This is a genomic window from Sphingobium sp. MI1205 (assembly GCF_001563285.1).
GTDB lineage: Bacteria > Pseudomonadota > Alphaproteobacteria > Sphingomonadales > Sphingomonadaceae > Sphingobium.
Genome location: NZ_CP005188.1, coordinates 2466524 through 2579204, shown reverse-complemented (window position 1 = coordinate 2579204; position 112681 = coordinate 2466524). Strand labels below are relative to the sequence as shown.

The following is a 112681-nucleotide window of genomic DNA, read 5'->3' as shown; positions in this document are numbered from 1 at the left end:
ACCATGCGTGAACCCTGTAGCCGTCGTGCCCGTGGAAAGGGTGCTTGCGAAGATCGTCAGGAGGAAAGCCGGACGAGCCTCTACGACGAAGTAACCGCTAAGATCATCACCGAACTGGAGGCCGGGCGTCTGCCGTGGGTCCAGCCATGGGGCGAACATGGCGGAGCGTGTCCCGGCCTGCCGCGCAATGCGCTCTCCGCTCGCACCTATTCCGGCGTCAATGTGCTCCTTCTTTGGGGGGCGGTCGTCGAACATGGCTGGCCCTCGCAATCGTGGCTCACCTTCCGTCAGGCGCTGGAGGCGGGCGGCTGTGTGAGGAAGGGCGAGCGCGGCGTGACCGTCGTCTATGCCGATCGCTTCACGCCGGAAGCGGAGAGGGAGAGGGCGTCTCGAGAGGGTGGCGATCCCAAAGCAGTACCGTTCCTGAAGCGTTTCACGGTCTTCAATGTCGCGCAGTGCGAGGGACTGCGCGAGGGGTTGGCCGCCGATCCCGAACCGCTTCCCCAGCGCGAGTTCGTGCCCATAGCCGAGGAGGTGATCGCCGCGTCGGGCGTCGAGTTTCGCATCGGCGGCAGTGAGGCCTTCTATGCGCCCGGGCAGGATTTTGTGGCTGTGCCGCCGCAGCCCGCCTTCTTCGATCAGGTCAACTATTACAGGACCTGCCTCCATGAACTCACCCATAATGCCGTAACCCGGATTATGCCGCATGGCATCGTAGGATCTCGTGTTTCCGCGATTTGGTGACGTGCCGCTTCGGCATATTCCTGGTGCCTGGGAGGTAATCCGCTGGAATGTGGGAACGTTCAGCGCAACTGACGCGGTTCGCTCACTTCTTCCGCATCCTGCGTGGCTTCGTGCACTTCTTCTCTGATGATCTTCTGCGTGATTTCATCCAGATGCGAGGTCAGGGCTTGGCTCAGTTCCTCGAACTCTGGCCATAGCGTCATCCGAACGAAACTCGCTGGCGCGCGAACAATCACCGTCTGACGATGCATGCGCGCATAGCGAAATGGCTTGATGCCATAGCGGCGGCACAGAGCGATGAAGAGCTGTCGTGACCAGGGGTCAGAAATTGAAAACTTGAACTCCTCGGCACGTTCTTGTTTGCTGGCCGTTGCGAACTGGCGGCGAATGCGTTCCGCAGCGGCACCTGCGGCGGCTTGCTCGCCGGCGGTCGTGGCGCCGGCATAGAGAGCTTCGATCTTGCGCAGCTTCTCGCGGAGACGTTCCTCGGACATTGGATCAATGCACCGTCGGCTTCTCGGTGAGAATGCCTTCAAGCATCTGTCGCCGTGCACGAGTGCAAGCCAGCACAGTCTCGTGGATTTCGGTCTCCATGATTTTGGTCAGTTCGCGCAGGTGCTTGAATGTCGTGTCAAGCTGGGTGCGATCATCCGCATTGGGGTCACGTTCCACGAGTTCGCAGATACCGCCCATCATCGCACGGAGCTCGGCAAGTTGGCCGATCGCGCCATGAGCACGTTCGGGTAGATCGATGATATCATGACCGTTGAACAGACCTTCGATGAAGCCATCCAGTTCCTCAAGACGGATCAGCCCGTAGTGTCCGAGATTTGCAGCAGTTGGGTCCATCGACACACGTGTCAGCCTGAATGGCTGACTACGCTTCTGGTGCCGGGTCAGCCCATTCCAAAGGCCGTCGATCAGAGCACCAATCAATTCGTTGGCTTCGTCCACGCTGTCGAACACGGGCAACTCACCGCCCCATAAATCCTGAATCATCTGCAAGGGCGAGGCCGATAGCTCCGGGGTTGCGATATTGCCCAGAAGCCGGGTGCGCACTTCGTGGAATGGCACCGGGCAGTCGTACTTCTCGATCAACGCCTTTACGGCTGCATCACCCAAAACCTTGGTCTTCTGCTTCATGCCCACTCCGCATATCTGAAACCAACACAACTGATAATCTTGCAGTCAGGGCGACGACAAGGCCCGGATCGCGCTCCAACCCTATGGAGCACGAAAACCATGACGATAATCACCAAAACCTGCATTGAGCCGTACATCGACAGCTTCATGCGCTGCTTTGCCGAGGCGAACTACAAACACGCCACGATCAAAGAATACCGAAATCTGATCCGCAGATTTGGACTGGCAATGGATGAGGCTGGCATTGCACCATCGGCATTGACGCCCGATCTTGCGGAAAAGCTGGGTCGGGCAGCAGAGCCGCAGAGAACAGGAACGATCCGCCTTTACAGCCTGGGGCGCAAATTCGCTGCGCACCTGATCGAGATATGCGTTGCCAAGCCGGTTGCACCGACTCCCGCTGAGGTCGCCCGCGCCGAACTGCTGGCCGACTTCGAAACCTATCTCACCAAACAGCGCGGCCTCAGTCCGCGCAGCATCCACCATACGCTCCGCTTTGCCAACCGCTTCATGGACCACCGCTTTGGTGCGGACATGTTCGACCTGACCAGTTTACGACCCGTTGACGCCGTCGGGTTCGTTCAACACTTGCTGTCGCGGGGGCGGCCATACCGAGACAAGAGTGCAGTGACGCATCTGCGCACGTTCTTCCAGTACCTGTTCGCACGAGGCGTCACCGCGACCAACCTTGCCCTAAGCGTGCCCAAAGCAGCGATGGCTCGCGACAAGCGCCTTCCCCGACATCTGTCGCCCGAAGGCGTCGAAGCCGTGCTTGACTGGGTTCGCCGAAATCCCCGGCACGGCGTTCGCGATTATGCGATGCTCCTGATCATGGCACGGCTTGGGCTTCGCGCGCCGGAAATCACCAGGATCGAACTCGACGATATCGACTGGCGTTCAGGCGAACTGACTGTGCGCGGCAAAGGCAAAGTGCATGACCGTGTGCCCATCACCGCCGAGGTCGGTGAAGCCCTAAGCCGGTATCTGAGGGAGGAGCGCGGACCGACTGACTGCCGGACCCTGTTCGTCACCCAGCGCGCTCCGCATCGACCATTCAAGGATAGCCAGATCGTCAACGCTATCATCAAGGATGCGCTCGATGCGACCGGTCAGAAGCCCGCTACGCCCTATGTGGGATCGCATGTTCTACGCCACAGCCTTGCCACGCAACTCATAAATCGTGGCGCTTCACTCGACGAGGTCGGCGACATGCTGCGCCACCGGTCGCGCGGTTCCACCATGATCTACGCCCGGCTTGAGATCGAAGGCTTGCGATCCATTGCCCAGCCCTGGCCCGTCGCGGGAGGTGCACAATGAGCCTCGCCAGCCAGCTTGACCGCTATCTCGCCGTTCGCCGTAGCCTCGGCTATGATCTCAGGACTTCCGAACGGGTGCTACGCCGCTTTATCCGCTTTGCCGACGATGCGGGTGCGCAGCATATCGACGCTGACCTGTTCCTGCGCTGGGACGCAAGTCAGCCTGCTGCCGGGTCGTCCACCCGGTCCGCTCGGCTCGGTATGGTACGGTTGTTCGCTCTTTGGTTGAGCAGTGTCGACTTGGCGCATGAAGCGCCGCCGCGCGGGTTGTTGCCGGATCGCACAATCCGCAAACGGCCATACATCTACAGCAAAGTCGAAATCGGTGACATTATCGCAGCCGCCAGCGAACTGCCTTCCACCTACGGAATGCGGGGGCTGACGTGTTCGACATTCTTCGGCCTCATCGCGGTAACGGGGCTCAGGATCAGCGAAGCGCTGGCGCTCGACACGAGCGACCTCGATGTTGCAACCGGTGTGCTGAGTGTCAGGCACGGAAAGCTGGGAAAGGAGCGCCTGCTGCCACTCGACCCGACTGTCGTAGACCGGTTGATCACCTACACCACAGAACGTAATCGGCTGCTTGGTCGAGCATCCACCCCCCTCTTTGTCAGATGTAATGGGGACCGGCTCAGCGAATGGTCGGCACGAGCCAGCTTCGCACGAGTAAGTCGAGCGATCGGGTTGCGGGAATACTCACGGTTCAAGCGGCACGGCAAAGGACCACGCATACACGACCTTCGCCACACCTTCGCAGTTCGCACCATGATCGACTGGTATCGTATGGGCAAGGATCCGGCGCGGGAGATGATCAGGCTGACGACCTGGCTTGGCCATGCCAGCCCCGACCATACGTTCTGGTACATTGAGGCGGTGCCCGAACTGCTCGAGCTGGCGATGGCACGCGCCACGCGCATTGGTTGGGAGGCGCAGCGATGACCTCCATGACTTTGCCAGCGCTGATCCAACGCTTCTTCACCGACAGACTGTGCGTCCAGATGGAAGCAAGCCATCATACCATCGCGAGCTATCGCGACACGTTCCGCCTGTTGCTGCGCTATGCCGGTTCGCGCCTTGGCAAACGACCAGTCGCTATCACGGTCGAAGATATCGACGTCGATCTGGTTGCCGACTTTCTGGTCCACACCGAAACAGCACGGGGCAACTGTGCACGTAGCCGTAACACCAGGCTCGCGGCGATCCGTTCGTTCTTCCGCTATGTGGCGATGGCCGATCCAACATGGATGCTGAACTGCCAGCGCATCCTTGCCATGCCTAACAAACGCTATGTTAAGCGCGCGGTCACGTTCCTGACCGCAGACGAAATCGCGGCACTGCTGGCCGTGCCGGATCGCTCGACATGGGCCGGAAAGCGCGATCACGCCTTGTTGCTGCTCGCGCTGCAAACGGGCCTCAGGGCATCAGAGCTGATCAGCTTGCGATACCGGGATGTTGTGCTCGGCACCGGCGCCCACGTCCGATGCGTAGGAAAGGGACGAAAAGAACGGTCCACACCGATCAGGCGGGAAACCGCCAAGATCCTGAAGGTATGGATTGGGGAGCATGGCAACAGCGATCGACCACTGTTCCCGTCGATCCGTGGCGAACGGCTAAGCCGCGATGCGCTCGAACATTTGGTACGCAAGCATTGCCTGGCGGCAGCGCGCACCTGTCCGAGCATCGGCGCAAAGCGGGTCACGCCGCATACCTTGCGCCACAGCACCGCGATGGACTTGCTCCACCATGGTGTCGATCAGGCCGTGATCGCACTGTGGCTGGGTCATGAATCGGTCGAGACCACGCAGGTCTACATCCACGCCGACATGCGCTTAAAGGAAAAGGCACTGGCGCGCGTCGCTGCTCCGGACGTGCCGACAGGTCGGTTCAAACCCGACGATCAGCTCCTCGCGTTCCTCGAAGGGCTCTGATTATGCCGAGGTGCCGCATGGCGGATGGCCGAAAAACAAGTCCTAGCCAACGCCATGCGGCATAATCAGGGTTACGGCATTATGGGTCTTATGCCGATATCGGCATAAGGTTCATGCGACGGGGCATGCGAAGCGGCTGAACCGTAATCTCCTCAACGCCTTCGGCAGCAAGGACTATGCTCGCGAGGAACTGGTCGCCTTATCTGGACAGTCTGCGCCGCTCGCAACTTTGCAGTAAGGTCGGCGATGGACGCCCACGGTAGGCAGTAATCAGGCTGGCCGTAGCGCTGACCCAAGAGCTGGCGGAGGCCAGCCTGATTGCTGCCAGGCCATAGTGCGCAACGGTGTGAAGGTCAGCTTCCGGGTGGGGGTCCGGGGGAGGGCTTCGCGCCGGTGTCGATCATTACTGTTTGCGAGCGCCGCGAGGCCAGGGGCCTCGATGCGCATGTGCCGCTGATCCTGCGCGGCGACGCGCTCTATGATCCCGATCTGGATCGCTTCTTTCTCGACCTGCCGTTGTCGGGCGTCCGCTCGCGCCATTCGCTGCGCGCCTATGCCTATGATGTCGTAGTCTGGCTTCGCTTTCTCGATGCCTGCGGCAAGACCGTGTGGGCTGCGACCCGCGACGATGTCGACGCCTATCATCGTGAGCGACGCCGCGACGAGGCCGATCACCGGATAACGGCCGCAAGCTGGAACCGTGCCGTCGCCAGTCTCGATCGCCTTTACCGATGGGGTGAGCAGCACGGGCTGATCACTGACGCGCCGTTCAGCCGCCGCGCCGTGTGGCGACCGGCGCATGGTGGCCGTCGCGGCATGATCGCGGCGCGCAATGACGCTTATGAACGTGTTGCCAGGCGATCGGATGTGCGGTTCGTCACGATGGACGACTACCGCATTTTCCGCGAGGTCGGCCTGCGCGGCCTTACCCCTGACGGCACCGAGCGCCCCGGCGCGCGCGACCGGAACGGGCTGCGCAACGCGCTGTTCGCCGATCTTCTCGTCACCACCGGCCTGCGCCTCGAAGAGGCGTCGGGTCTACTCGCCGCCGAGCTCGCGGCGATCGACCGCGAGGACAGCGATGCACAACAACTTTGGCTGCCTCTCCCGCCACCGCTGACCAAGGGCGACCGGGGACGCAGCGTCCTGCTCCCGCGTCGGCTGCTTCGTCAGATTGCCGCCTACGTCGCCGTCGAGCGCGCCGCGGGCGTCGCCAAGTTCGCCGCGCGAGACGGCGCGACCAAGCTCGAACGACCGATCCCTGTCACCCGCGCCGGTCTCGACCGCATGCGCGATATCTGCACCCCGGAGGAACGATGCCGCCTGATCCTCTGCGACGAGGATGGACCGCCCCGCGAGCCGGCGGCGCTGTGGCTGACCGAGGTCGGGCAGCCTGTTCGGCCCAACTCGTGGGAGGTGATCTTCACCCGTGCTGGCAACCGGTGCGCGGAGAACGGCTTCCCGCTGTCGATCAACCCGCACCAGCTTCGCCACACGTTCGCAGTCCATATGCTTGCCTTGCTGATCCAGCAGCGACTGCGCGAAGCGGCATTGCCGGCGGGGCCGATGGAGAGCTACCGGCTGATCCTCGGGGACCCGCTGCAACAGGTGCAACGCCTGCTCGGCCACGCGAGCCTCACCACCACCTATATCTACCTCGACCATATTGCGACCCGCGCCGATACGGTGGATGCGGCGGTCGAGGAGCTGCTTGCGCTGCTGCCGGGACCGCAGGGCGCATGAGCGGTCGTCCCCGCAAGGGCCGGCCCGTCGCCTTCGTGCCGATCACGCCGGAGCCCGTGCAGCCTGATCCCGTGCTCGGCCTCAAGTTCACCATCGAGGCGCGGCATGGCGGGACGGTCCTGATCGATATGGCCGCACTCGATCCTCGTCCGCTCGCCATCGCCTTTGCTGGCGCATTGCGACGGTCGGCCGCGCTCGGAGGACCGATCGGTGCGGCGAGCGTCATCAAGCAGTATGTAAATGCCTACCGCCTGTTCTTCGCCTGGCTTGGCGACGAAGCGCTGAACGTGGCTGGCGTCGGCGACCTGCGCGCAGCCCATATCGATGGGTTCGCCTCCGCGCTCGACCGCCGCGGGATGGGCGCGATCCACCGGCACATAACGGTCGGCAAGATCGTCAACACATTGCGCGCGATCGAGGCAGACCGGCCCGATCGGATCGCGCCTGACCTGCATGAGCGGCTGCGCTACACACTGGCCACGTCGGCGGGCCGCTCGACCCCGCGCGATGCTTATAGCCCCTTCGTTGCCCGCGCGTTGCGCGACGCCGCGAGGACCGACGTCGAAGCGATGTTCCGCCGTCTCGGTGCCGACGACCGCACCGATGAGGGCGACCCGGTCATCGCCAGCGTGCGCGCCGAGGTCGAAGCGATCATCGCGCGGCAGGGCTTTATCGTCGCAGACCAGCCCGCGCTGAAGAGCCTCTATTTCATGCGCATGCGACGCGGATTGCCGATCAGCACGCTCATCGACGATCTGCATGGCCGCCATCACCTGCTTGCGCGCGATCTGCCGGCGCTGCTCGTGCTGCTCACGCTCGATACCGGGCTCGAGCCCGAGTGCCTGAAGGCGCTGACCGTGGATTGTCTCACCAACCCCCATGCCGGCACGGTGGAACTGCGCTATCTCAAGCGCCGCGCCCGCGGCGCCGAGCACAAGAGCATGCGCGTCCGCGACGGCGGTGGTGGCACGCCTGGCGGCCTCATCCGTCGCCTGATCGACGTCACCGCGCCAGCCCGCGAGCATCTGACCGATGATCGTCTTTGGGTTTATCACAACGTTGGCGGCCTGCGGGCGGGTATCGCTCATCCGAAGGAGCGGATCGCTGCCTGGATAGCACAGCATGCTATTGTCGATGACGACGGCAAGCCGCTCCACCTGCTGCTCTCCCGGCTCCGCAAGACCCACAAGGCGCTGTGGTACACGAAGACTGAGGGGCACATGGCCCGCTTCGCAGTCGGTCATTCGCGCGAGGTTGCGGGGCGCCACTATGCCGATCTGCCGTCGCTTCGGTCCCTGCACGAGAAGACCCTCGCTGACGCCTTTCGCGAAGCGGTCGCCACCGCGACGCCGACCGTGCTGCCGCCCACCGCCGAGAAGGCGTTGCGCCAATCGCCCGATCAGGCCGCGCCGCTGATGCCGCCCGATACCGTCGGTCCGTTGCTCGACGGCGAACAGGATGTCTGGCTCGCCGCCTGCGCGGGCTTCCATAGCAGTCCCTTCGCCGATGCCGGATCACCCTGCGCGCAGCCCTTCTGGGGTTGCCTCGATTGTCCCAACGCCGTCATCACCGCGCGCAAGCTCCCCGCGATCCTCGCTTTCCTCGCATTCGTCGAAGAGCAGAGGCTGAGCCTGCCCGCGAACGATTGGGCGGCCAAGTTCGGCCGCGTCCATGCCCGCATCACCGCCCAGGTCCTGCCGGCATTCTCCGATGCCGTCATCGCCGATGCGCGCCGGCAGATGGAAGGCGAACGGCTTTATCTGCCGCCGGAGGCACGCACATGACCATGCCAGCCCATGTCCAGGCGCCCGCCTTCGACGATCGCGCCGTGCTGGCGAGCGCGCCGCTCAAGGCCGGTCACGCCCGCGAAGATCTGTCGCGCGTCGGCGACGCGAGCTGGGATCTCGGTCCCGCCGTATTCCGCGAGAACGCCCGGCGCTGCCACGTCACCGTGCATTTCGACGTGCTCGAACATGCCGATGTCCAGGCGGCGATGCGCGCCTATCTCTACGCCCGCCTCAACGCCGATCTCCCCGGCTATCGGACGAAGTTACCGCCCGCCTGCATCCGCCAGGCATTCAACCGTGCCCGCCGGTTCTTCGCCTTCGCCCGTGAGCGGCTCGGACGGCTCGACGTTTCCCGTATCGATCAGCCATTGGTCGATGCCTATGCCCGTCATCTCCGTGACGATCCTGCCCGACGACCCGTCATCGTCGGTCACCTCCTCGAAGTGGTCTCCGATCTCTATTACTATCGTGACCACCTCGCTGACGGAGGCCTTGTATTCGAGCCCTGGGCCGGACAGGCGCCCGCCCGCGTTGCGGGCTACCGCCATGTCCGGGAGAACCGCACCCCACGGTTCCCGGAAGAGGTCATCGCCGCGCTGCTCGCCTGGTCGTTGCGCTACGTCACCGTCTTCGCTGACGATATTCTCGCCGCCCGCCGCGAGCTTGATCGGCTCGAAGCGCGCCGGGATCGCCTTGTCACCGCCGACGCCGGCCTCTCGGACCCTGATCGCCGGCAACGTCGCCGCACCCGCCTGAAGGCCTATTTCGATCGCCGACGCCGCGAGGGGCGCGGCGCACCGATCTGGGCCACCGCTCATAACGGCAAGCTGCGCGTCGACCCCAACACCGGCAGCGTGACCCCACCGATCAACGCCCATCTCTTACATCTCCATGTCGGGATCGACGTGCAGGCGGAACCGCACGCACATCTCATGCTGACCGGCGGCGAAGCGAGGCTGATCGATGCAGTGGCGGCCGAGCTGGGGGTGGAGGTCGGCGGCATGGACACGCCGATCTCGATCGATCCCGATAGCGGTCGGCCATGGCGCGAGCGCTTCGACGCGAAGACTCTCGCACACGAGGAACGGATGCTCCAGGCCGCCGCTTATATCGTGTGCGCCTATCTGACCGGCATGCGCGACTGCGAGGTGCAGGCGATGCGGCGCGGGTGTGTCTCTATCGCGCGCAGCGAGGACGGCCTGATCGAACGGCATCGCATCCGATCGACCATCTACAAGCGCCGGGCGGCGGTGGACGAAGTGGCGAGCTGGGTGACGATCGAGCCGGTCGCCGATGCGATCACGGTGCTCGAACGCCTGTCGGCAGGACCGGCGCGCGCCAGCGGCAGCGATACGCTCTGGCCGGTACTGCGCGCGAGCGCCGTCTCCAAGACGCATCTGTCGAGCGAGGTGGTCCGCCAGCTCAACGCCTTCCGCGACCACCTCAACACCGCCTTCGGCAACCCCGATATGCCGGTCATCCCGCGCGGTCCCGACGGCAAGCCGTGGCGCATCACGACACGGCAGTTCCGGCGCACGATCGCGTGGCACATCGCCAACCGCCCGTTCGGCACCATCGCCGGCATGATCCAGTACAAGCACGCCTCGGTCGCCGCTTTCGAGGGCTATGCCGGGACCAGCGCATCGGGGTTTCGCGCCGAGGTCGAAGCGCAGCGCCGGCTCGGTCAGATTGACGATCTGCTGGACTATTTCGACCGCCGTCAGGGCGGCGCATCGCTCGGCGGCCCAGCGGGACCGCGCATCGCGCGGACGCTCGACGATGCCGCCGTCAGACAAGGGCCTTTGCCCGCCATGATCGCCGATCGCGCCCGCCTGCGCGTCATGCTCGCCAGCGTCGCGCGCACCTTCCATGTCGGCCCGCTCGCGGATTGCTTCTTTGATCCCGCGACCGCGCTCTGCCTCAAGCGCGTGACGACCCCTGATCCCGCGCAGCCGCTCACCGCCCTGTGCGAGCCGACCCGCTGTCCCAACGCCTGCATCACCGCCCGCCACAGGCCGGCCTGGGAACGCGCGGCGGCCGATGCCAGGGCGCATCTACGCGAACGGCGCATCTCCGATCTTCAGCGTCAGGCTCTCCAGCGCGAGCTTGATCGCCTGACCGCGGTGATTGCCGGGATCGATCCTCCCACGCCGTAGACCACCCCGGCTGTTGGCGGAGTCCTGCGCCGGTCGGCGCGCCCGCGCAACGGCTTCGCCGTCCTTCGCTTCGCTGCGGCCCTGACGGGTGCGCGAGCCCCCCTGTGCCCGGCGCGAACGGGCCTCCGCCGCCGGGGATGGTCCCCGGCGCGAGAACGGAGAACAGATCATGTCAGCCTCACCACGTGTCGACGTCTATGCTCGCGTCACGCAAGCGATCGTCGACGCCATCGAAGCCGGCACCGGCACCTGGCGCATGCCATGGCATCATTCTGGCGCCGACGTCACCCGCCCGACGAACGTCGCCAGCGGCAAGCCCTATCGCGGCATAAATACGGTCTCGCTCTGGGCAGCCGCCTATGGCAGCGGCTATGCGAGCGGCGTCTGGGGCACCTATCGCCAGTGGCAGACGCTCGGCGCGCAGGTCCGCAAGGGCGAGCAGGCCAGCCTCGGCGTCCTCTGGAAGGAGTTTCGCGCGAAGGATGACGACGCCGGCGACGATGACGACCACCGCCGGCTTTTCGCCAAGGCGTTCAGCCTGTTCAACGCCGATCAGGTCGATGGCTATGCGCCCGAACCGGGGCCGGACCTGCCCGAGAGCGAACGCCTCGCCGCCGCCGAAGCCTTCATCGCCGCCCTCGGCATCGATACCGTCTACGGCTCGGCCAGCGCCTATTATCACATCGCCGAAGACCGCATCCACATGCCGGATTTCAGCGCCTTCCACGATGCCCACGGCTTCTACGCCACCCATATTCACGAGGCGGCTCATGCCAGTGGCGCAGCTCACCGGCTCGACCGGGATTTCAGCGCCAAGTGGACCAGGCACGCGCTCGCCATGGAGGAAGCGACCGCCGAACTGACCGCATCGTTCCTGCTCGCCGATCTTGGGATCGCGCACGAACCGCGACCCGATCACGCGGCCTATATCGCCTCCTGGCTGCAACTGCTCAAGGACGAGCCCCGCGCGATCTTCACCGCGGCGAGCAAGGCGCAGGCAGCGGCCGACTGGATGCACGCCCGTCAGCCATGATCCAGCAGCGACCAAAGCCGAGCGGCCGATCCCTCGCGGGCTCGGCCGCTTCGTCGCGCACGGCGATGCGCGGGCTTCGCCCGCTCACCAGCGGACGCCGCTGGCGCGGCGGCGCTGATTTCTGGGCCTCCCTCGATGCGGGTCTGGTCGGCGCTCCCTGCTAGGCCCGCCACGGCGCGCCGCAAGCCCGGCTTCGCCGCGCTGCTCCATTGCATTTCGCCCCTCCGGGTGCGGCCCCCCGCTTGCGCGGGCCTCTCCGGTCGTTCTCGCCGCCCACCCCCGCCTCGGGGGAGCCATGGGGTTTTTAGGCAGTGCAGGAGGCACCGATGGTTTTCACCTTTCAACCGCCATTTTTCGCTGGACTGTCAGGATATGTCGCCGAGATGGGGTCTGCCTTCCTCTGCGCGGCGCTCGGCATAGTGCCCACGGTCCGCCATGCTGACTATATCGGCGCGTGGCTGGAGGTGCTGCGCGAAGATAACCGCGCGATCTTTCGCGCGGCCAGCGCAGCCAGCAAGGCGGCGGACTGGCTGCTCGCCCGTCACGGCGAGGCGCAGGCGGCGCGGGAAGAGGGGAGGTTGGCGGCATGAAGCTTCTCACTCCCGAACTGCGCTTTGCGCTCCGCGCCAACGACATCGCCCGCCGCGCTCATGAAGCAAAGGGCGAGCGCTTCGACCCGCCGCCCGTCATCAAGCTGTTCAATCCGCTTGGAGCCGCGACATGGCTGGCGACCGAACTGGCGGAGGATGGCGATGCTCTGTTCGGGCTGGCCGATCTTGGCTTCGGTTGTCCTGAACTCGGTTATTTCAGCTTGTGCGAAATCACCGCTGTCCGGCTTCCCTACGGCCTCTCCATCGAGCGCGACCTTGGCTTCGAAAGCAATTTGCCGCTCTCCCTCTGGGCGGAACAGGCCCGCCGCGCTGGTTCCATCCTCTGGGCCGAAACCCTGATCCGCCGCGCCGCCCGGCCGGGCGCGCTCCCTAATTCTCCCTTGCCCGATCCGGACAAGGGATGACGTGAAGGCGGCACGTCACGCCGCCACCCCAGTGAAAACCGGCCCCCCGACGCCGCGAAGTGTGAGGGGCCGGCACTCCAAAGGAGCAACGCCATGACACTCGTTTTTATCGATCAAGACAAGCTCTGTGTGAGCAAGATGAACATGCGCTTTGGCCGCAAGGCTCCCGATGTCAGTGACATCCTCCCGACCGTACGCAAGCGCGGGGTTATTCAGACGCTCCTCGTCCGGGCCACTGGCGCCGAAGGGCATTTCGAGATTGTCGCGGGCGCGCGGCGCTTCTATGCGGCCCGCATCGTGACGGAGGAAACGGGCGAGGCGGAGCCGTTGCCCTGCCGCATCCTCTCTGAAACCGACGATGCCGCCGCGATCGAGGCGTCCATGATCGAGAATCTTGCCCGGCTCGATGCGGATGAGGTGACGCAATGGGAAACCTTCACCCGGCTGGTGAAGGAGGGGCGCGAACTGGATGACATCGCCGCGACCTTCGGCCTGCCAGACCTCACCATCCGCCGCGTCCTCGCGCTCGGCAATCTCCTGCCCCGCATTCGCGGGCTCTACCGCGCCGAGCAGATCGACCGCACGATCGTCCGCCACCTGACCCTTGCGAGCAAAAGCCAGCAAAAGGCGTGGCTCGCGCTTCATGATGATCCTGACAGCTATGTTCCCACAGGGCACCAGTTGAAGGCGTGGCTGTTTGGCGGCCAGTCCATTCCGGCGCGCTTCGCGCTGTTCAGTCTCGACGATTATAAGGGTGCGACCATTGCCGACCTGTTCGGCGACGACCGCTATTTCGCCGATGCCGATACCTTCTGGGCGGCGCAATATGAAGCCATCGAGACAGCGAAGGAAGCCTATCTCGAGCAGGGCTGGAGCGATGTGGTCATCGTGCCTCCATCAGAACATTTCCACAGTTGGGAATATGAGAAGGCGGCAATGAGAAAGGGCGGGCGCGTCTATGCCGATGTCCGCGCCAGCGGCGAGGTCATCTTCCACGAAGGCTATGTGACGCGAAAGGAAGCGCGGAGGGCCGAGCGCGGCGAGGTGGCGGACACGGTCAAGCCGCAGCGTCCTGAACTCACCTCCACCTTGCAGACCTATGTCGATCTGCACCGTCATGCCGCCGTCCGCGCCGCGCTGCTGGGGCATCCCGGCACGGCGCTCCGGCTCATGGTGGTCCATGCCATCACAGGATCGCCGCTCTGGACCGTGCGGCCGGAGCCACAGATGGCCCGCAATGATGATGTGCGCGAGAGCGTCGAGACATCGCGGGGCGAGACGGTCTTCGACGAGCGCCGCCGCGCCGTTCTCGCCCTGCTGGACTTCTCCTCCGAGGAGCCCACGGTTACCGGCGGCAATGGCGATGACTATGGTCTTGTGGTCCTGTTCCTCCGCCTGTTGGAGCTTCCCGATCCTGCAATCATGGAGGTGATCGCGGTCGTCATGGGCGAAACGCTTGCCGCTGGCAGCGCCGCCGTCGAGGCGGTGGGCAGCGAGATCGGCATCGACATGGCCGACTGGTGGCAGGCGGATGAGACCCTGTTCGGCCTGATCCGCGACCGCGAACTGCTAGGTCGGATGGTTGCGGAAGTGGCGGGCGAAACGGTCGCGACCGCCAACGCTGGGGAGAAGTCCAACACGCTGAAGCGGATCATGTGGGATCATCTGAATGGCGCGGAGGGGCGGGCGAAGGCCGAGCGCTGGGTGCCACGCTGGATGCAGTTCCCGCCGAGCGCCTACACACAGCGGGGCGGCGTCGGCACGGTCATGGCTCATGCCAGGATGGTTGCAACGCGCGCCCCCGCCGCCGCACAGGAACCCAATGGAGAGGCCGCGCCGCTCGCACAGGCCGCGTGAAAAGGGGAGCGGGCGGGATCAATCCCGCCCGCGCTTGCGAGCGAAAAAAAACGGCCGCGCGCCTCTGCCGTCCGGCGTCGGCGCGCGGTGTTTTCAGATGACAAGATGAAGGGCGCTAGCGCATTATTCCCGGGGGCGGCGGGTTCGTCGATACCGGCCTCCTCGAAGTGAGAGCAGACAAGCGAGCGCTACAGCGGAAGTTTTGCATGGCGTGCTCGGCCCCGACCAAAAGGCGTTGCGGATCTGCGGACGCAGGCCGGATGACGCCGTCGCTATCGTGCTGGAGCTTCACTACATACGCCCCTCGGCGACGGGAGGAGCGACCGAGATGCCCAATCTCGGCTCCGCCATAGCCGCCATACCGGGCTTGATCCATATTCTGAGCGCTGTTTGCTCGACTATGTGGACACGTCCAACGCGGCGAAGCTGTTGCCGTGTTTCGAAGACGGCGTGGCCAACCGCCGGCGCGTGACCGCATAGCAGACCGTGGCGCAGGGCATCTCCTGAAGGCCTGCGCAGCAGCGCCCGGCGGCCTCTCTTCATGGCAGGTCTGGCGCCTGCACGACTTGTCCGCGCAACGGCTTCGCCGACTTTCTTCCCCGCCCTGCGGGCTTCCTCGCGGACCAAGAAACCCGGCTCTGGCCGTCCTTCGCTGGCGCTGCGGCCTACGGTGCAGGGCGTCGTACGCGCGCCTGATCGACTGCCATCGAGGCCGCACGGGGCGGCATTCGAGCAAGCACAAGGAGATTTTCCATGGCGCAGATCGGCAGCTTCACCCGCAACGAGGACGGCGTCTACACCGGCGAAATCCGCACACTTACCCTTCGCGTCAAAGCCACGATCCGGCCTGTCGACCGCGAGCATGACAAGGCTCCAGACCACCGCGTCAGCGCTGGGGCCGTCGAGTTTGGCGCTGGCTGGACCAAGGCTGCGCGCGAGACTGGGGCGGAATATCTGAGCCTCAAGCTCGACGATCCATCCTTCCCCGCGCCCATCTATGCGACGCTCACCCAAGGGGACGACGGCGAGCATAAGCTTATCTGGTCCCGCTGATCCAAGCGCCCCGCGCCGATCGGCGCGGGGCTGCCGTCCAGGGGGGTGTCGAATTCGAGACGACGGTTTTCGACACTGATGCTGCGGTGTCCTGGCCGCCATTCTCGGGGCAGCGATCGCGCTGTTGCGGTTCGCAGCCACAGGATAGCGCTCCATGGAAACCGATGACGATATTGCCCGTGCCAATCGCGCCAAACGCGGCTCGCCTTTCCTCAATACCGATCAGGCAGCCGCTTACTTGAAGCTTTCGAGCCGGCTCCTCAAACGCCTGCGCCGCGACGGAAAAGGCCCGGTCTTCCGCCGCCACAGCCGCTTCGTCCAATATCATATCGACGACCTCGATACATGGTCCGCCGAGCATTCTGGCCGGGAGATCGGCGCATGACGCGGGCACGCAAGACGAGCGGGGATGCGCCGCTCCTGGCCTGGGGCGATGAACTTCGCGCCCGGAAACTGCATCGCAAAAGGCGCGTTCGCCGCCTTGCAATCGGTGGTGCGGGCCTCGCACTGCTTCTCATTTCTGCCGCCTTTCCGCCTGCGCCGCGGCTTGTCTGGAACGCGAGCGCCAGCGCGCCCAGAGGCCTCTATATCGTCTCACCCGCAGCGCTGCCCGGCGTCGGCGACATGGTGATCGCGCGGGTGCCTTGGCGCTATCGCCAACTTGCCGCCGAGCGCCGCTATCTGCCCTTGAATGTGCCGCTGGTGAAGCGCGTTGCGGCCAGTGCTGGCGATGAGGTTTGCGCCTGGGGCATGGTAATCCTCGTCAACGGTCGCCGGATCGCCGATCGGCAACGCACCGACCTTCGGGGGCGATCCATGCCGCTCTGGGAGGGATGCATGCGTCTTCGAGGACGCCAGTTGTTCCTCCTCATGAACAATCGCCGCTCCTTCGACGGCCGCTATTTCGGATCGACCGAGGGTGAGGACGTCATGGGGAAGGCAGAGCTGCTGTGGCGGCGTTGAGGCTCGCCTGCGTCACGCTGATGCTCGCCATGGCCGTTCCATCGGCAGCACAGCCGACGGTCCGCTGGCGAAACCTTATCTATGAGGCATCGAACCGGTGCGGCGTGCCGGTCGCCTGGATCGAGCGCGTGATGCGCGCGGAAAGCAATGGCGACACGATGCTCGGCGGAGGGCCCATTCGCAGCCGTGCCGGTGCGATGGGGCTCATGCAATTGATGCCCGGCACGTGGGACGAGATGCGCCGAAGCCTCGGTCTGGGTAGTGATCCCGATTACCCCGCCGACAACATCATGGCAGGCAGCTGCTACCTCAGGCGGATGTATGATCGCTTCGGTTACCCCGGTCTGTTTGCAGCCTATAATGCCGGTCCGGCCCGCTATGCCGCGCATCTTGCAACCGGTCGGAAGCTGCCGGGCGAAACCATCGCCTATCTTGGCAAGGTGACGGGCTCGGCCGTGAGCGCGCCAGTTTCGCCATCAAACCCTGCGCGCGAGGGGCTGTTCGCGATCCGGCGCCAGGTCTCCGTGACCACGCGGGACGTGACCGCTGAGCCATTACAATCATCGCTCTTCGTGGTGCGCAATCATGTCCCTTGAGGCGTCGTTCCGCATCACCGATAGGGGGGAGGCTCGTCTCGATAGACCCAGCATGACGGGCGGCGGAGCGGCTATCAAGGCCCGCGGGTGCCCCCCAATTTGCTGCGCAAATCGGTTCCCCCCACGTCCGCTCCGCGGCGCCGCGCTGCGCGCCGCGGCCCTGACAGCCGCTCCCCCACCCGTCTCCAAGACACCGTTCTCGATGGTGAGAACGCGAAGCGAATGGAGATCATCATGGACATGGTTCAGAGCATCGGAACGGCGTCGGATCACATCATGGCGGCGCTGGTCGCGGGACTGGAAATCGAATTTGGCCGCAGTGCCGGTAAGGCTTTGGCGGAGAGATTTCTTGAGGCAGAGGAGAGCGATTTCCTGTGGGACGCGAGGGCCGGGGAACGCTGGCTGGGTGCCTATGAAGGGTTTGGATCGGGTGACGAAGAGCTCGACAGGATCGCGATCTGGGGCTGGCTCGATGGCTGCTGGTTCATGGCAATCATGCTGGTTGATGGCGAGGGGATGCCGCAGGGAACAATCGCGCATCGGGTCTGTGGTAGCCGAAAATCTGCGCAACATGCCATGGCCGAAGCGCGCTGAGGATGCCGCGATCGGCGGGGAGAGGCAGCGTCGGTCTGGCACTGCCCTTTCCCTTTTGCTGGGGCGAAGTGGTGAGGGAAAGCGGGAGAAGGGGAAACAAGATAAAGGCAGTGTCTCGCGACACTCCGTAAGTGATTGTCTGCACATCCTTTTTCCGCGAGACAGGCGAGCGTCGGCACGAGACATGTTGCTCAGGAATGGCGGAAATCCGCCATTGCCTGCCCGAAATCGCGAGATCAGAGGGCGTCCGGATGCCTGACGATGATCTCACGCCAAAGCTCGGTAATACGCGCGGCAATGATGGCAAGCGGGCGCTCAAATATGGCGGGCGGATCCTGGCTGCGACACGGCTCGCCGGTAAGAAGACAGGCAGAAAGTCGCGGCGCTTTGATGGCAGCCGGATCGGGCGTGGCGCCAGCATGGGGCGGCTGCTCTCCAGCCGCGATCGGCTCGCCGGGTTTCGGGGTCGCCGGGCGGTGGTGAAAGCGAGCCTGATCCGCTTGCACGGCAAGGCCGGCCAGGTCGCCCGCGCGCACATGCGCTACATCCAGCGCGACGGGGTGACGCGCGAGGGCCTGCCGGGCGAACTCTACGGCCCGGAAACCGACCGCGCCGACGGCGACGATTTCCTGAAGCGGACCGCCGGCGACCGACACCAGTTTCGCTTCATCGTGTCGGCCGAGGACGGTGCCGAATATCCGGACCTCAAGCCCTATGTCCGTCGCCTCATGACGCAGGTCGAGCAGGACCTCGGCACCAGGCTCGACTGGGTCGCTGTCGACCACTTCAACACCGAGCGGCCGCACACCCATATTGTGCTGCGCGGCGTTGATGACTGCGGCCACAATCTCATCATCGCGCGAGAGTATATTTCCCATGGGCTTCGCGAACGTGCGTGCGAGCTGGTCACGCTCGACCTTGGGCCGCGCACCGATCGGGAGATCGAGGACCGCCTCCGCCACGATGTGGATCAGGAACGGCTGACCGCGATCGACCGGCGTCTGCTCCGGCGGATGGACGCCGATCGCTCGGTGGCGGCGACCGACAACGACCCCCTCCAGCAATCGGTGGCGGCGGGGCGCCTGCGTAAGCTCAAGGCGATGGACCTCGCAGAGGACATGGGTGACGGGCGCTATCGGCTCGCGGAAGGGCTGGAGGACACGCTCCGCCGCATGGGTGAGCGTGGCGACATCATCCGACTCATGCAACGCGAACTGACCGCGCGTCGGCTCGACCGCGCTGGGGTCGAGCAGGTGGTCGCCACCGATCTGCGCGAGCCGATCGTCGGGCGGATGATCAGCCGGGGCTTTTCCAATGAGCATCGCGACCGCCATTACATGATGGTCGATGGTGTCGATGGCCGGGTCCACTATGTCGACATCGGGCGCGCGGACGCGACCCCTTCGGTGCCTGAGGGCGCGGTGGTCCGGATCGAGGCGACCAAGGCTGAGGCCACGGCCGCCGACCGCACGATCGATGCGGTCGCCCGGGCTAATGGCGGGCGCTATTCGGTCGATTTGCATTTGCGGCACGATTCCCGGGCCAGCGAAGCTTTCGCCGCAAGCCATGTCCGGCGCTTGGAGGCAATGCGCCGCGCGGGTGCCGGACCGGAGCGTCAGCCCGATGGAAGCTGGACCATTCCAAACGATCATTTGGCGCGGGCGGAAGGCTTCGCGCAAGCGCAACAACGCAACCGCCCGGTCGCGCTCGCGATCCTGTCTTCGCAGATGGTCGGCGATCTGGTCGGAGTCGAAGCCCCGACTTGGCTCGATCGCGAGCTGGCGTCTGGCGCATCCGGAGCGGTGCGCGATGCCGGGTTCGGGCGCGAGGTGCACGACGCGCTGGCAATGCGGCGGCAGTGGCTCGTCGAGCAGCAATTGGCCGATGGCGACGGCCAGCCTTTCCGGTTGCGGCGAGGTGCTTTGGAGAGCCTTCGTCTGCGCGAGTTGGAGAGCGTCGGCGAGCGGCTTGGCCGGGAACTGGGGAAGGCGTTCGAGCCCGCCAGGATGGGCGAGCGCGTCGAGGGCGTCATTGCGCAGCGCCTGGACCTGGAAAGCGGCCCTCATGCACTGGTCGAGCGCTCGCGCGATTTCACGCTGGTGCCATGGCGCGACGTGCTCGAGCGTAACATCGGCAAGGCTGCGTCTGGGATCATGCGCGCGGACGGGATCAGCTGGCAATTCGGTCGGGCGCGATCCGGTCCCTCGATCAGCTAGACGAAGTCAGTTATTGGGTGGCGGTCGATCGCGCCCCCACCGTTGCTAATGGCCTTCACCACTTTTTTAGGCCGCTCGCGGCCGATGCGCAACTTGCCGGTTCAGTACTCGATGTCATAATCCTGTAGAGCGCGACGCGGAGAGGTAGCGCAGTCTGCGAAGGGTCTTTCGTCTGCCATGCCTCATCTTTTGTTCGATGTCGCTCCTCCGCAACAATGACCGCGCGGTTTTCATGGCCCCGACGACAGTCCCATAGGGACAGGCGCTCGCAGGGCGATTGGTTGGTGCTGCGATCCGCTCTGCCCAGGCGCGATGAAATTATATTGACTTGGAGAACGTTCCGCTAAGGTTATCGGGTTATGCATGCGAAGCTGAATTCGGGGGATAGGATGGGTATCGAGAATGAAATCGCAGGCATTGGACAGGCGCACCAACGGCTGGCTTCTTCCTGCGTGTGTTGCGGCTCAGCCGACTTGGCCGCTTCACCCGCGATCTTGATGCCTTTCATCGCTGATCGAGCATTTGGTTGGAGACCTGTTGTCATAGACGACAGCTGGGGATTGAACACGATCCAGAGCGGAAATGCTTATTCCATATGCAAGACGATGCGGTGTCGCAGGTGCGAGCATCTCTTCTGCGACATTCGGTTTTCGGAAGAGGAAATGGAGAATATTTACACGGGCTATCGAGAAGAAGCCTATGTGAGATTGCGAGACTTTTATGAGCCGGGGTACCGCGGTAGAAACGAGGCACTGACCGTAGCCGTATCGTATAAACAACACATTGAAGAGTTTTTATCGCCGTTTGTCAGAGATCCGCTAACGATTTTAGATTGGGGAGGCGACACGGGAGCGAACACGCCATTTGAGAAGCGGCGGGTGAGCTTGGACGTCTTCGACATAAGTGGCAAGGCAGTTGGGGGAGATGCAAGGGTAGTCACTCGAGAACAAGCAACATCCTCAAAATATGGCTTGATAGTGTGTTCCCAAATTCTCGAACACATTCCTTACCCATCTGATGTTTTATTGACAGTTCGCCAAGCAATGGATGAGGAATCCATCCTCTATATCGAAGTTCCGTTCGAAGAAGTTATGCGAAGGGATTTGAAGGACCGGGACAAAGTTAAGCGACATTGGCATGAACACATCAACTTTTATTCAATACAGTCCCTGGATTCTTTGTTGGTCAATTGCAGACTTGAAATCCTAGCGAATAATGTGCTGGTAGCTGAAGTCGGCGGTGCCGAAGCGCATATCCTTCAAATAGCATGTCGGTTGGCATGACCGGATCAGCAGCTCCATCCTTGATAGATGGAGTTCACGCGTGCATCGGGACGGCGTAGATAACAGTCCCGAAGGTGTTATATTCGTGGACTCGTAGGTGAAATTTGTACTCTAAGTTCCAAGAGGAAATCAGGTCAATAATTTCATATAAATGCTCCGGAGCGTGGTAAGCTGAAACAAGAAGAGAAGGCCTTCGCTTCTCGATTATCTTCTGCATACCCTTGAGAGTTTCTAATTCTGCTCCCTCGACATCCAGTTTGATGATATTCACCGGATCTCCATACAGGACATCGTCGATTGCAACACATTGGATCGTTGTATCGCCAGTTTCACTTAGGTGGCTGGCCATCGACCCGCTGTTCGTGAAGCTCAGCTGCCGCGTCATCGACCATGTGCCAAGCGGCAGGCAAGTCCGTCGCTCAACCGGAAAAGCTCGCGACGCTAAGATCGCGAAATTGGCCGGGTCCGGTTCGAATGCAACGAAGCTTGCTATTTGATAACCCGCCTTGAGAAATTTGTGAATGGCGACGCCAGTGAAGGCTCCGCAATCGATAATATGCAACGGCTCCGCAAATCGGGGAAGGTCGGCCGGGGTATATTCATCTTCCAAGCTGGGTGCCGGGCAGTTCGCGATATCGCCACCTCGACGGTAGGCGAGAATGGCGTCGAACAGGTCTCGACTAATCTCATCCGCGAGCAGGGCACGCGCACGCTCAAGGTCGGATTGGTGCTCTGCATAGTTGAAGTCGGGATCTAGCCAGTAGCCCGGCCGCGTTCGCGCATTCGCGGCCAAGTCTGGTAAATTGATCGGAGTCAGTATGCGGGCAGCGCCAGCCCCGAGCAGATCGGCATGCAGCCCGTTGATATCGACGTAATGATTATGGAGACCGATAAGGATCGTCTTGCCCACAAGGCGCCCTTTGCGGACGTCATCAAGTGCCAGGATCGGGATGTCGCGATAGCTCTCCCCGCGCTTACCACGATCGAGTATGAGGCCAATTCTGGTGCCTTCGGCCAACAAGTCATCGATAATAGCCTGGCCCACGGTTCCAGCGCCGTAGATGATGATGCCGTCAGCGTCTTGAATGCTGTCACTAGGATGCATTGTTGATACTCTCACTGCCTGCCGCTGCACTTCTGGAATGGGATTGCATGCGATCCGAAGTGAAAACATACCTCTGCAGAATGATGAAATTGATGACGGAGGTGATCACCATTGCCAACAGACCTGCAAGGTAGGGCGAGGATAGGATGGTTGCCGCCAGCGCAAGGCTTGCAAGGCCCACCATATAGTTCAGGGCGTAGGAAAAAAGAAAACGTAGCTTGGAGGCTGGTGCGGCCCGAAAGACATGCAAACTATATGAGAAATAGTTGAAGATCACCCCGATGACATGCCCGATGATTTGAGCGGCGTACATGTTCAGACCAACCGACAGCAGCAGGGCGTAGATGCCGTAGCCAAACAGCGTGTTGATGAACCCTATCTTGTAAAAGCGCCACAGCCTTCCAAGGGTTGTTGAAGAGAGGGATATCACAGGTCAGTCCGGGGGTGCGAAGTTGACGCGCTCCCGCTCGATCACAAGCGGCATTCCACGAGTTCGATCCGAAATCAACCGAACCTGTACACCGAGGATGCCAAGAAACAGGAACAGAAGCCCGAACTGAAGTTCCAGCAGCGCGGCGAACATCCACATTCTGGGATTTTGAGCCCAGGCAATCGACCAAGCCGCACCCATCATGCTGACAAAGGTTGCGGCGAAGGCAATGAAGCTGAAATAGAGCGGCGCTCGAAGTAGGCCTTTTGACGAATAGGCTAAGGCGGATAAGGCAAAATCAAGGAGGGCAAAGAAGCCATTCTTCGAGCGGCCTGCGGTGCGTTCTGGGCGCTTGAAAGTGATCGTATCGATCGCGTAGCCTGTTTCTACTAGCAGGCCCCGGACGAAAGGCTCAGGTTCGTTAAGATCAGCGATCGCGCGAATTACCTTCGCATCATAAATGCCGAAACCCGTTGCGTTAGGTACGATTGGATAGTCGCCAAATTTGCGCTGCAGGTCATACGACAGCTTGCGCAGGCTTGAGTAAAGAGGGGATGACTTCTTAGTTTCGCTGACTCCGAGGACGATCTCTGTTCCAGCTCGCCAACGCCTGACGAGTTCAGGAATAAGTTCGGGCGGGTCCTGGAAGTCCGCAGCGATTCCGATAATTCCTCGGCCTTTCGCCTGGAAAAGAGCGTGGGCGGGTGAGCGCAACTGCCCGAAATTGCGGGTGTTCACGATCAAGCGGATGCGGCCGTCAGCTGCGCAGAGGCTCCGCACAATTTCGGTCGTTCTGTCTGTTGAGCCATTGTCGATGAAAATGATCTCGAAGTTGTCTGTGAGCATCTCCAACTGCTTCGTCACGGCAGTGGCTATCGCTGCGGCATTCTCCTCCTCGTTGAGGCAGGGAATGACAACTGAAATTTCAGGCGTCGTGGAGGGTTTAAGCATAGGAGTCCTGTGGGGCGTCTGAGACTGAGGCACTTTTCAAGAAGGCGGTGGTTTCGTTGATCTGTTCGGCAAGCGAAACGCGGTCTATATGGTGCTCGTCCAGGAGCCGTTGATAGTTTAGGTCGTCGCCCAGATAGACATCTGCGGGACCATCGCTCCGGTTAGGCCGTTCGATGGAGCAGCCCAGCGGGGATGCGATCGCAGAAGCAAGCTCCCCGAGTTCAATATCCTCTCCGCCGCTGTCGAAGCGAATGATTTCAACCTTCTGTTCAAGCAGCAGCGCAAAAATGAGCGACATCAACTCGCGGATAGCAACATAACCGCGTCGAACATCATGCCGGGCCTGGACCGTCACCGGTCGCCCTGCAAGAGCATCCAGGATGAAGGAGGATAAAGCATAGCTCGGCAGCTTGTTAACGTGGGGGCCAGACACGTTGAAGATGCGAGCAATCGCCAGGCTTTTACCGCTACAGTCGGCCCAAGCTGCGAAGGCGTCTTCGTCTTCCCGCTTCAATATTCCGTACAGCTGCATGGCAGGCTTGGCTAACGGATCATCCGCGAAGTGGGCAGCGCCGGAGGAAGCGATGAATGCTGCCTCCACACCGATCGGATCCAGAGTCTCTAGGACCGACTGCCGGATGGCCCGGTTGGCAGCGCAGTAATCGACCTCCGACATGGTTTCGGCCCGGTCCTTCGTAAGGAAAGCCAGGTGGAGCAGATATGTTGGCCGCGAGGGCAGTTCCCTGAGATTAATGAGCGGCTGTTGCAGGATTTGCTGCGTGTCGGAGAGGCGCAGCTCAGCCTGTCGCGATCCGAAACAGAAAACCCGTTCAGCAAACGCATCGCCAAGCGCATCTTGCAACAAGTCCAAAGTTGCGCGACCGAGCCACCCGCTTGCTCCAGTCAGAACGATACGATGCTCGTTCTTCTGCAAGGCTTTGGCTACATGGGCGGTAAAGGCCACCTTGCTTTGCCTTTCTAAGCGGCGCCGCGCGTGGACTGAACGCGTGCTCCTTCGTCCTTGAAGAATTGCACAAGATCGGAAAACCGGCCGAACTGTTCGGATGGATCAGCAGTAAATTGATCGCTCGCATAGCCGTAGGTAACAAAGGCAAAGCGGACACCCGTAGCCTTGGCCAGCGCGTGATCGATTTCACTGTCTCCGACATAGAGGCATTCTGCCGGCGTCGTAACAAGCCCCGCCATCACAAGTTCCATCAAATCGGGTGCGGGCTTGGCCATGCGATCGGGAGAGCTGCCGACGATAACCGGAAAATGCGCGGTCAGGTCCAGATCGCCAATCACCTTTTCGCAAAGGTGCTGAGGCTTGTTGGAGCAGATGGCCAGCCGATATCCATCGGCCGCCAGCTGCTTCACGCCATCAGCGACCCCTTCGTACAAGGATTTGACCGGCGTCTTGTACAGCGCATAGCGTGCGCGGAAGTCAGCTACCTCCTGCCGTAGATCGCCACATTCCTGCGCGAGAACGCCGCCGACCAAGGCTGGACCGCCCAGGCTTGCAAACTGCCGGATTTCAGGAAGTCCGACTTGCCGGATACTACCGCGCTCCCGCAGCATTTCATTGAGAATGTCCACGAACACCGGCGCGCTGTCGATGAGGGTGCCGTCGAGATCGAAGATGATGTTCTGAAGAGGTTTCATCATTCCGGCACTCGCATCGCTTCGGCCAATTCCTCTCGTGGGAGAAACGGGGCGAGGTCGTGAAGGGGGGCGGTGACCATGCTGCCGTCTTCCAGGCGTCGCGATGACACCTTCGGAGCGAAATTCTGGTCCTTGTCGATAAAGATTTCGCACAGTGCTGCACCCGGGGCTGTGAGGGTTTCCGCGATAGCACGGGCCATGTCCTCATGCTCGGAGGTGCGCGTGTAGGCGAAGCCAAAAGCCTGCGCCACCTTGCCGAAGTCAGGGAAGGTCACACCGGAGTCAGGTCCGCAGCCGACGGAGTGGCCATCGAAATAAGCCTGCTGCGTTTGGCGGATCGAGTGATAGCCGGAGTTATTGTATAGGAAGACCTTTGCGGGGATCCCTTGGCCGACGATCGTCTGCAGCTCCTGCAGATTCTGCATGATGCTTCCATCGCCGGCGAGGCAGATGATCCGCTCGGCACCTAGAGGCATAGCATGCCAAGCTCCGATGGTCGCAGGCAGATCATAACCCATGGAGGCCGCGCCCGAGTTTGAATAGAGGCGCTGGCCCTTTTTGAGCTTTGCCGCCTGCACCGTGACCACGGCTGCGGTAGCATCGGCCATCACGATGACCTCGTCGGGTTCAAGTTGGTCGAAGAGACTTTCGGTGAAGCAATAGGGATTCACGACGCCATGCGTTTCCCAATATTCGGGCAGTACAGCAGGATAGCGGTGACGGCGCTCCATTGCCCAATCGACATAGGTGCGATGGGAAGAGGGGGCTTCATAGCCGTCAAGCGTCTTGATCAACGCCGGTATGAAGGTTCGCAGGTCGGCGTGGATAGGCATGTCGATCGATATGGTCGGCTTGAACAGCTCGGGCGCATCGACATCAACCATGATCTTCTTCGCGTTGGGCGCGAACCCGGCATAATTGTAGCTGATCTGGCGAATATTAAGGCGGCAGCCCAGAACTAGCAGGAGATCGCTGCACTGAACGGCAAAATTGCCTGACCGGTCGCCAACAGTGCCGGGTCGGCCGACGTAAAGAGGGTGATCGTCGGGAACGAGGTCCTGCGCGTTCCAGGCCGGGGCAATCGCGATGCCGAGCTTATCGGCCAGTTCAAGGAAGGGCTCGTACATGCCCGCCAAGCGAATGCCCGTGCCCGGCATCAGGACGGGGCGATGCGCCTGACGGATCGCGGAGACGACATCCCGTGCAGTTCGTTCTAAATCGACGCCGGTCAGCCAGCCATATTCGCCGGGGACCGCATAGTCTTTCCCATAGCCCTCAGCCACGGGATCAAAGCCGCGCAATTGCGACGGATCGATGAGCGACGATTGGATATCGATGGGAATGTCAAGCCACACCGGGCCAGGGCGGCCGCTCTCGGCAAGCCAGAGCGCCTTTTCCAGCAGGTAGCGGATGTCCAGAGGGCTAGAAACGGTCACCGCGAATTTGGTGATGGATTTCACCATGTCGCTGATGTCGGCCTCTTGATCCCCGAGCTGGCGGACGAGGACCGTGGCGTTGTGCCGCAGCGTCTCCCGCTTCACCTGACCCGACAATATGAGCATCGGAATGGAATCGGTGTAGGCCCCATGTACGCCATTGAGGGCGTTGATCCCCCCGGGTCCCGTCGTCACGTTGACCGCCGCCATCCGCCCGGAGAGGCGAGCATAGCTTTCGGCCGCCATGGCCGCTGCCTGCTCATGATGGCAGCAGACGTAATGCAAACCCTGACCGCGGCCGAGCGCGTCGTTAAGGTGCATGGCCCCGCCGCCAGTCAGCATGAAGACATGGCGAATGCCATGTTCCGCGATCCGGCGGGCGACATAGTCCGCCAATCGCATGCGGGCGTTGGCTATCATCGGCTCCTGCCCCAGTTCAAATTCGCCTGCTCGCGCCATCTCGCCCATGTCAGGAGGCGATCGCCGTTCGAGCCGTCGAGATGTCGAGCCCCCGATCGAGGATTAGATCGAGCAGCGCCGGATCGCGAAGAGCCGGTGCGTCAACGCTTTGCACATCCAGCGGTGCATTGGCGGCAATCGGACCGGTCAGGCGCTCGCCACCCGTAAATTCGCGGGTGGATAATTGCCCCTTGAGCAGAGGAACGGCGAAAAACACGTCGCCCGCTGTCAACACCTCACCTGCGGAAAGGTCGCGCTTGGCGTAAACGCCACGCACCAGTGCATCGAGATAGCGGCGCTCGCCTTCCGGAACGGCGCGTCGCTTGGTAGAGCCGCCGCCGCACATTTCCTGGGCCTTTTTCATGGCGCGGAACCAGGTGTTGGCTTGCTCAGGCTTCGTGCAATAAGGACTGACCGCCACCCCTTCATAATCAATGTCGATATGCCGCTCGAAGGTGCGTGCGCCTTTGCCGTAGGCGATCAGCGTGGAGTCCCACCAGTCGCGATATTCGTGGGTCGAATAACCTATCACGATGTCGGGGTAGCGCGCCTTCAGGAAATCGATCTGATCGAGTTCAAGATCGCCATCCTCGGACGGGTAGAGCGACACGCAGTGGTTCAGCGCGAAGGGGATGTTGCGCGAAGTGAAGAATTCGACAAGCTCGTCGATATGTTCAAGGCTCGCCCCGCCTGACGAGGCGATGACGGGCAATCCGGTGGACGCCATCTTCTGCAGCAGGGTCTTGTCGCGGACGTCGGAGCTCGCAATCTTCAAGATCTCGACGCCGAATTCCACGCATTTGTCGACTGACACTTCATCAAATGGCGTGACCATGGTGACCATGCCGCAGTCGCGGACCGTCTCCACCATCAACCGCAGATTTTCCCAGGGCATCTGGGTATCGAGCGTCTTCTTGATGTAGCGGATATCGGCCCGGTCACGGAACTCGGGATGGATGAAATTGTCGACGTCGCGGAATTGCAGTTTGATCGCGGCGTGCACATTGTTGAATTTCACCACGCGGGAAAAATCGCGGATGATCTTCAGGCCGCGCTCAAGCTTCCCCCAATGGTTATTGGCCAGTTCGAGCACGAACAGGTCGTTGAAAATGGATTCAGTCACCAAAATTCCCCCGCGCCGAGCGACCGCTTTCACAGTCACAGGGCCTAGTAATTAACATAGTTCCTTAAAAAACCCTCTAACGTTTCGGCCACATATTCCAGATGAAGCTCGCCTAGCCCCGGATAAAGGCCGATCCAGAAAGTCCTTTCTGTCACGAAATCAGCATTGTCGAGAGAGCCGACGACACGATAATTGCGTCCCCGCATGTAGGGTTGGCGGATCAGATTGCCGCCGAACAGGAGCCGTGTTCCGATGCGGTGCGCATCAAGATGCCGGACCAGATCGTCGCGCGCGAAGGGTGCGCCTTCGCGAATGGAAATTGGATACCCGAACCAGGACGGCTCGCTGTTCGCCGTGGCCTTGGGCAGGATGAACAGATCCTCAAATGGTCTCAGCAGCTGCGTCAAGAGATCGAAATTGCGCTGCCGGGCCGCGATGAAACCGTCGAGCCGATCGAGTTGCGCGAGACCGACCGCCGCCTGCATGTCGGTGATCTTCAGATTATAGCCGCAGTGGCTGTAGGTATATTTATGGTCGTAGCCCATCGGCAGATCGCCGAGCTTGCGGCAGAAGCGCTTGCCACAGGTATTGTCCATGCCCGGAGCGCACCAACAGTCTCGGCCCCAGTCGCGCATGGATTCAATGACGCGTTTGAGCCGCGGCTTATCAGTGAAGACCGCTCCCCCTTCGCCCATGGTGATGTGATGGGCAGGGTAGAAGCTCAAGGTGCCGATGTCGCCGAACGTCCCCACATTTTGCCCGCCATAAGTGGCGCCGAGCGCATCGCAGCAGTCTTCGACCACCCAGAGATCATATTTCTCCGCGACCCGCATCACCTCACCAAGGTCGAAAGGATTGCCGAGCGTGTGAGCGATCATGATGGCGCGAGTCCGGCTTGACACAGCCGCCTCGATCGCGTCCGGCTTAATGTTATAGGTCGGAATATCGACATCAACGAAGACCGGGACTAGTCCATATTGAAGCGCGGGATTGACCGTGGTCGGGAAACCCGTGGCGACTGTAATCACCTCATCGCCTGGTTTAAGCGCGTCTCCTCTGAGATAATGGGAGCAGAGCGACGAGAGCGCCAGCAGGTTAGCCGAAGAGCCCGAATTGGTCGTGAGCGCATGCTCTACACCGATGCGCGCTGCTAGCCTTTCCTCGAAAGCGGCATTGAACCGTCCCGTTGTCAGCCAGAAATCCAGCGATGAATCGACAAGGGCCTGCATGTCCTCCGCACCGTAAACCTTGCCGGAAACCGGCACCGGGCTTTCTCCAGGTACGAAGGTATGAGGAGCATGATGGCGGCGCGCATATTCCCCGACCAAATCCAGGATGAGAGTGCGCAACTGCGCTTCATCCGATTGTTCGGCAAGAGCCTGCAACTGCGCGGCTCCAGAAATATCGTTCACGCCCATTGATCCTCGCTCACCCCAGCACGCCTCGCCATATATTCGTCAATCTGACGCAGACTGATTGCGCGGGCGTCTCCGCCTCGCGCCACGTCCTTATGCCAATCCACTATTTTGGTTAATGCTTCGTTTAGGCTGAGCTTCGGCCGCCAACCCAATTCGCTGCGCGCCTTGCTGGAATCGAGCCGCAGCAGGACGGCTTCGTGCGGTTGAGGAGCAGACGGCCGCTCCCAGGCGCCTTCGGCTCCCCACGCGGCAAGTATCTGATCAACGATCCAGCTCACAGGTTGGGTGTCATCATCTGACGGACCGAAATTCCAGGCCGCCGCCATCTCATCATGGCCTTCGAGCAATCGTTCTCCGATCGCGAGATAGCCTGACAGCGCCTCAAGAACATGCTGCCAAGGTCGGATCGATGCCGGGTTGCGAATTACTGGCCGTTCGCCCGCAATGAGCGCGCGTATGATGTCCGGGATCAGGCGATCCTCTGCCCAATCGCCGCCGCCGATCACATTACCTGCGCGCGCGGACGCGATCTTCGCCTTCCTGGGGTAAGAGCGCCGATAGGCGGCTATGGCGAGTTCTGCCGCTCCCTTGCTGCTGCTGTATGGATCGTATCCGCCCATCGGATCACTCTCGCGATAGGGCCAGACCCATTCGCGATTTTCATAGCATTTGTCCGTCGTGACGCAGACCACAGCTTGGACGCTATCGCTGGTTCGGCATGCTTCAAGCACGTGCACCGTCCCCATCACGTTGGTCGCGTACGTTTCAACCGGATTGGCGTAGGAATAGCGTACCAGAGGCTGGGCAGCGAGATGGAAGACGATCTCCGGCCGCGCGGCTTCGATAGCATCCGCTACCGTCCGCTCATCGCGAATGTCGCCTTCGATATGGTGGACCAACTCGCTGAGGCGCGTCTGCTCGAAGAAGCTGGGCTGCGTAGGGGCGGGGAGAGACAAACCCGTGACATGGGCGCCTAGTCGCTGCAGCCACAGGGAAAGCCACCCGCCCTTGAAACCGGTATGGCCGGTCACGAATACTCGCCGGCCTTCCCACAAAGCAGCGTTCACCATCTTTTCCAAGGTGCACCTTGGTCCCAAAGCGATTCTAGGTAGAGCTTGTCACGTAGCGTGTCCATCGGGTGCCAGAAACTGTCATGACGATAGGCAACGAGTTCGCCAGTGGCTGCGAGTTGCTCCAGGGGCTTTTGCTCCCAAATCGTTTCGGGGCCGTCGATCAATTCGATCACGGACCGGTCCGCAACGAAGAAGCCCCCATTGATCAGGCCGCCATCGCCCGCAGGCTTTTCCCGAAAGCTGCGGACCAATTCGCCGTCAAATTCGATTGCGCCGAACCGGCCGGGAGGCGCGACCGCCGTAATCGTGGCACTTTTCCCATGATCGCGGTGAAAATCGATAAGGTGGCCAATATCGATATCGGCGACGCCGTCGCCATAGGTGAAACAGAAGGGCTCCCCGTCGGCAAGATGATTGGCGACGGCCTTGAGCCTTCCGCCTGTCTGCGTATCGGCTCCCGTATCGACCAGCGTAATCCGCCACGGTTCGCTCCAGTTTTGATGAACCTCGATATTATTGTTCTTCAGATCGATCGTTACGTCAGCGGTGTGAAGGAAGTAATTCGCGAAATACTCCTTTATCATGTAACCCTTATAGCCAAGGCAAACGATGAAGTCGTTCACACCGGCGGCTGAATAGATTTTCATGATATGCCAGATGATCGGCATACCGCCGATTTCGACCATCGGTTTCGGGCGAACGGATGTTTCCTCGCCTAGCCGAGTCCCTAATCCCCCCGCAAGAATAACTGCTTGCATCAACTTACCCCCGCGATGCCATTCTTGCACTTCAAGCGCATCTTAGTCGAGGGACCGGACCTTCCCCGGCGGTCCATGTTCCCCCTGTTCCCCTTCATCCTAACGGCGCGTCAAGCTTGCTGCTATGAAAATTTGTTCGAGGGAACGCTGGTATGCACGTCAGTACAGTGATCGAGCCCAGTCCGAAATTCCGACATCGCCATTCCTTATCTTCGGCAAGCCTGGGAGGATATATCAGGGCACTGGTATTCGGGACACCGCGATCATAAGCCCATATGATCGCGGTTTCTGGCCGCCCTCTTGCTAGGTGCAGCACAGCCGGGTTCGGATCGGCGTTCAGCGCATATCGCGGTATCAGCACTTCGATCGGCCTGCCGTGACGGCGAAAGAAGTATCCACCGACCTCAGCCAGCTTATCCGGCTCGCCCATCAGAGCGGTGGGATTGTCCCAGAGGAAGACGAGCTTTCTCGTAGTGCTGTTGCGGATGATCCAATCCGAGGGTTGCTCAAAATTGAAGCCATAGCGGTGATCGTTCAAAGGCTCGGCAATCCGCTTGGCGAGCGGTGGCAGCGCGGATCCTACGAGCAGCAAAATTATGGCCAGAGGGCCTGACGGAACCAGTTGCTTTACATCGCGGAGAACGATCGGAATCAACAGGGAAACCGCTCCAACATAGGGGAGCAGGTAACGCATCGAAAAGCTTGGCCTCACAAAGCCGATCGCCAAGACGCAAGCCGCGGACAACAGCCCTGTACAGACGAGTGTCATCTCAGGCGATAAGCGCCTTGACGACGCCCGCATCCAAGCTTCGCCAAAACGGACATAGGCCCATAACGGGGTCATCAGGCCTAGCGCAATCAGGGTGACTACTGATCCGCACAGAAACAAAGGCGCAAATAGCGCTTCTTTCCAGCTTAACAGTTGATACCAGCTGTTCCCCGAAACGGCGTAATTCAGGACAAAGTGCAGATGCCAGTACATCCAGGCACCCATGGGCAACAACACGAACAGTGCCGGCCATGTATCGACTGCCCTGCGCCGACAGATGATGAGATAAGCCAGGCCCTGAATGCCGGAGATCACCGCGGCGTGATAGTGGGTCAAGACCGCGAGAGAGGATATGCCCGCCCAGATAGCCGCGCGTTTTGTCGTTGAAGCTTCGATGAGGCGAAGAAAGCAGATCGCCTGTGCACATCCCAGGAACAGCATCAAGGAATAGGGGCGAGCCTCCGTGGCGATGCCGAAGCCTGGTTGCCATAGGGCGACGCTGAGCGCCCATAGATGCCGGACGGTTCGATCCTCGTGCCCTCGCCAGAGAATGGCGGCAGGTGCCGCTATCGAAAAAAAGATGCTGGGAATTCTCAAGGCAGCATTGGCGTCCCCGGCGAGCTTTTCCCAGGCCCAAAGCAGAGAATAATAAAGGGGCCCGCTCAGTTCATTAAGGCACCAATCAACCAGCCCCCCCCAACTCGGCTGCGCGGCGATGGTAGCGCTGAAATTTTCGTCGAGCCAGAGGGGTGCTAGCAGTCCTGATGCGAGAATGTTGGCCAGAAACAGCAAGAAGGCCGCAACCAGGACAGCAGGCGGGATGTCACCCGAAAACAAAGTTTTCGGCGCTGCTCTGTTCAGCGCTGCCGATGCCATGATGCAAGCCCCTTTCCCGTCCGCCCGCCGACCTTTAACCGCTAAACCCTTATGAAAATATGGCTAACAACAGGTGAACGCGAAATATGCTTGTCAGCAGTCTTGATGAATGAAAGTGGTGGCGTGTTCGATGTCGGAGCGTGGGGCTTAGTTCGATGGAAATTCGCCACTTTGAATATCAATACGTCTAGGACGGTCGCTGCAATTAAATCGCTCATTCCACCGGTAATTTACCACGCGGCGTACCAAGCGATCATTGTGAAAAATATTCCAGACAGATCTGCCTACAAGCCGCATTACTCGCCATGGCTTGAGCCTGACTTCCAGAGCGGCGCAGAGGCTGTGCGTGGGAATACATGTCTGAAGGCGGAGAGTATCTATACGCTCCTACACTTTCTCGAAGAAGTGCTGTGGCTTGGAGGGGACGTGATGGAGTGCGGCGTTTGGCGCGGAGGATCGGCCAAGCTCTTATACGAAAAAATCCGAAAGATAGCCCCTGAAAAGCACCTTCACCTATTCGATTCGTTCGAGGGAATGGCCGAAACTGATGCAGCTTTGGACCGCCACGAAGCAGGGGACTTTAGCGACACCTCGCTTCAGCACGTACAGAACTTTATCACCGGCTCAGACGGCGACGACGCAGCAGTGGTGTTTCACAAGGGGTGGATACCGCAAAGCTTCGCCGGTCTTGAAGATCTGAAGTTTTGTTTTGTGCACATCGACCTTGATCTTCACCAATCGATTCTCGACGCCTTGGCTTTCGTCTATCCAAGGCTCCACCCGCGCGGCGTGATCATTTTTGATGATTATGGGTTTGCGTCCTGTGCCGGGGCTCGCAAGGCGGTGGATGAGTTCTTTGCAGACAAACCGGAAGCGCCGTTCGTTCTTGGTACAGCCCAAGCAATTGTTATCAAAAGGTAGCGGTAGACTGGTCTGTAAGCTGACCGGCACCGCACCAATTTCTCCCAAGTTCAGGTAAACGCCTTCTTCTCGTAGATGGTGACGATCGCCCGCCCATCCCACACATAGCACAGGTGCCGCTCTTGGCGGCAGTTGGCGAGCAGGCGAGGGCGGAAAACCGCGGCGCATTCGCCGCCGGAGTGGCGTACGCTTTGATAGGCGATGCCGTCTGATCCTTGGCTGCGCAGTTCCGCCGCAAGAGCCTGACTGGCTGTGTAGCTGTCCGTAGCATAGAGAGCAGCCTGCTCCTCACGTAGATTGCGGACATCGTGCAGCAGCGCATCGAGGTCGGCCGCATACACGCGCATGTCGAGTTCCTGCGCAGGTTCCGAGCTGTATGCCATGAAGCGCGCGCGGTGGTAGCCGGTTTCGGCGATCGCTGTCTCGATCTCTCTAGCAGCATAGAACAAGCCGAAGGTCCCATCGGAAAAGCGGCTTCCATCCAGATTGAGGTGCGTGAAGGCAGCCATGATGGCCGAGGTTCCCGGCCCCGAGATGCGATCCTCCGGCGGCACGAGGGTAAGGTCGCCGACCTCGTCCCGGAGCCGGTCATTAGTCATCGCTTCAATCGCGTAGACCGCTTCAAGGTCGGCTGGGTCGGCCACATCTTCGAACAGCGATATGGGTGGGAAACGACTTGCGACGATCCGGTAGCACGGCTGCCACCGCGCCCGTGCCGTAGGAATGGCTTTCATCAGCCGCGCTGCGCGTCGATATATTGGCGCACTACATAGAGATCTGCGACATTGCCCGAGGTCATCCGTTCGATCGCTGGACGTCCGGCGAAGAGCGGAGCCTCATTGGGCTTACGTACCCATTCGTCAGCGGTGCGCGGCAGGAGCAACTTCAGCCCCTTGTAGATTCCCAAGACGTAGGAAATTCGCTCGAGCGCGTCCTTCGGAATCGCGGCGACCGCGCCCCGCTTCCAGGTCTGAAAAGTGGAGCGGTTATCGAGCCCGAGAAGCTTCATCTGCTCGGCTTCCTTGAGGCCCCACGCCTCCGCAATGCGGAAAAATGTACGCAGCGCCGGACCTGTGAGATCCTTGCGGCTATGTGCTGTGGCGTGGGTGCCGACGTGGGCTGTTGTCGCCATCAGCCAATCTCCTTCTTACCTCTTATGTATAATATCTATACACAATATCAAGATTGACCAATTTCTATTCTTCTGCCTTGGCAAAGGCGAAGGCATGCACCTCTTCATCGTAGGGGACGAGAGCTAACGGCAATCCGCGAAGCGGTTCCCAGATGAGATTTCGTTACTGAAGGCTGCCCAGCGCCAACTCGCGATGACGAAGGAATTGCAGAGGGCCTGCCGTTGGTTAAAGTGATAGGAAAGAGCGATCGTCATGAGGAAAATGATCGGTTGGGACGCAAGTGTCGACCAGCAATCATATAGGAGCGTCTGTAAATCGTGAACTGAGCGGGAGCCTCATCGCACACCGATCTCGATCGCTGTTGGAACCTACCGGGTGTGCTGGCGGAACCAGTCAGCCATTTCTTCTTCTGACAGTTCGCCACCCGCGAGTGCGACGAAGGCCACCACCAATTCGGCATCCGTGGCGGTCAGCTGGCTTCCATTGAGCATGAGAAATGTTTCGCTCACCACTGCTGCGGTCCTTTTGTTGCCGTCGACAAAAGGATGGTTCCGCGCGATGCCGAAGGCATAGGCAGCAGCTAAATCTGCGGCATCGGGTTGGCCGTATCCCGCGAGATTCATAGGACGGGCCAAGGCACTATCAAGTAGGCCCTCGTTCCGTATGCCGCCGTCCCCGCCATGTTCGGCCACCTGCTCGGCATGAGCGGCGATGGCGACTGCAGAAGTAACCCATATCCAACCCTGCATTGGTTATTTGGCAAGCTCACGGAGCGCGCGCTTGCGCCGAAGCATTACCTCGCGCGCCGTCGCCATCTGGGCTTCAAAATCGGAAGCAGCCGCACTTAATTCTATGCCCCGGGGCGTGGTAACCACTGAAAGGGTTTCACCCACTTGGACATTGAGGTGCGCCAAAAGATCGCGAGGTAGTATGACGCCCGCGCTATTACCAATCTTTGTGATCTTGAGAGCGCTGTTCATACGGCGGTTATAACTTATCCGCACCTAGGCGGCAAGGGCAGAATTGCTCCTACTTCAACCATCCCGGCGGATCGCGTGAGTGTTGATCGCCCCCTGCGCCGAGGCGATCGTGATGCTCGTAATTGTTGAGATCCTCGAAGCGCTTGAATGAGTGGATGAATCCTGCGGTGCTGCATCATTCAGATGTCGCCTTCGCGGCATAATGCGCCAAGCAGCACGCCGATTTGAGGTGCCGATCCGCCTCCACTCTCCTTTGCGCGGAATTTTCACGCATGTGAGATGCGAGATAATCCTTTCGCGGGCGGCGCTATATGTCCAATGTCACCGTGGTCGAAGCCTGCGATGAGCTTGCGGCCCTGCCAGCCGATATCCTGACGACGAGATTGGAGGGCTTCATCGAAGCCGGCTGCTTCACCGGACGTTACGAGGGGCCGGCGCGCGGCGCGATGGAGCAAAGCTTCGAGCACCTTGCGCGGATATTCGCCCGCGCCGAGACGCCGCGCCTATCGGGCGTCCAGATGAAGGCGCCGATGCACCTCGCACCCGATGGCGCTCTCCTCCCGGCCGTTGATCTACCGTTCACTCATATTTTGAAGCCTGCCGGAACCGCAGGCTTCGAGATGCTGCCGATATCGAATGGCTCTGTCTGGAACTGGGGCGCGCCGCCGGCTTTGCGACGCCCAATATCGTGCTCACTCCGATGCCGGACGGCATGTCGCCCGCGCTCATTGTCGAGCGTTTCGACATTCGACACGGCGCGGACGATCAGCGCCGGCTCGCGCTGGAGGATTTCTGCTCGGTCCTCGATCTTCCGGCATTGGCGAAATATCAGGGCATCATTGAGCGCATAGCACGCGGGCTGCGGCCGCTCTCGACGGATCCCGCTGCCGACCTCGACACTCTGTTTCGTCGCGCGATGTTCGCTTGGCTGATCGCTGACGGCGATATGCACCGCAAGAATCTCGCGCTTCTCAAGATCGCCGCACCGGATGCGAAGCCTTCACGTCGGTTCGCTTTGCGCCGCTTTATGCGGTTACGACGCGAGTCTTTCCCGGACTTGGCGGCGACCGGATGGGGCTCAAGCTCAACGGCAAGGATGATCGACTGGCACGCCGAGACTTCATGGCGCTCGCGCGCACCATTGGCTTGCCTCAGGGCGATGCCGATAGGGCCATTTTCGAACTGATCCACCGTCTTGCAAGCGCGGTCGAAATCGTCAGGCTTCCGGGCTTCGCGAGACCCCGAGGCTGCTGCTACTGCGCAAGGCCAAGTGTCGGCGCTCGTCGGCGAGCGCTGCGCTATGCTCGCGAGCGATGCCCAATAGATCGGCTTGCCCGGTGGGCATGGGCATCGTGGATGCGAGTTAACCGTGGAAGGGAAGCGAGGGAGGGCCCCGACCGTTAGATCGATAGTCGCCTCTTTCATAAATCATAAATCACGCATATCATGATTTATAGAAAGGCGTTTCATCGATCATGCTTTGGAACTGGCAACTCTCTGACTGGACCCAATTCGGCTTCGACGAGGCCCTCTTGCGCGATCGGGAGGCGCGGTTTCTCAAGGGCGCCGGTGTCATCGTCGGATCGATGCATCATCTCGATGGGGAGGCGCGTCAAGGGATCGTGATCGAGCTGATCTCGCAGGAAATGGTCGATAGCTCGGCCATTGAGGGTGAGATTCTGGATCGTTACAGCGTCCAGTCCTCCATTGCCCGCCAACTTGGCTTTGCGGCCGACAAGCGTCGTTCCAATCCAGCTGAGGCCGGTGCGGCCGAGTTGATGGCTGACCTCTACAGGCGCTATGCCGAGCCGTTGACCGATCGGCTCCTGTTCGACTGGCACAAGATGTTGATGAATGGGAGGCACGATCTGGCAGCCATCGGCACATATCGGACCCATGCCAATCCCATGCAGATCGTGTCCGGCGCGCTGCATGCGCCCCGCGTTCATTTCGAGGCGCCGCCGTCAGGCCGGGTGGCAGAAGAGATGGAGCGGTTCATCACTTGGTTCAACGATAGCGCGCCGCAGGCCAACTTGCCCATGCCTGCAATCACGCGGGCGGCGATAGCCCATCTCTGGTTCGAGACCGTCCACCCTTTCGAGGATGGCAATGGCCGCCTGGGTCGCGCCATAGCGGAAAAGGCGTTGGCGCAAAGTCTGGAGGCGCCGACGCTCACCGCCTTGGCGACCACCATCAACCGCCACAAGAAGGCCTATTATTCGCAGCTGCATCAGGCTAGCCGGACCAACCAGATTGATGCCTGGATGGGCTGGTTTGCCGACATCGTGCTGGAGGCGCAGGGGCGTACCATTGAGAGCATTCGGTTCTCGATCGAAAAGACCCGCCTGCTTGACCGTCTGCGTGACAGGATCAATGCACGGCAGGAAAAGGTGTTGATCCGCATGATGGCGGAAGGACCGGACGGCTTCGTCGGAGGCCTGAGCGCCCACAATTATCGCACGATCACCGATGCCGCCTCGGCGACCGCAACCCGTGATCTAGCGGAACTTGTCGAACTTGGCGCGCTGGATCGGGTCGGCGAGCGGCGCTACGCGCGCTATCATCTGACGATCGCCAGCAAAAAAGGGCGGTGACGGCGCGGACGGGTACGTCCAATTCAGTGGGCCGCTTCTTTGACCAGGGGTCAGTTTCAGACCATTTGACGAAAATGGCCCCCGGTTCGGCGACGCCAAAAAATCACTCCGCTGATCAACTGGAGTCCGCTCACTCTGGTTGCCAGAGATCAAGCGGTCCAGACTAGTGATCCAGATTTGCGTCCACACCGAGACGCAAGGCGGCAGCCCGCAAGCGCGTGTCACGTGTCCAGAATAGCACGTCAGGCGTTAGCCACATTGCTGCCAGCAGATGTGCATCGATGTAGCCGATGCCAATGCCGAACAGCCTGTGACGGTCAATGAAGGCATGAACCTCCTCATCGTGCGCGACGAGAGCTGATGGCAATCCGCGAAGCCCTTCGAGGATGAGATATCTTTGGCGAAGGCTGCCCAGCGCCAACTCCCCAATAACGAAGGGATGGGAAAGAACCTGCCACTGGTCGAGTGATCGGGCAAGGGCGGAATCATCATGACGAAAATGATCGATCCAGACGGAAGTATCGACCAGGATCATGCAGGATCATGCAGGAACGGGACGTCGGCGCGGAGCGGCTTCACTATAAGGCTCAGTGCCGCCAAGACGGGCAAGGCGCGCGGCGCTCTCCCGTTCTATGAGAGCCTTAAGCGCCTCACGAATAAGCGATTATTTCTCGGTTAAGCTGGTGAAAGACTGAGCCAAGATGCCGTCGCGGATATCGCTGTCACTTCCACCGCTTCTTCTCATTCTCGTCGTCCGTTCTCGTCTTATCCTTGAGTTTTGTATCTCGAGATGATACGTACCATATCATGATACAGAGCGTTAAAGGGAAGCTGATGGAGCAGGTGCTCGCCGGTAAGGCGGGCAAGGGCTTCCCGTCCGATTTGTTTCGGGTTGCTGTCCGCAAAGTCGCCATGTTGGAAGCTTCTATAAAGCTGGACGATCTCCGTGTTCCACCAGCCAACCGACTAGAAGCTCTTTCCGGCGACAGAGCAGGGCAACATTCGATTCGGATCAACGACCAGTGGCGCATCTGTTTCACTTGGTCCGATAATGGCCCGGAAAATGTTGAAATCGTGGACGACCATTGAAAGGAGAACGCTCATGACCATGCTGCAAGTGCCGGTCCATCCCGGCGAAATCCTGAAGCATGAATTTTTGGAGGAAATGGGTATTAGCGCGGGGAAGCTGGCAAAGCATATCCATGTACCCCGCACGCGGATCGAGCGCCTATGTGCGGAGGAGACTTCCGTCACCACTGATACCGCTATGCGGCTGGCGCGGGCGCTGGGCACGACCGCAGAGTTCTGGCTAAACCTTCAGGCGCATTATGACCTACTGGTGACGGACGCAGCGGACATAAAGGAAATAGAGCCGCTGCTTGCAGCCTGACCCTCTGTCATGCCATCCCGAGCGGCCATTCTTCTCCAAGTGGAGCAAAAAAGTGGAGCCGGTTCCCGCCGCCGATTCCACCTTTTGGCCCGCTCCCTTCAGCTCAATTTGTTGATGGACTCGCGCATGTGATCCACGCTGACGCTGGAATAGCGCTGGACCATCCGCAGTGACTTCCAGCCGCCCATGTTCATGATGGTGATGAGATCGATGCCCGCCATGACGCAGTGAGACGCCCAGTGATGGCGCCAGTCATGAACGGTGAAATCCTCGATGCCCGCTCGCTTGCAGGCCGTCGCATGCTGGTTCTTGATCGGATTGCCGCCGGGGATCTTCGACTTGCGCGTGTCCGAATAAGGTTTGCCAAACCGGTTGAGGAAGACGTGACCCTTGGTCGGCTGTCCTCGTTTTTCCCAGATCGGCCGAAGCACATCGAACAGGCGAGGATGCATCGGCACAGACTTGATGACCGCGTTCTTGCTGTGATTGAGCCGGATTGATCTTTCCTCCATGTCGACACCATCGACGCCCCACGGGATCTGCAAGGCTGTCTGGATCCGCGGACCCTGGAAAGCCAGCATGATGATAATAGGTTGGATGTGAGGGGAATAGGCTGCGATCAGCCGATCGCGGTCTTCCTTGCTAAGGAAGCGCACCCGCTCATTGTTGAACGGGATTGCCTTGATCCGCAGCGGCGGAAGATCGTGCAGATCGTAATGGACATTGATCGCTGCCTGAAACACCGATCGATAACGATCCTGACCACCCGGGTCATGGCCGGTCAGGTAAGCGCGGCGAAAATGCTCCCATGCCTGTTTGGGTTCGCGCAGGCTGAAGTCGCCGATGATGCCATTCAGTTTGCCGATGCGCAGGATGTCGGACGCGCAAGGAGGCTTGGCCTTTGACAGATAGCTATCGAATGCGTCGGCGATGGTTCCTTGAGCGACGAGCGCAGCGGGACCGAACATGAGCTGGTGACGCAGCTTCGTTTCATGCTCCGCCATCAGATGGGCCGCCGCATCGCGATCGGTTGTCCTCAGGCTGAACTCCTGGACCTCGATATGCTTGTCGCCAAGCGAGACCGAACCTCGAATATAGTAGATGCCTTTCTTCCCACGGGTACGGATTGAAAGCATGTGATCTTTTCCAGTCGGATGTGATGTCGCGCCTCCGTCGCGCGGATTTACCCGCATTCCTGAAGGCGAGACACGCCATGTTTCGTGAAGATGTGGCACATTCCGGTGCACGCACGGCGTCGGCCATGCTGGCCTAAGAAAGAGTGCCACGAGCCTTCGAAGGCTCGTGTGTGTTGGGGGATCGCGGGCTCTATGGAGCTCGAAGGCAGCGTGTCTTCTTTTGCCTGCAGGTGAGATTGCCTGCTTTGTGGCGACGCAGCACCGTTTCGCTGGCGTAATATGCGCCCGATGCGCAACCGTAGAAACGACCCGTCCGTCGGTCGATGATGAGGCATCATGCGGCTCTGCGCGACCACGTCTGCGAGGCGCGAACGAATCGGGATTTCGCGGGGTTCGCCCGGCATTTCCATGCCCAGAATTTGCCCAAACAGGGTGCAATTTGCCCAAAATTTGCCCAGAAAAGTCGTGGGCACGGCAGGACTGAACGCCGTCTTCGGGCAAACAAAAACCCCGCAAAACCTGAGGTTTTACGGGGTTTTCGATGGTGGGCGTGGCAAGGATTGAACTTGCGACCCCTGCGATGTCAACACAGTGCTCTACCACTGAGCTACACGCCCACGGGAGTTGCGCCAATAGCGGCGGTCGGGGGGGTGTGCAAGCGGGAAATTCGCTTGCGCGTTCAATTCTCTGAACTGGAGTGTTCAGCCCTCCGGCGCGCGGTCAAACGCCGGTTTTCAGTTGAGTCCGGTCATGCTGTTGCTGCCAAAGATCCGGTCGATTTCCAGCACCAGGTCGCGCAGATGGAAGGGCTTGGACAGCACCTTGGCCTGCGGCACGGCCTTGCCGGCCTTCAACGTGACGGCGGCAAAGCCGGTGATGAACATGATTCGCATGTCGGGCGCCACCGTCGCGGCATGCTGCGCCAGTTCGATGCCGTCCATCTCCGGCATGACGATATCGGTCAGCAACAGGTCGAACGGTTCACTGTCGATGTACGGCACCGCCTGCGCGCCGGTCGCCACAGCCACCACGTCATAACCCGACCGCTCCAGCGCACGGGCGAGATAGGTGCGCATGCTGTCATCATCTTCGGCCAGCAAAATTCGAACCATCGCTTGGGTCAGTCTCGTCTCTGGCCGTTTCCGGCGGATCTTGTGCGGCACCCCTCGCGGGTGGCGCTGCATGCCGTTATATGCGACAACGAACATGGATATCCAGCCGGGTAACCATTTTTGGTCGCGTCCTGTGGAAGGAGATATTTTGAGCTATTCCGCACCGCGCGTTCCGGCCCAATCCACCTTGTCACATGATTTGTACGGACCGGAGCGGCCGATCGCTCCGGTCATCATTTCCGTTCCCCATGCCGGACGCGACTATGACGCTGCGCTGCTGGATGCGGCCAGGGTCGCGCCGGACATCTTGCGGCGGCTGGAAGATCGCTGGGCGGACCTGCTTGCCCATCCGCTGATCGACCGGGGCTATCATGTTCTGGTTGCCCGCGCGCCGCGCGCCATGATCGATCTTAACCGTCACGAGCGAGAGATTGATCCCGCGATGGTTGCGGCCATGCCGCGCGACGTCCCGTTGCAGGGCAGTGCGAAGCTGCGCGGCGGACTGGGCCTCATTCCCCGTCGGCTGCCCGGCGCCTATGAATTGTGGCATCGGCCGGTCGGCTGGGACGAAGTGCGCCGCCGCATCGACCTGATCCATCGCCCCTATCATGCCACGATCAGCCGGATGATGCGCGCGGCGAGGGAGGCGCACGGCCACGCCGTGCTGATCGACCTGCATTCCATGCCGCCGCTTGCGCCCACTGCGGCGGGGCAGCCCGCACCGGGGGTCGTGCTGGGCGACCGTTTCGGTCGCGCCGCTTCTACGCGCCTGATGACGCTGGCGGCGGATGTGCTGGCGGGTTATGGGCTGACGGTAGCGCAAAACCATCCCTATGCCGGCGACCATATGATCGAACGGCATGGGAAGCCGGCCCATGATCTTTATGCGATGCAGGTGGAAGTGGACCGCAGCCTTTATCTGGACGCGGCGCTCGACAAGCCCGGTCTGGGCCTGCCGCGGCTTCAGGCGATCATCGGGGGCCTTGTCGAAGCAATCGCCGCCGAACTGCCGCGCGCAACCTATCCGCTCGCTGCCGAATAGCCGAACACGCCAGCCTCAGCCGTCAACTCACCTGCTGGTCCGGCAGGGCGGCCGTGGGGCGCGAACCCCATAGCGCGTAGAAGAGGATGTACAGTTCACACACCGCCGTCAGCAGGAAGGAATTTTGCAGGCCGTAATTATCGGCCAGCCATCCCTGCACCACGACCAGCGATCCGCCCGCGATGGCCATGATCAGCAGGCCCGACCCTTCTTCCGTCAAGGGCCCCAGGCCGCGGATGCCCAGCGCAAAGATGGTCGGGAACATGATGGAATGGAAAAGGCCAACGAGGATCAGCGACCACATCGCAATGGGGCCATCGGACAGGACCGTGACGATCATCACGATGAAGGCGCCGGTGGCGAACGCGGCCAGCACCTTGCCTGCATCGACCCTTTGCATGATCGCGGAACCGACAAAGCGGCCGACCATCATGCCACCCCAAAGGAATGTCAGGTAACGGCCCGCTTGCTCATGGGTAAGGTTCGCAATGTCCGGCTGGCTGACGAAATTCACGAACAGGTTGGCGACGCCGATCTCTGCCAGAACATAGATGAAGATCGCCGGAATGCCGAACAGCAGGTTGCGATGCGCCCAAAGGGAATGTTTCTTGCGCTCTTCCCGCGCCATCCGTTTCGTCGCTGATCCCATGGCCGGCAGGGGGAAGCGGGCAATGACGATCGCCAGCGCCACCAGCACCAGCGCGACAATGCCATAGGGCAGGATCACCGATTGGGCGTCGGCAATCCGCTCCGCCTCGGTCAGCACCGTTCCGGCGGTCGACGTGCCGCCCTTTGACCGTCCCAGGATCAGATAGGCGCCGAACAGGGGCGCCAGCATCGTTCCGGCGGAGTTCATCGCCTGCACCAGATTGAGCCGAGACGATGCGGTCTCCGGCTTGCCGACCACGACGACATAGGGGTTGGCGGCAACCTGAAGCAGCGTGATACCGCTGGCGATGATGAACAGCATGGCCAGCGTCACGCCATAAGAGGGCAGGCTGGCCGCCAGCATCATGCCCAGCGATCCTGCCGCCATGATGAGCAGGCCGATCACCAGCGACGTCTGATAGCCCACGCGCTCGATCAACTTGGCTGCGGGCAGGGACGCGACGAAATAGGCGATGAACCAGACGGACTCGATCAGCGTCGTTTGCGTGTAGCTAAGGTCGAACACGCTGCGCAGATGCGGCAGCAGCGTATTGTTGATGACGGTGATGAACCCCCACATGAAGAAGAGACTGGCCAACAGCGTCAGGGCAGGGCCGTAACGGGTGGCGGGGTGTTGATCGGCCACCGTTGCGGATGATGAGAGGGGGGCTGGCATTCATCTTCTCCAAAAGCGGCGGTCGGCTTCTGCTTTTCTGAATGTGTCGGCGTATATATCGGCTGATCGAGCGTCAACTTGCCTCGGTTGAGGGGTGGACGTCACGCATTCGGCCGGGCCAGCCATAGTTATCGAACAAGATCGTTCTATTGCCTCGTGCTACCGATGCCGCGCCCCGCGATCTGCCGCTTCACCATCATCTGGCGCAGGCGCTCCATGTCCGCCATTCCGCCTCCTGACCGCCGGTTTTAAGGGGTGCGAAGCGGCCGCGATCCTCTGCGCCACTATACCCCTTTGCCGCCGAACATGCGGTGCCCCAATCCTGCCGCAAGTCGCGAAGGGCCGCCTGATCGTTCAGCCTTCGCTCTATCCGGCCTGCCGCGCAACCCGCCGGTCCAGCATTTCCCGCACCTTCCCCGCCAACTTGGCATAGGTGAAAGGCTTGGTCAGCAGTTCAACGCCCGGATCCAGCCGCCCATGGTGGAAAATGGCGTTCCGCGCATAGCCCGTCGCAAACAATATCTTTAGTTCCGGTCGCCGGGCCGACGCTTCTCGCGCGACATCCGCGCCGGTCATCCCGCCGGGCAGCACGACATCGGTGAAAAGCAGATCGACCGGCGGCGCGGCCTGCTCCAGCGCGGCCAGAGCGGCGGCGCCGTTGCTGGCTTCGACGACGCGGTAACCCAGTTCGGTCAGCACCTCCACCGCATAGGCCCGCACCTTGTCGTCATCCTCGCACACCAGCACTGTTTCATGGTTGCCGCCGGGGGGCAGGGGCGGGGCTTCCCCCGGCGCATCCCTGTCATTGGCGACGACCGGCCCATGATAGCGGGGCAGGTAGATCTTGACGCTCGTCCCGTGGCCGACCTCTGAATAGACCCTGATATGGCCGCCGGACTGCTTGATGAAGCCATAGACCATCGACAGGCCAAGCCCCGTGCCCCGTCCCACATCCTTGGTGGTGAAAAAGGGTTCGATCGCGTGGCTCAACGTGTCGGCGTCCATGCCCTGACCTGTATCGGACATGCTGATCAGCACATATTGACCCGGCGTCAGATCGTCTTCCTGCGCGGCATAAAGATCGTCGATATGGGTGTTGGCCACTTCGATGGTCAGCTTGCCTCCGTCCGGCATCGCATCGCGCGCATTGACGGCCAGGTTCAGCAGGGCATTTTCCATCTGGTTGATGTCGATTTCCACGGGCCAGGCACGCGCTGTCTGGATCGTTTCCACTTCGATCCGCTCGCCCAGCGTGCGGGCCAGCAGGTCGGACATGTGGCTGACCAGCCGGTTGGGATCGACGCGTTCGGGGGTCAAAGGCTGGCGACGGGAAAAAGCCAACAGCCGTTGGGTCAGCATTGTCGCTCGCTCGGCCCCGGCCATGGCGTTGTCGGCTGCGCGGCGCAGCCGTTCATTGTCCTTCAGCCCGCGTTGCAGCAGTTCCAGATTGCCGGTGACGACCTGCAACAGATTGTTGAAGTCATGCGCGACCCCGCCGGTCAGCTGGCCCAGCGTCTCCATCTTCTGCGCCTGCCGCAACGCGGCTTCCGCTTCGGCGAGCGCCCTGGCGTGGGCGCGCTGCTCGGTAACGTCGCGCGCCACGCAATAGATCAGGTCCTTGTCGGGCACCGCCGTCCAGCTGAAGGTGCGATATTCGCCGCCTTTGGTGCGAAAACGGTTTTCGAAGCGAAGCGTGGGCGCGCCATTCTTCAGGGCTTCTATCTCGCCTTGCGTATGCGCAGCGTCATCGGGATGCTCCATCCATTCGGACGTCCGGCCGATCAGCTCCTCTTCGCTCCATCCCAATATGTCGGTCCAGGCCGGGCTTGCCGACAGCCAGACGCCGTTCATGTCGGCGACCAGAAACGGATCGCGCGCCAAGGTCCACAGCCGGGTGCGCTCGGCCAGCGTTTCGCGCTCGGCCCTGACGCGCCTGGTGGTTTCACTGACGATGCACAATGCGCCGCCGATCGATCCGTCGCCTTCGAACACGGGCGAATAGCTGATGTCGAAAAACACCTCTTCGCCGCGCCCACCGTCGCGCTCGATATAAAATGGCCGATCCTTGGCATGAACGGTCTCGCCATTTCGTATGACGGACAGCAGCAACGGCTCCAGGTCGTGCCACAGCTCGGCCCAGCTTTCGCGCGCCGGGCGGCCAAGCGCCGCGGGATGCTTGTCCCCGATCGTCGGCGCATAGGCTTCATTATAGATGGCGCACAGGTCCGGGCCCCAAAACAGCACGATCTCCGCCTTGGCCGACAGGATCAGCCGTACCGTCGAGACCAGCGCCGGGGTCCAGCTTTCCACTGGCCCCAGTGGCGATTGATCGTCGATGCGCGCTGTCAGCTCGCCCAGCGGACCCTGCGCGGCGATCAACCCGGCGACGCCGTTCGCCAGCGCCGTCATTGATTATCCTCTGTTAAGAACTGCATAGACGGGGATACGCCTGTCTGCCCAATTGTATCCCGGACCGGTTGCGCGCTGCGACCTTTTGTCCATTGGTCGCCCTCTTGCAACAGCAGGGGCATCGGCGCATGGAACCGCCTCATGACCGCAATCGCCCTTCGTCGCCCGGCCATGGCTGCCCCCCGTCCTGTGTCCATCGCCCGCTGGCTATTGGTGGTGGCGGCGCTGGTGTTCGGCATGGTGGTGGTGGGCGGCATCACGCGGCTGACCGAATCGGGTCTTTCGATCACCCAGTGGAAACCGATTACCGGCGCAATCCCCCCGCTGACCCACGATCAATGGATGGACGCGTTCCGCCTGTATCAGCAGATCCCCGAATATCGGCAGTTGCGACAGGGCATGACGCTCTCCGACTTCCAGTTCATCTTCTTCTGGGAATGGGTCCACCGGCTGCTCGGCCGCCTGATCGGCGTCGCTTTCGCGCTGCCCTTATTGTGGTTTGCCTGGCGCCGGGCGATCCCTGCACGCTATGGCCCGCGCCTCGTCGCGCTGCTTGCGCTGGGCGGGCTTCAGGGCGCGATCGGCTGGTGGATGGTGACATCCGGCCTGTCGGTCCGCACCGATGTCAGCCATTACCGGCTCGCGGTTCATCTGCTGACGGCGCTCTTCATCATCGGTGGTCTCATCTGGACGGCGCTTGACCTTCTGGCGCTGGCGCGGGACGGGTCCGCCCGGCCGGCGGCGCTGCGGCCCTTCGCGCTGGTCGTGCTGCTGGTGCTGTTCGTCCAGCTGCTGTTCGGTGCTTTTACCGCCGGGCTTGATGCGGGCTATGTTTCCAGCACCTGGCCGCTGATGAACGACCATCTCGTGCCCCAGGGGATCGAATGGCTGGGGTCGCTCTGGGCCACCCTGTCCAGCGATCCCTATCTGGTTCATTTCATCCACCGTTGGTGGGCCTGGGCCGCCGCCGCCGCGCTCATCCTGCTTGCGCGCCGGGCGAAGGGGGCAGGGGCGCGCGGCGCTTCGATCGCAATCAATGCCTCGGTCGGCACGCAGATCGCGCTCGGCATCGCCACCGTCGTCAGCGGCATCGCCCTGCCTCTCGCCGTGCTGCACCAGGCGGTGGGCGCGCTGGTGGTCGCTTCGGCCGCATGGGGCGCGCACGCCGTGGGGATGCGTCGGTCCTCAATGTCCTGACGGGTATTATTTTACCCGTCAGGAAACGGGCCGAATCTCTTGACTTCTTGAGGGCCACCCGTCATTAGCCCCCATCTTCCGACCGCCCGAAAATGCGTTCGGTTCACTATTTCATTCTGGAGATTGGCACCATGAAGGCGCTGATGAAGACCACCAAGCCGGCAACCCCGGCAACGGTCGAAAAGAAGTGGGTCCTGATCGACGCGGAAGGTCTCGTCGTCGGCCGCCTCGCCTCGACCGTCGCGAACATCCTGCGCGGCAAGCACAAGCCGTCCTTCACCCCGCACGTCGATTGTGGTGACAATGTCATCATCATCAACGCTGGCAAGGTGAAGTTCACCGGCAAGAAGCTGACCGACAAGGTTTACTACAAGCACACCGGCTATGCCGGCGGCATCAAGGAAACCACGCCTGCCAAGATCCTGGAAGGCCGTTTTCCTGAGCGCGTCCTTGAAAAGGCGATCGAGCGCATGATCCCCCGTGGTCCGCTTGGTCGCCAGCAGATGCGCAACCTGCGCGTTTTCGCCGGCGCCGAACATCCGCACGAAGCGCAGAACCCCGAAGTGCTCGATTTCGCATCGCGCAACCGCAAGAACAAGGTGGGTGCATAATGTCCGATAACCGCCAGTCCCTGTCCGACCTCGCGTCGCTGACCACCAACGCTCCGGCTCCTGCTGCTGCGGCTGCTGCCGACACTGTTGCTGCCGACGCGCCTATCGCACCTGTTCAGCCGTCCGCTCCCCTGCGTGAGCAGGAAATCGACAGCCTCGGCCGCGCCTATGCTACCGGCCGCCGCAAGGACGCCGTCGCTCGCGTTTGGGTAAAGCCCGGCACCGGCAAGATCACGGTCAACGGCCGCGATCAGGAAATCTATTTCGCCCGTCCGACCCTGCGCCTGGTTATCAACCAGCCCTTCGGCGTTACCGAGCGCGAAGGTCAGTATGACGTGATCGCTACCGTCAAGGGCGGTGGTCTTTCGGGTCAGGCCGGCGCGGTCAAGCATGGCATCGCCCAGGCGCTGTCGAAGTACGAGCCTGCGCTGCGCAGCGCGGTCAAGGCCGAAGGCTTCCTGACCCGCGACAGCCGCGTCGTTGAACGTAAGAAGTACGGCAAGGCCAAGGCTCGCCGCAGCTTCCAGTTCTCGAAGCGCTAAGCTTTTACTCGCAAGAATTTTGGAAGGGGCCGGATTTCCGGCCCCTTTCTTTATGCCATCCGCCGTTGCGCGGCCGTATCGACGGCAACCTTTCCTGTCCTCGGTTGGTTCACCTTCAGTAACCTACATAGGAGGACGCGATGGGCGAACTGACCGACAAGGTAAAAGCAGCTGGAAACAAGACAGCCGGCGCCGTCAAGGAAGGGGTGGGCCGCAACAATGGCGACGCCGATCTGGTAGCGGAAGGCAAGGCGCAGAAGGCCAAGGGCACTGCGCAGAACGTCAAGGGTTCGATCAAGGGCGCACTTGGCGACGACATCTGATCAGATAGATCGGAACGAGGAAGAGGGCCTTGCCGCTGGCGAGGCCTTTTTTTATCGGACGACTTTTGCCCCGTGAGGGGACTGGCCCTCTTCCTCGGGTGTACGGAGATAAGCACGCACATCGCGCCTCAACTCCCCCGCGCACAAATAGAGTGCGATCACGTTGGGAATGGCCATCAAGAAGAAACTGCTATCGACAATATCGACCACGCGACCAAGATCGATTGCAGCTGCAGGCGGCAGAGCGATGATGTAAAGGATCTTGTAGCTCCACTGCGCTTTTGGCCCATTGCCGAACAAATAGCCCCAGGCCTGCAATCCATAAAAGCCCCAGGCAACCAGCGTCGAATAGGCGAACAGAACCACCACCACAGCCAGCAGCCAGGGTAACCAGGGCGACACCTGCGCAAAGGCCGCCGAGGTGATGGCTATGCCTTCCAATCCGGACCGCCATGTGCCCGCGACCACCAACGCCAGGCCGCCGATCGCGCAGACGATCATCGTCCCCAGCAGCGGTTCAAGTAACGCAACCAGCCCTTCGGATACAGGATGCCGCACACGTGCAAGGCTGTGCGCCATCACCGCGGAGCCCACCCCCGCTTCGCTTGCGAAGACCGCCCGGCGCATGCCCGCAACGAATGCACCGACTGCCCCGCCGGTCGCTGCGCTGCCGCTCCACGCCCCATGCCAGATCTCCGCCAGCGCGCCTGGAATGGCGGGAGCATGGAATATCAACACGGCGGCCACGCCAGCGAGATAGACCGCGACCTTGAGCGGTGTCAGCCGCTTTGCCACCTCGCCCAGCCAGGCCGCACCGCCCAACGTGACGAGCGCGACGGCTGCCGCCAGCAGCATCCCATAGGCCCAGCCGTTCGACAGGCCCGTCACCACCTTCACCTGTGCGAAGCTTTGATTGACCTGCACCATGGGGATCGCCCCAAACAGCGCAAAAAAGGCATAAAGGCCGCCAAGCGCCAGCCCAAGCCTGGGCCAGCCCCGTGCCGCGCCTACTGCCCGCAGCACGTACATTGGTCCGCCATGCACATGACCCTGCCTGTCGAAGGTGCGATATTTCAGCCCAAGCGTCACTTCGGCCATTTTGACCGTCATCGCGAACCAGCCGATAATGAACATCCACAGGATCGCTCCCGGTCCGCCCATGGTCAGCGCCACGGCGACGCCCGCGATGTTGCCCAGGCCTATGGTTCCGGCAAGCGCGGTGGTCAGCGCACCCCATTGGCTGACGTCGCCTTTGGCCTCGTCCGCTCCCGGCTGCGCCCTCAGGATGCGCAGCGCCCTGCCCAACGCACGCACATTGGGAAAGCCAAGCCAGATCGTGAAGAACAGCATGGGCGCTGCCAGATAGAGCACGATCAGCTCGATCTGGGTGCCCAGCAACGGCACCTTGAAGAAGACCGCCCCCGATAGCGCGTCCACCGCTGCATTGAACCCGTCCATCTTCTCAGGAATGAATGGTCCCCGGTGGAAAGTCGAACAAAGATTGCTATGGCTGGCGGGAGCTTGAAGAGCGTTGCGGGACAAGAATCATGAGCAGGCGTTATTTCGGCACCGATGGTATCCGGGGCCGCACCAACCAGTGGCCGATGACGGCGGAACTTGCGATGAAGGTCGGCATGGCCGCGGGCAAGCATTTCCAGCGTGGCAGCCACCGCCATCGGGTGGTGATTGGCAAGGACACCCGCCTGTCGGGCTATATGGTTGAAAATGCCCTTGTCGCGGGCTTTACCGCGGTCGGCATGGATGTCGTCCAGTTCGGCCCGATCCCGACGCCTGCTGTGGCCCTGCTTGCTCATTCGATGCGGGCGGACCTGGGCGTCATGATCTCTGCCAGCCACAATCCCTATGCAGACAATGGCATCAAGCTGTTTGGCCCCGACGGCTACAAACTGTCGGACGAGGATGAGCTGAAGATAGAGGCGATGCTGGAGCAGGAAATTGCGCTGGCCGCATCGCCCGACATTGGCCGCGCGCGCCGCGTGGAGGATGCGCGCGGTCGCTACATTCATGCCGTCAAGTCGAGTTTCCCCGCTGACCTGCGCCTCGATGGACTGAAGATCGTCGTCGATTGCGCCAATGGCGCCGCCTATCAGGTCGCGCCTTCGGCCTTGTGGGAACTGGGCGCGGAAGTGATCGCGATCGGCGTCACGCCCAACGGCATGAACATCAACGATGGGTGCGGATCGACTTCACCGCTGTTGTGCCAGGAAACGGTTGTGTCGTCGGGCGCGGACATCGGCATTGCCTTGGACGGCGACGCGGACCGGTTGATCGTCGTGGATGAAAAGGGGCAGATCGTCGATGGCGATCAGATCATGGCGCTGATCGCTGGCAATTTCGCGCGCGACGGGCTTTTGCGCGGCGGCGGACTGGTTGCAACGATCATGTCCAACCTCGGGTTGGAGCGCCACCTTGCGGGGCAGGGCATCAACCTTGAGCGCACCAAGGTCGGCGACCGCTATGTGCTGGAGCGGATGCGGGAAGGTGGCTTCAATGTGGGCGGCGAGCAGTCGGGACACATGATCCTGTCCGACTATGCGACGACGGGCGATGGCACTGTGGCCGGGCTACAGGTGCTGGCGGCGCTGGTCCGTGCGGGCAAGCCGGCGAGCGAAGTGCTTCATCAGTTCGATCCCGTGCCCCAATTGCTCAAAAATGTCCGCTTCTCTGGCGGCAAGCCGCTGGAGCATGAGGATGTGAAGCGCGTTATTGCGCAGGCAGAGACTGAACTGAACGGCTGCGGCCGCCTGGTCATCCGGCCGTCCGGGACTGAACCGGTGATCCGCGTCATGGCGGAAGGCGATCGCGAGGATCAGGTGAAGGATGTTGTCGAACGCATCTGCGATGCCGTGGCGAAGGTCGCCGCATGACGGACGCCGCCCATGCTTGAGATGCGACCCGATTGCGAGCGTTGCGGCATGGACCTGCCCGCAGACGCGCCCGGCGCGTTCATCTGCTCGTTCGAATGCACCTTCTGCGCGGCCTGTGCCGAGGCGTTGGATGATCGCTGCCCCAATTGTGGCGGCGAGTTGATGGACCGTCCAACGCGCATGGGCGACACGCTTGCCCGTCATCCCGCCTCAACCCAGCGCCGCCACAAGGCATGACGTCCGCACGCATCCTGATCATCGCCGGGTCGGACAGCGGCGGCGGAGCCGGTATCCAGGCTGATATCCGCACTGTGACGCTACTTGGCGGCCATGCGATGACTGCGATCACCGCCGTCACGGCCCAGAACACGCTGGGCGTGCAGGGCGTCCATGCCGTGCCCGCCCAGATGGTGGTGCAGCAGATGGATAGCGTGATCAGCGATATTGGCGTTGATGCGGTGAAGATCGGCATGATCGGCTCTGCTGAAACCGCCGCTGCCGTCGCAGATCGTCTTGCAGGGTTGGAGAATGTGCCGATCGTCTTCGACCCCGTCATGGTCGCGACCAGCGGCTCGGTCCTCGCTGACGACGCGACCATCGCCGCCTTCGAGCGGCTGATGGGGCTGGCGACGTTAGTGACGCCCAATATCCCCGAACTCGACGCATTGGGCGGGGATGGTATCGCGATACGCTTCGCCACTCATGTGCTGGCCAAGGGCGGGCATGGCGAAGGGACTATGCTTACAGACCGGCTGATCGGTCCAAAGGGCGTGCGCAAGGCGTGGAGCAACGCGCGGATCGACACGCGGCATACGCATGGTACGGGCTGCACCATGGCCAGCGCCATCGCGACCGGACTGGGCCAGGGATGGGATCTGATCGACGCCATTGAGCGCGCGCGTAAATATGTTCGAGAGGCGTTGGTTTTGGCGCCGGGGCTGGGGCAGGGCCATGGGCCGATGGGCGCGCCCTTCGGATTTCACCTCCATGCCTGATTTCGCGCATGAGCTTTTGCATCATCCCGGCCTTGTCGCCGGGGTCGATGAGGCGGGGAGGGGGCCGCTGGCCGGGCCGGTGGTGGCTGCTGCCGTGATCCTGAGCCAGGAAGATTGCCCGGACGGCCTCAACGACAGCAAGCAGTTGACCGCCGCCCGCCGCGCCGTGCTGGAGAGAGAGATAAAGGCGCGGGCGCTCTGTTGGGGCATAGGCGTGGCGTCGGTCGAGGAAATCGACAGCATCAACATCCTCTGGGCGACAATGCTGGCGATGACGCGGGCGATGGAGGCGTTGAGCCACGATTGCGCTCACGTTCTGGTCGATGGCAACCGCTGTCCCAAATGGCGCTGGACATCGACGGCAGTCGTGGAAGGGGACGCCAAATGCCTTTCCATCGCCGCCGCGTCGATCCTGGCGAAGGAAGCGCGCGACCGGATGATGGTGGAGGCGGCGGCCGTTCACCCCCATTATGGCTGGGAAACGAACAAGGGCTATGGCAGCCCGCGGCATCTGGCGGCGCTGCGCGAACATGGGCCGACGCCGCTTCACCGCCGTAGCTTCGCGCCGGTCGCTCAACTGGTGCTGTTGTAGCCTGACGCATGGTGCGGCCTGTCCCTTGACGGGATGAGGGCGGCCGATCAGCGCGATTTCCGGGCTGGCACCGCGCGCGCAGATGGTTAAGAAAGGCTTAATGCGCTTTCTGCCAGCCCTTGCTCTGCTTGGTATTTGTACCCTGCCGTCTTGGACGCAATCTGTTGCCGCGCCACCGGGGGTCATAGATGGCGAATCCCTGACGCCGGGCGGTTATCGCTGGTTGGAAGATGGGCCGTTTAGTGGACCACTTTATCTGATCATCAGCATCGAGCGGCAGATGGTCCACGTCTATAATGGCGACCGGCTGGTGGGCATGGCCAGCGTATCGACCGGCGCACGGGGGCACCGCACCCCGACAGGCGAGTATCCCATCCTCCAGAAGCGGGAATGGCACAGGTCGAACCTGTACAGTAACGCGCCCATGCCCTTCATGCAACGGCTGACCTGGGATGGCATAGCGCTGCATGCCGGGCATAATCCCGGCTATCCGGCGAGCCACGGCTGTATTCGCCTCCCTCATGCCTTTGCTCGCAAGCTGTTCGCGCTCACCCAGTTGGGAACGCTCGTGCAGGTGAATGCGGACGATCTGGGGCCGGCGCTGATGCTCGACACGCTGGTGCTGAACGATCCGGGCACCGCGGTCGTGACGTTCACGCCGGGCGCGCAGCCATCCCCGACGCAGAGAGCGCCGGTCGAACTGGCGACGCGGGACACTCCGGCGCTAGCCGTTGATCCCAGCGTGTTTCGTCCGCGACTGCGATGGTAAAATAAAGCACCCCGCGCCAACAGCGCGACAGGAAGAATGTTAAGAATAAGATGTTAAGAAGCGGCCGCCACCGGGCCTGGGGGCGACCGCTTCCCAACCCCCCGCTTGGGGGTTGTCTTGTCAGGCTGCCTCTGCGGTCTCCACCGACGCAGGCAGGCGGATCAGGTAATCAAAGGCGGACAGCGCCGCCGTCGAACCCGCGCCCATGGCGATCACGATCTGCTTATAGGGCACGGTCGTGCAATCGCCAGCGGCGAAGATGCCCGGCTGGCTGGTCTCGCCCCTGGCATCGATCTCGATCTCGCCGCGAGGGGAAAGGGCGACCGCATCCTTCAACCACTCGGTGTTGGGGACCAGGCCGATCTGCACGAAAATCCCTTCCAGTTCGATATCATGGTCGGTGCCCTGATTGCGGTCCCTGTAGGAAAGGCCCGTCACCCTGGAACCGTCGCCTTCGACCTTGGTCGTCAGGGCCGATGTGATAATGCGCACGTTGGGCAGGCTCGCCAGCTTCCGCTGCAATACCGCGTCGGCGCGCAACTGGCTGTCGAACTCGATCAGCGTCACATGCGCGACGATGCCGGCCAGGTCGATGGCTGCTTCGACGCCGCTATTGCCGCCGCCGATCACCGCCACACGCTTGCCCTTGAACAGAGGACCGTCGCAATGCGGGCAATAGGCGACGCCCTTGTTGCGATATTCGTCCTCGCCCGGCACGCCCATCTGCCGCCAGCGGGCGCCGGTGGACAGGATAACGGTGCGGCCCTTCAGCGACGCACCGTTTTCCAGCACGACCTCATGATAGCCGCCCTCGCTATTCGCCGGGATCAGCTTTGCCGCCTGCTGAAGGTTCATGATCTTGACATCATAATCCTTGACGTGCGCCTCCAGCGCGGAAGCCAGTTTCGGCCCCTCGGTGCGGGAAACCGAGATGAAATTCTCGATATCCATGGTGTCGAGCACCTGTCCGCCAAAGCGTTCCGCCACGACGCCCGTGCGAATGCCCTTGCGCGCCGCATAGATGGCCGAGGCAGCACCAGCGGGACCGCCGCCGACCACCAGCACCTCGAACGGTTCCTGCTTGCGGATTTTTTCCGCCGCCCGCTCCGCCGCGCCGCTGTCAATCTTTGCGACGATTTGTTCCAGCTCCATCCGGCCGCTGGCGAAGGGTTCGCCATTCAGGAAGACGGTAGGCACCGCCATGACCTGCCGCGCATCGACCTCTTCCTTGAACAGCGCGCCATCGATGGCGACATGCTTGATCCGCGGATTAAGGACGCTCATCAGGTTCAGCGCCTGCACGACATCGGGGCAATTCTGGCAGGACAGCGAGAAATAGGTTTCGAACGTGAAGTCGCCGTCAAGATCCTTGATCTGTTCGATGACATCCTGCGCCGCCTTCGACGGATGACCGCCGACCTGCAGCAGGGCGAGGACGAGCGAGGTGAACTCATGACCCATCGGGATGCCGGCGAAGGTGACACCGATGTCCGTGCCGACGCGGCGGATCATGAAGCTGGGCTTGCGCTTGTCATTGCCCGTCAGCACCACCGACACCTTGTCAGACAGTTCGGCGACTTCGTTCAGCAGGCTTTCCATTTCGCGCGACTTCGAGCCTTCGTCCAGCGACGCCACCAGCTCGATGGGCTGCGTGATGTTCGCCATATAGGCCTTCAACTGGCCTTTGAGATTTGCGTCCAACATCTTGTTTGCGCTCCATTGAATTGGCGCACCGATCCGGGGCGCGCGAAGCTGACTGCCGGTGCGGTGCGACCCGAAAGCCCGGCATGAAAGCTGTCATATCGTAGAATGAAACCCCCGCCGGGCCGGGGAGTTGCTCGACCCGGCCCGGCGAAAGGGCAGGGTAGTTTAGATCTTGCCGACGAGGTCCAGCGAGGGGGCCAGGGTTTCTTCACCCTCTTCCCACTTGGCCGGGCACACTTCGCCGGGGTGAGCGGCGACATATTGCGCAGCCTTTACCTTGCGCAGCAGTTCGGTCGCGTTGCGGCCGACGCCTTCCGAAGTGATTTCCATGAACTGGATCACGCCTTCGGGATCGACCAGGAAGGTCGCACGGTCGGCAAGGCCGACGCCCGGGCGCATCACATCGAAATTGTTGGTGATCTGACCCGACTGGTCGCCCAGCATGTAATAGCTGATCTTGCCGATGGCAGGCGAGGTGTCGTGCCATGCCTTGTGGCTGAAGTGCGTGTCGGTCGATACCGAATAGACTTCGACGTTCAGCGACTGCAGCGTCGGATAGATGCCGGCCAGGTCTTCAAGCTCGGTCGGGCACACGAAGGTGAAGTCTGCGGGGTAGAAGAAGAAGATCGCCCACTTGCCCTTCACATCCTCGTCAGTGACATCGACGAACTTGCCTTCCTTGAAAGCGGTGGCTTTGAACGGCTTGATAGGGGTGTTGATAAGCGCCATGGGGCTTTCCAGTTCCTTCTGAGGAGTTGCTGTTGCCCGGCCTATGTAGGGATTCGCGCTAGCGGGGGGAAATTGCTTTTCTTCCTTCCGGTGATTGAGAAAAGCGATCAATGGTCAAGTCATTGATCGATCGGCCCGCCTCTGGGCTTTTGGATCACATAGGTCATCGCTTCCTTCACCATCGCCAGAGCTTCTTCGGTCGTGAAGGTCGAGGAATCGAGACAAAGCTCCAGCCACAGCCCATCGACCATCGCCGTCAGCCCGATCGCGGCGATACGGGCGTCCGGGCGCGGAATGTGGGGCGCCGCCTCACGCAGCAGGACTTCCAGCCGCTCGCGTGATCCGCCATAGGTTTCCGCATGCGTAGCGGCGATCTTTGGGCTGGTCTTCACCAGGCTCCAGAAAGAGATCCAGGTGGCAAGCAGGTTGGGATCGAGCACAGGCGGCTGGAAATTGGCGTGCAGATAGGCCCATAGCCGGTCCATGGGGTCCGGCCCTGCCTCCACGACGGCCTGCTCCATGGCGGCGGCGACCTTTTCACCCACATCGCGGTAGGTGGCCAGGATCAGCGCATCGACGCCATCGAAATAATGGGTGAGCAAGCCCGCCGAAACGCCGGCACGAGCGCATATGGCCCGCACGGATGTCGCGCCCACGCCTTTTTCGGCAAGGCACCGCGCGGTCGCTTCGATCAGCGCCTGGCGACGGACATCGGGTGATTCTCTGACAAAGCGGGCTCGGCCCTGTATTCTGCCTGGACGGCTTGTAATCTTGCGCTCCACGTTTTTTTCCCGTCACCCTGTCGCGCCCCCTCAAGGCAGCCCTCACTGCCCCCTTCCCGCAACAGGGTTTATGAACTGCGATCACCTGTTTTCAGGCGGCAATGCAAGAGGAAAGATAGGCGATACGGGTTGGTCAAGCTGGTTCGCCCAATTCTTCCAGGGCAGTAAATCGCTGCGACCAGAGTGCGCCATAGATGGCCATCCATTGAACCACGGGGCCCAGCCCTTTGACGCGCGCGGCATAGAAGGTTTCGCGTCCGGCCCGGCGCGATGTGACGAGCCGGGCTTGCTTGAGCTTGGCGAGATGGCGTGACACCATGGGCTGGGACACGTCGGATCGCGCGGTGAGGGCGTGAACGCTCTGTTCTCCTTCTCGCACAAGATATTCAAGCAAGGCACGGCGCGTGCCGTCGGAGAGAGCTTTGAAAAGTTCATCACAGGCGACAGAGCGATCGCCACTCGACAAGGTGTCATTCATGGCAAAACAATAACCATATGGTTATCAAAAGATCAAGCGCTGGACGATTTAGAGGGGCGGCGACCGCGTTAACCAAAAAAAGTTGCGGGGGTCCAGCGGCTGAGTCTTTTGAGTCACACCACCTGATGTTGAGTCTATGATGGTCGATGGGACTCAATATGTCGTGGCTACCGCTTTCGTTCTCGGATGGTTAACCTTTTTATCAGGCTCGACGTCTAAGCCGTTGATCTTGACGAGGGACTCCCAAGGACTCAACGCTTGGCCTCGAAACGAATGGGGGTCACGTAATGGGTGTCATGGAACGCGTCGCGCCGCGGCGTAAAAAGGCGATTGCGCCGGTCGAAATCGAGGCCGATCGCCTGCTGCGCGGCGATTGTATCGCGGAAATGGCAAAGCTGCCCGACGCCTGCATCGACATGATCTTCGCCGACCCGCCCTATAACCTGCAACTGGGCGGCGACCTGTTCCGGCCAGAAGGCGGTCGCGTCGACGCCGTCGATAATGACTGGGACAAGTTCGACACGCTGGGCAGCTACGATCGCTTCACCAAGGCATGGCTGGCGCAGGCGCGCCGTATCCTCAAGCCCAATGGCAGCATCTGGGTGATCGGCAGCTATCACAACATCTTCCGCGTCGGCACCGCGCTGCAGGATGAGGGTTTCTGGATCCTCAACGACATCATCTGGCGCAAGTCGAACCCCATGCCCAATTTCAAGGGCACGCGTTTCACCAATGCGCATGAAACGTTGATCTGGGCGAGCCAGGGCGAGGACGCCAAATATACGTTCAACTACAAGGCGATGAAAACGCTGAACGATGAGTTGCAGATGCGCTCCGACTGGGTGCTCCCGATCTGCGGCGGGCAGGAACGGCTGAAGCGCAACGGGACGAAGGCGCATCCGACGCAGAAGCCCGAGGCTCTGCTCTACCGCGTGCTGCTGGCCTGCACCAAGCCGGGCGACGTGGTGCTCGATCCTTTCTTCGGCACGGGCACGACCGGGGCCGTGGCCAAGCGCCTTGGCCGCCGGTGGATCGGCATCGAACGTGAGGACAGCTATATCGAGGTCGCAATGGAGCGGATCGAGGCGGCGCTGCCGCTTGATGAATCGGCCCTCACCATCATGCAGAGCGCCAAGGGCCAGCCAAAGGTCGCTTTCGGGACGCTGGTGGAGACCGGCTATCTGCAACCCGGCACGGAATTGATGGACACGCGGCGGCGGTGGCGGGCGGTGGTGCGCGCTGACGGTTCGCTCAGCGTTGGCAGTGACAGCGGGTCGATCCACAAGATGGGCGCGACGTTGCAGGGCGCCCCAAGCTGCAATGGCTGGACCTTCTGGCACTATGAGGCGGAAGGCGGGCTGAAACCGATCGATGCGCTGCGGCAGACCTATTTGCTGGCCAACGAGCCTTAAGGGCCGCAGGCTATTCGTCGATGGCGAACCTTCCCCCCATTCCCGCCGATGCCCGGTTGTATCTGAAGCCGACATGGTTCGTGCCTTCCCCTATCGGGGTGCTCGAAGGATCGGCGGCGCGGATGGCCAATGGGCTGATCTGGTTCCAGGGCTATGAACTGACGGTGCTGAAGGGGCGGGAGCGGCTGGCCCGGACAGTCCTGCCCGTCGCTGATTTTGCGGAAAAGATTGCAGATCTGCCCAATTCGCTGGCCGGACGCGCGCAGCGGCTGGCCGCCAATATCTCCGCGACGCGTCCACCGCTGGCGCTGGGCGACCGCACCATCCGCTTTGACGCGCCGCAGGTGATGGCGATCCTGAACGTCACGCCGGACAGTTTTTCTGACGGCGGCAAGCATATGGATGACCCGCAGGCGGCCGCTGAAGCGGGCTTTGCCATGGCGGCGGCTGGGGCGGCGCTGATCGACGTCGGCGGCGAATCAACCCGGCCCAAGGCGCCAAAAGTCTGGGAGGGCGATGAGATCGCCCGCGTCGTGCCAGTGATCGAGCGGCTGGCGGCGGCGGGGGTGCCCGTGTCGATCGACACGCGAAAGGCTGCCGTGATGGAGGCCGCACTCGTCGCCGGAGCCAAGGTCATCAACGATGTGAGCGCGCTGGCCCATGACCCCCGCGCAATGGAAGTGGCCGCTGCGGCGGGCTGCCCGGTCATCCTGATGCACGCGCCGTCCGCTGGGGATGATCCACACGACAATCCTGGTGGCTATGGCGATGTCGTGGCCGATATATTCGACATGCTGGAAGCGCGGATAGACGCCTGTGTGGCCGCGGGCATCGGGCGCGACAGGATCATGGTCGATCCGGGTCTTGGCTTTGGCAAGTCGTTGGCCGACAATCTGGCGCTGGTAAATGGTCTGGCGACGTTTCAGGGGCTGGGCGTGCCACTGCTCTTTGCCGGAAGCCGCAAGCGGCTGATTGGAGCGTTGTCCAACGAAGCGCCCGCGGCTGATCGGCTGGGCGGCTCCATCGCGCTTGCCTTCCGCGCCGCGCAACTGGGCGCGCAGATGGTGCGGGTGCATGATGTGAAGGAGAGCGTGCAGGCCCTGCACCTGTGGCGCGGACTGGCCGATGCAGGACTAAGCACGGTTTAGCCTGAACGGGGGTCTGCCCGCCGCTTCTTCTAACGACCCTATTGAGCCGTGCCCGCCGCATTTGCCGCAGCGCCCGGCGCAGCTCCACCCTCTGCCGTTTCCGCCCTGGGCGCGAAAATGCGCAGGCTGTCTAGTACCTTCTCGGCTATTGCCTGATATTGTTCGCTCAGCATCTCGGGATAGCCGAACGTCGCCGTTACGATTGCGCCGCTGGGCTGGCGCAGCAGGCGCACGGCGACATTATTGCCTTCGCCGTCATTCGCGGTCCCGCGATATTCATTGTCGCCGATGAAGTCGCCATCGACGCCTTCTGAACCGCTGCTGATGGCCGACACGGCTTGTTGCAGCGTCTTCCCGTCTTCGTCGGGCTGCCAGAATATGCGGACGTCAGCGCCAGCGCCGGGGTCCCGATATATCACGCCATCCGGGTCGCTCGCGGATGTGTCCTTTTCCCAGCCTTCCGGGAAGGTGATGGAAAAGCCGCGATCGAGATTCACATAATTGCGGCTCTCTTCGCTCTCGGCCTTGTCAGCGGCGACCGCCTTGGCAGCGGCGGCGTTGGCGGCAGCGGCCAGTTCCTCCTGGCTGGGCATATCCTCGACCGGTTCGGCGCGCCCGCAGGCGACTAGTAGCAGGATGGGGAGGCAGGCGACGAGGCTGGAGCTTTTCATGCCCGATGCAAAGCATAGCCAGCGCGACATTTCAACGCTGCAACGGTGCGGCGCGCAAAGGATAAGGCTTTTGGCGTGAAAACCCGGATCAGGCGGCGCTGTCGATGCCCAGTTCGGCAAGCTTGCGGTACAGCGTCGAACGCCCGATGCCCAGGCGCCGGGCGACTTCAGTCATGCGTCCGCGATAGTGGCCGATCGCCAGGCGGATAACGTCCGCTTCGATCTCGGCCAACTGCCGGACATGGCCATCGCCTTCGAACAGGGTGATGCCTGCTGCTTCCCGATGCGTCTGCGGCACGGCGCGCAGACGCGGATGGAGCGGTTCGCCCTCGGCCCGCAGGCGGATATGCGAGGCGATCTGCGGAAAGTCCTGCGGGGTCAGCGCATCACCCTCGCACAGCACGGCCGCGCGGAAGAGGGCGTTTTGAAGCTGGCGCACATTGCCCGGCCAGTCATGCTGCATCAAAAGCGCCAGCGCGTCGTCCGTCAGGCCCAGGCTGCGAAGCCCCGGCTGTGTCGCGATTCGCGCGAGCAGATGGCGGCATAGCGCGGGCACATCGCCGATCCGATCCCGCAACGGCGGTACCGTCAACTGGACGACGTTCAGGCGATAATAAAGGTCTTCGCGGAAACGTCCCGCCTCTATCTCGTCGGCCAGCCGCTTGTTGGTGGCGGCGATGACGCGCACATCGACATGGATCGGCCGCCGCGCGCCGATCGGTTGCACCTCTCCATCCTGAAGCACGCGGAGCAGCTTGACCTGGGCGTCCAGCGGCATTTCGCTGATTTCGTCCAGGAAGATGGTTCCCATGTCGGCGGATGCAAACTTGCCCACCTGCCGCTCGAAAGCGCCGGTGAAAGCGCCCCGCTCATGGCCGAAGAGGTCCGACTCGACCAGATTGGCGGGAATCGCGCCGCAATTCACTGTCACCATGGCCTGCTTATGGCGCGGCGAGGCGGCATGGATGGCGCGGGCGATCACATCCTTGCCCACGCCGCTCTCGCCCTCGATCAACACCGGTACGCGCGCGCGCGCCGCCTTGGCCGCGATGGCGAGCGCCGTGCGGAACTGCGGCGCAGCGCCGACGACATCTTCGAAGGAAAGGGCGGCCGAAATCTTTTCGGTGAGCGGTCGCAGCTCCCCCTTGCCATGCTCGTTCGACAGGGTGGCGTTGAGCGCGGCAAGCAGTCTTTCCGGCGCTACCGGCTTGGCGAGGTAATCGGTGGCGCCTGCCCGCATCGCTTCAACGGCGACCGCGACGCTGTTATGCGCGGTCAGGATCAGGATGGGCAGGGCGGGCCTGCGGGCGCGCAATTCGCGCACCAGACCAGCCGCATCATAGCCGGGACTCCATTGATCGAGCAGCACCGCGTCCAGCCGCATGCCGTCCTGCGTGCCGAGCATCGCAATGGCCATGTCGCCATCATTGGCGAAGATCGTGCGCCATCCGGCGCGGGCTGCAAGCGCGGACACGAGCCTGCGCTGAGCAGGTTCCTCGTCGATCAGCATCAGCATGGGAACGCCGTCGCGCGCCATCTTACCCCCTTTATGAACTATGGGCGCAGCCTAGTTGAAGCGGGTAAAGGCGGCCTTAACCGGAAAGTTTTTCTTCCTCGGTTTGGAGGTTGAGGGGGGAGGGGCTTGTCGATAAGAGGGGCGCGCTCAAACACAGGCTGACAAGGGAACGGACATGGCGTCAGAAGGAAATATGGAGAGCGCGAACCAGACCTATGCAGGGTTCGTGTCCCTCGTGAAGTGGGGCACCATCGCCAGCGTGGTTCTGGCTGCGATCGTCGTCCTGCTGATCTCCAGCTAAGATCAGCGCCGCCAGGGGGATGTCGATGAAAATTGCAATTATCAAGGAACTCGCCGAGGGCGAGCGCAGGGTCGCCGGTACGCCGGAAACCGTCAAGAAATTCGTGGGCCTGGGCGCAGATGTCGCGGTGGAATCAGGCGCAGGCCTGTCCGCCTCCATCGCCGATGCCGACTATGCAGCGATGGGCGCTACCTTGGGCGACCGCGCGACGACCGTCGCGGGCGCGGACATCATATTGGGTGTCCAGGGTCCTGATGTGGCCAGCATCACCGGCGCCAAACCCGGCGCATGGGTGGTCGCAGGCCTTAATCCCTTCGTGGAGCGCGCGCGCGTCGATGCCTATGCGGCGGCGGGCTATGAAGCGTTGGCGATGGAATTCATGCCGCGCATCACCCGCGCCCAGTCGATGGATATACTTTCTTCGCAGTCGAACCTCGCCGGTTACAAGGCGGTGCTGGACGCGGCCTATGAATATGGCCGCGCCTTTCCGATGATGATGACGGCGGCGGGCACGATTTCCCCGGCAAAGGCGTTCATCATGGGCGTCGGCGTCGCGGGGCTTCAGGCGATCGCGACCGCCAAGCGCCTGGGCGCTCAGGTTTCGGCGACGGACGTGCGCTCCGCTACCAAGGAGCAGATCGAGAGCCTCGGCGCGAAAGCCGTCTTCGTCGAAAGCGTTGCCGGCATCGAGGGCGAAGGCACGGGCGGCTATGCCACCGAAATGTCGGAGGATTATCAAAAGGCGCAGGCTGACCTGGTGTCGAGCCACATCGCCAAGCAGGATATCGTCATCACCACGGCGCTTATCCCCGGCAAGCCCGCGCCGCGCCTCATCACCGACGCTCAGATCGCGACGATGAAGCCGGGCAGCGTGATCGTCGATCTCGCCGTCGAGCAGGGCGGCAATGTGGAGGGCGCGGTGCTGGGCCAGGTGGTCGAGCGGCATGGCGTGAAGATCGTGGGTCACAAGAATGTGCCTTCGCGCCTCGCGACTGACGCGTCGGCCCTGTTCGCGCGCAACCTCTATAATTTCCTCTCGGCCTTCTGGAACAAGGAACAGAATGCGCCGGTGCTGGATGAGGAAATCGGCAATGCCATCCGCGTGACGCAAGGCGGCAAGGTTGTCAGCGAACGTCTGCTGTAATGGCCGGAAGCCCTCCCTGCCCCAGTGGCGGGGAGGGCAGGCCTTCGGAGGAATTTCTGCTCCTCCTGTTCACCTCCAGAAAGTCAGGACGGGATCGAGAAAGGAATGAGCATGCTTTTCCTCTTCTCCTTTCTTCTTGCTTGCACCGTCGGCGCATTCGCGGCTTGGCGTCTGCCGTTCGCGCGCCTTCCGGCGCTGGTCGCTCCCCTTCTTATACTCTCTTCGTCGGGTATCGCGGGCGCGCTCGTAGTGGCGGCCGAGGCGGGCAGTGCTGCCGCGCGCTATCTTGGCCTGATCGCAATCCTCCTGGCATGCGCCTCCTTCTGCGGCGCGTTCATCGCGACGCGACGCCTGGAAAAGACCGGGCAGATATCATCCCGTCCGTGAGCGCAGCGTCGTGATCGATGCGATCATGCTCGGTTGGGCCGTCGCAGCCTTCCTCTTTTTCCTGTCAATATGGCCGTCGGGCGGGACGCCTGCGCGTAGGCAGCGTCATGCGGCTGCGGCGGGGATCGTCCTGCTGACCGCCGCCGCCGTGTATGGCATGGATTTTATCAACATGCCCGAGATCATTGGCGCGCTGGTCATCGGGGCCGCGCTGGGGCTGCTGATGGGACGCGAATGGCCGCATCATGGGCTGTTCTTTCTGATAACGGGGCTTGCGGGACTTGCCGGGTGCGCCGCCATGTGTGCAGCAGCGGCCGTCTGGCTCAATCCCTATGCGTTCGGCCTGATCGACCAGGGAAGCGACGGCATCGCGATGCGCCACTTGCTCATGCTCGTCATCACCCTGTTGACAGGGGCAATCGCGTGCGGCGCTGCGTTCATTGCGCTGATCAGGCGCGATGTGGGCGGCATCGCCCTGCTTGCGCTGGCGATCGGCATGGCGGGCTGGTCGGCCGCAGCCCTGGCATTTCTATTGCAAAATATCGGCATGGTGGCGGCTGGCGGCCTTGCCGGGGCAGGCGGCGCCGGTGTTGCGCTGCGCCTGCGCGGTGGGGCGCGGGGGCTGGGGCTTGCCGATGCGGGGCGCGGTCCGTAACGCTTGGATGGAAAGATGCAGGAGCCTCCTGCCGGTGCGATTGGGGTAAGATATTAGATGCAGAAGCTCGGTTTGATCGGCGGTCTCAGTTGGACGTCCACGGGACGCTATTACCAGATCATCAACCAGGCGGTTCACCGCGCGAAGGGCGGCCAGCACAGCGCCCCGCTGTTGATCGAGAGCCTGGACTTCGCCGACATCGGCCGCTCAACCACTGACGAGGAATGGGTCCATGCCGCGCAGGTGCTGACGGCGTCGGCTCGCCGATTGGAGCAGGCAGGGGCGAAAGCGCTGCTGATCTGCGCCAACAGCATGCACCGCGTCTATGACGAAGTGCAGGCGGGGGTGGATGTGCCCATCGTCCACATCGCCGACGCGGTCGGCCGCAAGATGAAGGCGGACGGTGTGGAAAAGGCGGCGCTTATCGGCACCCGCAACGTCATGACCGAAAAATTCTACCGCCAGCGGTTGGTGGGACATGGGATATCCCTGCTGCCGCCGGACCTCGAACTGGCCGAGCGGATTGATCGCATCGTTTATGAAGAACTGACCATCGGCAAGGTCAGCCGGGAGTCCGAACGCTATATGCGTTCCGAACTGACCGACATCGCCAAGGAAAATGTGCAGGCGGCGATCCTGGCCTGCACGGAGCTGGAGATGATCGTCGATGTAAAGGCGAATGTCTTGCCTATCTACGATGGCACCGCCATCCATGCCCGGGCCGGGGTGGATGTGATCCTTGGCGACTGAATCGACTAAAAAAGGGGATGCCTTTCAGCGCCCCCTTCTTCTCTCCTGTTATATCGTCAGAATGCAGTGCTGATCGAGCAGGCCGCAGGGCCAAGGATCACGACGAACAGCGTCGGCAGGATGAAGAGGATGAGCGGCACCGTCATGATCGCGGGCAGGCGTGCGGCTTTTTCCTCGGCGCGCATCATGCGTTCATGGCGGAATTCGGCGGATAGCACGCGCAGGGCCGAGGCGAGCGGCGTGCCATATTTTTCCGTCTGGATCATGGTCGTCACCACGCCCTTGATCGCGTCCAGCTTCACGCGGTTCGCCAGGTTTTCAAAGGCCATGCGCCGTTCGGTCAGGAAGCTGAGTTCGATCGCTGTGAGCTGAAATTCGTCGCCCAGTTCCGGATAGGCCTTGCCCAATTCCTTGGACACGCGGGCGAAGGCGGCATCGACCGTCAAGCCCGCCTCTGCGCAGATGACAAGCAGGTCGAGCGCATCGGGCAAGCCTTTGCGAATCGCGGCGGAACGCTTCTGCACCTGATTGTCGATGAAGATGTCGGGCGCCTTGTAGGACAGCAGCAACGCACCGGCGAACGCCATGAAACGCTTGGCTCCGCCCCACTCGGGGAACATCCCAACGCCATAAAGCAGCAGAGCCGCCGTTCCGCCGATCAAAATCGGCAGCACCATGCGACCAAAGATGACCGCGACCGCCCAGTCCTTCGACCGGATGCCGGCCTGCGCCAGCTTCATCTGCGCCTCTTTAAGCTGATCGTCCTGAAGCACCTTGAGACCCGACAGGAACGACCGCATCTGGTCGGTCGCCTGGTTCGTCTTGACCAGCTTGGCGCGGCGGCGCGCGGTGGAGGCGGTGATGCCCGCCTTCAACTGCTCGCGGCGTTCATTCAGCGCCTTGACCCGCTTGGCCATGGGGTCGCGCACGGTCATGACCGAATAGAGGACGAACATCATCGCCAGCGTCGCAACCGCGGCAAGCAATGTGCCGAAATCGGTGGCGGACAGCCCAAAGAGCGTGCCGGCGGGGAGGGGAGCGGTTTCCATGACTGTCTTTCCCCGTCAGATCTCGAAGTTGATCATCTGCGACATGATGAAGACGCCGATCCCCATCCAGCACATGCCGCCCAGACCGATGACCTGCATCGTCGACATCCCGAACAGACCGGCCGGATCGGATGTGAAGAATGGGGTCATATACTGGAAGTTGATGTAGCAGATCATCCCGAAGACCAGGAACGGCAGCGCCCCGATGATGTAGGCCGACGCCTTGGACTCGGACGACATCGCCCGGATTTTCAGCTTCATCTGCGCGCGCTGGCGCAGCACCGTGGCCAGGTTCGACAGGGTTTCGGCCAGGTTGCCGCCGGTCTCACGCTGGATCGCCAGGCTGATGACGAAAAACTGGAACTCCGGCGTGCCCAGCCGATCGGCCGTTTCCTGCAGCGCCTGGTCCATGGTCTTGCCGATCTTGATCCGTTCGGTGATCAGCTTGAATTCCTCGCCCACCGGCCCCGGAACTTCACTCGCGACGACGCCGAGGGTTTCGGTGATGGGCAGGCCAGAGCGCAGGCCGCGCGTCAGCAGTTCCAGCGCGTCGGGGAATTTGGCGGTGAATTGAAACACGCGCTTCTTGATCAGGCGTCCCACCCACATATGGGGCAGGGCCAGCCCCGCCGCCAGGCTGACCATGATCGCCAGCAGTGGAGCGAAGCCGCGCAAAAACATCACCGCGCACAGCGTCAGGGCGGTGATGGCGCAAGCGGTCATATACTGGCTGACCGTCCATTTCTTGCCGGTCATCCTGATGCGCTTGGCGAGATTTTCGGGGTTGGGCACCAGCGACACGAGCATCTTCATCTCGCTGCCGGGCTGCCGGTTCGAAATGACCTTGCGCATCCGCGCTTCCATCAGTGCATCGGTCGAACCGCTGTGACGTTCGCGGATCAGGGCGACGCGCCGCTTGCTCGCCTTGTCGGCCGAAGGCCCGGCAAAGGCCATCGCGACCAAGCCTGTGAAGGCCGTCAGCAGCACCAGCAGCAGGATGAAATTGCCGTCCATCTGTTCGCCCATTCCCGTAGTAAAGCCGCCACGCCGTCACTTGCGGCGGCGCGCGCTTGAAACTTACGCCTTGGCTTTGTCCTTGCGGGCCGGGATCAGGCTTCTGAGATCGCCGATCTTGCCCAGCAGGGAGTCGCCCTTCTTTTTCGCTGCCTTGCCGTCGGCTGCAGCTTCGTGGTCGTCAGCCGCGCCGATCACCGCATCGAGCAGGGTTGCGCAGGCCGATCCGACCTTGCTGCCCTTGGCTGTTTCCGCCAGCGTCTTGCCGAGCTTGGCGGACTGCGCGGCAATCCTCAGGTCGAACGGGATCAGGATATCGACCTTGCGTTCGATCGACGTTTCGAAATCCTTCCGGCTGATTTCCGGCACGCCCGCATGAACGCGGTTGGCGACCACCAGCAAGCGCGACTGGGGCGCGTTGCTCTTCAGCCAGGAAAGGATGCGGATCGAATCGCGCGCCGCCGCCAGCGTCAGTTCGGTGACGACCACCGCGACATTGACGTCGCTCATCAGGTGCGGATGCTGGATCAGCATGTGGCGCGGCAGATCGATGACGCTGCATTCGAACGCCGCGCGGAATTCCTCCAGCAGTTGATAGAATGCGCCGCCATCGGTCAGCATCGGCTGGCTGATCGGCGCTTCGGCCGACAGGATCGCCAATGTGTCGCTTGCGCGCACCATGGCGCGTTCGATGAACAGGCCGTCGATACGGCTGGGATTGTCGATCGCGTCGGTCAGGCCACGGCCCGGTTCCAGATCCATCGCCAGCGCATTGGTGCCGAAATGGACGTCCAGGTCCAGCAGCGCGGTAGGCCGCTTCTGCTTTTCCGAAAGCATCCAGCCGATTGAGGTCGCGATGCTCGACGCGCCGACACCGCCGCGCGTGCCGATGACTGCGACGGTCATGTGCGGGCGTTCAGGCGCGGCGTCACGTGGCGCAAAGAACACGGCCTGCGCCTGCGCCAAAGCGTCGCGCAACTGGTCGGCGCCAAAGGGCTTGAGCAGATAGTCCTGGATCCCGCTGGCCAGCAGGTCGCGATACAGGCGCACGTCATTGACCTGCCCGGCGGCAATCACCACCGTGCCCGGTTCGCAGACTTCCGCCAGACTGTTGATGTCGTTCAGCGGGTCGCCGCTTTCGGACATATCGACAAACAGGATTTGAGGGGATGCGCTGACCGACAGGCTCTGCACGGCGTTGCGCATGCCGCCCTTGTTCACCTTTTCAGGCGCCCAGCCCATTTCGGCGGCAACCATCGCCAGCAGATCGTGGCTGTGATCGTCGCAAACAAAGGCGTGGAAGGGGTCACGCTGTCCAGACATGGCAGGTTTCCAGGGTGCGTTCATGATCAATTGCCTCCCGACAGCGATTTGAGATCTCCAGAACCGGTCGGCGCTTTTTCGCGATAGGTTGAAATTGCGCGATTCGATGTCGCGGTGCGCAGGTCGCTCGCGCTGCTCTGGCCACGGACCAGGTCGTCGGGGTTGGCGACCATCGCGGCCAGATTGCCGTTGACGCCGCACCCGAAGTTCGACGTGGTGCCGAGCTGAACATTGGTTTCGCCCTTGTCGGACCAGTCGGGGCAGCCGGGCACGCGGGCGACCGCGCGGCGGACGACCAGCCGGACGCTGCCGGCGGGCGCCATGCCTGCCGCAGCCGAACTGTCTTCACTCACCAGCATGCCGTGGCGCGCCACCACATCGGCGATGCCGTCGCGCAGCGTCGGGCTGTAATAGGCGTCGGTCACGATCGCGACCTGATCGCCATAGCCAAGGCCGATGGATGCGAACCAGTCGTCCAGGCGACGCGCTTCCGAAGCGGTCAGCCCGCCGTCAGGCCCGGCCTGCACATCATAGGTGTAGGCGTCGTGGCTGACGACCGGCTGATGCACCGATTCGACGCCGCGATTGACGTCGGTCTGGCAGGCGGCGAGCGGCAGCGCCAGCAGGGCAAGAGCGCCGATGCGGACGAAATTCGTGGCGAACATGGAAGTCATGACTGTCGTCCTTCCGATCAGAAACTGAAGCCGGGAGCGGCGGCCGTCTTGGCCGGATGCTTGCCCTCGGCGCGGGCCGTCACCACCGGCAGCGAGGCGGATGCCTGCGGGCCGGGAGTAGGAGCAGGACCGCTGGGTTCGCGGCGAGGCATCGGCGCACGCGCGCCGCTCACCCCGTCATTACCCTGCTGGAACAGCAGCCCCTGACCCACATTGGAATTGCGGTAGCCGTCCGTCGGCAGGCGCGCATCCGAAGCATTCATCGGCTTCACCAGATAGGGGGTGACCAGAATGACCAGTTCGGTTTCATGGCGCTGGAAACGGCGCGACTTGAACAGGCTGCCCAGGATCGGGATTTCGCCGAAGCCCGGCGTCTTGCTGATCGAATTGGCGGTATCGTTGTTCAGCAGGCCCGCAATCATGAAGGCCTGGCCTGAACCCAGTTCAACGGTTGTTTCGGCCGTCCGGCTCTTGAGCGCGGGGACGGTTGTGTTGACCGAAAAGTCCAGGCTCGACACGGTGGGGCGAACGCGCAGCGAAATGCGGCCGTCCGCCAGCACGGTGGGCGTGAAGGCTAGTTGCACGCCATATTGCTTGAACTCGATGCTGTTGCCCTGCGTCCCGTTGCTGACGGTATAGGGATATTCGCCACCGGCCAGGAAGCTCGCGGTTTCACCCGACAGCGCAGTCAGGTTCGGCTGGGCGAGGGAGGTTGCAAGACCGCTCGATTCGGCAAGGTCCAGCGCGCCGGCGACGTCCATGCCCAGCAGGTTGGCGACAAAGCCCAACGATGTGGTGCCGTCGGTGGGATTGTTGAAGGTGTAGGTAGTGCCGTTCGCATTGCTACCGCGCGTGACGAAGTCGCGGTCGGCGCGACCGATGCTGTCGATGATGCGGCCGTTGCCAGTGGCAATCGCCGAGAGGTTTACGCCGATCTGGTGGCCCAGGTCGCGGCTGACTTCGGCGATCTTGACCTGCAGGTTGACCTGAAGCGGCGTCGCGGTGCGCAGGCGGCTGACCACCGTCACATCCTTGCCGACGAAAGCCTGGGTCAGCCGCTCGGCCTCGGCGGCGTCCTCGGGCGCTGCGACGGTGCCGGTCAGCAGGACCATGCCGTTCATCTTGTTGACCGCGATCTGCGCGCCCGGCATCGCCAGCTTCAGCATGTCGTCGATGCTGGTCAGGTTGTTGCCGACGCGTACCGTACCGGAAAACAGCACCTTGCCGTTGGTCGCGGTCACGAACACGCTGGTTTCACCCGCCGACTTGGCGATCAGGTACAGCTGGTTCTGGGCGCGGACATGGACATCGACCACATTGGGGTCGCCGATCACGACGTCGGACATTTTCGCGTTGAGGTTGATGACCTTGCTGCCGCCCACCGACATCAGGATTGCATTATCCTGCATGGATGAAGGCGCGGCATTGAGAGCGGTAGTCGGCGTGGCGGCCATGGCGACCGCCAGGCCCAGCGCGATCGCGGGGCCGACAAGCGGCTTAATCGCCGCCTTGCCCGTATGAAGGTTGAAACGCGTCATCTTATTTCCCCCCGACCGGAACAACGGTCACATTGGTGCCGCGTGCGACGCGGATAACTGGTCCGCTGCCTGCGCCGATGCCAGAAGAAGCGCCGCTCAAAGGCACGGCTCCTGCAGCAGCGGTCTGCAGCGGCTTGGCGGGGACGGAGCTGCGCTGGTAGCGCGACACGTCGGCGCCGGTGGAAAAGGTGCTGCCCTTGTCGATCGGACGAGCGGCGAGCTTGGCGATGATCTTCTTTTCCGCGTTCGGATTGGCGCCGTCGGGCAGGTCGATGTCCGTCCCGGCAATGGCGGCGTCAAGGTCGGACGCATTATCCGCGATCGAACGCAGCGTCAGCGAGAGCGAGCCGATGGTCTGCGCCACCGCGATCTTCTCGGCGATCTTGGGCGTCACTTCGATGGTGACGTTGGAATAGGTCTGCACGACCGGCTTGCCATCCGCGCCCAGCGCATCCATGCGCTGGTCGGTCGCGAGTACGCGCAGGTTGCGCAGGATGGTTTCGGAAACCTTGAGCGGTTCGCCGTCGCCGCCGCCAGACACGCTCTGCGTCAGCATCAGGTCGACGCGGTCGCCCGGAAAGACGAAGCCCGCGACCGAATTCTGGGCCGACACCGGCACCGTGACGGCGCGCATGCCCGGCCCGAGCGCTGCGGCGAGGAAACCGCGCTCACCCGGCTTGATGACCGAACCCACCGTCATCGGCTGTCCGGCGGAGATGGCGGTACGCACGACGCTGCCAGCCAGCTTTGCCGGATCAGCCTGACCTTGCAGATAATAGGCCTGCTCGACCAGATCCTTGGGCCAGGGCTGAAAGCGGAAGCTTTCTGCGTCCAGGATGGTGCCTACCGGCAGCGCCTTGGTCGCGACCAGCACATGCGGCTGGTTTGCTTCCACCGGCATGGCCGATGCGTTGGCTTGTGGCGCACCTGACGAACTCAGCATGTTGCGCGCGAGAAGAGCTGTAGTGACCGCTATGACTAGCGCCCCCGCCAGCAACAGGATTTTCTTGGCGTCCATGATGAAATTCGTCTCCCTCATTCAGGCGGCATGCGCCCGAGCCCCGAATTTTACGCAAAATGGTTAAGATATCGTTCGCCAATCAACCAAAGCGCGGCGACGGATATTGCGATGCCATAAGGAATTTGCGGCTGCCCCAGCGTTCTGGTCATGCGATGGTGGACCACGGTGACGATCGTCACCACGCCACCCAGCAGAGCCATCACCACCAGCATCGATAGCACGGCGGGCCACGGGAACCACAGCGCCAGCGCGCCGAGCAGCTTGACGTCGCCGCCGCCCATGCAACCCATGGCGAAGAGCGTGGTGAACAAGACGAAGACGGTCAGCCCCAGCGCCAGCTGCATCACCATGCCCGGCCATAGCGGCAGGCCGCTGGCCATCCACCACAGCGGGGCCAGGGCAGCGATGCCCAGGTTCAGCCGGTTGGAGATGATGCGCGACCGCAGATCCGTCACGGATGCAGTGATCAGCAGCACGCCAAGGGCGCACAGCAGCGCCAGCCTGAAATATTCCCCCGTCATGAATCTAAACCCTAGACCCGATGGCTTACCAAACCGTAACCATGCGCCCCATGGATTCGCCTGCCTCCGTCCCACCGGCCTTTGACCGTCGTGCCTGGCCGATGAACGGGCGGCTCGACCATTGGACCGCGCCCGATGGCTGGTCCCTGCGCCGCTACCGATTGGGGGATGGCCAGCGCGGCCAGTTGCTGATGCTGGGCGGACGCGGCGACATGATCGAGAAATATCTGGAAGTCATTGCCCATTGGGCCGCGCGGGGCTGGGCGGTCACTGCCTTTGACTGGCGCGGCCAGGGCGGGTCGGGCAGGCTGACGGACGACCCGATGTGCGGGCATATCGACGACTTCGGCCAATGGGTCGCGGACCTCAAAGCCTTTGTCGCCGATTGGCGGGCGCAGTCGACCGGCCCCCATGCGATCGTCGCGCACAGCATGGGCGGACATCTGCTGCTGCGCGCCTTGGCGGAAGGCATGCCACCCCCCGACGTCGCCATAACCGTCGCGCCGATGATGGGCGTCCACACCGCGCCCTTGCCCCGCTGGCTGGCCGTGGCGATCACGCATGCAATGTGCGCGCTTGGTTTTGAAAGCCGTCGGGCATGGACGCAGAAGGAGGATTCCGGCCGCCAGCGGGCGATGCGGCAGAAACGGCTGACGCATGACCCCGAACGCTATGCCGACGAACTCTGGTGGCGTGACCATAGCCGTGATGTGGCGCTGGGGCCGCCGAGCTGGCGCTGGGTCGCGCAGGCGCTGCAATCGACCCGCGCGCTGGAACAGGACGAAGCCCTGAAGCACATCCGAGTGCCTCTGCTCATCCTCGCCACGAATGTGGACCGGCTGGTGTCCACGCCCGCCATCCGCAGGATGGCCGCGCGCATTCCCGCCGCGCGCCTGCATGTTTATGGCGCCGAAGCCGCGCACGAAATATTGCGCGAGCTGGACCCCGTGCGGCTGGACGCCTTGCGGCGGATAGACGCATTCCTGGACGAAGTAGCGCCCGTATGAGCCGTTTCGACATCGTCATCATCGGGGGCGGCATCGCCGGGGCGAGCCTGGGCGCGGAACTCGCGGCCGACGCGTCGGTGCTGATCCTGGAAAGAGAGGATAGCGCGGGCTATCACGCCACTGGCCGTTCCGTGGCCTTCTGGGAAGAAACCTATGGCGGCCGCGCGGTCCAGCCGCTGACCACGGCGTCCGGGCCATTGCTCCGTTCGCCAGCACCAGATTTCTCCTCCCGATCCTTTCTGTCGCCGCGCCGCACCCTGCATATCGGACGCTCGGGTGACGAAGAGGCGCGGGACCGGTTGGCGCAGGAATTTTCCGGGCGTGTCGAACTGCATCGGGTAGATCCTGCCGCGCTGCTGCCGGGACTTCGTCCGCAATGGACCCTCGGATTGCTGGAACCCGCCGTCTGCGACATCGATGTTGCCGCGCTGCATCACGCCTATCTGCGACAGTTTCGCGCCAGAGGCGGAAAGCTGCGGCTTGGCGTCTCGCTCGACAGGGCAAGCGCGGATTCGGCAGGATGGCGGATCCAGAGCAGCGAAGGCGTTATCGAATGCGGTATTCTCGTCAACGCGGCAGGTGCATGGGCTGACGATGTCGCACTACGCAGCGGCGTCACCCCAATCGGCATCACTCCCTTGCGCCGCACCGTGGTGCAACTGCGCGTCCCCACCATGCCGGGCGCTGACCTGCCATTGGTCATGGACCTTCGCTCCCGCTTCTATTTCAAGCCGGAGGGGGAAGGGCGGATATGGTTGACCCCGCATGATGAGGAACCCTCGCCCCCCTGTGACGCCGCGCCGGAGGAACTGGCCGTGGCGGAAGCGATCGCCCGCTTTCAGCATGTGGTGGATTGGCCGATCGACGCAGTGGAACGCAAATGGGCGGGCCTGCGCAGCTTCGCGCCTGACCGCGCGCCGGTGTTCGGGTTCGATGCCTGCAATTCCGGGTTCTTCTGGTTCGCAGGACAGGGCGGTTTCGGTATCCAAACCGCGCCTGCCGCGGCGCTGCTGGGGGCCGCCTTGCTGACCGGAAATGCGGCTTCTGAGGCGGTCGCGGGGGTCGATGCCGCCGCCTATTCGCCCACGCGTTTCGGTTACGAATAACCGGAACGATCAATGGTGGGTCACGTTATGTCACCGGCCGCACGCATGCAGATGCGATGAAATAATGAAGCGGCCGATCCTGGATTAGGAGGATGCCGTCATGAGAAAGTCGATAATATCGGGATCAGTCCTGATTGTCTCGGGACTGTTTATGGCCAGCAGCAGCATGGCCCAGCCGCCGGAAGAAATCATCGTCACCGGGCGGTATGGCAGGGTGCCGGACAATGTGCAGTCGCTGTCCCATCCGGTCAGCTATGCCGATCTCGACATCAGCACCAAAGCCGGCAAGGATGAACTTCGCCGCCGCCTGTCGCTAACCGCCCGTTTCCTTTGCGACAAGCTGGGCGAATCGGACAGCGGATCGCCGGTCGTTCCCTCCTGTCGCGACGCCGCGGTGAAGGACGCGATGGCCCGGGCCGGAACGGTCGAGGAAGGCTTTGCGCCGCGGGGCACAACCTGGGTCGCGGGCAGTCGCTGGCAGCCACCCTATCCGGCTGACTGGACGACCCGATATCCTTGATAACCAGTCGCCTGGGGGAGCGCCATAAAAGCTCCCCTAGGCCCGGAAGCTTTCGGCAGCCGCGCAGGCCAGTTGGTCGGCGCGCTCATTCTCCGGGTGGCCCGCATGGCCCTTTACCCATTGCCAGCTCACCTGATGGCGCGCGGCGGCCGCAAGTAGCGCCTGCCATATGTCGCTATTCTTCACCGGTTTTCGATCAGCGGTTTTCCAGCCATTTTTCTGCCAGCCGAACACCCATTTGGTGATGCCGTCCATGACATATTTGCTGTCGGTATAGACTGTCACCCTGCATGGGCGGGTGAGGGCGTTCAGCGCCTCGACCGCCGCCATCATTTCCATGCGATTGTTCGTCGTCATCGCCTCGCCGCCGGAGATTTCCTTCTCCTTGTCGCCAAAGCGCAGCACGGCTCCCCAGCCGCCGGGGCCGGGATTTCCCTTGCACGCACCGTCCGTGAAGATTTCGACTTGGGGTAAATCGGCCACTTGCGACGTCACGCGCTAAGCAACTCATTCGCTGCTACATCCGCATAGAAGTCCAGCCGTCGCAGATAAGCCAGCGGATCCTTGCGCGTCACCAGCGCATCCGGCGGCGTGTTGATCCAGTCATAGGCGCGCGTCAGCAGAAACCGTAGCGCCGCGCCCCGGCAAAGCGTCGGGAAAGCGGCACGTTCGCCATCGGAAAGCCCGTGCCCGCTTTCATAGCCTGCCAGAAGCGCATCTGACCGATCGGCGAAGAATCGCGCGCCGTCATTGCTGAACACCCATGCGCTATGCGTGACCGCCAGATCGTAGGCGCGAATGTCGGTGCAGCTGAAATAAAAGTCGATGAGGCCTGTGACCTCGTCCCCCAGCATCAGCACATTGTCGGGAAACAGATCGGCGTGTATCACCGAACGCGGCAGGTCGGCTGGCCAATGTGCGTCAAGAAAAGCCAGTTCGTCGGCGACCCGCTGCCCAAGCCCCGCAGCGATCTCGTCGAAATGCTCGCCGCACTTGGCGGCCAGCTCATGCCATCCGGCAAGGTCAAGCGCGTTGCGCCGTTCGCGGGCAAAGCCTTCGGCCGCCCGGTGCATCTGGCCCAAGGCCGCGCCCGCCGCCCGCGCCTGCGCGGCGGTTGGTTCGGTAAGCGAGATGCCGGTCAGGAATTCGATCAGGCAAGCGGGACGCCCGCCAAGCTGCTGGAGCCGTTTGCCCTGGCGATCCGCAATGAACCGCGGCACCAGACAGCCGCGTGAGCCCAGATGATCGAGCAGGTCCATGAAGAAGGGCAGGTCCGCCTCATCCACCCGCTTTTCGTAAAGCGTCAATATGTAGCGATGGCCGTTGCCGTCCGCGCCGGTCGTTTCCAGCAGATAATTGCTGTTTTCCACGCCTTCCGCGATGCCCTTGGCGGAAACCAGCCGGCCGGCGTCATAGCGTGAGAGGAAAGCGTCGATTTCCTCGGCGGGAACATGGGTATAGACAGCCATCGCCTTACGCCGTCTCCAGTCCGCGCGGCAGCTTGAAGGCGATGTTTTCGCGTGCTGTTTCCACGTGCTCCTCGGTCACGTCGAAGCGCGCCGCCAGCCGGTCCACCACTTCGCGCACCAGCACTTCGGGCGCGGAGGCCCCGGCGGTCAGCCCCAGCGTGCGCACATTCTCCAACCATGGGAAGTCGATGTCGTCGGCGCGCTCGATCAGTCGTGCGGGCGTGCCTTCGCGGGTCGACACTTCCACCAGACGCAGCGAATTGGAACTGTTGGGCGCGCCGATCACATACATTGCCTCGCAGTGCGCCGCGATCGCCTTGACCGCCGCCTGCCGGTTCGATGTTGCGTAGCAGATGTCCTCGCCCTTGGGCGCGTGGATCGACGGGAACCGACGCTGCAAAGCCTCCACGATCGCGGCGGTATCATCGACCGACAGCGTCGTCTGGGTCAGGAAGGCCAGATTTTCAGGGTCCGAAGGCGTGAAGGCTTCGGCATCTTCCACCGTCTCGATCAATGTCATGTGACCTGCGTCCACCTGACCGAAGGTGCCCACGACTTCGGGATGCCCCTTGTGCCCTATGAACAGAATATGGCGTCCTGCCTCGGCTTGCCGCTCCGCCTGCCGGTGCACCTTGCTGACCAGCGGACAGGTGGCGTCCAGATAATCCAGGCCGCGTTCCTCCGCCTTCGCGGGCACGGCCTTGGGCACGCCATGGGCGGAAAAGACGACCGGCACGCCATCGGGTACCTGGTCCAATTCCTCGACGAAGATCGCTCCCTTGGCCTTCAGCGTATCGACCACATATTTATTGTGGACGATCTCATGCCGGACATAGACGGGCGCGCCATATTTCTCGATCGCCCTTTCGACGATGACGATGGCGCGGTCGACACCGGCGCAGAAGCCGCGCGGTGCGGCGATCAGCAGCTTCAGGGGAGAACGGGCGGTCATGGCTGCCGCTTAGGCTAATGTCGCGCCGGAAGGAAGGGGTGAGGGGGTTTTGAGCGTTCCTTTCGGTTGCGCGAGCGGCGGGCTGCGGATAAGAAGCCCCAGCCTGTTCCCAAGGGATTGCCTCGTGACCTTTTCTCGACTTGCGCTGACTGGAATGCTCGCCCTTGCCCTTGCGGGCTGTTCGCGCCGGGGGGAAATCGATCCCACTGGCGGCATCGTCGCTGTACGCTCGGCCTGCCCGGTCGCCGCGATCCCGGCCTATACGGGCGATATAACGCTCTTCAATCCTGCCGGCAGCACCGACGCGCGGGCGATCGATGTGGTGGCCAACATGACCAACCTGCGCTCCACCTGCTCGGAAGGCGCGCAATTCTACAGCGAGGCGACCTTCACCGTAAACGCCCGCCGGACTGACGCCACGGCGGCGCGGCAGGTGACGCTGCCCTTCTTCTCCGCCGTCGTGCGGGGCGGCTCCGCCGTTATCGCGAAGCGGGTGGGGCAGGTCGTGCTGGACTTCCCCGCTGGTGAGTATCGCGCCACCGCGACGGCCAAGGCGGGCTCCTATGTCGATAAGGCGGCCGCTACGCTGCCCGCCGACATTCAGGCGAAGATCACCCAGAAGCGCAAGGCGGGCGATGCCGATGCGGCCATCGATCCCTTCGCCCAGCCTGACGTCCGGGCGGCGCTGCAACGAACCAGTTTCGAGCTGCTCGTGGGTTTCAACCTGACCCAGGACCAGCTCCGATATAACGCGACCCGTTAAGCCCAACTCTTTTTCCGTTCGGGCTGAGACAAGTCGAAGCCCCTTTGCTTGGAAAAGGGCGGCCCTTCGGCAGGCTCAGGACGAACGGGCCGTTCAGGAAAGTCCGTCCTCTTGTCCCTCTATATCCGCTTCACCGCTCATCTGAACGCCGTGCTCGATGCGCTGGAGGCTGACGGCACGCTGCCCGCAGGCCTCAACCGCAAGCCCGTCACGGTCGAACCGCCGCGCGACGCCAGCCATGGCGACCTTGCCACCAACGCGGCGATGGTCCTTGCCAAGCCGGCGGGCACCAATCCCCGCGCGCTGGCCGAAAAGATCGTCGCTGGCCTCGAAAAGCTCGACGAAGTGGAAAGCGCCGCGATTGCTGGTCCCGGCTTCATCAACATGAAACTGACCGATGCCACCTGGCGCGCTGAACTCGCCGCCATTCATGCAGAGGCGCAGGATTATGGCCGGTCCGACGCGGGGCAGGGCGTCACGGTCAATATCGAATATGTCTCCGCCAATCCCACTGGTCCCATGCATATGGGCCATTGCCGGGGCGCGGTGGTGGGCGATGCGCTGGCGACCCTGCTCGAATATGTCGGGCACAAGGTCATTCGCGAATATTATATCAATGACGCCGGTGGCCAGGTCGATGTCCTCGCCCGGTCCGCCCATCTGCGCTACCGCGAAGCGCTGGGCGAAGATGTGGGAGCGATTCCCGAAGGACTCTATCCCGGCGATTATCTGGTCCCGGTCGGCCAGGCGCTCGCAGCCGAATATGGCGACACATATGTGTCCGCGCCCGAAGGCGACTGGCTCGCCCTGTTCCGTACCAAGGCCGTCGCCGCGATGATGGTGATGATTCGCAGCGATCTCGCGCTGCTGGGCATTCACCACGACATTTTCTCTTCGGAAGCCGAACTGCAAGCCGCCGGAAAGCCGGAAGTCGCCGAACAATGGCTCCGCGCGCACGACCTGGTCTATGACGGCGTCCTCGAAGCGCCGAAAGGCGAAACGCCCGAAGATTGGGAGCCGGTCGAGCTGCCCCTGTTCCGTTCGACCAAATTCGGCGACGATCAGGACCGGCCGATCAAGAAATCCAACGGCAGCTGGACCTATTTCGGCGCCGACATGGCCTATCATTTCCAGAAGGCCCAGTCCGCCGACCAGCTGATCGACATCTGGGGCGCCGACCATGCGGGTACGGTGAAGCGCATCCAGGCCGCCGTCGCCGCCCTTACAGAAGGCAAGGCGCGCTTCGACGTCAAGCTCATCCAGATGGTCCGCCTGCTGCGCGATGGCGAGCCGGTGAAGATGTCCAAGCGCGCGGGCAATTTCGTGACGCTTGCCGATGTGGTGCGCGAAGTGGGGAAGGATGTCGTCCGCTTCACCATGCTGACGCGCAAGGCCGACGCCCAGATGGACTTCGATTTCGCCAAGGTGGTGGAGGCGTCGAAGGACAATCCGGTCTTCTACGTCCAATATGCCCACGCCCGCATTTCCTCGCTCGGCCGCCGTGCGCAGGAGAGCGGAATTGCACTTCCCGCGCCTGATCTGTCCCTTCTTGGGACTGCGGAACTTAGCCTTGTTAAGTTAGCGGCACAGTTCCCCCGGGTGGTGGAAGGAGCTGCATCGGCCCGCGAACCCCACAGGATAGCCTTTTATCTCAATGACTTGGCTTCTGAATTCCACAGTTGGTGGAATTTGGGCAACGACAATCCGCGCGCGCGGGTCATCCTGACGGACGATCCGCATACAACTTCCGCACGGCTTTTCTTAAGCCGCGGAATCGGGCAGATCATTCGGAATGGTCTTGCCCTTATGGGCGTGGCCGCACTGACGGAAATGCAATAGCCAGGCGGAGGCAGGAAAGATGGGCGACTTTGCGAGGGGGCGGCTCGACCTCGACGACGACGAGCGTCTGCCCTGGCTCGAGCCCGGTATCGAGGATGAAGAGGACGAAGGGCTTTCCCCCGTCCGGCTGCTCGGCTTCATTTTCGTCGCCCTGATCCTGCTGGGCGGCGTCGTTGCTGGCGTCTGGCTGCTCAAGAATCGCGCCGCCGATAATGGCGAAGGCAAGTTGATCGCCGCGCCCGCAGGTGATTACAAGGTTCCCGCTGCCGAAGCGGACGCAAGGAAGTTTGAAGGCGAAGGCGACGCCAGCTTCGCCGCCAGCGAAGGGGTTGTCCGCGACGGCCGTATCGACCCGAGCCGCGTGCCCGAAGCGCCGCTCACGCCCACCAGCCCTGCTGGAACGCGCCAGCCTGTACCCGGCAAGCCATCGCAGACCGTGACGGCAAGGGTTGCCGACGAAACCAACGTCCGCCCTGCCGCCAGCCAGCCTGTCCGGACCGGCGGCGCAGTGATTCAGCTTGGCGCCTATGGCAGCCAGTCGGGTGCGCGCGACGCCTGGACCCGCCTCTCCAAGCGGTTCGCCTATCTCGCGCCGCTCACCATGTCGGTCGAACCGACCGAAGTCGGCGGCAGCACTCTCTACCGCCTCCGCGCGACTGCCGGGGGACAGGCGAACACCCTGTGCGGCAAGCTCAAGGTCGCTGGAGAAAGCTGCATCGTCGTAAATTGATTTGCTCCCTCCCTTCAATGGAGGGGCATTTGGGCGTAAACCCCTTCGACAGCGCGCGCCTTCACGGCTACCATCGCTCCCCATGAAACCGGTAATCTTCGGCCTCTCGAGCGAAACCATCACCCCTGACGAACGCGCCTTCTTCGCCGAGGCGCAGCCTGCGGGCTATATCCTCTTCCGCCGCAACATTGCCGGTCGCGACCAGTTGCGCGCGCTCACCGACGATCTGCGCGCGCTGCATGGCCGCGATGACCTGCTCATCATGATCGATCAGGAAGGGGGACGCGTCGCCCGCATGCAGGCGCCCGTCTGGCCCAGCTTCCCTCCCGGCGCCGTGTTCGATCGTCTCTATGACCTCGCGCCTTCCAGCGCGATTGCCGCCGCCCGCGCCAACGCGCACGCCATTGCCGTCACCCTCGCCGAAGCGGGCATCACCGTCGATGCGCTACCGCTGCTCGACGTCAGGCAGGATGGCGCGAGCGACATCATGGGCGACCGGACGCTGGGCGCTGAACCGATGCGCGTCGCCGCGCTGGGCCGCGCGGTGATCGAAGGCCTTGCCCAGGGCGGCGTGGTAGGCATCGTCAAGCATATGCCCGGCCACGGCCGCGCCATGGTGGACAGTCATCATGAACTGCCCATCGTGACGGCGGACGAAGACGCGCTGGCGACTGACCTTGCCCCGTTTCAGGCGCTGAAAGATGCGCCCATCGGCATGACTGCCCATGTCGTCTATACCGCCTGGGATCCCGACCTTCCCGCCAGCCTGTCCGCATCGGTCATCGACATGATCATTCGCCAGCGGATAGGCTTCAACGGCCTGCTCATGTCCGACGATCTCGATATGAAGGCGCTGAAGGGCAGCATCCCCGAACTTGCCGCCGGGGTCGTGGCGGCGGGATGCGATCTGGCGCTTAATTGCTGGGGACGGATGGACGACATGATCGGCATCGCCAATCTCCTGCCCGACATATGCGCCGAATCGAAGGCGCGGCTGGATCGGGCCATGGCGCACGCCAGCCTCATTCAGGAAAGCCCGCCGCTCGACCAGCTTCTCGCCACGCGCGACACGCTGCTCGCACTGGTCCCTGCGTGAACGGCGGCCCTGTCATATATATCGCACACTCGGCAGCGTTGCGGCGCGAAAGCCTTTCTGCGCCCCGCCAGTTGACCGCAGCGGCGGGCCGCGCCCGCTGTCCAGTCCTCCGCGCCTCCGCGTCTCCGCGTGAAACCCCTTTAGCCACAACGCCTTTCCGGCACCGGACGGCCTGAAACGTGGACGACCTCTTCATCCCGCCGCCTCCACCGCGCGCCGACATGCTCACGGTCAGCTTCGACAGCTGGGAAGGGCCGCTCGATCTGCTGCTCGCCCTGGCGCGCAGCCAGAAGGTCGATCTACGCGAAATTTCACTCCTCGCGCTGGTCGAACAATATCTGACCTACATCGAAGGCGCGCGTAAGCTGAAACTGGAACTGGCCGCCGACTATCTGGTGATGGCTGCCTGGCTCGCCTACCTCAAATCGTCGTTGCTGCTTCCCAAACAGGCGCAGCCCGATCCCAGTCCCGAGGAACTGGCGCTCCGCCTGCAATTGCGGCTCCAGCGCCTTCACGCCATGCGCGAGGCGGGCGCACGGCTGATGGCGCGCGACCGTGTGGGCCGTGACGTTTTCGTCCGTCCTCGCCCTGAAGGCTTGCGCCTCGTCCGCAAGGCGAAATGGGCGGCCAGCCTCTATGACCTGCTCCAATCCTATGGTCAGTTGCGCGCGCGGACCCGGCCGGTCGTCCACATGGTTGCCGTCCGCCCGGTCATGACGCTGGATGAAGCGATCCAGCGGGTCGGCGCACTGGTCGGATCGGCGATCGACTGGACCATGCTCGAATCCTTCCTGCCGGACGGTCAGGATGGGCCGATGGCCCGGTCGGCGCTCGCCAGCAGCTTCGTCGCCGCGCTGGAACTGGCGCGGCAGGGTCGACTGGAAATCCAGCAGGACGGGATTTTCGAACCCATATATCTGCGCGCTGCGCTGCCGGACCAGAGCGGGAAAAGCCTGTTGTGATGCAAGAACCAGATGACTTTCTGCGCGCTGTAGAGGCCGCGCTGTTCGTCGCCGAAACGCCGCTCAGCCCGGCCGAACTGCGGCTGCATGTGGGGGAGGCCGGTGATCTGACTGCTGCCCTCGCCGTCTTGTCGGCGCACTATGCGGGGCGCGGCATCAATCTGGTGGAGCGGGGCGGCCGGTGGCATTTTCAGACGGCTGCCGATCTGGCCCATATCCTCCGTCGGGAAAAGGACGAGACGCGCAAGCTTTCCCGCGCGGCGATGGAAACGCTGGCGATCATTGCCTATCATGAACCCGTCAGCCGGGCGGAAGTGGAAGCTATTCGCGGCGTTCAGGTGGCGAAGGGGACGCTCGACGTCCTCATGGAGGCCGGGTGGGTGCGGCCCGCCGGACGACGCGAGGTGCCTGGCCGCCCCCTTATCTATGCGACGACAAACGAATTTCTGTCACATTTCGGGCTTAGCAGCCGCCGGGACTTGCCGGGGATGGACGATCTGCGCGCTGCCGGATTGCTTGACCCGGTCGATCTCGCACTGGAGGGCCTGGGCGCCCAATCCGTTCTGGAAAATGATGAGGAAGAAGCCTAAAAGGGGCTTCGTTTCAGGAGAAAGTTAAATGGGTTCCTTTTCGCTGATGCACTGGGTCATCGTTCTCCTGGTGGTCATGCTGCTGTTCGGCGGCGGCCGGATCTCGGGGCTGATGGGTGACGTCGCCAAGGGCATCAAGAGTTTCAAGAAGGGCATGGCCGACGATGATGATGACGCCACGTCCGCAAAACCCGCGAGCCGGATCGAAGGTCATCGGGTGCCCGAACAGGACGCGCCGACCGTGACCACAGAAGAAAAGACCAAGGCCTGATTTTCGTTTCACGCCCAAACGGTAGGCGCGCATGTTCGATATCGGTTCGACCGAACTTCTGCTGATCGTGATCATCGCGGTGATCGTCATAGGCCCAAAGGATTTGCCGCGCGCGCTTTACAAGGTGGGTCAGGTCATCGGGAAGGCGCGCGGCATGGCGCGCCATTTCCGCACCGGGATCGACGCCATGGTGCGCGAAGTCGAAGTGGAAGAGCTCGAAAAGAAATGGGCCGACCAGAACAGGCGGATCATGCAGGAACATCCGGCTGAACCGTCATTCGCTCCGGCGATGGAGCCGCTGTCGGCGCCTGCCCCTGCCACATCGGCTGCGGAAGCGCCTCCGCCTCCCTTCGTCGCTCAGTCGGCTCCCGCCGCTCCTGAGCCCAAGCCCGCAGCTGCCGCGGACGGGCCGCCCTACATCGCGGCGCAATCGGCTACAGGTAAGGGCGACGCTCCGGCATGAAGGACATTGACGATACAAAGGCGCCGTTGCTCGACCATCTGATCGAACTGCGGGGCCGGCTGATGAAGTGCGTATGGGCGCTGTTCATCACGGGCGCCGTCTGCTTCTATTTTTCCGACAAGCTGTTCGCCTTCCTCGTCCATCCGCTGAAGGAAGCCTTTGGCGATGGTGGCGGTCGGCTGGTCTACACCAAGCTTTACGAAGCCTTTTTCGTGCAGGTGAAGGTCGCGATCTTCGGGGCCTTCTGCCTGTCCTTCCCGATCATCGCCAATCAGCTATGGGCCTTCGTCGCGCCGGGGCTTTATTCCAAGGAAAAGAAGGCGCTGTTGCCCTTCCTGGTCATGACGCCGGTACTGTTCCTGATGGGGGCCAGCCTCGCTTATTATGTCGTGATGCCAACCGCCTTTCATTTCTTCCTGCAATTTCAGGGAGATAGCGGCGGACTTCAGGTTGAGGCGCTCCCCAGCACCGACGCCTACCTCACTTTAGTCATGCAGTTCATTCTTGCATTCGGCATCAGCTTCCTGATGCCCGTGCTGCTGATGCTGCTCAACCGCGCAGGGTTCGTCACCCGCGCGCAGCTGATCGGGCTTCGCCGCTATATGATCGTCGCCGCGTTCATCGTCGCTGCCGTCCTCACGCCACCCGATGTCGTGTCACAGCTCATGCTCGCCATTCCGCTGCTTCTGCTGTATGAAATCACCATCATCGCGATCTGGTTCACTGACCGGAAACAGGCGCGCGGAGCCGCCGGTTCAGACGGCGCAGACCTTTCCACCTGAAAAAAAAGGCCCGCCATAGACGGGCCTGTGAGTATGAGAGCCTCTCATTTCGAGATGCTTAATCAGCGGCGTCTTCGACAGCCTCGCCAGCGCTCTGCACGTCTTTGCCAGCGCCTTCCACAGTGTTGCACGCCGCAACCAGCAGCGAACCTGTAAGAAGCAGGGCGGCAAGGATATTCTTGGTCATGGTTCGTCTCCTCGAACATTTGAGCCGGATAGCCGCGCTATCCGGCGGCTGAGGGAGAACCCACGGTCAGGAATTACGTTCCGCAGCCGGAAATATCTCTGATTATGGGGAAATTTGCCCCCTAAAATCTGAGCCCGGAACGCGTCGGGGGGGGAGAAACGTTCCGGGCTCATGTTTTTTTGGATAGCAAGAGCGGGGGGCAAAAGATTTGCTATCCGGTATGCAGAACCCATTAAAACCGCATTTGGTTCCCCCCTCCTTCACAAACGCATTTTTTTATTATTATTTATATTCAATCAGTTGTGACGAATGCCCTGAGAAGGGTATAAAAATCGCGGCCATCAGATCAGCGGGCGGCCGCTGTTCCGATATTCCGGCCTTATGGTGGATGGGGGAAGATTGTCCTGCACATCTGGTGTGATCGAGGTGGGCGGCGGATAGCGGACTTCGTCGGTTGGCAGGGAATAGCGCTCCGTCGCAACCGCCTCTGTCGGCCCCCTTCGTCTGGCAGGACCCGATTGTTGCTCCCGACCGGAATAGGGCACTCGAAATGCTGCTTCGGTCCCGTGAAAGCCGGGGCTGCGGTAAAAGATATGCGCGCCAATCACTGCGATCGGACGCTTGGACGCAGACCAGGACGGCCTGACCGCCAGGGTATGATAGAAAGTGGCCAAGCCGACGGGAGCATATACCCGGCCCGCGAGCGCCTGCTCTGCGATTCGGCGCGCGCGTATCCAGCTTTGCAAATCGCTTGATCGCGCCATCGAACCATCGCAGCTGAAGGTAAATTGGCAGCGCAGATCGGTCCTGTCCGAACCTTCATACACTACGCCGCACACGCTATGTGGCCAAAGGGGGCTGCGGACGCGATTGAGCACGACCTGAGCAACGGCGCGCTGCCCTTCTTCAGGCTCATTGCCCGCCTCATAATAGATTGCGGACGTCAGGCAGTTGACTGCGCGATAGCCGTCCAGTGGAGTCAGCCCACGGAATGCGCCCGCAGGAGCAGCCTGAACAGTATCCAGCCTCAGCACATGCTTGCTGCTCCCCGCGATCGTCGGCGGATCCTGAAACATGTCATCGGCAAAGAAATAGGCGGAGCCGGGGAAATTTTCGCCCGGCTTTTCCGCGCCCTCGTTTCTTCCCGATGCGTCGGCCAGCACATCTAGCGGCGCAGCAGTGATCAGGCGCGGGATGGCGACTGCCATCAGCGCCAGAGCGGTGAGTGCCGCATGCCGCAATTGCTCGCCTGTTATGTGCAAGCCAGCCCGCCTCTTGAAACGACCGCGGCAATAGCGCCGCGAGGACGCGTTAGCGCAAAAGCATTGCCACTTCCTTCTCCTGCCTTCCGTTTCGGCTGGGCATTGCAAACGGCGCTTGGGGCAGATCAGCATTCCCTTGCTTGGCAAGCGTGCATCCCCTCCGCTATGCGATGACAATGCTAGTGCACAATGACAGCCTCGCCCTGATCGGCAACACGCCGCTGGTGCGCCTTGCCGGCCCGTCCAAAGCGACAGGCTGCGACATCTTCGCGAAATGCGAATTCGCCAATCCGGGCGCTTCTGTGAAGGATCGCGCTGCGCTCTTCATCGTAAACGACGCCGAGGAAAAGGGATTGCTGACGCCCGGCGGCACGATTGTCGAGGGGACGGCCGGGAACACCGGCATCGGCCTGGCGCTGGTCGCCAATGCGAAGGGATACAAGACGATCATCGTCATGCCCGAAACGCAGAGCCGCGAAAAAATGGATACGCTGCGTGCGTTGGGGGCTGAACTCGTCACCGTGCCAGCGGCGCCCTATTCCAACCCCGGCCATTTTGTCCACACGTCCCGCCGGATTGCCGAAGAGACGGAAAATGCGATCTGGGCCAACCAGTTCGACAATATTGCCAATCGCAAGGCGCATATCGTCGGCACCGCGGAAGAAATCTGGACCCAGATGGACGGACAGATTGACGGCTTCACCTGCGCGGCCGGGACCGGCGGCACGATCGCTGGCGTGGGGCTGGGCCTGAAGGCGCATGATGAGAACATCACGATCGCGTTGAGCGACCCTTATGGCGCGGCATTGTACAATTATTACGCGCATGGCGAATTGAAGGCGGAAGGATCGTCGGTCGCCGAAGGCATCGGGCAGGGGCGCATCACGGCCAATCTGGAAGGTGCTCCAATCGACACCCAGTTCCGTATCTCCGATGAGGAGGGGCTGCATTGGGTCAAGCGATTGCTGGCGGAAGAGGGGCTATGCCTCGGCTTGTCGTCGGGCATTAATGTCGCCGGGGCCGTGGCGCTGGCGCGTGAACTTGGGCCGGGGAAACGAATCGTCACGATCCTGTGCGACACTGGCTTCCGCTACCTTTCGACGCTGTACAATCGCGAGTGGCTTGAGTCGAAAGGCTTGACGGTGTTCCCCTGGCTCGCGCACAATCGCTGATCGCCGACACGGGTCGCGGCGACCAAGAACTAAAGAGCGCTTCGATGGCTGAACATCCCCGCCGGCAGGAAGGGTTGCAGCGTGTCCAGATCGGCCTGACGGGGCTGGCGGGCGTGGTGCTCCTGGTAGGCTTGGCCAATATCGTTATTGAAAAGGCGCGGCTCGACGATCCGGCGATCCCACCGCCGGCCGTGCCGACCCTGGATCTAAACGCAGTGGCGCCCAAGGAGCCACTGGCGGAACTAGGCGTGCAGCCAGCACCTGAGCAGCAGCCGATCGTCCCCGACCTGCAACCCGACCCCAACCTGAGAAACCCGATGGACCGCGATCCCCAAGCGTCCGAGCGCTGACCTGCCAGCAGCGCGCATTTCATGACGGCAGCGCTTCGCACCTTCGTGATGCTCTGTGCGGGCCAGTTCGTCTTCCTGCTTGCCGGGCTTCCGGCGGTGCTTCGCACCGGTCAGGTCGATCTGCGCGCCTGGGCTTGGCCCGCGTTGATCCTCGTGATGGCCGCTGCGGTGCTTGGGGCGAGGCGTAGCACCTTTCATGCCGTCTGGATCGGCGCGGGAAGTTTGGGCGTGGCCATCCTCTTCGCATCGCTGGCGACGGGGCGATTGCCGGGCCATACCGCCATCGCTTGGCTGTGCCTTGACGTCGTTTTGGCCATTGGAGCAGGGCTGTTCCTGCCCGTCCGGTGGCGGACAGGACTGCTGCTGGTGGGAATGACGGGTCTTGCTTGCTGGCTTTCTGCCGAGTCTCCGATCAAACCGACAAAAGAGCGGCCCGTGCTGGCGGTGATCAGCGCGCTTCCGCTTTTCTGGCAGGATGGGGAGGATGGGATTCAATCCCACGCTGACGCGCCGATCATCCAGATACTGCGCCAGCGTTTCGAGGTGCGGCCAATCGACAGCCTATTGTTGCCCGGGATGCAGGGTGCGAAGGCGGTCTTGCTGGCCCAGCCACGCAGCTTGTCGGACGCGGAATTATCTTCCCTGGATCATTGGGTGCGCCGGGGAGGAGATATGGTGCTGCTCGCTGACCCACTTCTCCGCTGGCCATCTCCCTTGCCATTGGGTGATCGCCGTCGCGCCCCGGCAGTCACGATGCTCGCGCCGCTGCTGGCCCGCTGGGGCGTGGCATTGCTGCCTCCTTCATCAACAGGAGAAAAGCGGCAGGTGTTGGCTAATGGCAGCTTGCTCACGACCATGACGGCTTCCTCCTTCGCGGTCCGCGATCCGTCCAAATGTTGGGTCGAACAAGATGCGCTGATTGCACGTTGCATGTTGGGGCGCGGGCATGCCGTGCTGGTGGCGGACGCCGACCTGATCGACGACCGGCTTTGGCTGGTCGATGAGGCGGAGCCGCTCAACATGCGCGGATGGAGCGCCGACACGCCCGGCTTCATTGTCGAGCAGTTGGGTGGCGAACCAATGGATTCGCGCTCATGGCTCAAATCCGTCACCAGCCTGACGCTCGCCCTGCGGTGGTCGATCGTTGCCGGGATTATGTGGGCAATCATGGGAAGCGTCGCTGGTCCGGGGTGTTTTCGCCGGTTCTTGCGCGGGTCATCTGGCAAGCCAGACGCCTTTGTCCGACTGGATAGGGAGTAAAATCCAGAACAAAACAGGATTTCCCAAAATCTCCCGACTTTTCCCTTTTCTTGTCGCGCGCCGCTTGGTATCTAAAAGCCATAGGGGTTTGTCAGGCTTTGTTAGTCCTGTGCGCCGACCGCGATGATGTGGTTTGGCGGACGATGGCCTGCGCCCCTGCGAACAGAGGGGCAGCAGTCCGAACGTGTCGGAAATCATTCTCTTTACGGGCAACGCGTTCAGCGTCGCGGACGGCAAAGGCCGGTTCGTGCTGCCCCTGGAGATGCGCCGACAGGTCAAGCAGTCCAGCGGCGGCGAAACGCGGCTTTATCTCTCCGTCCATGGCGACAACCCCTGCGCCACGGGCTTTGGAGAATCGCATCGCCGCTTCCTGTTCACCGAGGTCGAGGAACTGGCTCGCGAAGCAAGAGCGCAAGGCCGCGCCTATAACGCCGATCTGGAATTGGAACGCCGCCTCGGCACGATCGAGGAGGTGAATTTCGACGATGGCGGCCGCTTTGCCATGCACCCCGATATCAAGGAAGAATATGGCATTGGCGATGCCGTCTTCTTTTATGGCGTGGGCCGCTACATCCAGATCTGGAAGCCGGAAACGCTGGTCGATAGCAAGGATCGGCCCGAACTGATCCGTAACAAGGTCCGCCGTTGGCTGGATCAGCGCGCAGCCGGAGGCGTCAAGTGACCGCTGCTGTCGATCCGGATCGCCATATCCCGGTTCTGCTCGATGAAGTGCTCGACGCTCTCGCCATCACCCCCGGTGAGGTTCATGTCGATGGCACCTTCGGCGCGGGCGGCTACTCGCGCGCTATGGCGGCAAGGGGCGCGACGGTTTTCGCATTCGATCGGGATCCTGATGCGATCCGCGAAGGGCAGGCGCTGGCCGACGAAAATGGCATCACGCTGATCACCGGGGAATTTTCCCGCATGAAGGAGCTGCTCGCCGAGCGGGGTGTGTCGCACGTATCGGGCGTCACACTCGATATCGGCGTGTCCTCTATGCAGCTTGATCGGCCGGAACGCGGCTTTTCGTTCCAGGCGGATGGGCCGCTCACCATGACGATGAGCCAGAGCGGGATGAGCGCCGCCGACTTCCTGAACAATGCCCCTGAACAGGAAATTGCCGATGTCCTCTATCGCTACGGCGAGGAACCGCGCTCACGCCGGGTGGCTCGCGCCATCGTCGAAGCGCGCCCTCTGGAGCGCACCGGCCAGCTCGCCAGCGTCATTCGCAGGGCGCTGGGCCATAAGCCGCATGACAAGAAAGATCCGGCGACCCGGGCATTTCAGGCGATCCGCATCCATGTGAATCGCGAACTGGAAGAATTGGAGCGCGGGCTGGAAGTGGCCGAGGCGATGCTGGAAGAGGGGGGGCGGCTCGCTATCGTCACCTTTCACAGCCTTGAAGACCGCATCGTCAAGCAGTTCCTGCGCAAGCGCAGCGGCGGCGAAGGGGCCGGATCGCGGCACCTGCCCGAGCGCCGAGCGGGTGACGCGCCCACATTTCGCAAGCCCGCCAAAGCCGTTCGTCCCGGCGAGAGCGAACTCGCCCGCAACCCGCGGGCCCGCTCCGCTACGCTGCGCAGCGCGGTCCGCACGGATGCCCCCGTTTCCGGTTCTTCGCGGAGTATGCGTTCATGATCGCGGTCAAGAGGTTGCAGAGCCTGATCTGGATATTGCTGGTGGCGCTGGGCGCGCTGGGCGCCTACCTCGTGTCGCTCAAAGTCGCGACCGAGCGCAACGAACTGATGAAGGTGCAGGCCCAGATCGCGCGGGCGCGGGGTGACATCCGCTATCTTGAAACGGAGTTCAGCGCGCGGGCGAGCATGCGGCAGTTGGAGCGGTGGAACCAGCACGACTTCATGTATGCGACGCCGACGACCCAGCAATATCTGGGGGGCGAGCGGGCGCTTGCGAATCTGGATGGCATCCAGCCCAACGGGCCTGATTATGTCGCGCCGCCGGTGATGGTGGCGATGGTCGAAACCCCTGCCGATCTGCCTTCCGCGCCGCAGCCCGCCCCGGCCAGCCCAGCGGCGACCCAGATCCGCAGCGACATTGCCGTCATTCGTGAAGCTCACGCCGCCGACAATGTTGAAGTGGTCGCCAAGTCGGCTGCTCGCAGTGCGGCGGAAAAGGCGAAGGAGGACTCCGACGTGTCGAAGCCCAATCCTGTCGCTCGCCGCGCTGAACGGATGGCGATGCTCGACGCCAAGCTGCTGGATGACAGCACCTTGGGCGATATCAGCACCAAGGCGGCGCGTGAGCGCAGGAAGGGCGCGCGCTGATGGCGACGATCATCGTTCAGCCGGGCGGTGCCAGAGCGGGCAAGCAGCGGGTCGATCTGACGGCGATCGCGCATAACCGCCTGATGTTGTTGCTCATCCTGTTCATGGCGATCACCATGGTGGTGATCTTGCGTCTTGCCTGGGTCGGTGTCTTTTCGCGGGGCGCGGACGGGGGCGATAGCGCGTCCGGCCTCATCCCTGCACGGGCCGACATCGTTGATCGCAATGGCGTTCCGCTGGCCCGGACGATGGATGCCTATTCGATCGCCGTCCGTCCCTCCCGGCTGATCGGCGAGCCAGCGGAAGTCGCGCGCAAGCTGCATGAGATTTTCCCCGATGAACCCGCAGCCGCTTTCTACAAGAAACTGACCGGCAAAGGTTGGGCCTATCTCCGCCGTCGCGCGCTGCCTGAAGAAGTGGCTGCGGTAAACGCCCTGGGCGAGATCGGCATCGAATTCCCCCGTGAAAAGGAGCGGCTCTATCCCCAGCGCAGTCTGGCCGCGCACGTTCTGGGCTTCGCACCCAATGCGGAAGGGGTCGGCGGCATGGGCGTCGAAGCGGCGTTCAATGACCGTTTGATCGATCCGGCGCTGCGGGCGCAGCCCTTCGCCATATCCATCGACAGCCGGGTGCAGGGGGCGCTGGAAAGCGAGCTTTACGCGCAGATGGTATCGCAAAATGCCCGGGGCGCGGGCGGCGTCATTCTGGACGCCAATACCGGGGAAGTGATCGCCATGGCGTCGATCCCCGTCTTCGATCCGAACAAGCTGCAAAATTACGCGGGCAAGTCGTGCAGCGAATCGCCCCTTTGCAATCAGATCGTCCAGGCGCGCTATGAACTCGGTTCGACCTTCAAGCCCTTGTCGATCGGCGCTGCGATGGATCGTGGTGTCATCACATCCATGGCAAAACGCTATGATGCCACCGCGCCGCTCGCCGTCGCCGGTTTCCGTATCAAGGACGACCACGCTCTTGGCCGCTGGATCAACGTGCCGGAAATCCTGGTGCACAGTTCCAACATCGGGACCGCGCGGATTGCCGATGAAATGGGCGCAGCGTCCATGCAGCAGCTGTTTCGCAACCTGCAGTTCGACGAGCGCGCTCCGATCGAACTCAAGGAGCGCGCCAAGAGCCTGTGGCCCTATAATTGGGGTCGCATCACTACCATGACCGTTTCCTACGGCCATGGTATCGCCGTGACGCCGCTGCATCTCGCCAGCGCCTATGCTGCCCTTGTCAATGGTGGCATCTGGCGTCCGGCCACCTTGCGCAAGCTGCACGCCAATGAAGTGCCCGAAGGCCATCGCGTCTTTTCCGCCGCCACCAGCGCGCGGATGCGCCAACTGTTGCGGATGATCGTTGCGGCGGGTACAGGTCGCAGCGCCGACGCCAAGGGCTTCCGGGTGGGCGGCAAGACGGGTTCCGCCGAGAAGCCTGAAGAAGGCCGATATAACAAGAGTTCGCTGGTGACGACTTTCGCGTCCGCATTTCCCATGGATAACCCTCGCTACGTCGTGCTGACGATGATGGATGAACCGAAGGGTAACGCCCAGACTTTCGGCCTGCGCACCGCCGCCTGGACCGCCGCGCCGGTGGTCAAGCGCGTGATCGAGCGCACTGGCCCGATGCTGGGCGTGTTGCCGGACGAGCGACGCGACGTCGATATTTCCGACCTCATGCCCTTGCTCGGGCAGGAAAAGGAAAAACATTAAGATGCGCCTCGGGTCGCTCATCGAGGGGCTGGATGTGAAGCTCGACACCGGTGCCTCTCTGGACGCCTCGGTGTCGGGCTTCGCGATCGATAACCGGAAGGTCGCGCCGGGCACGGTCTTCGGCGCATTCCAGGGCCTGCGGGTCAATGGCGAAGATTATATCCCTCAGGCCGTGAAAGCGGGCGCGATGGCCGTCGTCGCGCGGCCCGAGGCGCAGGTAGAAGGGGCTGTGCATATAGCCCATGACAATCCGCGCCGCCTGTTCGCCCTGCTCGCCGCTCGCTATTTCGCGCCTTTCCCCGATGTGACCGTTGCTGTCACAGGGACGAACGGCAAGACGTCCACGGTCGAGCTGGCACGCCAGCTGTGGCGTATGCTGGGGCATCATTCGGCGTCTATCGGCACGCTGGGCGTCACGACCTCCGTGGATCAGGTCTCGACCGGCCTTACTACCCCCGACATCGTCACGTTCCTGTCCAACATGTCGGGCCTCAAACGTGAGGGCGTCACCCATGCCGCGTTCGAGGCGTCGAGCCATGGCCTCGCGCAATATCGGACTGAAGGACTGCCGGTGTCGGCGGCCGCCTTCACCAATCTGTCGCGAGACCATCTCGACTATCATGGAGACATGGACAGCTATTTCGACGCAAAGACGCGGCTGTTCGACGAAGTGGTCGCGCCCGATGGCGTGGCGGTCGTCTGGGCCGATGATGAATGGTCGGACAAGGTTATCCAGCGAGCTACGAAGCGGGGGCTTCGTGTGCTGAGCGTCGGGGTGCAGGGGCAGGCATTGCGTCTTGCCAACCGCACCCCGACCCAGTTGGGCCAGACTTTGGATGTCGAAGCCGACGGCAAGTTATATAAGATCAATCTGCCGCTGATAGGCGCTTATCAGGCGGCCAACGCACTGACCGCCGCGGGCCTGGTGATCGCAGGCGGCGAGGACGCGGCCAAGGTTCTGGAACTGCTTGGCCGGGTTCAGCCAGTGCGTGGTCGCCTGGAACGCGCGGTCATCACCAAGGCGGGAACGCCCGTCTATGTTGATTACGCCCATACGCCCGATGGTCTGCGCGCGGCGATCGAGGCGCTGCGGCCCCATACGCGCGGTAGTCTGATTACCCTGTTCGGCGCGGGCGGAGATCGCGATGCGGGCAAGCGTCCGCAGATGGGCAAGGTGGCGGCCGAACTATCCGATCATGTCATCGTCACCGACGATAATCCCCGGTCCGAAGATCCTTCCGCGATCCGCGCCGCCGTCATGGCGGGCGCACCGGGAGCAGAGGAAATAGGCGGCCGCCGCGCAGCCATCGCCGCCGCCATTGCACGGGCAGGCGCGGATGATATCGTCCTGCTGGCGGGCAAGGGGCATGAACAGGGCCAGATCATCGGCGATCGGGTGCTGCCTTTCGACGACGTTACCGTTGCTCGGGAGTGTGCCGGGTGAACGAGCTTTGGACCTCTGCCGAAATCGCGCAGGCCACAGGGGGCGTCGCTTCGGCGCCCTTCGCTGTTTCGGGTGTCGCTTTCGACAGCCGCGAAGTGACTGACGGCGACCTGTTCGTTGCGATGAAGGGCGAAACGACCGACGGCCACCATTTTGTTGAAAAGGCCTTTGCTCAGGGCGCGGCGGGCGCCATCGTCAGCAAGCCGATCGCGCAGCCGCATATCCTCGTGCCGGATAGCGCAGCCGCACTCGAAGCATTGGGCCGTGCGTCCCGCTCCCGCATGCAGGGAAAGGTGATTGGCGTCACCGGTTCGGTCGGCAAGACCGGCACCAAGGAGGCCCTTTTTCAGGCGCTCGATCGCGTCTGTCACGGCGAAGTGCACCGATCGGTCAAGAGTTACAACAACCATGTCGGTGTGCCCCTGAGCCTGTCGCGCATGCCCCGCGCGTCGGCCTTTGGCGTTTTCGAGATGGGGATGAACCATGCCGGGGAGCTGGCCGCGCTGACGCGGCAGGTTCGTCCGCATGTCGCGATCGTGACCGCAATAGCGCCAGCCCATATCGAATTTTTCGGTACCGAAGAGAAGATCGCACAGGCCAAGGCGGAAATATTTGAAGGACTGGAGCCCGATGGCACCGCCGTCATTCCTTATGACAGCCCCCATGTCGCTACGCTTTATGCGAAGGCGGAACAGCATGCCGCGCGGATTTTGACATTTGGCTTAGATGAGCAGGCCGATGTTCGCGCCCGCGACATGGTTCCCGCCGCGAACGGCGGCACATTGGTTACCGCGACGCTGCCCAGCGCTGAACTTTGCTTTACCGTAGCCGCGCCGGGCGAGCATTGGGTTTCGAATGCGCTCGCGGTGCTGGCGACGGTAGAGGCGCTTGGCGGCGATCTCGCGGCGGCCGGTCTTGCCCTCGCCGAAATGCCCGGCCTGCCTGGTCGGGGCGAGCGCCTGACCTTGTCAATCGGTAGCGGAGAAGCGCTGCTGATCGATGAAAGTTACAATGCGAACCCGCTCAGCATGGCGGCGACGCTCAAGCAATTGGGCAAGGAACGCGCGAGCCGCCGGATCGCGGTGCTGGGCGGCATGCGCGAACTGGGCGATCGCAGCCGTGAATTGCATGCCGGGCTTGCCGAGCCGCTGGCGGAGGGGCATGTCGATTTCGCGATTCTCGTGGGTGAGGAAATGACGCCGCTGGCCGAAGCGCTTGGCGGCGCGGTGGCCTTTGCCCATGTGGCTGACGCTACCGCCGCGACCAGCCTTATCCAGACAGAAATGCGTGCAGGCGACGCCATATTGGTGAAGGGATCGAACGGCATTGGCCTGTCGCGCCTGGTTGCCGCGCTTGGGGAAAACAAGAACTGATGCTGTACTGGCTTGCCCAGACCATGGACTTCGCGGGGGTTTTCAACCTCATCCGCTATCTGAGCTTCCGGGCGGGCGCGACGATCGCGACGGCCTTCATCATCGGCCTTGTCATCGGCCCCCGTTTCATCGGGTGGCTTCGCGTGCGCCAGGGCAAGGGGCAACCGATCCGCGACGACGGGCCGCAGACCCATCTCGCCAAGCGCGGTACGCCGACGATGGGGGGCCTGATGATACTGACGTCGATGATTATATCGGTGCTGTTGTGGATGGATCTATCGTCCATCTATGTCTGGGCGTGCCTGTTCGTGACGCTGGGCTTCGGCGCCATCGGCTTTCTCGACGACTATGACAAGGTGACGAAGGCCAGCCATAAGGGGCTTTCGGGCAAGATGCGCCTTTTCTTCGAATTCCTCATCGCGGGCGTCGCGGCTTGGCTGATCGTTACCCAGCATGGAAATACGGCGCTTTATCTGCCCTTCTACAACGGCCCCGCGATTGAGCTTGGGCCGTTCTATTTCCTTTTCGCCGCCTTCGTGATCGTGGCGTTCGGCAATGCGGTGAACCTGACTGATGGCCTCGATGGCCTGGCCACCATGCCGGTCATCATCGCCTGCATGGCGTTCATGGCGATTGTTTATCTCGTAGGCCGCGCCGATTATGCCGAATATCTGGGCATTCCGCATGTGCCGGGGGCGGGCAACCTCACCATCCTGTGCGGCGCGATCATCGGCGCGGGGCTCGCATTTCTCTGGTTCAACGCACCGCCCGCAGCCGTTTTCATGGGCGACACCGGCAGCCTGGCGCTGGGCGGCACGATCGGCGTGATCGCCGTCACCGCTCATCACGAGATCGTTCTGGGAGTAATTGGCGGACTCTTCGTTGTTGAGGCGATGAGCGTCATCATTCAGGTCTTCTTCTACAAGCGGACGGGCAAGCGCGTGTTCCGCATGGCGCCGATCCACCATCATTTCGAGCAGCTCGGCTGGGCTGAACCGACAGTTGTGATCCGTTTCTGGATCATCTCCTTTGTTCTGGCGCTGGCGGGCCTCGCCACGCTGAAACTGCGGTGAGCGGAATGGGGCTCGTTTCATCCGCCTTTGCTGGCAAGACATATGCGGTCCTGGGCCTCGCGCGTTCGGGGCTCGCGACCGTTGAAGCGCTGGTCGCCAGTGGCGCGCGGGTCGTCGCCTGGGACAATCGGGACGAAGCTCGCGCGGCGGTCGCCCACAAGGCCGAGCTGGCCGATCCTCTGGAGATCGATCTTTCTGGTTTCGACGGCATCGTCGTCTCTCCCGGCGTTCCACTCAACAAGCATCCGATCGCCATGCACGCCAGGCTAGCGGGCGTTCCGATCATCGGCGATATTGAGTTGTTCGCCCTTGCCCGTCCGACGCTACCCGCGCACCGCGTTGTCGGCATCACTGGCACCAACGGCAAATCGACCACCACGGCTTTGGTCCATCACATCATCGAAGCAGCGGGCATTCCAACCCGGATGGGTGGCAATATCGGCCTGCCGATCCTGGGCCAGGATCCCTTGCCCGAAGGCGGTGTCTATGTGTTGGAACTGTCGAGTTATCAGATCGATCTGACGCAGAGCCTCGATTGCGACGTCGCGGTCCTGCTCAACATCACGCCCGACCATCTCGACCGCTATAATGGCTTTGAAGGCTATGTTGCGTCAAAGGCCCGGCTCTTCGCGATGCAGTCGCCCAATCATGTTGCGGTGATCGCAACCGGGGATGAGCCGAGCCGGTCGATCGCTGCCCAGCCCGGCGCACGGCGGGTGACAGTATCGGCTGCGGACATCGAGCCTGCGGTGCAGGCAGGCTGGCCGTCTTTGCAAGGGCCGCATAATGCCCAGAACGCCGCGATTGCCATCTCCGTAGCGCAGGCGCTAGCGATTGATGACTCGGTGATCCAGTCGGCTCTGCGAAGCTTTTCCAGCCTTCCCCACCGCATGCAGCGGGTGCGCGAACTGAACGGCGTCCTCTACGTCAATGACAGCAAGGCGACCAATCCCGCTTCCACGGCGCCCGCCCTGGCCGCCTATCCGCCCATTGACGGCCGCCCGCGTCTGCACTGGATCGTCGGCGGGCTCGCGAAGATTGATAATCTCGACGAATGCGCGCCCTGGTTCGACAATGTCGTCGCCGCCTACACCATCGGTGAAGCGGGCCATATGTTCGCCGATCTGCTGCGGGAGCATATGGCGGTGAATGACAGCGAAATGCTATCGGCCGCCGTTCGCCGAGCAGCGCGTGTCGCGCAGCCGGGCGACGTCGTGCTGCTGTCCCCAGCCTGCGCCAGTTTCGACCAGTTCCGGGATTTCGAGGCGCGAGGCGATGCCTTCGTCGCGGCCGTCGCGGCGCTGGAAGAAGGGGGCGTTGACGGCTAAAGGCGGGTTACGGGGCGAAGAAGGGGCGATCGGAATGTTCAGGGCAGGCGAACTGGTGAAGGGGTTCAGGAACCACACCGTTCCGCGTGAGCGTACGGCCCTGGCCATCTGGTTCTGGGAGATTGATCGCGTTCTTCTTTCGCTGATCGTCGCCCTGATGGCGATCGGCCTCGTTGCGGTCGCCGCCGCATCGCCGGTGGCGGCGATCGACCGCTCCACCACCGCGGTATCGGTGACGCCGCTCATCTATTTCTATCGCCAGCTGATCTGGGTCTTTCTCGGCCTGCCCATCATGCTGGTCATCTCGATGCTGCCCCGTCAGCAGGCGCGGCGGCTGGCGCTGTTTCTTTCGGCCTTTTTCATCGTCATGCTGCTCTGCGTGCCCATTCTGGGATCGACCGTGAACGGCGCGCGCCGCTGGATCGACCTGCCGGGTTTCCGCTTTCAGCCGTCGGAGTTTCTGAAGCCCGTCTATGTCGTCACCATGGCCTGGCTGCTGTCTCTTCGGGGTAAGGACATGACGCTGCCCGTTATCCCGCTGACCGGCGCGCTGACGCTGTTGATCGGGGCGATCCTGATGAAGCAGCCGGACTTTGGCCAGACGGTGATCTTCCTGGCTTGCTGGGGATGTCTGCTGCTGCTTTCGGGCGTGTCGATGCGGTTCATCGGGGCTATGGCGGGCGCGGGCCTGGCGGGTCTGGTGGCCATGTATATGTTCTATGAAAACGGCCGCCAGCGGATCAACGACTTCCTTGGCATCGGCGTTGCGCAGGATACCGGCCCCGATCAAAGCGAACTTGCGTTCCGCACGATTACGCATGGCGGATTTACGGGCGTGGGGCCGGGCGGGGGCCAGCACAAGTTCAGCCTGCCAGAAGCGCATACGGACTATATATTCTCCGTCATTGGCGAGGAATTCGGTCTGCTGGCCTGCATCGGCATTGCTTGCGTCTATCTGGCGGTGGTGGTGCGCGTGTTGCTGCGCATGCTGGATGAGGATGATAATTTCACGATCCTTGCCGCTGCGGGCCTGACGATGCAGTTCGGCCTTCAGGCGATCATCAACATGGGTGTCAATGCCCAGATATTTCCGTCAAAGGGTATGACGCTGCCCTTTATCAGCTATGGCGGCTCCTCTATGCTGGCTCTTTGTATCGGGGTCGGCCTGCTGCTTGCGTTCACGCGACGCAATCCCTTCATGGGGCGGCATACCGTCGTCAAATGGAGTGGTCGATGAGCATTTCCCGTCACTTCGTCCTTGCCGCTGGCGGGACGGGTGGTCACATGATTCCGGCGCATGCCGTGGCCGAAGAACTGATGGCGCGCGGCCATCATGTTGCATTAGTGACGGATGAGCGGGGCGCGAAGATCCCGGGGATATTCGATCGAGCGCAGGTTCACGTGCTTCCCGCAGGCCGCATGACCAGCAATCCGAAGAGCTGGCCCGGCGCGCTGAAAGCGATCCTTGCAGGTCGCGCCATGGCCCGACGCCTCAACGAGACCTTCCGTCCGACTGCCGTAGTTGGCTTCGGCGGCTATCCCGCCATGCCCGCTCTGTTGGGTGCGCTGGCCGATGGCATCCCGACTGCTATCCATGAGCAGAATGCCGTGCTCGGCCGCGTCAATCGCCTTCTCGCCCGCCGGGTCGATGCGATTGCCACGGCCTATCCCCGCGTCGAGCGCCTTCGCGACAAATATGCGGCGAAGGTGCATCTCGTCGGCAATCCCGTGCGAGAGGAAGTGAAGGCGCTGCGCGACGAAGACTTTCCTGCGCTGACGGATGAAAGCGTCTTTCGCGTCCTCGTGATCGGCGGCAGCCAAGGGGCCAGCATTCTGTCCTCTGTCGTGCCCGATGGCCTTGGCATGCTGCCGCTCAGTTTGCGCCGCCGCCTGCAGGTGACGCAGCAATGCCGCGCTGAAGATATTGAGCGCGTCCGCCATCTTTATGCCGACCTGGAAATTCCGGCGGATCTGGCGACCTATTTCAATGACGTGCCCGAAAAGTTGAGCTGGTCGCATCTAGTCATCGCCCGTGCAGGCGCGTCGACGCTCGCGGAACTCACCTGCGCTGGCCGTCCGGCGATTCTGGTTCCGCTGCCCAGCGCGATGGACGACCATCAGACGGTCAACGCTCGTGAAATGACGGAGGCTGGCGGCGCGCGTACCATCCCGCAGTCGCGCTTCACCGCCGTAGAGCTGGCCAAGCAGATGCAGAAGATGGCGATGGAACCCGGCGCGCTTCAAAACGCCGCCAAGCGTGCTCGCGCCTGCGGCCGCCCGCATGCGGCGCGCGACATGGCCGATCTGCTGGAAAGCATTGGCGCTGCGCCCATCCTCAATGACCCGCTTCGCGTCGGCCCGCTGCCGACCAGCCTCAATCTCCAGGGAGTTCCCGCATGAAGGGTGTCGGCACCGACATCGGCACGATCCATTTCATCGGCATTGGTGGGATCGGCATGTCCGGCATCGCCGAGGTGATGCACAATTTGGGTTACAAGGTTCAGGGGTCCGACGTCGCCGAAGGCTATGTCGTGGAAGGCCTGCGCAAGAAGGGCATTGATGTGATGATCGGCCACAAGGCCGAAAATCTGGGCGACGCCGCTGTTGTCGTGACTTCCACTGCCATCAAGAAGGGTAATCCAGAAGTCGATCTGGCTCTGGAAAATCGCGTTCCCGTCATTCGCCGCGCGGAAATGCTGGCGGAATTGATGCGTCTGAAATCGACCGTGGCGGTCGCCGGCACGCATGGCAAGACCACGACGACATCCATGATCGCAGCATTGCTGGACGCGGGTGGGGTGGACCCGACCGTAATCAATGGCGGCATCATCAACAGTTATGGTTCCAACGCCCGCCTTGGCAAGAGCGATTGGATGGTGGTCGAGGCCGACGAAAGCGATGGCAGCTTCCTGCGTCTGGACGGGACGCTGGCGGTTGTCACCAATATCGATCCCGAACATCTCGATCATTATGGCAGCTTCGACAAGGTGAAGGACGCCTTCGTCGAGTTCGTCGAGAATGTGCCATTCTACGGCGCGGCGATGCTGTGTCTCGACCATCCCGAAGTGCAGGCGATCCTGCCCCGGGTTCAGGACCGGCGCATCGTCACTTACGGTTTTTCCGCGCAAGCCGACATTCGCGGCGAGAATGTCCAGCCTATCCCCGGCGGTAATCGCTTTGATGTGCAGATCCGCGAGCGGGACGGTTCGCTTCGTCGGATCGATGGCATCGAAATGCCGATGCCTGGCCGCCACAATGTCCTGAACGCCATGGCGGCGATTGGCGTGGCGTTGCAGATGGGAATCGACGACGCGATCATCCAGACCGGCTTCGCCAAGTTCGGGGGCGTAAAGCGCCGCTTTACCAAGGTGGGCGAAATCCCCGCAGGTCAGGGCGTTGCGACAATCATCGACGACTATGGCCACCATCCGGTTGAGATCAAGGCCGTCCTGGCCGCCGCCCGCGAAGGCGCCAGGGGCCGTGTGATCGCCGTGGTCCAGCCTCACCGTTTCACGCGACTGCGCGACCTGATGGACGAGTTCCAGCAGGCGTTCAACGACGCTGATATCGTCTATGCAGCGCCAGTCTATGCAGCCGGCGAACAGCCCATAGATGGCGTGGACAGCGCCGAACTGGTCGCCGGTCTCAAACGGCGGGGACATCGATCTGCAGCCACAGTGGACAGCGCAGAAGATCTGGCCCGCACCATAGCGGCGGATATTCAGGCGGACGATATGATCGTCTGTCTCGGCGCGGGCGACATCACCAAATGGGCGGCGGGTCTCGCCCCGGCCGTTGCGGCTCGGGAAGCTGCCTGATGCCCTTTTCCCAAATCCTGGTCCGGGGGTTGGTCGTTTGACAACAACGATTGCGCCCCTTCCTTCGGTTCGCGGGTCGCTAAAGGCTGATGCGCCGCTCGCGCCGCTCGTCTGGTTCAAGGCGGGCGGCGTTGCGCAATGGTTGTTCGAGCCCAAGGATGTTGAGGACCTGTCCGATTTTCTTGCGCGGCTGGATCCGGCGGTTCCAGTGATGGCGCTCGGCCTCGGTTCCAACCTGATCGTACGCGATGGCGGCGTGCCCGGTGTCGTCGTGCGACTGGGCAAGCCGTTCGCCAAGGTCGAGCAAATCGACGCGACGACGCTTCGCTGCGGGGGAGGGGCCTCTGGCATTCTCGTATCCTCGACCGCGCGGGACGCTGCTATTGCGGGTCTGGAATTTCTGCGCTCCATTCCCGGCACCGTGGGCGGCTTCGTCCGCATGAATGGCGGCGCCTATGGTCGTGAGACCTGCGACATTCTCGTCGAGTGCGACGTGGTGCTCCGCTCCGGGAAGCGCGTGACTCTGGGCCTGGACGCACTGAGCTATACCTATCGCCACAGCGCGCTGCCCGAAGGGGCGGTGGTGGTGAGCGCGGTCTTTCGCGGCATCCCCGGCGATCCCGCCGCCATTCAGGCGGAAATGAACCGCATTGCCGCCGCGCGCGAGGAAAGCCAGCCGCTCCGCAGCAAGACTGGCGGTTCCACCTTCAAGAATCCCGCGGGGCACAAGGCGTGGGCGCTGGTGGATCAGGCCGGATGCCGTGGCCTGCAACTGGGCGGCGCGCAGGTTTCGGAAAAGCACACCAATTTCCTCCTCAACCTGGGCGATGCCACCAGCGCCGATATCGAGGCGCTGGGCGAGGAAGTGCGCCGCCGCGTGAAGGAAAAGAGTGGCATCGAACTGGAATGGGAAATTCAGCGCGTGGGCTTGTTGGCCGATCACGCCGCTCAGGAAGATCGCGTGGGAGTGAAGAAGTGAGCCGTGGCCCCTGGCATGTTGCCGTCCTGATGGGTGGCTGGTCCGCCGAGCGGCCCGTATCCCTGTCGAGTGGCGAAGGCGTGGCCAAGGCGCTGGAATCGCGCGGGCACAAGGTGACGCGGATCGACATGGATCGTCATGTCGCCGCCCGCCTCGCGGAAGCTGATGCCGATGTCGTTTTCAATGCCCTCCACGGCGTTCCCGGCGAAGATGGCACGGTGCAGGGCATGATGGATCTGATGGGGATCACCTATACGCATAGCGGCCTCGCTACCTCGGTCATCGCCATCGACAAGCAACTGACCAAACAGGCGCTGGTGCCCCATGGCATTCCCATGCCCGGCGGTCATGTCGTGACCAGCGCAAGCCTGTTCGACGCAGATCCGATGCCACGCCCCTATGTGGTGAAGCCGGTCAATGAAGGCAGTTCGGTAGGCGTGGCCATCGTCATGCCGGAGGGTAATTACGGTTTTCCTATTGGCCGCGATGTGGAAGGGCCCTGGCAGCATTTCGATGAACTGCTGGCCGAACCCTATATTCGGGGCCGCGAACTGACGACCGCCGTGCTGGGTGAGGAGGCGTTGCTGGTCACCGAACTGCGGCCCAAAAGTGGCTTCTATGATTTTGACGCCAAATATACCGACGGCATGACCGAACATGTCTGCCCGGCGGACATCCCCAGCGAAATCAGCGAGGCATGCAAGGCGATCGCCCTTCGCGCGCACCGGCTGCTGGGATGCCGGGGGGCGTCGCGCTCCGACTTCCGCTGGGATGATACGCAGGGTGTCGAAGGGCTGTACCTGCTGGAGGTCAACACCCAGCCGGGCATGACGCCCCTGAGCCTGGTGCCGGAACAGGCGGCGAAACTCGGCATTGACTATCCCGAACTGGTCGAGCGTATTGTCGAAGATGCGCTGAAGCAGAAGCAGGGCGCAAAGGGGGCAGGCAATGGCTGAAGCACGCATCCGGCGGGGCGGGACGGCGCGATTGGCGCGCACGGCCGGGCCACGTGGTCGAAATGGACCGGGGCGGGGCAGGCCGGGCAAGCGGCGTTCATGGATTGGGCGTCTTGTCCATGCCCTGCCTGTCAGCGATGACACGCTTCAGCGGATGGCGAGTTGGGCGATCGTCGGCATTGTCGTCGCCGCGACCGCAGGCGTTGCCGCGTTGCTCGGCGTGCCCGCCATGGCCGAGCAGAAAGTCGCCCAAGTCGCCGCCAACGCTGGTTTCGAAGTGCAGAAGGTGGAAGTCCGGGGCGTCGAACGGATGGGCGAGCTGCCGGTCTACAACATCGCGCTCGGTCAGGTGGACCGTTCCATGCTTTCGCTCGACCTGCCCAAGGTACGGAACGAGATGCTGAAACTCGGTTGGGTCAAGGACGCGCGTATTTCGCGTCGCCTTCCCGACACGCTTGTCGTCGATATCGTGGAGCGCGATCCGGTCGCGGTATGGCAGCATGATGGTCAGCTGCACCTGATCGATGTGCAGGGCATCGTGCTGCAATCCGTTTCCACCGACGCAATGCCCGATCTGCCGCTGGTGGTCGGCCCGGATGCCAACCGCCAGACCGCGGGGCTCAACAAGTTGATGGAGAATGCGCCTGCGTTGAAACCGATGCTGGCCGGGGCGACATGGGTCGGCAACCGTCGGTGGGACTTGCGCTTCCAATCGGGCGAAACGCTTTCTCTGCCCGAAGGGAGCAACGCGTCCGCCACGGCGCTGGTCAACTTTGCCCGTATGGACGGCGTCAATCGCCTGCTGGGGCGCGGTATCGTTAAATTCGACATGCGCGATCCCGACCGCTTCGTCCTGCGCCTTCCCCAGGACCAGGCTGGCCGGAAGCCCGACATCGAAGCCAAGGCAGTGACCGCTGGCGAGGAAGGCTGACGATCATGGCGCAGCCCAAGGTAGACAAGCTCGTCACCGCGATCGATATAGGATCGTGGAAGGTGTCCGCATTGATTGCGGGGCGCGCCGAAACGGGTGAGCTGGCGATCCTGGGCACGGGTCAGCGGGAAAGCCGGGGCGTGCGCCGCGGCTTCATCGCCGACATGGAACGCACCGAGCTTGCCGTGCGCGAAACCGTCGAACAGGCCGAGCGCGTCGCGGGCACCAATATCGAGGACGTATGGGTCAGCTTTTCAGGCGGCAGCCTGGTCAGCGACGTCGTTACGGTAGAGCGCGACATGGGCGGCTACCGGGTTGAACAGCCCGACATTGACGACCTGCTCGCCACCGGCCAGCAGGGGATCGATCCCGATGGACGGGTCGTGCTCCACGCGCAACCGACCTGCTTCACGATCAATGGCAAGGTGCCGGTCAAGAAGCCGCTGGGGATGCATGCGGATCTGCTTGGCGTGGACATCCATGTCGTGCTGGCCGATGGCGCGCCCCTCGCAAATCTCGACCTGTGCGTGCGCGGCGCTTATCTGAACGTCAACTCCATCGTCGCATCACCAATCGCGACCGGTCTTGCCTGCCTTTCCGAAGAAGAAAGGGATCTGGGGGTCGCGCTGGTTGAACTGGGCGCGGGTGTCACCAATGTCTCGCTTTATGCCGGGGGTATGCTGGTCGGGCTGCACAGCATCCCGATGGGGGCGTCCGACATTACTGACGACATTGCATCCGCGTTCGGCATCCGGCGCAGCCAGGCTGAACGGATCAAATGCTTCTACGGGTCTGCGATGCAGAATCGCCGGGACTTCCGGGACATGATAGAGATCGCGCCTCCCCATGGTGACGTCGCCGTGCCGGGGCAAAGCGCTGGCCCGAATGCGGACGGGGGCAAGATCACGCGCGCCGCGCTGGTTGCCGTGATCTGCGAACGGCTCAATCTGTTGATGACGGAAGTCAACACGGCGCTTGCCGGAATGGGTTTCAATTCGCCAACCGGGCGGCAGGTGGTGCTGACTGGCGGCGGGGCCGAGTTGAAAGGCATTGCCGATTATGCGCAGGGTGCGCTTGGCCGCGCCGTTCGCATTGGCCGGCCGCGCGGCCTGGCGGCGATGCCGGAAGCGCATAGCGGCCCTGCCTTCGCGACGCTGGCCGGTCTTGCGCTTTACGGCGCATCGAACCCGGTTGATCTTAGAACGATAGCGCCCGCGCCTCAGACCGTTCATCGTATCAATCCGCCCCAATGGTGGCAGCGGATGATGCGGGCGATGAAGACGAACTATTGAATAAATCGGAAGCTGAACGAAATTTGCTGGTGAAATACACCATTTTCTGTTGCATTAATCTTCGATGACAGTTTCGCTCATGTCGCCGAAGCTGGAGGGAGCTAGTATTTATGAGCATTGAGATCAGCCCACCGCATGTGGACGAGTTGAAGCCTCGCATCGCGGTGATCGGCGTTGGCGGCGCTGGCGGTAACGCCATTGCAAATATGATCGCCGCGTCGGTCGAGGGCGTCGATTTCATCGTGGCCAACACCGATGCGCAGGCGCTCAATGCTTCGCCTGCTGAACGCCGTATCCAGCTTGGCCCGCAGATTACCGAAGGTCTTGGCGCCGGATCGCGCCCCGAAATCGGGAAAGCCGCTGCCGAAGAAACCATCGCCTCGGTCGAAGACGCGCTGAACGGCGCGCATATGTGCTTCATCGCGGCCGGCATGGGCGGCGGCACCGGTACGGGCGCTGCTCCCGTCATCGCCAAGGCCGCGCGCGACAAGGGCATCCTGACCGTCGGCGTCGTGACCAAGCCCTTCACCTTCGAAGGCAACCGCCGCATGAAGTCGGCGGAAAGCGGCATCGACGAACTCCAAAAGCATGTCGATACGCTGATCGTCATCCCGAACCAGAATCTGTTCCTGATCGCCAATCCGAACACGACCTTCAAGGAAGCGTTCCAGATGGCGGACGAAGTGCTGCAACAGGGCGTTCGCGGCATCACCGACCTCATGGTCATGCCGGGCCTCATCAACCTCGATTTTGCCGATGTCCGCTCGGTCATGGGCGAAATGGGCAAGGCGATGATGGGAACCGGCGAAGCGGAAGGCGACGGCCGTGCGCTTCAGGCGGCGGAAAAGGCTATCGCCAACCCGCTGCTCGACGGCGTGTCGATGCGCGGTGCGAAGGGCGTCATCGTATCCATCGTCGGGGGCGAGGACATGCGCCTGATGGAGGTCGATGAAGCCGCCAACCATATCCGTGAGCTGGTTGATCCCGATGCCAACATCATTTGGGGTTCGGCCTTCAATGACGGACTGAACGGCAAGATCCGCGTATCGGTCGTCGCTACCGGCATCGACAGTGAAGCGACCGCTGGTGCCGCGCCGCTGACCCAGCCTTTCAGCTTCGCCAGCCGCCCGGCTGTTTCGGTCCCCGCAGCTTCGCGTCAGGCGCCTCAGCCTGCATCTGCTCCCGCCGCAGCGCCTGAGCCTGAGCCGGAGACGCTGGAACTGGACGTGCCCGCCGCTCCCGAGCCTGCGCCCATCGCAGCGCCCGCGCAGCCGGCGGCTGCCACGCCCAAGCCTGCTCCTGCGACGCCATCGCGTCCGGCGGCGGTCTTTTCCGACGAGGATCCCTCACAGGATGAACTCCTGCTCGGCGCCGAGGAAGCGGAACCCGCGCCCGCTCCGGCTCCCGCACCACAGGCTGCGCCACGGGTCGCCACTGGCGGCACCCTGTTCGAGCGTATGGCCGGTCTCACCAGGGGAGCGGACAAGCATGCCGCTGCAAGCGAGGATGCCGGATCGACTCCCGACATTCCACGCTTCCTCAACCGCCAAAGCAATCAGTAAGGCGGCAACCTTAGCCATTTATCCTGTCGAAGCGCGCCGTCGGTTGCATCGGGCGACCGGGCGCGCTTTTGCCTTCGGTAAATTTCCCATTCACGCATCGATCCGCTAAAGGGCTTGTGTGAAACGCTCAGCTTTATGGATTCTCGGTGGTCTGATTATATCGGGGACCGCCCAGGCACAGCCCGCCCAAATTCAGGCGATCCGCCCTTCAGGCGCTGAAAATCTCAGCCGCAACCTTTCTCGCCTGGCGTCCAATCCGCGGGATGTCGATGCGCTGATCGGCGCTGGCGAAGCGGCGGTCGATATGGACGACATGCGCGCGGCGGCGGGCTTTTTCGGGCGCGCCGATGCGATCCAGCCCAATAATGGCCGGGTGAAGGCGGGCCTCGGGCGCGTCATGCTGAAAACGCAAAATCCTGCCGAAGCGCTGCGGCTGTTCGACCAGGCGACGCGGCTCGGTTTCGGGGAAGCGACGCTGCTGGCCGACCGTGGTCTGGCGCGCGACATGACCGGCGATCAGGCGGGGGCGCAACGAGACTATCAGGCCGCTCTCAAACGCGCGCCTCAGGACAGTGAGCTGCTGTATCGCTATGCCGCTTCGCTGGGCATATCGGGCCAGATCGATGCCGCCGAAAAGGTGCTTCAGCCCTTGCTCTATAAAAGCGATCGCGGCGCGTGGCGGTATCGCGCCTTTATCATGGCGATGAACAATAAACAGGCCGAGGCGCGCAAGATCGCGAGCCAGACGATGCCGCCCTCGCTCGCCTCTGCGCTGGGCCCCTATATGGAGAAGATGCCCTATCTGACGCCCGCGCAAAAGGCGGCGGCGGTGCATTTCGGGCGCTTCCCCACGACCGTTGGAACTTCGATGGCCGCCGCTGCGCCTGCGCCTGCGCCAGCAGTGCCCGCACCGGCCGCAGTCGTGCCGGAGCGGCCCGTCCCGGCTCCCGCGCAACAGGCATCCGCGTCAGGCGCGCGCGTTCAACGGGTACAGCCTGAACGGCCCAAGCCCGCACCAATGCAGAGTGCGCCCGCGCAGCCTCAACGCGCGCCGGCTTCCGTCCCGGCGCCATCCTCGCTGGCGCAGACCCCTCCCTCGGTGCGTCAGGCTCAAATACAGGGGCCGCCCGCTTCAGCGTCCGTGCCGTCCCAATCCTCATCGTCCGCCATTCCAGCAACCCAACCCGGCACTGCCCCCGCCACGCAGCCATTGCCGCCTGAACAGCCGTCGGCAACGGCTGCCGCATCGGTCCCGCGTCAGCAGCCCAATCCCGAAGCGACCCGTTCGCTCGCCGACATCATCCGCGCCATCGACGTCCCGGAAGAGGAGCGTCGCCCAACCGTTGCGGCTGTCGATCTGGCTGAAATTGCAGCGCTCCAGGCCGCCCAGCGGGCCGAACAGCAAGCAGAGGCAGAGGCGGCCAGAAAGGCAGCTGCCACCGCCAAGGCAAAGGCGGCCGCCGCCGCAAAGGCCAAGGCTGAAGCGGATGCAAAGGCGAAGAAGGCCGCAGAGGAAAAGGCTCGGCTTGCCGCCAATCCCTCGCGCAATTGGGTCCAGATTGGCATCGGCACCGACCGTGGTGCATTGGCGTTTACGCTCAAGAGCCTGCGCCGCAAATATGATGACGTCGCTCCACAAGATGGCTGGGTAGCAAGCTGGGGCCGGACGAACCGCCTGCTTATCGGCCCCTTCGCCAGTTTCACACGCGCCAAAGCCGTCGAATCCAAGCTGAAATCGGCAGGCGCGGATGTCTTTGCCTGGCAAAGCGACGCGGGAGAGGTGGTCGAGCGGCTGGGAGGGAAGTAAGAACATCCGCATGACGACGCTTGCCCCCTATGCTTCGCACCCTGACCGCAGTCGCGGCCGACTCCATCCCGAGGCTGGCGGAGAGATGCGCGGCCCGCGCGACATTTTTCAGCGTGACCGCGATCGCATCATCCATTCCATCTCTTTTCGCAGGCTAAGGCACAAGACACAGGTGTTCGTGTCGCCCGACGGCGATCACTTCCGCGTTCGGCTGACCCACAGCCTGGAAGTCGCGCAGATCGGCCGCACGACCGCACGCACGCTCGGCCTCAACGAAGATCTCACCGAAGCGCTCTGCCTTGCCCATGACATCGGCCATCCGCCCTTCGGTCACGCGGGGGAGGACGCGCTGGAAGCGGCGCTCGATGAGCATGGCGGCTTCGATCATAACGCCCACACGCTGCGTACGCTGATGCTGCTCGAATCGCCATATCCCTGCTTCGCCGGTCTTAACCTCAGCTGGGAAATGCTGGAGGGGCTGGCCAAGCATAACGGCCCGATCGACCATCCGGGCTGGGCGATGCAGGAAGTGGATGCCCTCTTTCCTCTGGAACTGGGCAGTCATGCCTCATTGGAAGCGCAACTCGCCGCGATCGCCGACGATATCGCCTATGACAATCATGACATTGATGACGGCTTGCGCGCAGGCCTTCTGACGCTCGACCAGCTTCTGACTGTCCCCATCGTCAAACATTGCTGGGATCGGGTTCGCGCTCGCTACCCCGATATTCCGCAGGACCGGCTGCTACGCGAACTGGTCCGCGAACAGATTGGTGTCATGGCGACCGATCTGATCGCATCGACGCGGGATAATATCGCCCAGGCGCGGATCGAGACGGTGGAGGATGTGCGCGCTGCTGGCCGCGCGCTGGTCTGCTTCTCGCCCGAACTCGCGGCGCAGGAGCGGGAGCTGAAACGCTTCATGTATGCGGCGCTCTATCACCATCCGTCGCAACTGGCCGCCGCCGATCGTGCGCGCATCATCGTGCACGATCTGTTCCGCGCCTATCAGCAGCAGCCGCAACTGATGCCGGCGGAATGGCAGGACGACTGCCTGCTCGATGAGCCGCGCCGCAGC

At 62.4% G+C, this 112681-nt stretch carries 114 protein-coding genes, 1 tRNA gene and 2 pseudogenes (1 of these 117 only partly in view); 74 read left to right on the top strand and 43 right to left on the bottom strand.

Annotated features, from left to right (window positions below):
• Positions 1-3: 3 nt before the first annotated feature.
• Positions 4-681: pseudogene (locus K663_RS12635) on the top strand (ArdC family protein); the annotation flags it as partial.
• A 122-nt stretch (positions 682-803) separates the two neighbouring features.
• On the opposite strand, the gene K663_RS12630 reads toward K663_RS12635, so the two are convergent.
• Positions 804-1238 carry a hypothetical protein gene (locus K663_RS12630; protein ID WP_020818720.1) on the bottom strand — a complete coding sequence of 145 codons (435 nt, stop codon included), beginning with the start codon at positions 1236-1238 and terminating at the stop codon, positions 804-806.
• 4 nt (positions 1239-1242) lie between these two features.
• The gene (locus K663_RS12625) at positions 1243-1887 is read right to left on the bottom strand and encodes a hypothetical protein (RefSeq protein ID WP_021222981.1); all 645 of its coding nucleotides are present in this window, start codon (positions 1885-1887) and stop codon (positions 1243-1245) included.
• 99 nt (positions 1888-1986) lie between these two features.
• On the opposite strand from K663_RS12625, the gene K663_RS12620 reads away from it, so the two are divergent.
• The 8 genes and pseudogenes from K663_RS12620 to K663_RS12590 all read left to right on the top strand — a co-directional run bounded on the left by K663_RS12620 (position 1987) and on the right by K663_RS12590 (position 11850).
• Positions 1987-3204 carry a tyrosine-type recombinase/integrase gene (locus tag K663_RS12620; RefSeq protein WP_020818722.1) on the top strand — a complete coding sequence of 406 codons (1218 nt, stop codon included), beginning with the start codon at positions 1987-1989 and terminating at the stop codon, positions 3202-3204.
• Complete coding sequence (locus K663_RS12615; protein WP_020818723.1) at positions 3201-4142, top strand: tyrosine-type recombinase/integrase; 942 nt, start codon at positions 3201-3203, stop codon at positions 4140-4142. Before K663_RS12620 ends, K663_RS12615 begins: the two co-directional genes overlap by 4 nt.
• Positions 4139-5131 carry a tyrosine-type recombinase/integrase gene (locus K663_RS12610; RefSeq protein WP_020818724.1) on the top strand — a complete coding sequence of 331 codons (993 nt, stop codon included), beginning with the start codon at positions 4139-4141 and terminating at the stop codon, positions 5129-5131. Before K663_RS12615 ends, K663_RS12610 begins: the two co-directional genes overlap by 4 nt.
• 112 nt (positions 5132-5243) lie before the next feature.
• Positions 5244-5369 (top strand): annotated as a pseudogene (locus tag K663_RS23335) (zincin-like metallopeptidase domain-containing protein); the annotation flags it as partial.
• Between the two features lie 155 nt (positions 5370-5524).
• On the top strand, positions 5525-6874 hold the full coding sequence (locus K663_RS12605; protein WP_020818725.1) for a tyrosine-type recombinase/integrase: 1350 nt from the start codon (positions 5525-5527) through the stop codon (positions 6872-6874).
• Positions 6871-8658, top strand: coding sequence for a hypothetical protein (locus tag K663_RS12600; RefSeq protein ID WP_020818726.1), 1788 nt, complete (start codon positions 6871-6873; stop codon positions 8656-8658). The genes K663_RS12605 and K663_RS12600 overlap by 4 nt, the downstream gene beginning before the upstream one ends.
• Positions 8655-10817 (top strand): integrase, encoded by a 2163-nt coding sequence (locus tag K663_RS12595; protein ID WP_020818727.1) that lies wholly within the window; start codon positions 8655-8657, stop codon positions 10815-10817. Before K663_RS12600 ends, K663_RS12595 begins: the two co-directional genes overlap by 4 nt.
• 169 nt (positions 10818-10986) lie before the next feature.
• Positions 10987-11850 carry an ArdC family protein gene (locus K663_RS12590; protein WP_020818728.1) on the top strand — a complete coding sequence of 288 codons (864 nt, stop codon included), beginning with the start codon at positions 10987-10989 and terminating at the stop codon, positions 11848-11850.
• On the opposite strand, the gene K663_RS23885 is transcribed toward K663_RS12590, so the two are convergent.
• Complete coding sequence (locus K663_RS23885) at positions 11841-12065, bottom strand: hypothetical protein (protein WP_062118092.1); 225 nt, start codon at positions 12063-12065, stop codon at positions 11841-11843. The two genes, K663_RS12590 and K663_RS23885, sit on opposite strands and share 10 nt — an antisense overlap.
• A 111-nt stretch (positions 12066-12176) precedes the next feature.
• Here K663_RS23885 and K663_RS12580 point away from each other — a divergent pair, with 111 nt between their 5' ends.
• The 10 genes from K663_RS12580 to K663_RS12535 all read left to right on the top strand — a co-directional run bounded on the left by K663_RS12580 (position 12177) and on the right by K663_RS12535 (position 21427).
• Positions 12177-12440 (top strand): zincin-like metallopeptidase domain-containing protein, encoded by a 264-nt coding sequence (locus K663_RS12580; protein WP_062118088.1) that lies wholly within the window; start codon positions 12177-12179, stop codon positions 12438-12440.
• The gene (locus tag K663_RS12575) at positions 12437-12865 is read left to right on the top strand and encodes a DUF2958 domain-containing protein (protein WP_062118086.1); all 429 of its coding nucleotides are present in this window, start codon (positions 12437-12439) and stop codon (positions 12863-12865) included. The genes K663_RS12580 and K663_RS12575 overlap by 4 nt, the downstream gene beginning before the upstream one ends.
• A gap of 93 nt (positions 12866-12958) precedes the next feature.
• On the top strand, positions 12959-14722 hold the full coding sequence (locus K663_RS12570; protein WP_062118083.1) for a ParB/RepB/Spo0J family partition protein: 1764 nt from the start codon (positions 12959-12961) through the stop codon (positions 14720-14722).
• Positions 14723-15475: 753 nt separating this feature from the next.
• Complete coding sequence (locus tag K663_RS12565) at positions 15476-15775, top strand: DUF736 domain-containing protein (RefSeq protein WP_062118080.1); 300 nt, start codon at positions 15476-15478, stop codon at positions 15773-15775.
• A gap of 154 nt (positions 15776-15929) precedes the next feature.
• Positions 15930-16160, top strand: a complete 231-nt coding sequence (locus K663_RS12560) for a helix-turn-helix domain-containing protein (protein ID WP_062118077.1) — start codon at positions 15930-15932, stop codon at positions 16158-16160.
• Positions 16157-16738, top strand: a complete 582-nt coding sequence (locus K663_RS12555; RefSeq protein ID WP_062118074.1) for a S26 family signal peptidase — start codon at positions 16157-16159, stop codon at positions 16736-16738. Before K663_RS12560 ends, K663_RS12555 begins: the two co-directional genes overlap by 4 nt.
• Entirely contained in the window at positions 16726-17334 is a 609-nt protein-coding gene (locus tag K663_RS12550; protein WP_062118071.1) for a lytic transglycosylase domain-containing protein, read from the top strand. The genes K663_RS12555 and K663_RS12550 overlap by 13 nt, the downstream gene beginning before the upstream one ends.
• 234 nt (positions 17335-17568) lie before the next feature.
• Positions 17569-17928 carry a hypothetical protein gene (locus K663_RS12545; protein ID WP_235589444.1) on the top strand — a complete coding sequence of 120 codons (360 nt, stop codon included), beginning with the start codon at positions 17569-17571 and terminating at the stop codon, positions 17926-17928.
• 197 nt (positions 17929-18125) lie between these two features.
• The gene (gene rlxS / locus K663_RS12540; protein WP_201026630.1) at positions 18126-20144 is read left to right on the top strand and encodes a relaxase/mobilization nuclease RlxS; all 2019 of its coding nucleotides are present in this window, start codon (positions 18126-18128) and stop codon (positions 20142-20144) included.
• A gap of 389 nt (positions 20145-20533) precedes the next feature.
• Positions 20534-21427 (top strand): class I SAM-dependent methyltransferase, encoded by an 894-nt coding sequence (locus tag K663_RS12535; protein WP_158511179.1) that lies wholly within the window; start codon positions 20534-20536, stop codon positions 21425-21427.
• 34 nt (positions 21428-21461) lie between these two features.
• Here the strand turns inward: K663_RS12535 and K663_RS12530 are convergent, their stop codons facing one another.
• The 11 genes from K663_RS12530 to K663_RS12480 all read right to left on the bottom strand — a co-directional run bounded on the left by K663_RS12530 (position 21462) and on the right by K663_RS12480 (position 33487).
• The gene (locus K663_RS12530; RefSeq protein ID WP_062118062.1) at positions 21462-22532 is read right to left on the bottom strand and encodes an FkbM family methyltransferase; all 1071 of its coding nucleotides are present in this window, start codon (positions 22530-22532) and stop codon (positions 21462-21464) included.
• Positions 22522-22962, bottom strand: a complete 441-nt coding sequence (locus K663_RS12525) for a GtrA family protein (protein WP_062118058.1) — start codon at positions 22960-22962, stop codon at positions 22522-22524. The genes K663_RS12530 and K663_RS12525 overlap by 11 nt, the downstream gene beginning before the upstream one ends.
• Positions 22963-22965: 3 nt before the next feature.
• Positions 22966-23913, bottom strand: a complete 948-nt coding sequence (locus tag K663_RS12520; protein WP_062118055.1) for a glycosyltransferase family 2 protein — start codon at positions 23911-23913, stop codon at positions 22966-22968.
• A complete protein-coding gene (locus tag K663_RS12515) occupies positions 23906-24877 on the bottom strand; it encodes an NAD-dependent epimerase/dehydratase family protein (protein WP_158511178.1) in 972 nt (323 codons plus the stop codon). The genes K663_RS12520 and K663_RS12515 overlap by 8 nt, the downstream gene beginning before the upstream one ends.
• Positions 24878-24891: 14 nt before the next feature.
• Entirely contained in the window at positions 24892-25578 is a 687-nt protein-coding gene (locus K663_RS12510; RefSeq protein ID WP_062118051.1) for an HAD family hydrolase, read from the bottom strand.
• Positions 25575-27479, bottom strand: coding sequence for a thiamine pyrophosphate-binding protein (locus K663_RS12505; RefSeq protein ID WP_235589443.1), 1905 nt, complete (start codon positions 27477-27479; stop codon positions 25575-25577). The genes K663_RS12510 and K663_RS12505 overlap by 4 nt, the downstream gene beginning before the upstream one ends.
• A 1-nt stretch (position 27480) precedes the next feature.
• Positions 27481-28593, bottom strand: coding sequence for an N-acetylneuraminate synthase family protein (locus K663_RS12500; protein WP_145902269.1), 1113 nt, complete (start codon positions 28591-28593; stop codon positions 27481-27483).
• Between the two features lie 44 nt (positions 28594-28637).
• Entirely contained in the window at positions 28638-30005 is a 1368-nt protein-coding gene (gene rfbH, locus K663_RS12495) for a lipopolysaccharide biosynthesis protein RfbH (RefSeq protein ID WP_235589442.1), read from the bottom strand.
• A complete protein-coding gene (gene rfbG / locus K663_RS12490) occupies positions 30002-31081 on the bottom strand; it encodes a CDP-glucose 4,6-dehydratase (RefSeq protein ID WP_062118043.1) in 1080 nt (359 codons plus the stop codon). The genes rfbH and rfbG overlap by 4 nt, the downstream gene beginning before the upstream one ends.
• Complete coding sequence (gene rfbF, locus K663_RS12485) at positions 31075-31842, bottom strand: glucose-1-phosphate cytidylyltransferase (RefSeq protein ID WP_062118040.1); 768 nt, start codon at positions 31840-31842, stop codon at positions 31075-31077. Before rfbF ends, rfbG begins: the two co-directional genes overlap by 7 nt.
• 94 nt (positions 31843-31936) lie before the next feature.
• On the bottom strand, positions 31937-33487 hold the full coding sequence (locus tag K663_RS12480; protein ID WP_062118038.1) for a glycosyltransferase family 39 protein: 1551 nt from the start codon (positions 33485-33487) through the stop codon (positions 31937-31939).
• Between the two features lie 105 nt (positions 33488-33592).
• Between K663_RS12480 and K663_RS12475 the strand changes: the two genes are divergently transcribed.
• Positions 33593-34408: a TylF/MycF/NovP-related O-methyltransferase gene (locus K663_RS12475; protein ID WP_062118036.1), complete on the top strand. Its 816-nt coding sequence runs from the start codon at positions 33593-33595 to the stop codon at positions 34406-34408.
• Between the two features lie 50 nt (positions 34409-34458).
• Here the strand turns inward: K663_RS12475 and K663_RS12470 are convergent, their stop codons facing one another.
• The 4 genes from K663_RS12470 to K663_RS12455 all read right to left on the bottom strand — a co-directional run bounded on the left by K663_RS12470 (position 34459) and on the right by K663_RS12455 (position 36521).
• Positions 34459-35142, bottom strand: a complete 684-nt coding sequence (locus tag K663_RS12470; RefSeq protein WP_062118033.1) for an RES family NAD+ phosphorylase — start codon at positions 35140-35142, stop codon at positions 34459-34461.
• Positions 35142-35540 (bottom strand): antitoxin Xre-like helix-turn-helix domain-containing protein, encoded by a 399-nt coding sequence (locus K663_RS12465; RefSeq protein ID WP_062118031.1) that lies wholly within the window; start codon positions 35538-35540, stop codon positions 35142-35144. The genes K663_RS12470 and K663_RS12465 overlap by 1 nt, the downstream gene beginning before the upstream one ends.
• A gap of 369 nt (positions 35541-35909) precedes the next feature.
• A complete protein-coding gene (locus K663_RS12460) occupies positions 35910-36290 on the bottom strand; it encodes a type II toxin-antitoxin system death-on-curing family toxin (protein WP_062118028.1) in 381 nt (126 codons plus the stop codon).
• A 3-nt stretch (positions 36291-36293) separates the two neighbouring features.
• Entirely contained in the window at positions 36294-36521 is a 228-nt protein-coding gene (locus K663_RS12455) for an AbrB/MazE/SpoVT family DNA-binding domain-containing protein (RefSeq protein ID WP_062118025.1), read from the bottom strand.
• Between the two features lie 631 nt (positions 36522-37152).
• Here K663_RS12455 and K663_RS24895 point away from each other — a divergent pair.
• Together K663_RS24895 and K663_RS12445 are read left to right on the top strand one after the other, a co-directional pair.
• Positions 37153-37707 (top strand): HipA domain-containing protein, encoded by a 555-nt coding sequence (locus K663_RS24895; protein ID WP_335339094.1) that lies wholly within the window; start codon positions 37153-37155, stop codon positions 37705-37707.
• A gap of 289 nt (positions 37708-37996) precedes the next feature.
• Positions 37997-39115: a Fic family protein gene (locus tag K663_RS12445; RefSeq protein WP_062118022.1), complete on the top strand. Its 1119-nt coding sequence runs from the start codon at positions 37997-37999 to the stop codon at positions 39113-39115.
• 163 nt (positions 39116-39278) lie between these two features.
• Here the strand turns inward: K663_RS12445 and K663_RS12440 are convergent, their stop codons facing one another.
• A complete protein-coding gene (locus K663_RS12440; protein WP_062118019.1) occupies positions 39279-39650 on the bottom strand; it encodes a type II toxin-antitoxin system VapC family toxin in 372 nt (123 codons plus the stop codon).
• Positions 39651-39949: 299 nt separating this feature from the next.
• Between K663_RS12440 and K663_RS12435 the strand changes: the two genes are divergently transcribed.
• Both K663_RS12435 and K663_RS12430 read left to right on the top strand, forming a co-directional pair.
• On the top strand, positions 39950-40204 hold the full coding sequence (locus K663_RS12435; RefSeq protein ID WP_235589441.1) for a type II toxin-antitoxin system RelE/ParE family toxin: 255 nt from the start codon (positions 39950-39952) through the stop codon (positions 40202-40204).
• Positions 40205-40217: 13 nt separating this feature from the next.
• Positions 40218-40505, top strand: coding sequence for a HigA family addiction module antitoxin (locus K663_RS12430; protein ID WP_062118013.1), 288 nt, complete (start codon positions 40218-40220; stop codon positions 40503-40505).
• Positions 40506-40603: 98 nt separating this feature from the next.
• Here the strand turns inward: K663_RS12430 and K663_RS12425 are convergent, their stop codons facing one another.
• The 3 genes from K663_RS12425 to cpdR all read right to left on the bottom strand — a co-directional run bounded on the left by K663_RS12425 (position 40604) and on the right by cpdR (position 42753).
• Positions 40604-42142, bottom strand: coding sequence for a tyrosine-type recombinase/integrase (locus K663_RS12425; RefSeq protein WP_235589440.1), 1539 nt, complete (start codon positions 42140-42142; stop codon positions 40604-40606).
• Between the two features lie 41 nt (positions 42143-42183).
• Positions 42184-42258: transfer RNA gene (locus K663_RS12420), tRNA-Val, on the bottom strand.
• 117 nt (positions 42259-42375) lie between these two features.
• A complete protein-coding gene (gene cpdR / locus K663_RS12415) occupies positions 42376-42753 on the bottom strand; it encodes a cell cycle two-component system response regulator CpdR (protein ID WP_062120855.1) in 378 nt (125 codons plus the stop codon).
• Positions 42754-42901: 148 nt separating this feature from the next.
• Here cpdR and K663_RS12410 point away from each other — a divergent pair, with 148 nt between their 5' ends.
• On the top strand, positions 42902-43795 hold the full coding sequence (locus tag K663_RS12410) for an N-formylglutamate amidohydrolase (RefSeq protein WP_062120852.1): 894 nt from the start codon (positions 42902-42904) through the stop codon (positions 43793-43795).
• Positions 43796-43817: 22 nt separating this feature from the next.
• Here the strand turns inward: K663_RS12410 and K663_RS12405 are convergent, their stop codons facing one another.
• Together K663_RS12405 and K663_RS12400 are read right to left on the bottom strand one after the other, a co-directional pair.
• Positions 43818-45119, bottom strand: coding sequence for a sugar MFS transporter (locus tag K663_RS12405; RefSeq protein ID WP_062118009.1), 1302 nt, complete (start codon positions 45117-45119; stop codon positions 43818-43820).
• A gap of 366 nt (positions 45120-45485) precedes the next feature.
• Positions 45486-47528: a hybrid sensor histidine kinase/response regulator gene (locus tag K663_RS12400; RefSeq protein ID WP_062118007.1), complete on the bottom strand. Its 2043-nt coding sequence runs from the start codon at positions 47526-47528 to the stop codon at positions 45486-45488.
• Between the two features lie 141 nt (positions 47529-47669).
• On the opposite strand from K663_RS12400, the gene K663_RS12395 reads away from it, so the two are divergent.
• The 4 genes from K663_RS12395 (at position 47670) to K663_RS12380 (ending at position 50201) form a co-directional block, all read left to right on the top strand.
• Positions 47670-48725 (top strand): COX15/CtaA family protein, encoded by a 1056-nt coding sequence (locus K663_RS12395; protein WP_062118005.1) that lies wholly within the window; start codon positions 47670-47672, stop codon positions 48723-48725.
• A gap of 131 nt (positions 48726-48856) precedes the next feature.
• Positions 48857-49336 carry a 50S ribosomal protein L13 gene (gene rplM / locus K663_RS12390; protein ID WP_062120850.1) on the top strand — a complete coding sequence of 160 codons (480 nt, stop codon included), beginning with the start codon at positions 48857-48859 and terminating at the stop codon, positions 49334-49336.
• On the top strand, positions 49336-49878 hold the full coding sequence (gene rpsI / locus K663_RS12385; protein ID WP_062118002.1) for a 30S ribosomal protein S9: 543 nt from the start codon (positions 49336-49338) through the stop codon (positions 49876-49878). Before rplM ends, rpsI begins: the two co-directional genes overlap by 1 nt.
• A gap of 140 nt (positions 49879-50018) precedes the next feature.
• Positions 50019-50201 (top strand): CsbD family protein, encoded by a 183-nt coding sequence (locus tag K663_RS12380; protein WP_062118001.1) that lies wholly within the window; start codon positions 50019-50021, stop codon positions 50199-50201.
• A gap of 51 nt (positions 50202-50252) precedes the next feature.
• Here K663_RS12380 and K663_RS12375 read toward each other — a convergent pair whose 3' ends face one another.
• Complete coding sequence (locus K663_RS12375; RefSeq protein ID WP_062117998.1) at positions 50253-51659, bottom strand: alanine/glycine:cation symporter family protein; 1407 nt, start codon at positions 51657-51659, stop codon at positions 50253-50255.
• An 89-nt stretch (positions 51660-51748) separates the two neighbouring features.
• Here K663_RS12375 and glmM point away from each other — a divergent pair, with 89 nt between their 5' ends.
• From glmM to K663_RS12350, 5 genes are all read left to right on the top strand, one after another.
• Entirely contained in the window at positions 51749-53089 is a 1341-nt protein-coding gene (glmM, locus tag K663_RS12370; RefSeq protein ID WP_062117995.1) for a phosphoglucosamine mutase, read from the top strand.
• A gap of 12 nt (positions 53090-53101) precedes the next feature.
• Positions 53102-53326 (top strand): DUF1272 domain-containing protein, encoded by a 225-nt coding sequence (locus tag K663_RS12365; protein ID WP_062117992.1) that lies wholly within the window; start codon positions 53102-53104, stop codon positions 53324-53326.
• Positions 53323-54084: a bifunctional hydroxymethylpyrimidine kinase/phosphomethylpyrimidine kinase gene (gene thiD, locus K663_RS12360; RefSeq protein ID WP_062117989.1), complete on the top strand. Its 762-nt coding sequence runs from the start codon at positions 53323-53325 to the stop codon at positions 54082-54084. The genes K663_RS12365 and thiD overlap by 4 nt, the downstream gene beginning before the upstream one ends.
• The gene (locus K663_RS12355) at positions 54077-54676 is read left to right on the top strand and encodes a ribonuclease HII (RefSeq protein WP_062117986.1); all 600 of its coding nucleotides are present in this window, start codon (positions 54077-54079) and stop codon (positions 54674-54676) included. The genes thiD and K663_RS12355 overlap by 8 nt, the downstream gene beginning before the upstream one ends.
• A 100-nt stretch (positions 54677-54776) precedes the next feature.
• Entirely contained in the window at positions 54777-55445 is a 669-nt protein-coding gene (locus K663_RS12350) for a L,D-transpeptidase family protein (protein ID WP_062117983.1), read from the top strand.
• A gap of 120 nt (positions 55446-55565) precedes the next feature.
• Here the strand turns inward: K663_RS12350 and ahpF are convergent, their stop codons facing one another.
• The 4 genes from ahpF to K663_RS12330 form a co-directional block, all read right to left on the bottom strand.
• Positions 55566-57149: an alkyl hydroperoxide reductase subunit F gene (ahpF, locus tag K663_RS12345; protein WP_062117980.1), complete on the bottom strand. Its 1584-nt coding sequence runs from the start codon at positions 57147-57149 to the stop codon at positions 55566-55568.
• A 165-nt stretch (positions 57150-57314) separates the two neighbouring features.
• Positions 57315-57878 carry an alkyl hydroperoxide reductase subunit C gene (ahpC, locus tag K663_RS12340; RefSeq protein WP_037462692.1) on the bottom strand — a complete coding sequence of 188 codons (564 nt, stop codon included), beginning with the start codon at positions 57876-57878 and terminating at the stop codon, positions 57315-57317.
• 119 nt (positions 57879-57997) lie between these two features.
• The gene (gene betI / locus K663_RS12335; protein WP_062117977.1) at positions 57998-58660 is read right to left on the bottom strand and encodes a transcriptional regulator BetI; all 663 of its coding nucleotides are present in this window, start codon (positions 58658-58660) and stop codon (positions 57998-58000) included.
• A 133-nt stretch (positions 58661-58793) separates the two neighbouring features.
• Positions 58794-59138 carry an ArsR/SmtB family transcription factor gene (locus K663_RS12330; protein WP_062117974.1) on the bottom strand — a complete coding sequence of 115 codons (345 nt, stop codon included), beginning with the start codon at positions 59136-59138 and terminating at the stop codon, positions 58794-58796.
• Positions 59139-59425: 287 nt separating this feature from the next.
• Here K663_RS12330 and K663_RS12325 point away from each other — a divergent pair, with 287 nt between their 5' ends.
• A complete protein-coding gene (locus K663_RS12325) occupies positions 59426-60550 on the top strand; it encodes a site-specific DNA-methyltransferase (RefSeq protein WP_062117970.1) in 1125 nt (374 codons plus the stop codon).
• A 20-nt stretch (positions 60551-60570) separates the two neighbouring features.
• Positions 60571-61698 (top strand): dihydropteroate synthase, encoded by a 1128-nt coding sequence (gene folP / locus K663_RS12320; RefSeq protein WP_062117967.1) that lies wholly within the window; start codon positions 60571-60573, stop codon positions 61696-61698.
• A 38-nt stretch (positions 61699-61736) separates the two neighbouring features.
• Here folP and K663_RS12315 read toward each other — a convergent pair whose 3' ends face one another.
• Positions 61737-62369 (bottom strand): hypothetical protein, encoded by a 633-nt coding sequence (locus K663_RS12315; RefSeq protein ID WP_062120847.1) that lies wholly within the window; start codon positions 62367-62369, stop codon positions 61737-61739.
• A gap of 88 nt (positions 62370-62457) precedes the next feature.
• Positions 62458-63906, bottom strand: a complete 1449-nt coding sequence (locus K663_RS12310) for a sigma-54-dependent transcriptional regulator (protein WP_062117964.1) — start codon at positions 63904-63906, stop codon at positions 62458-62460.
• Between the two features lie 154 nt (positions 63907-64060).
• On the opposite strand from K663_RS12310, the gene K663_RS12305 reads away from it, so the two are divergent.
• The 5 genes from K663_RS12305 (at position 64061) to K663_RS12285 (ending at position 67122) form a co-directional block, all read left to right on the top strand.
• The gene (locus K663_RS12305) at positions 64061-64186 is read left to right on the top strand and encodes an aa3-type cytochrome c oxidase subunit IV (protein WP_062117959.1); all 126 of its coding nucleotides are present in this window, start codon (positions 64061-64063) and stop codon (positions 64184-64186) included.
• A 25-nt stretch (positions 64187-64211) separates the two neighbouring features.
• A complete protein-coding gene (locus tag K663_RS12300) occupies positions 64212-65330 on the top strand; it encodes an NAD(P) transhydrogenase subunit alpha (protein ID WP_062120844.1) in 1119 nt (372 codons plus the stop codon).
• Between the two features lie 111 nt (positions 65331-65441).
• Positions 65442-65717 (top strand): proton-translocating transhydrogenase family protein, encoded by a 276-nt coding sequence (locus tag K663_RS12295; RefSeq protein WP_235589439.1) that lies wholly within the window; start codon positions 65442-65444, stop codon positions 65715-65717.
• A 10-nt stretch (positions 65718-65727) separates the two neighbouring features.
• Complete coding sequence (locus K663_RS12290; RefSeq protein ID WP_062117954.1) at positions 65728-66372, top strand: hypothetical protein; 645 nt, start codon at positions 65728-65730, stop codon at positions 66370-66372.
• 57 nt (positions 66373-66429) lie between these two features.
• Positions 66430-67122: an aspartate/glutamate racemase family protein gene (locus K663_RS12285; RefSeq protein WP_062117951.1), complete on the top strand. Its 693-nt coding sequence runs from the start codon at positions 66430-66432 to the stop codon at positions 67120-67122.
• 56 nt (positions 67123-67178) lie between these two features.
• On the opposite strand, the gene K663_RS12280 is transcribed toward K663_RS12285, so the two are convergent.
• The 7 genes from K663_RS12280 to K663_RS12250 all read right to left on the bottom strand — a co-directional run bounded on the left by K663_RS12280 (position 67179) and on the right by K663_RS12250 (position 74262).
• Positions 67179-68171: a type II secretion system F family protein gene (locus K663_RS12280; protein WP_062117944.1), complete on the bottom strand. Its 993-nt coding sequence runs from the start codon at positions 68169-68171 to the stop codon at positions 67179-67181.
• 15 nt (positions 68172-68186) lie between these two features.
• On the bottom strand, positions 68187-69185 hold the full coding sequence (locus tag K663_RS12275) for a type II secretion system F family protein (protein WP_062120841.1): 999 nt from the start codon (positions 69183-69185) through the stop codon (positions 68187-68189).
• 63 nt (positions 69186-69248) lie between these two features.
• Positions 69249-70532 (bottom strand): pilus assembly protein CpaE, encoded by a 1284-nt coding sequence (locus tag K663_RS12270; protein WP_062117941.1) that lies wholly within the window; start codon positions 70530-70532, stop codon positions 69249-69251.
• 2 nt (positions 70533-70534) lie between these two features.
• A complete protein-coding gene (locus K663_RS12265; RefSeq protein ID WP_062117938.1) occupies positions 70535-71182 on the bottom strand; it encodes a CpaD family pilus assembly protein in 648 nt (215 codons plus the stop codon).
• Between the two features lie 17 nt (positions 71183-71199).
• Positions 71200-72720, bottom strand: a complete 1521-nt coding sequence (locus tag K663_RS12260; protein ID WP_062117935.1) for a type II and III secretion system protein family protein — start codon at positions 72718-72720, stop codon at positions 71200-71202.
• 1 nt (position 72721) lies between these two features.
• Complete coding sequence (gene cpaB / locus K663_RS12255) at positions 72722-73738, bottom strand: Flp pilus assembly protein CpaB (protein ID WP_062120838.1); 1017 nt, start codon at positions 73736-73738, stop codon at positions 72722-72724.
• Between the two features lie 50 nt (positions 73739-73788).
• A complete protein-coding gene (locus K663_RS12250) occupies positions 73789-74262 on the bottom strand; it encodes an A24 family peptidase (RefSeq protein WP_062117932.1) in 474 nt (157 codons plus the stop codon).
• Between the two features lie 41 nt (positions 74263-74303).
• Between K663_RS12250 and K663_RS12245 the strand changes: the two genes are divergently transcribed.
• The 3 genes from K663_RS12245 (at position 74304) to K663_RS12235 (ending at position 76895) form a co-directional block, all read left to right on the top strand.
• Positions 74304-75269, top strand: a complete 966-nt coding sequence (locus K663_RS12245; RefSeq protein WP_083535974.1) for an alpha/beta fold hydrolase — start codon at positions 74304-74306, stop codon at positions 75267-75269.
• Entirely contained in the window at positions 75266-76375 is a 1110-nt protein-coding gene (locus K663_RS12240) for an NAD(P)/FAD-dependent oxidoreductase (RefSeq protein ID WP_062117930.1), read from the top strand. The genes K663_RS12245 and K663_RS12240 overlap by 4 nt, the downstream gene beginning before the upstream one ends.
• A 100-nt stretch (positions 76376-76475) precedes the next feature.
• Positions 76476-76895, top strand: coding sequence for a UrcA family protein (locus K663_RS12235; RefSeq protein WP_083535893.1), 420 nt, complete (start codon positions 76476-76478; stop codon positions 76893-76895).
• 36 nt (positions 76896-76931) lie between these two features.
• Here K663_RS12235 and rnhA read toward each other — a convergent pair whose 3' ends face one another.
• From rnhA to ispH, 3 genes are read right to left on the bottom strand one after another with little or no spacing between them, the layout of a single operon-like run.
• Positions 76932-77378 carry a ribonuclease HI gene (gene rnhA, locus K663_RS12230; RefSeq protein WP_062120832.1) on the bottom strand — a complete coding sequence of 149 codons (447 nt, stop codon included), beginning with the start codon at positions 77376-77378 and terminating at the stop codon, positions 76932-76934.
• An 8-nt stretch (positions 77379-77386) separates the two neighbouring features.
• A complete protein-coding gene (thrB, locus tag K663_RS12225) occupies positions 77387-78364 on the bottom strand; it encodes a homoserine kinase (RefSeq protein ID WP_062117926.1) in 978 nt (325 codons plus the stop codon).
• A 4-nt stretch (positions 78365-78368) separates the two neighbouring features.
• The gene (gene ispH / locus K663_RS12220) at positions 78369-79316 is read right to left on the bottom strand and encodes a 4-hydroxy-3-methylbut-2-enyl diphosphate reductase (RefSeq protein WP_062117924.1); all 948 of its coding nucleotides are present in this window, start codon (positions 79314-79316) and stop codon (positions 78369-78371) included.
• 154 nt (positions 79317-79470) lie between these two features.
• On the opposite strand from ispH, the gene K663_RS12215 reads away from it, so the two are divergent.
• The 9 genes from K663_RS12215 to tatC all read left to right on the top strand — a co-directional run bounded on the left by K663_RS12215 (position 79471) and on the right by tatC (position 86812).
• Positions 79471-80079: a hypothetical protein gene (locus K663_RS12215; RefSeq protein WP_062117923.1), complete on the top strand. Its 609-nt coding sequence runs from the start codon at positions 79471-79473 to the stop codon at positions 80077-80079.
• Positions 80080-80190: 111 nt separating this feature from the next.
• Positions 80191-81918, top strand: a complete 1728-nt coding sequence (gene argS / locus K663_RS12210; RefSeq protein WP_062117920.1) for an arginine--tRNA ligase — start codon at positions 80191-80193, stop codon at positions 81916-81918.
• A 19-nt stretch (positions 81919-81937) separates the two neighbouring features.
• A complete protein-coding gene (locus tag K663_RS12205; RefSeq protein WP_062117918.1) occupies positions 81938-82648 on the top strand; it encodes an SPOR domain-containing protein in 711 nt (236 codons plus the stop codon).
• Between the two features lie 82 nt (positions 82649-82730).
• Positions 82731-83744 (top strand): beta-N-acetylhexosaminidase, encoded by a 1014-nt coding sequence (gene nagZ, locus K663_RS12200; RefSeq protein WP_062117915.1) that lies wholly within the window; start codon positions 82731-82733, stop codon positions 83742-83744.
• 179 nt (positions 83745-83923) lie between these two features.
• Complete coding sequence (locus tag K663_RS12195; protein ID WP_062117912.1) at positions 83924-84706, top strand: segregation and condensation protein A; 783 nt, start codon at positions 83924-83926, stop codon at positions 84704-84706.
• Positions 84703-85296, top strand: a complete 594-nt coding sequence (scpB, locus tag K663_RS12190) for an SMC-Scp complex subunit ScpB (protein ID WP_062117909.1) — start codon at positions 84703-84705, stop codon at positions 85294-85296. Before K663_RS12195 ends, scpB begins: the two co-directional genes overlap by 4 nt.
• A 28-nt stretch (positions 85297-85324) precedes the next feature.
• Positions 85325-85567, top strand: coding sequence for a twin-arginine translocase TatA/TatE family subunit (locus tag K663_RS12185; protein WP_062117907.1), 243 nt, complete (start codon positions 85325-85327; stop codon positions 85565-85567).
• A gap of 31 nt (positions 85568-85598) precedes the next feature.
• A complete protein-coding gene (gene tatB / locus K663_RS12180; protein WP_062117904.1) occupies positions 85599-86030 on the top strand; it encodes a Sec-independent protein translocase protein TatB in 432 nt (143 codons plus the stop codon).
• Positions 86027-86812 (top strand): twin-arginine translocase subunit TatC, encoded by a 786-nt coding sequence (tatC, locus tag K663_RS12175; protein ID WP_062117901.1) that lies wholly within the window; start codon positions 86027-86029, stop codon positions 86810-86812. Before tatB ends, tatC begins: the two co-directional genes overlap by 4 nt.
• A gap of 58 nt (positions 86813-86870) precedes the next feature.
• On the opposite strand, the gene K663_RS12170 is transcribed toward tatC, so the two are convergent.
• A complete protein-coding gene (locus tag K663_RS12170) occupies positions 86871-86999 on the bottom strand; it encodes an entericidin A/B family lipoprotein (RefSeq protein ID WP_062117899.1) in 129 nt (42 codons plus the stop codon).
• Positions 87000-87340: 341 nt separating this feature from the next.
• A complete protein-coding gene (locus tag K663_RS12165) occupies positions 87341-88207 on the bottom strand; it encodes a cell wall hydrolase (protein ID WP_235589569.1) in 867 nt (288 codons plus the stop codon).
• Between the two features lie 230 nt (positions 88208-88437).
• Between K663_RS12165 and K663_RS12160 the strand changes: the two genes are divergently transcribed.
• The 21 genes from K663_RS12160 to K663_RS12060 all read left to right on the top strand — a co-directional run.
• Complete coding sequence (locus K663_RS12160) at positions 88438-89433, top strand: cysteine synthase A (RefSeq protein ID WP_062120829.1); 996 nt, start codon at positions 88438-88440, stop codon at positions 89431-89433.
• A 44-nt stretch (positions 89434-89477) separates the two neighbouring features.
• A complete protein-coding gene (locus tag K663_RS12155) occupies positions 89478-89783 on the top strand; it encodes a hypothetical protein (RefSeq protein ID WP_062117893.1) in 306 nt (101 codons plus the stop codon).
• A 21-nt stretch (positions 89784-89804) separates the two neighbouring features.
• Entirely contained in the window at positions 89805-91043 is a 1239-nt protein-coding gene (locus tag K663_RS12150; protein WP_062117890.1) for a Gldg family protein, read from the top strand.
• Between the two features lie 184 nt (positions 91044-91227).
• Positions 91228-91725 carry a division/cell wall cluster transcriptional repressor MraZ gene (locus K663_RS12145; RefSeq protein ID WP_062120826.1) on the top strand — a complete coding sequence of 166 codons (498 nt, stop codon included), beginning with the start codon at positions 91228-91230 and terminating at the stop codon, positions 91723-91725.
• Positions 91722-92681, top strand: coding sequence for a 16S rRNA (cytosine(1402)-N(4))-methyltransferase RsmH (gene rsmH, locus K663_RS12140; RefSeq protein WP_062117888.1), 960 nt, complete (start codon positions 91722-91724; stop codon positions 92679-92681). The genes K663_RS12145 and rsmH overlap by 4 nt, the downstream gene beginning before the upstream one ends.
• The gene (locus K663_RS12135) at positions 92678-93328 is read left to right on the top strand and encodes a hypothetical protein (protein WP_062117886.1); all 651 of its coding nucleotides are present in this window, start codon (positions 92678-92680) and stop codon (positions 93326-93328) included. The genes rsmH and K663_RS12135 overlap by 4 nt, the downstream gene beginning before the upstream one ends.
• The gene (locus tag K663_RS12130) at positions 93328-95040 is read left to right on the top strand and encodes a peptidoglycan D,D-transpeptidase FtsI family protein (protein ID WP_062117883.1); all 1713 of its coding nucleotides are present in this window, start codon (positions 93328-93330) and stop codon (positions 95038-95040) included. The genes K663_RS12135 and K663_RS12130 overlap by 1 nt, the downstream gene beginning before the upstream one ends.
• 1 nt (position 95041) lies before the next feature.
• Positions 95042-96484: a UDP-N-acetylmuramoyl-L-alanyl-D-glutamate--2,6-diaminopimelate ligase gene (locus K663_RS12125; RefSeq protein WP_062117880.1), complete on the top strand. Its 1443-nt coding sequence runs from the start codon at positions 95042-95044 to the stop codon at positions 96482-96484.
• Positions 96481-97857 (top strand): UDP-N-acetylmuramoyl-tripeptide--D-alanyl-D-alanine ligase, encoded by a 1377-nt coding sequence (locus K663_RS12120; protein WP_062117877.1) that lies wholly within the window; start codon positions 96481-96483, stop codon positions 97855-97857. The genes K663_RS12125 and K663_RS12120 overlap by 4 nt, the downstream gene beginning before the upstream one ends.
• Positions 97857-98930: a phospho-N-acetylmuramoyl-pentapeptide-transferase gene (mraY, locus tag K663_RS12115; RefSeq protein ID WP_062117874.1), complete on the top strand. Its 1074-nt coding sequence runs from the start codon at positions 97857-97859 to the stop codon at positions 98928-98930. Before K663_RS12120 ends, mraY begins: the two co-directional genes overlap by 1 nt.
• A gap of 5 nt (positions 98931-98935) precedes the next feature.
• Positions 98936-100258: a UDP-N-acetylmuramoyl-L-alanine--D-glutamate ligase gene (murD, locus tag K663_RS12110; protein WP_062120822.1), complete on the top strand. Its 1323-nt coding sequence runs from the start codon at positions 98936-98938 to the stop codon at positions 100256-100258.
• 34 nt (positions 100259-100292) lie between these two features.
• Positions 100293-101495 carry an FtsW/RodA/SpoVE family cell cycle protein gene (locus K663_RS12105; RefSeq protein ID WP_062117871.1) on the top strand — a complete coding sequence of 401 codons (1203 nt, stop codon included), beginning with the start codon at positions 100293-100295 and terminating at the stop codon, positions 101493-101495.
• Positions 101492-102658 (top strand): undecaprenyldiphospho-muramoylpentapeptide beta-N-acetylglucosaminyltransferase, encoded by a 1167-nt coding sequence (gene murG / locus K663_RS12100; RefSeq protein WP_062120819.1) that lies wholly within the window; start codon positions 101492-101494, stop codon positions 102656-102658. Before K663_RS12105 ends, murG begins: the two co-directional genes overlap by 4 nt.
• Entirely contained in the window at positions 102655-104076 is a 1422-nt protein-coding gene (murC, locus tag K663_RS12095) for a UDP-N-acetylmuramate--L-alanine ligase (RefSeq protein ID WP_062117868.1), read from the top strand. Before murG ends, murC begins: the two co-directional genes overlap by 4 nt.
• A 49-nt stretch (positions 104077-104125) precedes the next feature.
• A complete protein-coding gene (gene murB / locus K663_RS12090) occupies positions 104126-105055 on the top strand; it encodes a UDP-N-acetylmuramate dehydrogenase (RefSeq protein ID WP_145902335.1) in 930 nt (309 codons plus the stop codon).
• Positions 105052-106011 carry a D-alanine--D-alanine ligase gene (locus K663_RS12085; protein WP_062117862.1) on the top strand — a complete coding sequence of 320 codons (960 nt, stop codon included), beginning with the start codon at positions 105052-105054 and terminating at the stop codon, positions 106009-106011. Before murB ends, K663_RS12085 begins: the two co-directional genes overlap by 4 nt.
• Positions 106004-106942 (top strand): cell division protein FtsQ/DivIB, encoded by a 939-nt coding sequence (locus tag K663_RS12080; protein ID WP_062117859.1) that lies wholly within the window; start codon positions 106004-106006, stop codon positions 106940-106942. The genes K663_RS12085 and K663_RS12080 overlap by 8 nt, the downstream gene beginning before the upstream one ends.
• 5 nt (positions 106943-106947) lie before the next feature.
• Positions 106948-108234, top strand: coding sequence for a cell division protein FtsA (ftsA, locus tag K663_RS12075; RefSeq protein WP_062117856.1), 1287 nt, complete (start codon positions 106948-106950; stop codon positions 108232-108234).
• Between the two features lie 110 nt (positions 108235-108344).
• On the top strand, positions 108345-109796 hold the full coding sequence (gene ftsZ, locus K663_RS12070) for a cell division protein FtsZ (protein ID WP_062117853.1): 1452 nt from the start codon (positions 108345-108347) through the stop codon (positions 109794-109796).
• A gap of 118 nt (positions 109797-109914) precedes the next feature.
• Positions 109915-111603 carry a tetratricopeptide repeat protein gene (locus K663_RS12065; RefSeq protein ID WP_062117851.1) on the top strand — a complete coding sequence of 563 codons (1689 nt, stop codon included), beginning with the start codon at positions 109915-109917 and terminating at the stop codon, positions 111601-111603.
• Positions 111604-111613: 10 nt separating this feature from the next.
• Positions 111614-112681 carry the 5' portion of a deoxyguanosinetriphosphate triphosphohydrolase gene (locus K663_RS12060; protein WP_062117848.1) on the top strand. It continues 90 nt past the right edge of the window, so the window shows 1068 of its 1158 coding nt (coding positions 1-1068); its start codon is at positions 111614-111616; its stop codon lies beyond the right edge, outside the window.

Coding starts and splice junctions, on each gene's coding strand:
- K663_RS12630 (WP_020818720.1), bottom strand. CDS start 1,238: ATGTCCGAGGAACGTCTCCGCGAGAAGCTGCGCAAGATCGAAGCTCTC.
- K663_RS12625 (WP_021222981.1), bottom strand. CDS start 1,887: ATGAAGCAGAAGACCAAGGTTTTGGGTGATGCAGCCGTAAAGGCGTTG.
- K663_RS12620 (WP_020818722.1), top strand. CDS start 1,987: ATGACGATAATCACCAAAACCTGCATTGAGCCGTACATCGACAGCTTC.
- K663_RS12615 (WP_020818723.1), top strand. CDS start 3,201: ATGAGCCTCGCCAGCCAGCTTGACCGCTATCTCGCCGTTCGCCGTAGC.
- K663_RS12610 (WP_020818724.1), top strand. CDS start 4,139: ATGACCTCCATGACTTTGCCAGCGCTGATCCAACGCTTCTTCACCGAC.
- K663_RS12600 (WP_020818726.1), top strand. CDS start 6,871: ATGAGCGGTCGTCCCCGCAAGGGCCGGCCCGTCGCCTTCGTGCCGATC.
- K663_RS12595 (WP_020818727.1), top strand. CDS start 8,655: ATGACCATGCCAGCCCATGTCCAGGCGCCCGCCTTCGACGATCGCGCC.
- K663_RS12590 (WP_020818728.1), top strand. CDS start 10,987: ATGTCAGCCTCACCACGTGTCGACGTCTATGCTCGCGTCACGCAAGCG.
- K663_RS23885 (WP_062118092.1), bottom strand. CDS start 12,065: ATGCAATGGAGCAGCGCGGCGAAGCCGGGCTTGCGGCGCGCCGTGGCG.
- K663_RS12580 (WP_062118088.1), top strand. CDS start 12,177: ATGGTTTTCACCTTTCAACCGCCATTTTTCGCTGGACTGTCAGGATAT.
- K663_RS12575 (WP_062118086.1), top strand. CDS start 12,437: ATGAAGCTTCTCACTCCCGAACTGCGCTTTGCGCTCCGCGCCAACGAC.
- K663_RS12570 (WP_062118083.1), top strand. CDS start 12,959: ATGACACTCGTTTTTATCGATCAAGACAAGCTCTGTGTGAGCAAGATG.
- K663_RS12565 (WP_062118080.1), top strand. CDS start 15,476: ATGGCGCAGATCGGCAGCTTCACCCGCAACGAGGACGGCGTCTACACC.
- K663_RS12560 (WP_062118077.1), top strand. CDS start 15,930: ATGGAAACCGATGACGATATTGCCCGTGCCAATCGCGCCAAACGCGGC.
- K663_RS12555 (WP_062118074.1), top strand. CDS start 16,157: ATGACGCGGGCACGCAAGACGAGCGGGGATGCGCCGCTCCTGGCCTGG.
- K663_RS12545 (WP_235589444.1), top strand. CDS start 17,569: ATGGACATGGTTCAGAGCATCGGAACGGCGTCGGATCACATCATGGCG.
- rlxS (WP_201026630.1), top strand. CDS start 18,126: ATGGCGGAAATCCGCCATTGCCTGCCCGAAATCGCGAGATCAGAGGGC.
- K663_RS12535 (WP_158511179.1), top strand. CDS start 20,534: ATGGGTATCGAGAATGAAATCGCAGGCATTGGACAGGCGCACCAACGG.
- K663_RS12530 (WP_062118062.1), bottom strand. CDS start 22,532: ATGCATCCTAGTGACAGCATTCAAGACGCTGACGGCATCATCATCTAC.
- K663_RS12520 (WP_062118055.1), bottom strand. CDS start 23,913: ATGCTTAAACCCTCCACGACGCCTGAAATTTCAGTTGTCATTCCCTGC.
- K663_RS12510 (WP_062118051.1), bottom strand. CDS start 25,578: ATGATGAAACCTCTTCAGAACATCATCTTCGATCTCGACGGCACCCTC.
- K663_RS12505 (WP_235589443.1), bottom strand. CDS start 27,479: ATGGGCGAGATGGCGCGAGCAGGCGAATTTGAACTGGGGCAGGAGCCG.
- rfbG (WP_062118043.1), bottom strand. CDS start 31,081: ATGGTGAACGCTGCTTTGTGGGAAGGCCGGCGAGTATTCGTGACCGGC.
- rfbF (WP_062118040.1), bottom strand. CDS start 31,842: ATGCAAGCAGTTATTCTTGCGGGGGGATTAGGGACTCGGCTAGGCGAG.
- K663_RS12480 (WP_062118038.1), bottom strand. CDS start 33,487: ATGGCATCGGCAGCGCTGAACAGAGCAGCGCCGAAAACTTTGTTTTCG.
- K663_RS12475 (WP_062118036.1), top strand. CDS start 33,593: ATGAATGAAAGTGGTGGCGTGTTCGATGTCGGAGCGTGGGGCTTAGTT.
- K663_RS12470 (WP_062118033.1), bottom strand. CDS start 35,142: ATGAAAGCCATTCCTACGGCACGGGCGCGGTGGCAGCCGTGCTACCGG.
- K663_RS12465 (WP_062118031.1), bottom strand. CDS start 35,540: ATGGCGACAACAGCCCACGTCGGCACCCACGCCACAGCACATAGCCGC.
- K663_RS12460 (WP_062118028.1), bottom strand. CDS start 36,290: ATGCAGGGTTGGATATGGGTTACTTCTGCAGTCGCCATCGCCGCTCAT.
- K663_RS12455 (WP_062118025.1), bottom strand. CDS start 36,521: ATGAACAGCGCTCTCAAGATCACAAAGATTGGTAATAGCGCGGGCGTC.
- K663_RS12445 (WP_062118022.1), top strand. CDS start 37,997: ATGCTTTGGAACTGGCAACTCTCTGACTGGACCCAATTCGGCTTCGAC.
- K663_RS12440 (WP_062118019.1), bottom strand. CDS start 39,650: ATGATCCTGGTCGATACTTCCGTCTGGATCGATCATTTTCGTCATGAT.
- K663_RS12435 (WP_235589441.1), top strand. CDS start 39,950: ATGGAGCAGGTGCTCGCCGGTAAGGCGGGCAAGGGCTTCCCGTCCGAT.
- K663_RS12430 (WP_062118013.1), top strand. CDS start 40,218: ATGACCATGCTGCAAGTGCCGGTCCATCCCGGCGAAATCCTGAAGCAT.
- cpdR (WP_062120855.1), bottom strand. CDS start 42,753: ATGGTTCGAATTTTGCTGGCCGAAGATGATGACAGCATGCGCACCTAT.
- K663_RS12405 (WP_062118009.1), bottom strand. CDS start 45,119: ATGCCAGCCCCCCTCTCATCATCCGCAACGGTGGCCGATCAACACCCC.
- K663_RS12400 (WP_062118007.1), bottom strand. CDS start 47,528: ATGACGGCGCTGGCGAACGGCGTCGCCGGGTTGATCGCCGCGCAGGGT.
- K663_RS12395 (WP_062118005.1), top strand. CDS start 47,670: ATGACCGCAATCGCCCTTCGTCGCCCGGCCATGGCTGCCCCCCGTCCT.
- rplM (WP_062120850.1), top strand. CDS start 48,857: ATGAAGGCGCTGATGAAGACCACCAAGCCGGCAACCCCGGCAACGGTC.
- rpsI (WP_062118002.1), top strand. CDS start 49,336: ATGTCCGATAACCGCCAGTCCCTGTCCGACCTCGCGTCGCTGACCACC.
- K663_RS12380 (WP_062118001.1), top strand. CDS start 50,019: ATGGGCGAACTGACCGACAAGGTAAAAGCAGCTGGAAACAAGACAGCC.
- K663_RS12375 (WP_062117998.1), bottom strand. CDS start 51,659: ATGGACGGGTTCAATGCAGCGGTGGACGCGCTATCGGGGGCGGTCTTC.
- glmM (WP_062117995.1), top strand. CDS start 51,749: ATGAGCAGGCGTTATTTCGGCACCGATGGTATCCGGGGCCGCACCAAC.
- K663_RS12365 (WP_062117992.1), top strand. CDS start 53,102: ATGCTTGAGATGCGACCCGATTGCGAGCGTTGCGGCATGGACCTGCCC.
- thiD (WP_062117989.1), top strand. CDS start 53,323: ATGACGTCCGCACGCATCCTGATCATCGCCGGGTCGGACAGCGGCGGC.
- K663_RS12355 (WP_062117986.1), top strand. CDS start 54,077: ATGCCTGATTTCGCGCATGAGCTTTTGCATCATCCCGGCCTTGTCGCC.
- K663_RS12350 (WP_062117983.1), top strand. CDS start 54,777: ATGCGCTTTCTGCCAGCCCTTGCTCTGCTTGGTATTTGTACCCTGCCG.
- ahpF (WP_062117980.1), bottom strand. CDS start 57,149: ATGTTGGACGCAAATCTCAAAGGCCAGTTGAAGGCCTATATGGCGAAC.
- ahpC (WP_037462692.1), bottom strand. CDS start 57,878: ATGGCGCTTATCAACACCCCTATCAAGCCGTTCAAAGCCACCGCTTTC.
- K663_RS12330 (WP_062117974.1), bottom strand. CDS start 59,138: ATGAATGACACCTTGTCGAGTGGCGATCGCTCTGTCGCCTGTGATGAA.
- K663_RS12325 (WP_062117970.1), top strand. CDS start 59,426: ATGGGTGTCATGGAACGCGTCGCGCCGCGGCGTAAAAAGGCGATTGCG.
- folP (WP_062117967.1), top strand. CDS start 60,571: ATGGCGAACCTTCCCCCCATTCCCGCCGATGCCCGGTTGTATCTGAAG.
- K663_RS12315 (WP_062120847.1), bottom strand. CDS start 62,369: ATGAAAAGCTCCAGCCTCGTCGCCTGCCTCCCCATCCTGCTACTAGTC.
- K663_RS12310 (WP_062117964.1), bottom strand. CDS start 63,906: ATGGCGCGCGACGGCGTTCCCATGCTGATGCTGATCGACGAGGAACCT.
- K663_RS12305 (WP_062117959.1), top strand. CDS start 64,061: ATGGCGTCAGAAGGAAATATGGAGAGCGCGAACCAGACCTATGCAGGG.
- K663_RS12300 (WP_062120844.1), top strand. CDS start 64,212: ATGAAAATTGCAATTATCAAGGAACTCGCCGAGGGCGAGCGCAGGGTC.
- K663_RS12295 (WP_235589439.1), top strand. CDS start 65,442: ATGCTTTTCCTCTTCTCCTTTCTTCTTGCTTGCACCGTCGGCGCATTC.
- K663_RS12285 (WP_062117951.1), top strand. CDS start 66,430: ATGCAGAAGCTCGGTTTGATCGGCGGTCTCAGTTGGACGTCCACGGGA.
- K663_RS12280 (WP_062117944.1), bottom strand. CDS start 68,171: ATGGAAACCGCTCCCCTCCCCGCCGGCACGCTCTTTGGGCTGTCCGCC.
- K663_RS12275 (WP_062120841.1), bottom strand. CDS start 69,185: ATGGACGGCAATTTCATCCTGCTGCTGGTGCTGCTGACGGCCTTCACA.
- K663_RS12270 (WP_062117941.1), bottom strand. CDS start 70,532: ATGAACGCACCCTGGAAACCTGCCATGTCTGGACAGCGTGACCCCTTC.
- K663_RS12265 (WP_062117938.1), bottom strand. CDS start 71,182: ATGACTTCCATGTTCGCCACGAATTTCGTCCGCATCGGCGCTCTTGCC.
- K663_RS12260 (WP_062117935.1), bottom strand. CDS start 72,720: ATGACGCGTTTCAACCTTCATACGGGCAAGGCGGCGATTAAGCCGCTT.
- cpaB (WP_062120838.1), bottom strand. CDS start 73,738: ATGGACGCCAAGAAAATCCTGTTGCTGGCGGGGGCGCTAGTCATAGCG.
- K663_RS12250 (WP_062117932.1), bottom strand. CDS start 74,262: ATGACGGGGGAATATTTCAGGCTGGCGCTGCTGTGCGCCCTTGGCGTG.
- K663_RS12245 (WP_083535974.1), top strand. CDS start 74,304: ATGCGCCCCATGGATTCGCCTGCCTCCGTCCCACCGGCCTTTGACCGT.
- K663_RS12240 (WP_062117930.1), top strand. CDS start 75,266: ATGAGCCGTTTCGACATCGTCATCATCGGGGGCGGCATCGCCGGGGCG.
- K663_RS12235 (WP_083535893.1), top strand. CDS start 76,476: ATGAGAAAGTCGATAATATCGGGATCAGTCCTGATTGTCTCGGGACTG.
- thrB (WP_062117926.1), bottom strand. CDS start 78,364: ATGGCTGTCTATACCCATGTTCCCGCCGAGGAAATCGACGCTTTCCTC.
- ispH (WP_062117924.1), bottom strand. CDS start 79,316: ATGACCGCCCGTTCTCCCCTGAAGCTGCTGATCGCCGCACCGCGCGGC.
- K663_RS12215 (WP_062117923.1), top strand. CDS start 79,471: ATGCTCGCCCTTGCCCTTGCGGGCTGTTCGCGCCGGGGGGAAATCGAT.
- K663_RS12205 (WP_062117918.1), top strand. CDS start 81,938: ATGGGCGACTTTGCGAGGGGGCGGCTCGACCTCGACGACGACGAGCGT.
- nagZ (WP_062117915.1), top strand. CDS start 82,731: ATGAAACCGGTAATCTTCGGCCTCTCGAGCGAAACCATCACCCCTGAC.
- K663_RS12185 (WP_062117907.1), top strand. CDS start 85,325: ATGGGTTCCTTTTCGCTGATGCACTGGGTCATCGTTCTCCTGGTGGTC.
- tatB (WP_062117904.1), top strand. CDS start 85,599: ATGTTCGATATCGGTTCGACCGAACTTCTGCTGATCGTGATCATCGCG.
- tatC (WP_062117901.1), top strand. CDS start 86,027: ATGAAGGACATTGACGATACAAAGGCGCCGTTGCTCGACCATCTGATC.
- K663_RS12170 (WP_062117899.1), bottom strand. CDS start 86,999: ATGACCAAGAATATCCTTGCCGCCCTGCTTCTTACAGGTTCGCTGCTG.
- K663_RS12165 (WP_235589569.1), bottom strand. CDS start 88,207: ATGGCAGTCGCCATCCCGCGCCTGATCACTGCTGCGCCGCTAGATGTG.
- K663_RS12160 (WP_062120829.1), top strand. CDS start 88,438: ATGCTAGTGCACAATGACAGCCTCGCCCTGATCGGCAACACGCCGCTG.
- K663_RS12155 (WP_062117893.1), top strand. CDS start 89,478: ATGGCTGAACATCCCCGCCGGCAGGAAGGGTTGCAGCGTGTCCAGATC.
- K663_RS12150 (WP_062117890.1), top strand. CDS start 89,805: ATGACGGCAGCGCTTCGCACCTTCGTGATGCTCTGTGCGGGCCAGTTC.
- K663_RS12135 (WP_062117886.1), top strand. CDS start 92,678: ATGATCGCGGTCAAGAGGTTGCAGAGCCTGATCTGGATATTGCTGGTG.
- K663_RS12130 (WP_062117883.1), top strand. CDS start 93,328: ATGGCGACGATCATCGTTCAGCCGGGCGGTGCCAGAGCGGGCAAGCAG.
- K663_RS12125 (WP_062117880.1), top strand. CDS start 95,042: ATGCGCCTCGGGTCGCTCATCGAGGGGCTGGATGTGAAGCTCGACACC.
- mraY (WP_062117874.1), top strand. CDS start 97,857: ATGCTGTACTGGCTTGCCCAGACCATGGACTTCGCGGGGGTTTTCAAC.
- murD (WP_062120822.1), top strand. CDS start 98,936: ATGGGGCTCGTTTCATCCGCCTTTGCTGGCAAGACATATGCGGTCCTG.
- K663_RS12105 (WP_062117871.1), top strand. CDS start 100,293: ATGTTCAGGGCAGGCGAACTGGTGAAGGGGTTCAGGAACCACACCGTT.
- murG (WP_062120819.1), top strand. CDS start 101,492: ATGAGCATTTCCCGTCACTTCGTCCTTGCCGCTGGCGGGACGGGTGGT.
- murC (WP_062117868.1), top strand. CDS start 102,655: ATGAAGGGTGTCGGCACCGACATCGGCACGATCCATTTCATCGGCATT.
- K663_RS12080 (WP_062117859.1), top strand. CDS start 106,004: ATGGCTGAAGCACGCATCCGGCGGGGCGGGACGGCGCGATTGGCGCGC.
- ftsA (WP_062117856.1), top strand. CDS start 106,948: ATGGCGCAGCCCAAGGTAGACAAGCTCGTCACCGCGATCGATATAGGA.
- ftsZ (WP_062117853.1), top strand. CDS start 108,345: ATGAGCATTGAGATCAGCCCACCGCATGTGGACGAGTTGAAGCCTCGC.